The sequence below is a fragment of the Tardiphaga sp. P9-11 genome (assembly GCF_008329525.1).
Classification (GTDB): Bacteria; Pseudomonadota; Alphaproteobacteria; order Rhizobiales; family Xanthobacteraceae; genus Tardiphaga.
In genome coordinates, this window is record NZ_NPKQ01000012.1 from 1 (window position 1) to 113,342 (window position 113,342).

The following is a 113,342-nucleotide window of genomic DNA, read 5'->3' on the forward strand; positions in this document are numbered from 1 at the left end:
TCCACGATCAGCATCTCCGACCACCTGCTCTGTTACGAAGCAGGCAGCGCAACAGGCCAATGGTAGGGGGTCAATTTTGGACGCCGATCCCCCGGCTTACGGGGTCAATATTGCAGGCCGAATGACATTAAGCGCCCTGCCAGCGAGCCGGGAGTTCGCCCCCCTTACGCCAGTGGGAGCCGAAACTTCGGCAGGTTTACATCTGCTCTCGACGGCAAATCGTGATCCATGGCGGTCACAACAACAGAGACTTGCAATCGTACGACATGATTCACTTGTAATGGTCCGGACTTCGCCGGGGCGGGGCATGACCGTGGAGCACCGTTGCCACGCTCCATCAAGCTTCCCTGCTGCCGCAAAGGCCGAAAGGGGCGGCGTGGTCGATCTCTAGGTGAGCCATCAACGAGGGTGAGTTTGCTGCCGCCGGCTACGCCGCGATCGACAACGCTGGCGCATTGGAAGCCGTCGTTCTACCGATCAGGCATGAAACGACCGGGATCTCTCAAAGATACGGCCGAGAGCAAGGGCCGATCATCACGGCGTCTGACGCGACCGCACTTCACCAGCATCCGTTTGGCAGCTTCTGACTGGCAAGAACGTCAATGGACACTGGGGCGCGGATTTATGGACACAGAAATGCGCAGGATGGACGCACTAGTCAGGCCTCAACAGTTGCAGGCGATACGGCGAAAGGCGTGCTTGGTCACGAAGCCATAGCCGCAGGTGTCGCAGGTCCAGAGATAGCTGACGACATCGTCAGTGAGAAAGGCCGATGCCTCCGCAGCAATCATCGAATCCGCACAAACCGGACAGGTGGGAAGATCGCTGCCACGCGGTGCGGGATGGGACGTTTTGGTCGTACGGACTTCAGCTGCTGCTGACATCGTGACCTCCTTCGTCATCTCATCGGACATGGCACGATCCTAATCTGATTTGTTTGACCGTGTCGCAACACAAATGCGTTGCTTTGAAGTTTTTTACTTCACAGCATGTTTGCGTCGCAGTGCGGTCGCCTTTGTGCGATGCCGCGCATGCTACGATGAGTGCGTCTGTACGATGAACGACATTCGTAAGATTTGCTGATATTGCCGACGCTGGCGCTAGGGTCCTGACACGCGCCGTTACGCTGCGCCTTGGTGCAGACGCATCTTCGGCGACACCGTGGAAGCATTGTGCAGTCGCTCAGTGGGCGCTATCTCTCAAAGGCAATGTTGGAAGGAATCTGACCGAGATGGCACAGCCCCCGCGACGCCCGCGCACGCTCCAGGATGCCCGCACCGAGGCGGAGGCGGCATTCAAGAAGACAACTACCAAGCCGGTGGAGGCGCCGGTCGCCAAGGCCGCCGTTCCCGGTGTGCGCGAACTGGTGTCGCTGCGGATCGATCAGGATGTACTGGAATATTTCCAGGAAGGCGGTCCGGGCTGGCAGGACCGCATGAACGACGCGTTGCGCAAGGCGGCGGGCAAATAGCCCACCGCGCAGTTTGCCGGCCGGGGGGCGTGGCCTAGCGGTTGAGGAAGCCACCGACGACGCCGCCGATGAACCGGCCGGGACCGGCTGGATCGATTGCAGGAGCAGGAGCGGGCGCGCTGCGGCTCTGGCGCACCGGAGCACTCTCCATCGGCTGCTGTTGCACCTGACGACGTACCGGCTGCGGCTTCGCCTCTGGCTCATCTTTCAGCGTCACGACCTCGGTGAGCAAGGCAGCATGCTGCACCTTGTTGAGATAGCCGGACGTCGGATAGCCGCGTGCGGCCTGCCAGCGCTGGATCACCACGCGGGTCGCGGGATCGAATGCGCCAGTCGCCTTGTTGTCGAAACCGAGGCCGTTGAGGCGGCGCTGCACGTCGCGGCGGCGGCCCTTGTCGAGACCGATCTTGTCTTCGGTCAGCTGCGTCGCTTCATCCGTGAAGACCGCTTTGTCGATGCCGGGAGCGGCGTTACGCGGCGCCGTCGCGGCTTCCTGCAGCGCGGCGATACGGGCGAGGGCTAGCGGCTTGAACTGGCCATTCGGGTACATGGAGATGTAGGCGTTGAGTTCCTCCGGCCGGTTCGAGTCCTTGATCGAGCGCCAGAACTCAAGCTCGACATCGGAGCCGGCGGTGGCGGCCGCGGGCATGGTGGCGGTGGGGCTGGCCGCGGCAACGGCGACCTGCGCCTGCACGTCCGGATTGAGGTAGACCGCACCGATCAGGTTGGTGTGGCCCCACGGCAGCTGGCCCTTGTTGGTTTCCTCCTGCACCTGCGCGCGGACCTTGGTCATGGCCTGCTGGATCTCTGCGCCGGGCGTGGTGATGTTGTTGAGCAGCGCGCGGGTGAACGGGCTGTTGCCGCCGCTCTTGCCGTCCAGCGCGGTCTGGCCGGGGCTGGTCGCGAATGCGATCAATGTGCCTTCGCCCGACTTCATCTCGGCGAGGCCGGACGACACCGCGACGCTGCGCGTGGCGGATCCGCTGGAGCGGATCTTTGCCGCGAACGGATTGTCGCGGCAGGCATCAAGAAAGACGAGCTTCACCTTGGCGTCGCCCATGGTCTGGTCGAGCGTGGTCTCGACATTGATCGCAGCGCCGAGCTTGACGTCCATTTCGGATTTCAGGTTGGCATCGACCGGCAGCAGATAGTTGATGTTGTTCACCGCGATGCCGTGACCGGCATAGAAGAACACGGCGACATCGGCGCCTTGCGCCTTGCGGCCGAAGTCGAGCAGCTTTTCCGTCATGCTGTCGCGCGTCAGGTTCGATCCCTCGATGACTTCGAAGCCGACATTACGCAGCGCGCTGGCCATGGCCTTTGCGTCGATCGGCGGGTTCGGCAGCGGGTCGACATTCTTGTAGCTGCCATTACCGACGACGAAAGCGACGCGCTTGTCGGCGAGCGCTGCATCCGCGCCAAACAGGATGGATAGTGCAGACAGAGCAAAAGTGAAGTGGCGCACGATACGATCTCCCCCACGAATCCGGTCATTCGACCATCGGCATGGCGGGAAAAATACCAATTGCTGGCGCGCGCCAAAATGTCGAGACACGCACTGGGAGAATAAAATCGAAAAATGGAACCCGGTGTGTCAGGCTGCCGCACGTACCGGCGGTCGATCGGTACTGAGCAGGTTCAGCGTGTTCCCGGCGAGAATGAGAGCTGCGCCGAGCAGCGTGAACATGTCGAGCTGTTCAGAATATAGTAACCATCCGATGGTGGCACTGAGCGGCACCCGCAGGAAGTCCATTGGTACCACCACCGTCGCATCGGCATAGAGCATCGCGCGCGCCATGCAGAAGTGCGAGAAGGTGCCGCAGAAGGCGACCACGACGAGCCAGCCCCAGACATAGGCCGACGGCCATTGCCAGGCATAGAGGGCAGGGAAAACGCCTGCTACCGACTGCACCACGATCATCCAGAAGATGATCTTCAGCGCGCTGTCCGTCCGCGTCAGTGACTTGATCAATGTGATCGATATGCCGAAACCGAACGCAGCGGCCAGCGCGATCAGCTGGCCCGGATTGACGACGCCCGTGGTCGGGCGAACGATGACGATCACGCCGATCAGGCCGAGCACGATGGCGACGATCTTCCAGAGCGTCATGCGCTCGCCGAGAAAGAATGCGGCCATGATCGCGATCCAGATCGGCATGGTGAACTCGATCGAGACGAGCTGGCTCAGGGGAATGAGCGTGAGTGCGTAGAACCAGCCGAGCTGCGAGCCGTAATGCACAAGGTTGCGCGACACATGAGCCAGCGGCCGCGTGGTCCTCATGGCGCGAAAGCCGCCATTGAAATACAGGATCGGCAACAGCATGACGAAGCCGAAGACGGATCGGATCTCCATCACCTGAAAGACATTCAGTTCGCGCAGTGTTTCGCGACCGCCGATAGCGACAAACAGCATCAGAAGCAGCCAGCCGGACATCCACAGCGCGGCGCGGGCCTTCGACGGGGGGCGATCCATATCCCTGAGAACCAGTTTCTTGCGCTGCGATGAGTCACACAGCGGTGTCAGCCTTACGGGCAGGCTGTATCGGCGACATCACGTGGCTTTGCAACGGACGAATCCGGTGGGGCTGCGTTGCGGCGAGGCGTGCCGGACGCTCTTGGGCAGAGGGCATACCGGCAAAACAAAGCCCCGGCTGTTTGAAACAACCGGGGCTCGAAAGAGTCAGCGTTTGAAGATCAGCTGCGGTTGAGCGAAATGTTGGCGCCCCTGAACTGGCCGCCGGAGGTGATCGAGACCTGCTGCTTATTGCCGGTCGTCGTCAGGATCAGCTTTGCGCTGAAGGCTGGCGAGGAAACGTCAACATTGAATTTGCCAGCGCTTGCCCGGCCCTCGAGTGAACCTGTGACGCCACGGGTTGTTTCGGCCCAGCTACCCGACAGCTCACCGCCCCGGGATTTCACGTCGCTCTTCAGTTCGAACTTGTAGCTGTCGCTGGCGCAGAGCAGGGCCTGGTTCAGTCCCGTGCCGTCGCCGCTCACGGCATAAGTCGCCTTGCAACGAATGCGCTCCTTGGAGCCGTCCTCGAGCGAAATCGTACCATTGCCCGACCACACACCGGCCATACCGGAAAACGGCGCCGACTGGGCATAGGCTGCCGCGGACGTCAGACCCAGTGCCGCGCAGAGGACTGCGGTCCGAACGAGCGAGCGCGGAGAGATCGAGGTAGGCATCATTGGAGCATTCCTGGTTGGGGATTACTGACGCGAAGCTTCCCACCGACCGCTGCAGGGGACGCCGCCCGAAGCGCCGTTCCACTTGCCCGACCCGGTGTTGCCGGACAGCTGGCCGTTGGCGAAAGCAGGTCCGATCGACACGCGGACGGTGCCTTCTCGGCCAACCTTGCCATTGACGTCGGCGCCGGGCGCGGTGATGCGGCCTTCAGTGACGGTCAACGGATAGCGAGCCGTCGGCTCGCAGCTGCCGGTCTTGGTAACGATGGTCACATTCCAGAGCCCGTCATAGGCGTTATCGGCTGCAAAAGATGGAGCTGCAGAAATCAATGCCGCACTGGCAATCAGCGAAGCGGACAAGGCGGAACGGATGCGGTCAAAACGCATTGAATCAAATCCTCGATGTTGTGATGGGCACCTTATTGAGGGGTAATGTGTCCAAAATTTGCTGCGTTGCCGCATTGGCCCGAAACAACTCACGGGATGCAACCCGCCATGGGTGAATTGGTTCCATTTATCGACAGGTTTGGTTGATTTTGGCGGGTTCCAGGCCGGTTTCGATTAGTTTTCGGGGCGTTAGGCCAGTTTGGGTGCCTTGGTGGCGAACTGTTCGTCCTGGAAGGTCGCAGGCAAGGTTTTATGGACAATCGCGTGATCCACGACTTCGCCGAGCAGCTTGAGGCCGAGCGGAGCCAGCGCGCGTTCCCAGAGTTCGCGGGCGGTTTCGCCCTTTTTCACGAAGCACCATTCCTGCGCAGCGATGGCGCCACCGTCCATGACGTCAGCGAGGTGATAGATGGTGCCGCCGGCGATAGGGTCACCTTCCTTAATGGTCCACTCAACGGCGGCGATGCCGCGGTGACGGGGCAGCAGCGACGGGTGATAGCCGACGCCGCCGAGCTTGGCGACGGCGAGTGCGTCCTTGCCGATGCGGGCGTGGCTGTGGGCGGTGACGATCAGATCGGTGCCTTCAGCGATCTCGGAGGCCACGACCAGCTTTGGATTGGCCTGCACGGTCACCGGAATGCCGACAGCCTTGGCGGCTGCGGCGAGACGGTCCTCGGCATCTGCAACCACCACGGACACGATCTCGACGTCGTGGGTCTTCAGCATATCGAGTGTCGTGACGCCGAAGTGTTTGGAGCCGACGAGGGTAATCCGCATATTCGATTGTCCGGTGTTCAGAGGCTGAAGATGTCGCGAAAACCGGAAGCTCCGGCGTGGTTCGCTGCGGTGATGGTGGGCGGGATGGGGGTCGAACCCATGACCAGTCGATTAAAAGTCGAATGCTCTACCACTGAGCTACCCGCCCTAAAGTGCCGTATTGACGAAGCTAAACGGAATAAACCGAGCCTTGCGGGGCGCGGTGAGGCCGGTCAGCCACGGTCGCGATGGCGCCCGCAATGCAGCGTATCACGTGACCGGCTGTGTAAAAGGCGGGTCCGCCGGGGTCAAGGGCAGGGCCCGATGTTATGGACATGAACCGCGCCCTATAGATGCGGTTCAGCTCGCTTCGCGCTGGGCCTCGGAACGGGACATGTCGATCGGCGGCATCGCCACCGGGCGAAGGCCAATCAGCTCCGCCGTGCGCACCGTGGTGTTGCGCCACCACTGGAAGTCATTGGCGCGCGAATTCTCCAGAATGGCGATCATCACCGCCGAAAGGAACGGCAGGCTCTGCAGCACCAGGACGCCGGCGAAGATGTAGATCTCGGTGACCTGCTTGGAGTTGTTCGAGAACACCAGCACACCGCAGCTGATCAGCAGCAGCACACCGATCACCGCTTCCCAGAACGCCTGGAATTCGATCGACATGCTCGACTTGCCGCCCTTCGACGTCACGGTGAACGGCAAATGATCCTTGATCAGGCCGTCAGCAACGGCGCGCGACACTGTCCACTGCACGGACATAGCCGTGATCATGGCGCCCAGCATCTGCCACAGGCCGATCTTTACGCGCAGCCGGTACAAGACGATGAAATGCGCCAGCGAGATCACGAAGGAGGCGATGATCGGCAGTGTCAGGATCTTGTCGGGGATGGCGATATCCGCGAAGGCGATGATCGGCACCCAGATGATGTTCAGGATTGCCACTACGACGCCGAGGCTTTCGGCGCCGAGCCAGTTCAACCAGCCTATGCCGAATTCGCGCTTCTGGTCCTGCGTCATCCGGCTCGCACCGGGCAGGAAGCGACGCCAGTGCTTCTTGATGATCTGGAAGCCGCCATAGGCCCAGCGATGGCGCTGCTTCTTGAACGCCTCATAGGTGTCCGGCAGCACGCCGTAGCCGTAGCGTTCCTTGGTGTAATGCGTCAGCCAGCCATGCTGCATGATGGCGAGGCCGAGATCGCTGTCCTCGCAGATCGTGTCGCCGGCCCAGCCGCCGGCCATGTCCATCGCCGAACGACGAATGAGACACATGGTGCCGTGAACGATGATGGAGTTGGTCTCGTTGCGCTGGACCATGCCAATGTCGAAGAACCCGGCATATTCGCCATTCATGATATAGTGCATCAGCGAACGGTCGCCGTCGCGATGATCCTGCGGCGCTTGCACGAGGCCGACGCGCGGGTCGTTGAACGCAGGCACGAGATCCTTGAGCCAGTTCGGTTCGACCACATAATCGGCGTCGATGATACCGATCACTTCGGCATCGGCCGCGGTGCGGTCCATGGCGATGCGCAGGGCGCCGGCCTTGAAGCCCTCGACCTTCTCCGCATTGATGAAGATGAAGCGTTCGCCGAGCGTGCGGCAATGATCCTGGATCGGCTGCCAATAGGCTGGATCCGGCGTGTTGTTAATGATCACCACGCATTCGAAATTCGGGTAATCAAGCCGGGCGACCGCGTCCAACGTCAGCTTCAGCATGTCCGGCTGTTCACGATAGGCCGGGATGTGGATCGACACCTTCGGGTATTTCCGCTCGGCGTCCGCAGCCGCGCGCAACGTCGCACTGCGCTCTGCGGTTAGCAGCCGCAATGGTTTCTGGCCGAAGGCGATGGCCGCAATCTCCTCGATGCGCGCTAGGGCGATCAAGATCAGCGGGATCAGCAGGATGCAGCCGAGAGTAAGGGCGAAGGCCGATCCCCAGACGAAATAGTGGGTCTGCTGATAGGCAAAAATTGTGGCAGCCCAGGCGCCAACAGCATTGGCTGCGGTCGAGAGCACGAGAGCCTGGATCGCTGTGGCGCCAACGATCTGCAGGATTGGCAACGACAGCAGGATGCCAACCAGAAGCGCTATGCCGGCGTTCTTCCAGTGCTCGGGGTTCACGACCGGACCGGTCCACGGGAATTTCGGCTCGCGCGATGCGTTGAGAACGCCCCAATAGGGACCGACGCCACCTTCGAAGAATTTCCAGGGCTGATCGATGGCTTCGACGATATTGTAGTCCATACCGATCGCTTCGGCGCGGGTCACGAAATTGCGCAGCACCACGGCCTGCTTGAATGGGCCAGGAATGGCATTGCGCAGATTGTAGCCCTCGCTCGGCCAGCCGAATTCGGCGATCACGATACGCTTGCCGGGAAAGGTCTCACGCAGAACACCATAGAGATGCACGGCCTGGTCGACAGCCTGGGTGTCGGTGAAGTTTTCCCAATAAGGCAGGATGTGGGCGGCGATGAAGTCCACTGACGAGGCGAGTTGCGGATTGTCGCGCCAGATGTTCCAGATTTCGCCGGTCGTGACGGGAACGCTCACCTGACGCTTCACCCGGCGGATATATTCGACGAGATCATCGATCTTGAGTTCATCGCGATACAGCGTTTCGTTACCGACCACGATGCCAATGACGTTCGGATTCTTTTTTGCGAGGTCGACGGCCGAGGCGATCTCGCGCTCGTTGCGGTCGGCGTTCTTGTCGATCCATGCGCCGACGGTGACTTTGAGGCCGAATTCGTTGGCGATGGCGGGCACCATTTCGACGCCGCCGGTCGACGAATAGAGACGTATCGCACGCGTGATCGTCGACAGTTTCTTGAGGTCGGCGCGAATCTTCTCGACGGTCGGAATATTGTCGACGTCGGGATGGGCTGTGCCCTCGAACGGCGCATAAGAGAGGCTGGGAATCATGCCCTTGAAATCGGGAGCGTCCTGCTTTTCGCGCAGAATGCCCCACAGTCCGGCGTGAACAGCAGTGACAAAGAACAAGACGGCGACGACAGCGCGCATCGCAACTGAACCATAACGGGGCGAGCGTGGCCGGGAAGCGGACCCGTCCCCGAGGTCCGACCAGTGCGATGGTAGCGGAGATTATATCCGCCACATGAATTAACAACTCGACCGCTGCCGTGGCGTTTTGAGGGCGGCAGCATATTCAAACACGATTAGGGGCAGGCGGCTGAATGCCGCCTGAACAGGGCGCACCGGATTACTTCGGCGCTTCTGCAGGCGGCTTGGCGTCAGGCTGCGGCGCGGCGGCAGGCGCTGCTGGGCTGCCACTGGCAGGCGCAGGCGTTGCCGGCTGGCTCAGCGCAGCGGGCTGCGGCTGCGCATTCGGATTGATCCAGCAGCCATGGACGCGGCTATTGAGGCTGTCCGCAATTTTCGGATCGATCAGCGGGCCGAATTTGACCAGGCAGCGGAATGTCGCCTGCACATGACCGCCGGGACAGCCGAATCGGTCGTAGAGATCGAGGTGACGGAACGCGGTGTCGAGATCGTCGCGCCACATCAGCACCACGACACGGCGGCCGAGCCAGACGCATTCAGGATTGCCGGCCGGACCATTGATCGCCTGAGTTGCCTCGACGAACTCGTCGGACTTCTTCTGGCTCTCCCGTGCGACGTCAGCAGGCGTCACGGGCGCATTTGCCGCAGGTTTCTGATCCTGCGCGCGAACCGGGCCACTCTGGGCGATGGCGGCACCTGCGCAAAGCAGCAGGGCAAGTCCTGGGACTGCGAGACAACGCATAACAGCAGATTGGAACCCGAACACCAGTCGACGCATAAAGTCCCCGATAAGTTGGCTGCCAGGCCGTTCCGACGCCCTCGTCAGATGCCGTTCAATTGGGTCCCCAATACGGCGGCGACCACGGCTGAATCCCATGACGGACATTTTGAATTTTTGCAAGCAACGCCGGAAGTTTGTCTGATTTTCATGGCTGTCAGTCCGACAAGTCCGTGATACCCGGCATGCCGCACTTGGCAGATCGGCGGTGACGGGCTAATCGACGGACGTCTTTGGAGGACGGAACCAATTTCCACCCGCACGCCGCTGGCGCTTCTCATCCTTTCCCTTGGTACGATCGCAGCGGTTTGGTGGTGGCTGGCCACGCCGGTCACGCTGGTGCGCGCGCCGATCGATCCCGCTGCCAAACTGGAATGCGTCTCCTATGCGCCGTTCCGCGGCGAGCAGACGCCGCTGAACTCGACCGCCGTCATTCCCGCGGGCCAGATCGCCCAGGACATGGCGCAGTTGGCGCAGATCACCAAATGCGTGCGGACCTACTCCATCGACAATGGCCTCGATCAGGTGCCCGAACTGGCCGGCAAGGTCGGGCTGAAGGTCATTCAGGGCGTCTGGCTTGGCAGCAACCGGCTGAAGAACCTGGCACAGATCGCCGGCGTCGTCGATCTCACCAAGCGCTTTCCGAATGTGATCAGTTCCGTGGTCGTCGGCAACGAGGTGTTGTTGCGCGGCGAAATGACAGCCGCCGATCTCGTTGGCAACATCCGGTCGGTGAAGGCGCAGGTCGGCAGGATCCCGGTGACCTATGCCGATGTCTGGGAATTCTGGCTGAAGAATCGCGAACTCTATGACGCGGTCGACTTCGTCACGATTCACATCCTGCCATATTGGGAAGACTTCCCGATTCGTGCGAAGAGCGCCGCCGCCCATGTGGATTCGATCCGCAAGCGTGTCGCCGTGGCGTTCCCGAACAAGGAGATCCTGATCGGCGAAACCGGCTGGCCAAGCGCCGGACGGATGCGTGATGGCGCGCTGCCGTCGCGGACCAATCAAGCGCGGGTAGTATCGGAGATCCTCGATCTGGCGAAGCGCGAGGATTTCCGTGTCAATCTGATCGAAGCCTATGATCAGCCGTGGAAGCGCGATCTGGAAGGCACCGTCGGTGGCTATTGGGGTCTGATCTACGATCAGCCGCGCGAATTGAAGTATCCCCCGGGCGTTCCGATTACCAATTATCCGTCGTGGAAGCTGCAGATGGGGCTCGGTATGGGCCTGAGCTTTCTTGTCTTCGTGACCGGCATGTTGACGCTCCGTCGACGGCCATGGTCGCCGCGTCTGTCGGCCTGGCTGACCGTTGCCGTATCGGCCACCGTGGCCGGCATCCTGCTGGGCGTTGCCGCAGACAAACTGATCTATGAAAGCTATGGCGTCGGTCGCTGGATCCAGTGGAGTGCGCTGCTGGCCGCCGGTGTCGCGTCGCCACTGCTGTGCGCCTATGCGACGATGTCCGGCCGTTCGCTGCCGACCTTCCTCGAACTCGTCGGACCAAACCGGTTCCTGGCTCGTTCGGTCTCGACCGTCCTGCTCGGGCTGACACTGGCCGTGACGGCGCTGGTCGGTGCCGAGACCGCGCTCGGTTTCGTGTTCGATCCGCGTTACCGCGACTTTCCGTTTGCAGCGCTGACGATGGCGGTTGTCCCGTTTGCGGGACTGATGGCCGTCAACCGTCCGCAGGAAGGCGTACGGCCGATCGCCGAGTCGGTATTCGCGGGACTGCTCGTGCTCTCGGCTCTTTATGTCGGCTTCAATGAAGGGCCGGATAACTGGCAGTCGCTGTGGACCTGCGCGATCTATCTGCTGTTCGGCATCACGCTGTGGCGGGCGCGGGCCGTGCAAAGCCCAGAATAAGCAGGCCGATCGCGATGCCCGACAGGGCGACATTGTAGAGCACGATCCCGAAACCGGCTGCGATCAGTGCGACGGTGATCAGCACGATCGATGGCCGCAGCAGGTTCAGCGTCGCGATGACGATCGCGGCGATGCCGAACACCGAATTCTTGAACAGATAGGTCATCACCAGCCGGCTCTTGCACAGAGTGCTCTGCAGGCCGGCGTCGCAGGCGAGTGCCGTCGTCGACAATTCGATGGCTAGATAACGCAGATAGATGGCGTAGCCGACGGACAGGAAGCCGACGATGAGAAGCCATTGCACCTGACGGGCGGTGAGCTTGAACGGATCTTTTTTCATGCGGAAACCATGGTTCAAAACGCGGTGCGGAACAACCCGGCATGCGGTCGCGGTGAGAGATTGGACCTAGATAACACTTTAGCCGCGCGCGCCAAGAGATTGAAAATATGATCTTTTGGTCCCTAACGCAGACCCAGGAACGAGGTCAGCGACGATTGCGGCTTGGGCGGCGCAACTTCTTCAACGGGCTTGGGCGGCGGCGCTTGTTCGGTGCGTTCCTGTGGCTTGGGCGCGGCGCGCCTGCGTGGCGCCGCTCTGGTTGGTGCAGGCGCAGCTTCCGGGGGCGCCATCTCGGCCTTCGCAGCAAGGCGCTGACCATCGAAGACCGACGTCTCGCAAGGGCGGTTGCTCTCGGTCAGGGCGGCGCAGATCTTCGCGGCGGCTGCCGCATCAGTGAGCGGGCCGGCAACGAGGCGCAGTTGCATACCGAGTCCGGTTGGGCGTTCCTTCACCATCATGATCGGGCGCAGTCCGTTCAGCGCGCGAGATTTGGACATGCCGCGCCAGATCGCGCGCAGGCCATCCACCGAATTGGCGCCGCCGATATCAACGCCGAACTCCGTGCGGGCGACCGGCGTTGCCACGGCCTCGATAGCTGCAGGTGCTGGCGCGGCCACAGTAACAGGTTGAACTGATGCAGTGATTTCGGGGGGCGCCGGAGAAGGTTCAACGGCAGGCGCCGGTTCGCTCAATTTGGCAGCCGCGGGATCGGGCGGGGCCGTTATCGATTTCCACGCAACGAGCGGCGCAGAGGCTGGTGGATTGATTGTCGATGAAGCCGCTGCTTGCGTCTGTTTGGCGGGTGTCGTTTCGGTGGGCGGCGTGATGACGGCCACGGGACCGATGACCGGCGTTGACGGAATGCCGGGAAGCTCTGCCGCCGGCTTTGGCTCGGTGGTTGCCGGCGGGGCAACGACGGATGCGGTGGCAGGTAGCTGTGGCGCCGGCGCCGGCGTCGTTGTGGCGGCTGTCGGTGTCGTTGTCGGAACGGTCTGACGCTTGATCGATCCGGTGACTGAATCCAGTCCCTGTTCGACCGAGGTGACGCGCGCATAGAGCCGGTCGCGATCACTGTTGAGCGTCTCAATGGCCAGCGTCAGGCGGCGGGCCTCGACCTGGGTTTCCTTGGCGACGAGCTGGATCTGCTGGGTCTGCCGCGCGAAGGTCTCGGACGTGGCGACCTGATCGCGGCGCAAGTGGACTTGCGATTGGCTGGCCAGAGTGGCGACGACGATCGCGCCCACCGCGGCAACACCCCAGGAGCCCAGACGCCACATCATGCGGCGGTCGATCTTGTCTTCCTCAGCCAGAAATCCCGTCAGCCAACCGCCATGCTCGGCTGAGAGAGTATCGGCCCACTTGTCTTGCTTATCCGCCATTCGACGTCTGCGTCGCCCCATCGCCCCTGCGAATCACAGTTCAACATTATCAGGAAACCAGCGGGGAACCCGAGGTTGTCGGGCCACACGGCGCGCTAAACCGGGTTTCCACATTTCGCTAAAACGCTTTATGACGGCCGCGGCGCATGGGCGCCGTCACAACGGGGATTCGGATGACGGGCAGAACCAGCCTCACCATCGTGCTCGCGGCCGGCGAGGGAACGCGGATGCGGTCCTCGACGCCGAAAGTGCTGCATCAGGTCGCCAGCCAGTCGCTGCTGGGCCATGTCCTCGCGGCGGCGCCTCATGGCGCAGGTTCTGCACTGGCCGTCGTTGTCGGTCCCGATCGTCAGGACGTGGCGGACGAAGCCAGGCGGGTGCGGCCCGATGCCGCAACATTCATTCAGCACGAGCGTCTCGGCACCGCCCATGCGGTACTGGCGGCAAAGGACGCGATTGCAAAGGGCGCGGACGATCTGCTGATCGCCTTCGGCGACACCCCGTTGATTTCAGCCGAGACGTTCGAGCGTTTGCGTGCGCCCTTGAAGGCCGGTGCTGCACTGACCGTGCTCGGTTTTCGTGCGGCCGATCCGACCGGTTATGGCCGACTTCTGGTCGAAGGTGATCAACTCGTCGCTATCCGGGAACATGCCGATGCTACAGCGGCCGAACGTGCGGTCGATCTCTGTAATGCCGGGGTGATGGCATTCGCCGGCAAGACCGCGCTCGCAATCATCGAGCAGATCGGCACATCCAACAGCAAGGGCGAGTACTATCTCACCGATGCCGTCGAGATCGTGCGCAGCATGGGTTTGCGGGCGAGTGTGATCGAGACTGGTGAGGACGAAGTTCGTGGTATCAACACCAAGGCGCAGCTCGCGGAAGCCGAAGCGATCATGCAGGCAAGGCTACGCAAGGCCGCGCTCGACGCGGGCGTGACCATCGTCGCGCCGGAGACCGTGCATCTTGCGGCCGATACGACGTTCGGCAACGACGTCACGATCGAGCAGTATGTCGTAATCGGGCCCGGCGTAAGCATCGCCGACGGCGCTGTCATTCACGCCTTCTCGCACATCGTGCAGGCGGCTATCGGCAAGAAGGCCTCGATCGGTCCTTACGCACGTATTCGCCCGGGAACGTCGGTCGGCGAGGGCGCGCGGATCGGCAATTTCGTTGAGGCCAAGGCGGCCATTCTGGAAGCGGGCGTGAAGGTCAATCACCTGACCTATGTCGGCGACACCCATATCGGTGCCGGCGCCAATATCGGTGCCGGCACCATCACCTGCAATTACGATGGTTTCAACAAGCACAAGACAATCATCGGCGCTGGCGCCTTTGTCGGGTCGAATTCGTCGCTGGTCGCACCGGTGAAGATCGGCACCGGCGCTTACATCGGTTCGGGCTCAGTGATCACCCGCGACGTGCCGGACGATGCGCTTGCGGTAGAGCGCAACGAAGTGTCGACGAAGGAAGGGTGGGGCAAGCGCTTCCGCGACAAGAACGCGGCGAACAAGAAGCCGAAGTGAGCGCGCGGTGTTCGCGATGACGTCAGGTCACTGGCGTCTTCAGGTGCCAACCGCGGCGGATCGGACGCTTGGCGGCAATTTTCTCCGGCGTATCGGGCTCGGCGACATGCGGCTTCACTGCGATGTCACGCTGCGGCGGCGGCCAATGCGCCAGTTTGCTCTGTGACATATCGATATGTCGCAGCCGTGATCCGGCCATCGATCGAGGTGCTCTTGGGTCTCGCTCCTCCCACATGGACGTGATCTCCAGTCAAGCGTAGATGCTTCCGCAAACACGTTGATGGTTTGTTAAACGCTTCGGGCAAAATGCCCGTATAACCGCGGTAACTTGTCTCAATCGGCAATAATTATTGAGTAACAGTCGATTTGCGATTCTCGCTAAGAGAGTTCCAGTATTTCTGGGCAATTTGATACCACTTGGAGAGATAACCCCGCATGTGCGGCATCGTCGGAATTTTGGGACGCGGTCCGGTTGCTGACCAGATCGTGGACTCGCTGAAGCGCCTCGAATATCGCGGTTACGATTCCGCGGGCGTCGCCACGCTGGAAGGCGCACATATCGATCGCCGCCGCGCCGAGGGGAAGCTGAAGAATCTCGAAGCCAAGCTCGGCAAGTCGCCGCTGGCGGGCCACATCGGCATTGGCCATACGCGCTGGGCGACGCATGGCAAGCCGACCGAAGCCAATGCGCATCCGCATGCCGCCGAAGGCGTCGCGGTCGTGCATAACGGCATCATCGAGAATTTCCGCGAATTGCGCATCGAGCTCGAAAAGGGCGGAGCCAAATTCGTCAGCGAGACCGACACCGAAATCGTCGCACACCTCGTCAGCTCTTATCTGCAGAAGGGCGCATCGCCGATCGATGCCGTGAAGCAGTCTCTGCCGCGTCTGAAGGGCGCGTTCGCACTGGCCTTCCTGTTCAAGGATCACGACAACCTGATGATCGGCGCGCGCAAAGGCTCGCCGCTCGCGGTGGGGTATGGTGACGGCGAGATGTATCTTGGCTCCGATGCCATTGCGCTGGCGCCTTTCACTGACGACATCAGCTATCTCGAAGACGGCGACTGGGTGGTGCTGACCCGTAAAGGCTGCGAGATCCACGATGAATCCGGCAACATCGTGAAACGCGACGTGCTGAAGTCCGGTGCGTCGGCCTTCATGGTCGACAAGGCCAACTATCGCCACTTCATGGCCAAGGAAATTCACGAGCAGCCGGAAGTCGTCGGTCACACGCTGGCGCGCTATGTCGATATGGCCAGCGAGCGCGTTGCGCTCCCCATGAAGCTGCCGTTCGACTTCAAGGACGTCCAGCGCATTTCGATCACGGCTTGCGGTACCGCGAGTTACGCAGGCTTCATCGCCAAATACTGGTTCGAGCGCTTTGCCCGTGTGCCGGTCGAAATCGATGTCGCATCCGAATTCCGCTACCGGGAAGCGCCTGTGCGCAAGGGCGATCTGGCGATCTTCATTTCGCAATCGGGCGAGACCGCCGACACGCTGGCGGCGCTGCGTTATGCCAAACAGCAGGGCATGCACACGCTCGCTGTCGTCAACGTCACGACCTCGACCATCGCCCGCGAGAGCGAGACCGTGATGCCAACACTGGCCGGCCCGGAAATCGGCGTCGCTTCGACCAAGGCTTTCACCTGCCAGTTGATGGCGCTGGCCACGCTGGCGCTCGCGGCCGGCAAGGCACGCGGCGAGCTTTCCGACGCCGACGAAGCCAAGTTGGTACAGGCTCTCGTCAAAGTTCCCCGTCTGATGGCCGATGCGCTGACGCATGAAGCTGCGATCGAGAAGCTGGCGCGCGACATCGCCAAGTCGAAGGATGTGCTCTATCTCGGCCGCGGCACCAGCTATCCGTTGGCGCTGGAGGGCGCGCTGAAGCTGAAGGAAATCTCCTACATCCACGCCGAGGGTTATGCCGCCGGCGAACTCAAGCACGGTCCGATCGCGCTGATCGACGAGACCATACCGGTGGTCGTCATCGCGCCTTATGACCGGGTGTTCGACAAGACCGTGTCGAACATGCAGGAGGTCGCGGCGCGCGGCGGTAACATCATTCTAATGACCGACGCCAAGGGCGCCGAGGAGGCCACCGTGGACTCCATGGTGACCATCGTGATGCCGGACATGGACTCAGCCTTCACACCGCTGGTCTATGCGATCCCGGTGCAGTTGCTCGCCTATCACACGGCCGTCGTGATGGGGACCGACGTCGACCAGCCGCGTAATCTGGCGAAGTCGGTCACGGTGGAATAGGCTGGCGAGGCAGCAAGATTGTCGCAGGTGGCCGGTTTGGCCGTCTGGCGCTGCACAAGTGGCTTCCCCCGCACTGGCGAAATCCTGCTAGGATACCCATAAGGATTGACGGCGCGGTTTTGCGCGCCGCGCCAGATGGACTTGAAACGCTGATGGAACGCCCCGATTTGCCGCTGAGCCCGCCCGCTGGCGACCCGCCGCCCGAGGCGCCGCGCGGCTTCATGGCCCGGATCCGCAACTATTTCCTCACCGGCCTGATCGTCGCCGGTCCGGTCGCGATTACCTTTTACCTGACCTGGTGGTTCGTCACCTGGGTCGATGCCATCGTACGGCCGCTGGTGCCGGAGGCTTATCGGCCCGAACAGTATCTGCCTTACGGCATTCCGGGCTCCGGCCTGATCGTGGCCTTCGTCGCGCTGACCTTGCTGGGTTTCCTCACCGCCAACCTGATCGGCCGCTCCCTGGTCGATCTCGGCGAGAGGCTGCTCGGCCGCATGCCGGTGGTGCGCGCGATCTATCGCGGCTTGAAGCAGGTGTTCGAGACACTGTTCTCGGGGTCGGGATCGAGCTTCCGCAAGGTCGGTCTCGTCGAGTTTCCGTCGCCCGGCATGTGGTCCATCGTGCTGATCTCGCAGCCGCCGAGCATCGAGGTTGCCAACAGCCTGCCGGGACAGGAGGAGCATATCTCGGTGTTCCTGCCTTGCGCGCCGAACCCGACCACGGGCTTTTTCTTCTATGTGCCGAAGAGCAAGATCATCGATATTGATATGTCGGCTGAAGATGCTGCGACCCTGATCATGTCGGCCGGCGTCGTCCAACCGGGCTCCGATCCGCAGAAGAAGATCGCGGCTTTGGCGCAGATGGCAACGGCGGCGGGCATCGCGAATACGCCGCCAGCAAAGCAGCCGGCGAAGGTAGATTGAGGCGCCACGGCTTTGTAGAATAGGGTGAGCGTCTGCGCGAAATCCATCATCTTCTTCGCTTTACATGATGGGTTTCGCTCCGGCGCGATGCGTCTGCGCTCACGCCATCTTGCGGCCTCGTCGGATTCAACTGTCAAACAGCCACTGCTCTTCAGACATGCGACATCACCCCTGTTATTTGCGGCGCGGGGGCGCCGTCGTGGTTTGCATTCCCGCCCCTTGTGAGAGGGCGTGCGGAACGCCGGGTGCCCGTTGCACCCTTGGGCCTGATGCCGATGCGGTCTTCCGCAAGGTAGTGCATCAGGACTTTCGGAGGCGCAGGGCAAGTGCCCAGCGTTCCGCATGCAGTGTTTTTTCGGTTGCTTGCGCTTTGCCATGGCGAACGGTTCTGTCGAACGATTCCATCACCAAAATTACAGTCCCAAGGCGAAGGGACAGGGTGCCTCAAGCGAGTAAGCCGAACGCGTTTTGACTTGGTCGTCCGTCACTTGATCTGCAGGTTTCTTCCATCTCAAGACAAACCGTGCCGCCTGTCCCAGTGGTATCCTGACCACAGACGATCCGGCCTGTCCGAAGACAGCCGTCCCCCACATCTCCCGTGACGCCGCATCTCCGGCGTCCACCGCATCCCACCCCGCGAACGTGACGATCGCGATCGCCCCTCTCGGTGGGGCAGGACGAGGGGGAATATAAACCTGATAAGGATGCTGTCAACAAAGAATAGGAAAAAATGTTTGGCACTGCCTTGCCGCCCTACACTGTCATTCCGGGGCACGAGGAGGCGCCGAAGGCGGCGTATCGCGAACCCGGAATCCCGACATGTTCAGCGCAAAACACTCTGAGATTCCGGGTTCGCATTGCAGCGGCTTCGCCGCTTTCGTGCGCCCCGGAATGACAGTGGAAACTCCGGGCTCAGTCCGGCCCGCTTCGGACGGCCGTTTTGGCCATGACATAGTTCTAGCTGGGTGCCGGATGGCGTCGTGATGTGCGCCGGTTGAAGCGGCGACAGCCCCATACGATCAGCGCTTCCAGTCCGATCAATGTCGCTACGGCAATCAGCGCCGCAAAGGCCGGGTCCGAATTGGTGTCTCCGATCCAGAAGCCGAGGGCGAGCAACGGCGTGCCCCATACGAGGCTGCCGATAAACGTTCCCAGCAGAAATCGCGCGAGGGGCACGCCGAGCACCCCTGCAGGAATCGCTATATAGACCCGGATTACGGGCAGCGTCTGGCCGACCGCGAGGATCAGGACCAGGTTTCGTTGAAACGCATTGGCCGCACGCTGATAGCGGGCAGGGGTCAGCCCGATATAGGGACCGAAGCGTCTGACGAATGTCGCGCTGCGCCGTTCTCCCAGGATCAGGCCGATGCCATACCAGCACAGCGAACCGGCCGTTGAACCGATCGCGAGTGCGAGGATGGCCGATGTGAGGTCGCTCTGCTTCGCAGCGACGACGATGCCGATGACCACGAATGCGACGTAAGACGGCACGAACGGAAACAGTTTCTCGGCGATGCCAAGCCCGATGATCCCGACAGGACCAATGTGGACGCAGTTGATCAGAAGATCGGCGAGTTCTGTCGCTATCGCGCTCATTCTGCCACCTGGGCGACGGTCCGGCGCCGCGTGATGCGATAGACCGAGGCCGGCGGAATGTTCATCAGCGCACGACCGACACAGGACGCCTCGAGGCCAAATTGCTGGAGTTGCAGATGACTGATCGGACAGCGAACCCCGTAGGTGAACTGATACATCACGCCGTCGGATCGGAGGCTGTTGAAAACACCGGCCAGGATCGCATCGACCTTGTTTTGTGCCATGTTCAGCAACGGAAGTCCGCTGACGACGGCGCCGAACGTCGCGGGTTCGAACACGTTTTGCGGCGCGATCCATGAAGCGTCCATCCACAGCACCCGCGCGCGCGGAAATCGCTGCTGCAACAGCCGCATGAAGTCAGAGCCATATTCGATAAGCGTCAGATCACCTTCCTTTACACCTTGCTTCAGCAGTGCTTTCGTAAAGACGCCAGTGCCGGGGCCGAGCTCGAGCACCTTACCGGTCGCACCGTTGATATCACGGGTGATCATATTGGCGAGGGCAGACCCGGACGGCGCAATCGCCCCGACGGTTCGAGGGGCCGATGCGAGCGATCGGAAGAAGAGCAGGAGGCCGTTTGCAGTCATGTGAACTATCCATTGCAAATGCATCGACACCGACGGTCGTCGGCAGTGTCATGGTATGTGCAGTGGAGATTGAGCGAACATGACGTGACGTCTTTGACGCTGCAATAAAGCGGCGGCGATATTCAACGTGCATCGCTGCTAGCGTCGGGCATGCCGCATGCCGAAGGCCATGGTGACGCGCGTGCCGCCGTTCGGCCCGTCCTGAATATCGATCAAGCCATCATGAAGCCGAACGATCTCGCGAACCAGGTTGAGTCCGAGGCCGGCGCCGCGCGAGCCGCTATTGAGCCGGTAGAACGGCTCGAAGACGCGTTCTCGATCGTTCGGCGGGATGCCAGGGCCTTCATCGGTCACCGAGACCGAAGACGCGGTGACGCTGACGACTATTTTCCCGCGACGTTCGCCGTATTCGATCGCATTGTGGATCAGGTTCGCGAGTGCGCGCTCCAGTGCCCCCTGATCCCCTGACAGTGGGGCCTGTCTCACACTGCTCTCGAATGCGATCTCGTATCCCGCTGCGATGGCAAGCGGCGCAAGATCCGACGTCACATGCTGCGCGACGTCGACAAGGTCGATATCCGACTGCGGCACCGCGGTCTGCTTCAACCGTTCGGTGTCCAGCAGTTGTTCGGCGAGTGTCGACAGACGGCGGACATCCTCGAGCAAACGCGCTGTATGCGGTCCGGGTTCGGTCGACTCGATCCGGGTTTGCAGAATGGCAATCGGCGTCCGCAATTCATGGGCGGCATCGACCAGAAAACGCTGGCGACGATCGAAGCCGTCGTCGAGGCGGCGCAGCGCGTCGTTGATGGCCACGACCAGTGGAACGATCTCGTTAGGCACCTGATCCAGCGTAAGGCGCGCGCCGCGTTTGTCGGTGTCGATCCGTTTGGCCTGCGCTGCCGCGTGGCCGAGGCCGAGCAGCGCCCGCCTGACCACGATGGGTGTGGCAACGAGAGTCGTCAGGGCCATGACGGCGAGAATCGGCAGCACCACGCTGAGAAACAGCGTCGCGATGGCGGCGGCGAAACGGTGCCAGGGCACGGTGCCTCCGGAGCCGGTGAGAATTTGAACGCGGCCTGCGGCGCTGCTGACCCAGCGCATGCGTGCCGTTGCGCGCGGAGCATCGCCGATATTCCAGCCGAGACGGGCTTGACCGACGTCGTCGAGCGCATCGCCAATGCGGGCGAATTCAGGCGGTACATGGCCTTGCGAAACGCGATGGCCGTTCTTGTCCCTGACGAGAAACCACAGCTCGGGCATGCTGGCGCGCTGCCGCGCCAGAGCGGGCGTGTCGCGCACGATCATGACGCCGGCCTGGTCACGCGCGATGGCGTTCTCGATCACACTGATGATCTCGTCTTCGGGCTCCAGCGAGACGACATAGCCGCCGCCCCACAGCACACCTACGATGGTCAACACCAGTCCGGTCAGCATCAGCGCCTGCAGGCCGACGAGCCGACTGACCAACAACCATCGCAATGACTTGCCGCGAATTCGGTTCATGGTGTGCGCTTGATCAGGTAGCCGATGCCACGAATGGCGTGAATTTCCACACCCGCGCTGGCGTCGGCCAGTTTACGACGGAGGCGCGAGACGTGGGTATCGAGGGCGTTGGACTGGATTTCGTCGTCGAAGCCGTAGACCGCTTCTTCGAGGGCGGATCGCGCGACGGTCCGGCCGGAGCGCCGCAGCAGTGTTTCGAGCACCAGTAACTCGCGACGCGGCAAGGTCATGGCCACACCAGCGACGCTCGCCTGGCGGTGTTCAGCGCTGTAGACGAGGCGGCCGAGTTGCAGGCTTTCAGGAGGCATGTCGCTTGGTCGACGCAGCACGGCGCGCAGCCGCGCCAACAGTTCCTCGATCGCAAATGGCTTGCCGAGATAGTCGTCGGCGCCGGTATCCAGCCCGGCTACGCGATCGGCGAGGTCGCCCCGCGCCGTCAACACGATGACGGGCGCCTGCACGCCACTCGCTCTTAATTTGGTTATCAGCGAAAGCCCATCGCCGTCGGGCAACTGGCGGTCGAGCAGGATGGCTCCATAGCTGTTGGTGAGCAGGGCTTCCTCGGCCATGCCGATCGTGGCCACGCGGTCGACCACCATATCACGACCCCTGAGCGCCGCTGCGAGCGCCGCTGCCATTTCCGGTTCATCCTCGACGAGGAGTACGCGCACACAACTGCCTTTCGCCTCAAGCCAAGCGTCGAACCTAGGTGGGGAACATTGCGTCAACGTTACGAAGCTATTTCGCAGATCAGGAGCGACTATCCCGCACCGATCAGCGGGATCGCCTCATCGCGTTCATAGAGATACAGCAGGCAGCGTAGCGCTTCGCCGCGCTCGCCCGTGAGCTTCGGATTGTCCTGCAAAATCCGCAGCGCTTCGTCGCGCGCCTGCGTGATGAGCTGTGCGTGAACCTCTGAGCGCGCAATGCGGAAGCCGGGCATGCCGCTCTGACGTGTACCGAGCACGTCGCCTTCGCCGCGCAGCTTCAAATCTTCCTCGGCGATCCGGAATCCGTCAGTGGAATCCTTGATCACCTTGAGGCGTTTGGTGGCGATCTCGCCGAGCGGCTCGCGATAGAGCAGGAGGCATGTCGATGCCTCGGAGCCACGTCCGATGCGGCCGCGGAGCTGATGCAGCTGCGCGAGGCCGAAACGCTCGGCATTCTCGATCACCATGATGGTGGCTGCGGGGACATCGACGCCGACTTCGACCACTGTGGTGGCTACGAGGATCTGTGTCTCGCCAGCGGCGAAGCGCGCCATCGCCGCATCCTTTTCGACGCCTTTCATCCGGCCATGGACGATTCCGACTTTGTCGCCAAAGCGCTGCTGCAGGCTCTCGAAACGCTCTTCCGCATTGGTGAGTTTCGGGCCGTCCATTTCGGACTCTTCGACCAGCGGCACGATCCAGTAGATCAGCTTGCCGTTGTCCACCGCACGGCCGATGCCGTCGATGACTTCCTGCAGCCGGCTCGCCGACATGGTCCGCGTCTCGATCGGCTGGCGGCCGGCGGGCTTTTCGCGTAGTTCGGAAATGTCCATGTCGCCGAAGTAGGTCAGCACCAGCGTGCGCGGAATCGGCGTCGCCGACAGCACCAGCACATCGACCGCGCTGCCCTTGTTGGTCAGCGTGAGGCGTTCGCGGACGCCGAAACGGTGTTGTTCGTCGACTACGGCGAGCGCCAGCGCCTTGAACTCGACGTCGTCCTGAATGAGCGCATGCGTGCCGACGATGAAGTCGATCTCGCCGCTGGCGAGTCGCGCCAGGATATCCTTGCGCTCGCGACCCTTCTCGCGGCCCGTCAGGATGGCTACGCGCAGGCCTGCACGCTCCGCCAGCGACGTGATGGTCTTGATATGCTGGCGCGCGAGAATTTCTGTCGGCGCCATCAAGGCTGTCTGCTTGCCGATTTCGGCGGCGGCGGCGGCGGCGAGCAGCGCCACCACGGTTTTGCCGGAGCCGACGTCACCCTGCAGCAGCCGGAGCATACGCAGCGGTTTGGTGAGATCATCGGCAATGGCCGCGGTCGCCTGCTGCTGCGATTGCGTCAGCGCATAGGGTAGGGCGTCGATGATCTTGCGGCGGATGTGGCCGTCGCCGGCATTGCGATCGCCGGCGGGACGGCGCAGTTGCGCACGCACCAGCGCCAGCGCGAGTTGGCCGGCGAGCAATTCATCGAAAGCGAGACGTGACCAGAACGGACCTTCCGGAAGGACATCGGTGATCTCGACCGGCACATGGACGCGCTGCAACGCCTCCGCCAGCGATGGGAACTTGCAGCGCCGGATCACTTCCGGGCTGATCCATTCCGGCAGCGCCGGCAGCTTGGTCAGCGCCTGCGCGATGGCCTTGCGCAGCGAGGTGATCGCGAGGCCTTGGGTCAGCGGATAGACCGCGTCGATGCCCGTGAGCTTGGCGAAGCCTTCCTCGTCGACCACGCGGTCGGGATGGGTGATCTGCAGCATGCCGTCGAACAGCTGCGTAGTGCCCGAGACGTAACGCTTCTCGCCGACCGGCAGCAGCTTTTCGATCTGGCCGGGATAGGTGCGGAAATAGGTCAGGATCACCGTGCCGGTGTCGTCATGGGCATAGACCAGATGCGGTGCGCGTGAGCGGCCGGGCGGCGGCTCGCGATGGCGATCGACGGTGACTTCGAGGGTCACCATGGCGCCGATCTCGGCCTCGTTGATCTTCGGCCTGTCGCGGCGGTCGATCACGCTGACCGGCAGATGCAGCAGCAGATCGACGATGCGCGGCGTCTCGGCGCGGTCCAGCAGGAAGCGCAGCAGCTTGTCCTGCTTCGGCCCGATACCGGTCATGCTGGTGACCGGGACGAACAGGGGATTGAGCACTTCAGGGCGCATCAGAACGACTCAAGGCTGGCCGGCACGGCGAGAGGGCTACGGTATTTGCGAGAGTTGGATGCATTTCAAGGCGAAAGCAATGCGTTAAGAGGTGCTGACAGGGGCGGAAGCGGAGGCTATATGAGCCTGCCCGGCACGTCCGGGCTTTCTGCGTTTGCGGGCTTTGGGCGGGATGGACAGATGACGGGAACGACACGATCGAGCAACGGCCTGGATGACCGCCGCAAGCGGCTGCTGTTCCGGTGCTGGCACCGCGGCACGCGCGAGATGGATCTCATTCTGGGGCGTTTCGCGGATGCCGAGATCGGCATTCTGGCGGACCTCGAACTCAAGCAGCTCGAAGATCTCGTTGGCCTCGAAGACCCCGAGCTTTATCCGGCCTTCGTCGGTGATACCCAATTGGACGAGCAGTACCGCACGCCCCTGTTCGAGCGCATCAAGCTGTTCCGGAATCTGGACAAGCCTCTATGAAATCCCCCGTTGCCTCGCCGGCCGCGCAGCTTGCGCCCGGCCGTGCGCTGACCTTTGCCAATGTCGCCGAGGGCGCCGAAGGCCTGATCGTCGCCGATCTGGCGCGTGCGGTTGCGGCCAAGCCGAAGCCGCCGGCGGTGAGCCTGACCGTGATCTGCCGTGACGGTCCGCGGATGCAGCAGCTCGCGCGCTCGCTGGAATTCTTCGCGCCGGATCTGCCGGTGCTGCAGTTCCCGGCCTGGGACTGCCAGCCTTACGACCGTGTCTCGCCCCATGGCGGCATTCTCGCGCATCGCATGACCACGCTGGCGCGCCTGTCGCGCCTCACCGGCAGCGACAAGCCGATGATCGTGCTGACCACGGTCAATGCCGTCGTCCAGCGCGTGCCGGCCCGCGAGATCGTCGCCGCGCAGGCTCTGTCGGTTGCGCCCGGCCATGTGGTCCCGATGGATTCCATCGTCGCCTGGCTCGAACACAACGGCTACACCCGCTCCGGCACGGTGCGGGAGCCCGGCGAATATGCCGTGCGCGGCGGTATCCTCGATCTGTTTCCCGCCGGACTCGAAATGCCCGTGCGGTTCGATTTCTTCGGCGACAGTCTGGAATCGATCCGCAGCTTCGATGCGGAGACCCAGCGCACCCATCTCGACATGCGCGCGCTCGATCTCGTGCCCGTCTCCGAGTTCCAGCTCATCACCGAAACCATCCGCCGCTTCCGCATGGGCTATGTCGCGCAGTTCGGCGCCCCCGAGCGCGACGACCAGCTCTATGAAGCGGTCAGCGAAGGCCGCCGTCATCCCGGCATGGAGCACTGGCTGCCGCTGTTCCAGGACCGCATGGACACGCTGTTCGACTATCTGCCGGGCACGCCGGTCGCCATCGAGCCGCAAGGCGAGGATGCCGCCACCGAACGCTTCAAGCAGATCGGCGATTATTACGAAGCGCGCCGCGAAGTGATGGGTACGCCGGGTGGCGGCGCGATCTACAAGCCGCTGCCGCCGGACCGGCTCTATCTGACGGACAGCGAATGGCACAAACGGCTGGAAGATCTCGCAATGGCGCGGTTGTCGCCGTTCGCCGTGCCGGACGGCACGCCGGGCGTGGTCGACGCGGGCGCACGGGCAGGCCGCAACTTCGCGCCGGAGCGCGCCGACGCCAATGTGAACGTGTTTGAGCGCGTGGTGGCTCATATCCAGGCGCTGCAGGCGGAGCGCAAGAAGGTCGTCGTCGCGCTGTGGAGCGAAGGCTCGCGTGACCGCATGGCCAGCATGCTGAAGGACCACAAGCTGCTCAATCAGCAGATGGTGAATTCCTGGCGTGCCGTTCAGGCGACGCCGCGCAACGAGACCATGCTGGCTGTGGTCGGCATGGAGAGCGGTTTCGAGACCGACCAGATCGCCGTCATCAGCGAACAGGACATTCTCGGCGACCGTCTGGTGCGGCCGCGCAAGGCGAGCCGCAAGCTCGACAACTTCATCTCGGAAGTCACGAGTCTCGCTGCCGGCGATATCGTGGTCCATGTCGAACACGGTATCGGCCGTTTCGTCGGGCTGCAGACGTTGCAGGTCGGCGGCGCACCGCATGACTGTCTCGAATTGCGCTATGCCAACGAGACCAAGCTGTTTCTGCCGGTCGAGAATATCGAGCTGCTGTCCCGCTACGGCTCCGACCAGACCAATGTGGAGCTCGACAAGCTCGGGGGCTCCGGTTGGCAGGCCCGCAAGGCCAAGCTGAAGAACCGCATTCAGGAGATCGCCGGCGAACTCATCAAGATTGCTGCCGAGCGGCATCTGCGCGAAACCGAGCGGATCGTCGTACCGCGCGAGCAGTATGACGAATTCTGCGCGCGCTTTCCCTATGAGGAAACCGAGGACCAGCAGACCGCGATCAACGCCGCGCTGCACGATCTCGAACATGGCAAGCCGATGGATCGCCTGATCTGCGGCGATGTCGGCTTCGGCAAAACGGAAGTGGCCATGCGCGCCACCTTTGCGGTCGCCATGGAAGGCAAGCAGGTTGCTATCGTGGTGCCGACCACGCTGCTGGCGCGTCAGCACGCCAAGAACTTCACCGAGCGCTTCAAGGGCTTCCCGGTGAATGTCGCGCAGGCCTCAAGGCTGGTCGCGCCGAAAGAGCTGACGGCGACCAAGAAGGGCCTCGCCGACGGCTCCATCGACATCGTCGTCGGCACCCATGCACTGCTGGGCAAGTCGATCAAGTTCAAGGACCTCGGCCTCGTCGTGGTCGACGAGGAACAGCACTTCGGCGTGACGCATAAGGAACGGCTGAAGCAGCTTCGCGCCAACGTCCACGTGCTGACGCTGTCGGCGACGCCGATCCCGCGCACGTTGCAGCTCGCACTGACCGGCGTGCGTGATCTGTCGATCATCGCTTCGGCGCCGGTCGATCGTCTGGCGGTGCGCACCTTCGTGGCGCCGCATGATCCGCTGATGATCCGCGAAGCGCTGCTGCGCGAGCGCTATCGCGGTGGGCAGGCCTTTTATGTCGTACCGCGCATCGACGACCTTGCCGAGGTGAAGGACTTCCTCGACAAGCATGTGCCTGAGATGAAGGTCGCCGTGGCTCATGGCCAGATGGCGCCGACGGTGATCGAGGACATCATGTCGGCGTTCTATGACGGCAAATACGATATCCTGCTGTCGACCACGATCGTGGAGTCGGGGCTGGATATTCCGAACGCCAACACGCTGATCATTCACCGCGCCGATATGTTCGGTCTGGCGCAGCTCTATCAGCTCCGTGGCCGCGTCGGACGCTCGAAGTTGCGTGCCTATGCGCTGTTCACGCTGCCGTCGACGCACAAGATCACCGGGCAGGCCGAGCGCCGTCTGAAGGTGCTGCAGTCGCTGGAGAATCTTGGCGCCGGCTTCCAGCTCGCCTCGCACGATCTGGATATCCGCGGCGCCGGCAACCTCTTGGGTGAAGAGCAGTCCGGCCACATCAAGGAAGTCGGCTTCGAGCTGTATCAATCGATGCTGGAAGAGGCGATCCTGGCGCTCAAGTCGGGTATCTCCGAGCCGATCGCCGACCGGTGGTCGCCGACCATCACCCTGGGCATGCCGGTGATGATCCCCGACGATTTCGTCGCCGATCTCTCGGTCCGCCTGTCGCTGTACCGCCGGCTCGCCGACCTCGAAACCGACGACGAGATTGCAGCCTTCGCCGCCGAACTGCGCGACCGTTTCGGCGTGCTGCCGGACGAGGTCCGCTACCTGTTCAAGATCGCCGCCATCAAGGCCTATTGCCGCCGCGCCAATGTCGAGAAGGTCGATGCCGGCCCGAAGGGCGTCGTCATTTCCTTCCGCGACAACAGCTTTGCGCAGCCTGAGAAGTTGGTGTTCTTCATCCGGCAATATGGCCAGGCCGCGAAGGTGCGTCCGGACATGAAGGTGGTGTTCCTGCAGGATTGGGGAACACCGGAAGAACGTCTTGAAGGCGCTACGGAAATCCTGCGCGCGCTGGCCGGTCTCGCAGAGACCAAGAAGGCGGCCTAACGAAGTGACCGCCGGCATTGCTGCCGACGGCCACTCGTTATTCTAATGCAACGCTTACTTCGGATACTTGAATTCCGGAGCGGCCTTGAGCGCATCCTTGGTGGTGTTCATCGTCGCCACCCACTTATTGTCCTTGTTCAGGCTCACCTTGACCGACGCAGGCGAGACCGCGACATAGCGCTCGCCCATGCCGAGGAAGCCGCCGACTGACAGGATCAAAGCGTCGACCTGATTGTTCTTGATTGCCAGATCGCTGATTTCGCCGATCGTCTCATCCTTCTGATTGGTGATATTCAGGCCCTTCAGCTTGGACGAGAACATCTCCTCCTTGGAGACGGTCGAGAATTTTGCCTCGGCGGGCGCAGCACCCGTTGTAACTGTCGACTGCGCGAAAACCGGCGTGGCGAGAAGGGCGAGGGAAGCGGTGATCAGTGCAAGCTTTTTCATTATCGTTGTCTCCATTGCAGATGCACCTACAATGCGACGTTTGATACTTCGTTCCTGACTTTATTTCAGGAACTTATGACGCTGCGCGCTGCGCGTCCTCGCCATGCAGGCGCGCCAGCAGCGACTTCGCGGTATCTGTTGGCTCCATCGTGATCACGGTGACGTGGGGATCGTTGCGCGCATCGCGTTTGGGTCCGTGCATGGTGTGCTTCATCACGCTGGAGAGCCGCTTGGCGATCATATGGGCGTTGCGCTGGTCGGTTTCGGCGAAGGCGACCACGATGGAGCCGTCGTTCTGCAGCGTGCCGAAATCCATCCGCCGCATCAGCCGGCTGATGATCCGAGCAGCGTCGCGCTGCGCACGCAGCGGGATATTGTCGAACGAGAACCGGGCCATCGACAATCCGCCGCCGCGGGTTTGCGTATGATAGACGGCGGTCGCGATGTCGCGTTCGAAGGCTGCAGTCGTCAGCAGGCCGGTGGCGGGATCGAGCAGCCCGTCGGATTCGATCGACTTCAAGGTGCGGCCGAGACGCGCTTCGAAGGCGTGTTGGCGCAGCAACGGCAGCGCCGTGGCTGCGACGGTGTCGGCGTCTCCGACGACCATTTCGAGATTGGCAAGATCGTAGGTCGGTGACAGGCCGGGCACGGTGACGACAACGGGCAGGTTGCGGAAGCGCGCGTCCTCGGTGAGGACAGTGAGAAACGCGTCAACGACGCGTGAGCTGAAGCCCTCGCCGATGACGATGCCGTCGAGGTCGCGCGCGCTGAGATGCTTGGCTGCGGCTTCGATGCTGAGCGCGCCGACCACGCCGACGCGTTCGCCAAGCGCAACGGACAGCGCGGGATAACCGCCGCCACGGCCGATCAGCATCACCGTCGCATCGTCCAGCGGGTCCGACTGCAGGGACATGCGATGCAGGTTTTCGGCGGTCAGGCGTCGCATGACCGTGGCATGCAGCGAGCGGACGCGCAGCGCGTTGCGCAGGCGGGCGCTGAGCCGGTCGAAGTTGCCATCGGTCTGCGTGAGCGGAATCGCATGGCCGGGCAAGTCCGTGGCTGGATCGATCGCGATCAGCGGCACATATGGCTGCTTGGCGCCAAGGCGTTTTGCCAACGCCTGGAAGGTCGGCATGTCGTCGGCCGTAGCCGAAACTACCACGGCAGCCGGCTGTACCCGTGCCACCGCATCCAGCGCCTCGGCCCATGTCGCATCGACCACCGGGAAGATGTTGCTCTCCGCCAGGGCTGTCGCAAACGCGGCCGGCTGCTGGTTGGAGACGGCGACGATCGTGGCCTGATCGGACATGCTTGGCTGCTACCTCTGACGCGAAACTGATCGCGGCAGGCTAGCCCGACGTCCTTAATGCGCAGTCAATGAGATCGCTCGCATTTTAGGATCGCTTTTGCTGGCTCAGTCGGCCGTGGCGCGGTCGCGGAAGGCCTCGACCATCAGCGGGTTCAGGCCGAGTTCTGTCAGGGCGTCGCGGGCGCGGCCGTTGTTGCTGGCGCGACCGGCGAGGCGGTAGCCGCTGAGCCGATCGGGGAGCGCCGTCAGCATGGCATTCTCGCCGAGCCGCTTGGCCCATTCGTTGAGGTCCTGGGCCAGGAAGCGATAGCCGCCGACGGCCATGATGCCCGAGGGCGGCGCGGTGATATTGATGGCGCCGGTCGCGCGATCGAGCCGGGCCATATAGCCGGTATCGACATAATCGAGCGGCTTGGCCGGGATCAGCGCGTTGCTGGCGTCGGCCTGTGCCGTATAGGCCAGCACCGGCACCATCGGGCCGCGGAGGCCCAGCGTGCCCCTGGGCGTCAGCATAATATCGCCCGCAATGGAGGAGCCTTGCTGGGCGCGCGGTGCGCCGTGCGGGCCCGGCATGATGGCGACGGGCATGCCGTCGGCGCCGCGAATGGCGCCGAACAGGCCGGCTTCGCCGAACAGATAGATGTCGGTGAACGATGCCTGCGAGCCCGGCCATGCAGGCGAGGCGGCAACCTGTTCAGGTGCGCGCCAGAGGCCGAGCACATAACGCAGCACGGGAGACCGATCGAGCAACCGGCCGTCGGCGAGGCGCTGCGCCAGCGGCGCAGGCGCCACCAGCACGTCGCAGGCATTGGCAGCGATCCCGCGTTCCAGCACCGCATTGTCGAATGGATGATGCAAAGCGAGCACGCCGCCGGAGAGCAGCCAGGTCACCAGTGACGAGGCGATACTGGCGAAAGACGACGGCACCAGCGCCGACATGATTGTGGCGCCCTGCGGCATCCCGCTTTCCAGGAACACGGCAAGGCCGCCCGAGATCAGGTTGAGATGCGTGCGCGGCACCGTGCGGAAGCCGTCGGACGTGACATCGAAGGAGACGATGGCCGCACGGCGGGCGTCCTGCGTCACGGGCGTGGGCTCCACGAACTCGCTCGACACCACGGCATCGAGCGGGGTCATGCCTTCCGGCAGGTCGCTGCCGAAGCCGCCGACATAGCGGATCGAGAAGGCTTCAGCCGCAGCATTCATGATCAGATCGGCATGGCTGACGCCGTCGATCTTGCTCGACGTCACCAGCGCACGCGCGCTGCACCGATTCAGTGCCATGGTCAGGTCGGCCTGGCGCCAGAGTTGCGGCAGCAGCGCGACGACGAGGCCGGCGCGATGCGCAGCCAGCACGGTCAACACGAATTCGACGGTGTTCGGCAGCTGGACGGCGATGACCGAATTGGCGGGGAGACCGGCCTCCATGAAATGCGCCGTCAGCGCCGAGATTGCGCGATCGGCATCCGCAAAGGTCAGCCGCTGCGGTTCCGTTGCGGTGACGCGCATCTTGTCGGCGGGGTCGACCAGCGCCAGCGCCTGCGGTTGCCGGCTGAGGATGCGGCGAAACAGACCGTCGAGGGTGGGCGATGCATTCGGTATGGGTGAGGTCACGGTGTCACTTCCGGTTCGGCGGCGAAGCTGGCAGCGTTCTGGACCACCACGTCTCCGGCAAATAGCCAGAGAGTGCGATGGTCGAAGGTCGTTCTATCCGATTCCATCGGGCAATCCATTGCTCACCGACATAGTAGAGCGGAATGGCGTAGAAACCGGCGATCAGCGCGCGGTCCATGGCGCGTACGGCATCAACGAACGGGCCGTGGTCGCGGGCCTCGAGCATGGCCGAGATCATGGCGTCGACGGCGGGGTTCTTCGCGCCCATATAGTTGCGGGTGCCGGGATTCTCGGCGGCTTCCGAGCCCCAGTAGAACGACTGCTCGTTGCCCGGCGACAGCGACTGGTCCCAGCGATTCTGGATCATGTCGAATTCGAAATTGATGCGGCGCTGGTCGAACTGCACGGCGTCGATGGAGCGGATATTGGCAACGATGCCGGCGCGCTTGAGATCGCGCGCATAGGCCAGCGCGATGCGTTCCTGATCGCGGGTGGTGACGAGGATCTCGAAGGCGAGGGGCGTTTTGTCCGACTGCCGCCGCAGCACGTTGTTGACAAGTTCGTAGCCCGCGTCCTTGAGCAGCGTCAGCGCAGTGCGCAGCGCGGGACGGTCACGGCCCGAACCATCGCTGACCGGCAAACGATAACTGCCATCGAGAATATTGGCGGCTATATCCGAGGCGTAGGGCTGCAGCAGTGTCCGTTCGCGATCATCCGCGGCGCGCATATAGGCGGAGAGGTCCGAGCCCGCGAAGAACCCGGCCGAGCGGGCATAGAGGCCGAAGAAGTAGGTGCGGTTGATCCATTCGAAATCGAACAGCAGCGTCAGCGCCTGACGAACGCGAATATCGGCGAACATCGGTCGCCGTGTGTTGAACACCAGAAATTCCGACGGCTTCGGCAGGCCGGTCTTGATGCTGTCGCGGATCACTTCGCCGGACGTGGCGGCCGGGAATGTATAGCCGTCGTGCCAGCGCAGCGGTTCGTTCTCGACGCGGAAGTCGTAGAGGCCGCGCTTGAAGGCTTCGAAATGGGTGTTGGCCTCGCGATAGTAGTCGAGGCGGATCTCGTCAAAATTCCATAGCCCGCGATTGATCGGCAGATTGCGGCCCCAATAGGCGGGATTGCGGGTGAGGGTCACCGCCGCGCCCGGCTTCACAGCCGTCACCGTATAGGGCCCGGAGCCCAGCGGCGGCGCCATCGAGGTTTCCTCGAACGTGTCGGGATTGACCGCGTGTTTCGGCAGCACCGGCATCAGACCGAGGATCAGTGGCAGCTCGCGATCTGCCTGGCCGCCGAAGTCGAAGCGCACCGTGCGCTCATCCAGTGCCTCGGCCCTGGCGACTTTCGAATAATACTGCCGGTGATTGGGCCGGCCCTTGTCGCGCAGCAACTGCCAGGAGAACAGCACGTCTGCGGCCAGGACGGGCTTGCCGTCGGAGAACTTGGCCTGGGGATTGATCTGGAAAGTGACGAAGCTTCTCGCGTCATCAGTCTCGACGCTCTCGGCGAGCAGGCCGTAGAGGGTGAACGCCTCGTCCTGGCCTCGGGTCATCAGGCTTTCGATGACATAGCCGCGCATCTGCGGCACCGCTATGCCCCGGACGATAAAGGGATTGAGGCTGTCGAACGTGCCAAGAACACCCTGAACCATGCGACCGCCTTTGGGCGCATCGGGATTGGCATAGGGCATCTGCCGAAAATCGGCTGGCAGGGCCGGGGCGCCATGCATGGCAATGGCATGGCTGGGATCGGCCTGTGCGGAATCGGCCACCGGGCCGGTCAGCGCCGTCCAGCAGGCCAGCGCCACGATTACCTTGGACAGGGTCGAAAGACCCCGCGCATTTGTGCGATTTGATTCGGTGCAGCTCACGGAGGAACTTTACCATGGCTGTCCCGGCCCGACCTGTGCCATGCATCAAATAGGGCTGGCGCCATTGATCTTTTCGTCGGCCGCTGTATTGAAAGCGGACAATTGACGAGGACGGCGCGGCCTGTCACGTAACGGCCTTAATTGGCACCGAGACACCCGCCAACGGGTGACTGTCAGCGCCGCCTCCGGGATATGAGCGCCTCCGTTCAGAAAGGGTTTTCCGCAATGAATTTCCGTCTCTTGGCTGCGTCGGTTCTGCCGCGCGGGCGGGGCTTCGCGCTTCTGGCGGCGACGGCCTTGACCGCCACCTTGATTGCCCCGCATGCGCATGCGCAGGCCCCTGCGCCTGGTGCACCGCCTGCCGCGGCGCCGAAGGCTGCTGCGCCCAAGGCTGCCCCGAAGGCCGCTCCGAAGGCTGCTGCCCCGGCCGCTCCCGCCGCCCAGGCGCCGGCCGCAGGTGCCCCCCCTGCCGACCAGCAGGTTCAGCTGATCTACGCGCCGTGGACCAAGTTCTGCCTCAAGGGCCAGGACGCCAATGCCAAGCAGGTCTGCTTCACTGGCAAGGACGGTCGCATCGAGTCGGGCCAGCCGGTCATCGCCGCCGTTATCATCGAGCCGGAAGGCGAACCGAAGAAGATCCTGCGCGTGACGCTGCCGCTCGGCATGCAGCTCGTTCACGGCACCCGCGTGATCGTCGACAACAATGCCCCGGCGCAGAGCCCCTATGTGATCTGCTTCGCCAACGGCTGTATGTCCGATTACGAAGTCACCCCGGAGCTGCTGGCCAACCTGAAGAAGGGCCAGAACCTGGTCGTGCAGGCGATCAACTCCAACGGCGCACCGCTGACGCTGCCGTTGCCGCTGCAGGAAACCGGCGGAAGCTTCGCCAAGGCCTATGACGGTCCGCCGACCGATCCGAAGGTGTTCGAAGAAACCCAGAAGAAGCTGCAGGAAGAGCTGCAGAAGCGTGCCGCGGAAGCCCGCGCCAAGCTTGAAGCGCAGCAGCCCGCTGCTGGCGCAGCACCAGCGGCTCCGGCCAATCCGGCTGCGAAGTAAGCGCGGAGTGTCTCGATTGTGATTTCATTATAATCGAGGTTCTCGCATCACCGATCAAAAGGCGCCCCGTAATGGGGCGCCTTTTTCAGTTTGGGACCATCACCTGCTTTCGATGCCGAGCGCCCGGTACGATGGCGGACGATACATTGCGGTGCGGCCGGCGCGGATGATCAGGCGGTCCGCATGCGGACGGGCGATCACCTGGTCGAGCGTCCATGCCTCGAGGATCATCAGATTGGCCTGGCGGCCGGGCCCGATCGCACCGGCTTCGAGCCCCATGATCCCGGCCGGCACCGGCCCTGCCAGCCCAGCGGCGTCGCCATAGGGGTGATCGAGGTGCAAAATGCGCACGGCCTGGCGCCAAGTGTCGAGCATGTCGTGGTCGCCATAGGCGTAGAACGGATCGCGGCAGTTGTCGCCTGCGACCGCGACACGGATGCCAGCCGCCTGTAGCTCCTTGACCGCTGTGACGCCGCGCCAACGCGGCGTCACTCCATTGGCGCGATCCTGCAGATACATGTTCACGGTCGGCAGCGAGATGATTGCGATGCCGGCGGAGGCCACGCGGGCAATCACGTTTGCCGCTTCGTCCTCGGATAGTAACGACAACGAACAACAATGGCCGCAGGTCACCCGGCCTTCGAAGCCATGGCGCAGTGTCGCGTCGGCGACGTGCAACAGCGCGCCGGAGCGTGCGGCTTCGTCGACATGAAGATCGACGTCGAGGTCACGCTCTCTGGCCAGGCGGAACAGCGTGTCGAGCAATGCGTCGAGGTCGTCGAGGCCTTGGCCGTGCTCGCCGCCGGATGCGCGCGTAACCCCACCCAGCAGGCCACCGTGGCTGGCCACGAGATCGGCGAGCTGCCTTCCGTAATCGCTGCGGTAACAGTCGAGCGGCACCAATGCTACGCCCTGCAACGCAATGCGATCCGCCCAGCGATCGCGCAGATCGGCAAACGCGGTCCAGCTTGTTTCAGCCTGACCTTCATGACTGTCGAGATGAGTGCGGATCGCAGCGACGCCGTGCGACTCGGCGCAGCCGAGGCCGAACTCCATGCGACGCAAAAGATCGTCACGCTGCCAGTGCGTGCGCCGATCGGTATCCGTGGCGTAGCGGGCGCCGGGATGCGTGCCGCCGGAGTCGGGTGCGCGACCGATAATATGCCCCTTGTCGAGATGCGTATGCGCATCGACGAGCAGAGGCCAGACATGCCGTCCGTCCAGATCGAGGATACGATCTGCCATACCGCTGCCCGCTGGCACGACAGCTGCGACGACGTCGCCATCGAGTACGAGATCGACCAGCGCCGCGCCATCGGCGTCGCGCGACAGGACAGGCGGTAGCGTTTCGACGAACAGCGCCGCAGGGCATCTGGCGTTGCGCAGCACCAGGCGACCGCGACCGGAAAAGTCGTCTGGGCTGATATGTGGCGGTGAAAGCTCCATGGTGAGCGCTCCGGATGATGGGGCAACTGTGCTGCCGGGAAGCAATCCAGCGGGGACAGAGATGCTGGATTGCTTCGCCGTAACGGCTCATTCCATCGAGAATGTGCGCGAGTTACTTGTCGCGGATTGCCGCGAAATTCGCGTTGATCCGCATGGTGAGATAGTCGCCCGCCGTTATGGGTTCGTATTTGCCAAGCGGCCCCTGCATCACGGCGTCGCGATTGGCCTGGCAGAAGAACGGCAGCGACAAGCGGCGGCCAAGATATTCGCCCGGCCGCGGCATTCGCACGCGATGCAGCGTGGATTGCAGCTGGTCGTCGGACCATCGCATCAGCATGTCGCCGATATTGCAGGTGATGTAGCCCTGTCGCGGCGGCACATCCGTCCATTCGCCGGCTGCGGCCTCCTTGCCCGGGCATACCTGCAGGCCGCCTTCGCCTTCCTTCTGGTGCAGGATTGTCAGACAGTCGAAATCGGAATGCGCGCCCGCGCGCCAGGCCTCGAAATCTTGTGGCTTGGCATCTTCCATCGACATGTAGTGGATCAGCCGCTGCGTCGACTGGTAGTGCTGTGACGCCGGATCATGGGCCTTGGTGAAGAAGTCCTCCGCGAAGCCCATTTTGAGCGCAAAACACGAAAGGATGCGCATGCCGAGCGCCCAGTTCTGGCGCTCGAACTTCAACATCTCCGTCTTGAAATTCGGTAGTTCGTCCTCGTTCGGCCACAACCCGGACATGCTGGGTTGAGTGATCTGATAACTTTCCTTGTTGTCCGGCGTGCCCGTCGAGGGCCGCACCTGGGCCTTGAACTCCCAGCCGGCATTGGTGCCTTTCGGCATCGGATACTTGGCCTTCACATCCATCGGCAGCTCGAAGAACCGCCATGTGGCAGCAAAGGCGGCGTCGATATCGGATTGGGGGATGCCGTGATTATAGACCTGAAAGAAGCCGATCTCGGTGGCCGCGTCCCACAATGCATCTGCGATCTCGTGTTTGCGGTTGTCGAAATCCGCCAGATCGATCACCGGAATCTCGCGCTCGACAGTGGTGCCGATGCCACCAATTCGGGTCTCTTTATTTAGCTCGGCGAGGGCGTAGTCACTCATGGTAGGTTCTCCTGGGAAAGCCGACGTGGTCGGCGGTTGAGGAGCAATGTCCGGGCATGGCCCGACCGCTTCTACTCCGGAGCAGGCAAGGCCAAATACCTCGCCAATTCGTCAGTCCTTCTTCGGTACACTCCATGGAAACAGTCGCCGTTGCGTGAACAGGACGAGCTGGAACAGCAGGAGCGACATCGCGGCGAGTACAAGCAGGCCGGCCCAGGCCTGCGGCAGGCGAAACATCGAGGTCGAGAACTGTATGAAGTAACCGATACCAGCGTCGGATGCGCAGAACTCGGCGACGACAGCGCCGATCACGGCCAGAGTGATGGAAATCTTGAGCGCGGAAAAAATATACGGCACCGCGAATGGTAGCCGTATCTGCGTGATCTCGCGCCAGGGCGGCGCACGCAGGCTTCGCGACAGCTCGATCAGCTCAGGCGGCGTCGCGGCGAGGCCGGTAGCGGTCGATACCACGAGGGGAAAGAAGGTGATCAGGCAGGTGATGACGACTCGTGGTGCATCGCCGGCGCCGAGCGCGACGATGATGACCGGCGCCACGGCCACCACCGGCGTCGACTGCACGACGACCAGCAACGGATACAGCGTCTTCGACAGAAACGGCGAACGCATCATGACGATTGCGAGCGGGATCGCGATCACGATCGACAGCACGTAACCGACCAGCGCGACGCGCAGCGTCGCCCAGATGTGAACCATCCAGCGGTCGGCACCGATCGAGGAAAACGACTGCAAGATCGAGGAGGGGGTCGGCAACAGGTATGACGGAATCGCGAGGCCGCGCGCAATAGTCTCCCAGAATACCAGTACGGCGATCAGCGAGCCGGCCGTTGCCACTCCGGGTGCTGCGACCAGACGCAGCAGCCGCTGCTTTGCGGCCGTGCGGGCGCGGGGCGCGGTGGCTTCAGGCTGCGGCTCTTTGGAGGAGGAGGCCGCGTAGGTGAGCACTGAGGTCATGGATCGCTCTCTCATTCGCTGTCTCGGGTCCGCGCGGGCGACCGACCGGCACCACGATATCGGTGAGAACGGAGCCAGGGCGGCCGGTCATCACCAGTACGCGGTCTGCCAGCAGCGCGGCTTCGTTTACCGAATGGGTAATGAACACGACGGTCTTCGGCCGCTCGGAGAAAATCCGCAGCAGGTCGAAACCCATCACCTCGCGGGTCAGCGCGTCCAGCGCTGAAAACGGTTCGTCCATCAACAGGATGTCGGGGTCGAGCAGCAGCGCCCGAGCGATACCGACGCGCTGTTGCATGCCGCCGGATAGCTCGTCAGGTAGCCGGTTGGCGAAACCATCGAGGCCGACCATGTGCAAGAGATCCGCGGCGCGCGCGCGGTCTTCGGCGCTGACCCGTCCACGCTTGTGACGGATCGGAAACAGTACATTGTCCTCGACGCTGGCCCATGGCAGCAGCGTCGGTTTTTGAAATACGATGCCGATGTCGTCACGCGGCTCCGTCACCGGCAGGCCGAACACCTCGACCGTACCGGACGTTGGCGGTAATAGCCCCGCGATCAGGCGCAGCAAGGTCGACTTGCCGCAGCCCGAGGGGCCCAGGACCGCCAGGAATTCGTGCTGCGCGACGTCGAAGCTGACATCGCGCAAAGCCTCGGTCTCGCCCGAGCGGGTATGGAAGACTTGACCAAGCTGGGTAAAGCGAATGGCAGGCGCGACCATGGCTATTTCGCTGGAATGAATTTGCGGGTGATCGCGGTTTCGGGATCGAGCTTGCTGGGTGCGATGTTTTGCGCAGCCGATACGCGCCGCCATGTTTCGGCGAGGCGCGCGGGTTCGAATACGCCGAGGCCGTCTTTATCGGTCACCTCGTTGAAGATCAGCGGATTGGTGTCGCCGATCGAACCCTTCACGTCTTCCGAACCAAGTTCGGACACGATGGCGAGCACCGACGCCGCAGCCTTGTCCGGATCGCTCTTGGTGAATTCGATCGACTTCTTGAAGGCCTCGACGAAGCGTTTGGCGACATCGGGCCGTTTGGCCAGGAAATCGTCATTGGCGATTAGTGAGGCCGAGTACAGTTCAAGACCGGCAGCTGACCAAGGCAGGGCGATGATCTCCTTGCCGGCTTCCTTGCCTTGGTTCTTGTAGCGCGTCAGGTCAGTCATCCAGGCGATGATGCCGTCGACATTGCCGGCCATTAGCATCGGCCCGAGCGAGCCGGGCTCGGCCTTGATCAGTTTGATGTCGGCGACATCAAAGCCCTTGTCCTTCAGCACCAACGGCAGATAAAAATTCGACGAGGTGAAGGGCGAGGTCGCGATGGTCTTTGTCTTCACATCCTCGACGCTGGCGATCTTGCCGCCCTTGACGACGTAGAACGCGTGCGGTCCCCGATTGAACACCGACAGCACGCCGGTGACTTTGACGTTTTCATTTGCGCGCGCGGCTAGCAGCGCGCCGATATCTGACATACCGATATCCGACGAACCGGCGGCCAATCGCGAAATGGCATCGGTCGATCCGCGACCGGACGCGATGGTGATATCAAGACCGGCGTCGCGGCAGAAGCCCTGATTGATGCAGACATAGATCGGCGCCTTGTCGCCACCCGGAAGCCAGTCGAGTTGAAAGATGACTTTGTCGGCTGCGTGCGCGGGCGCGGCCATCTGGCCAAATGCGACGACTCCAAAGACAAGTGCCAACCACGCGATGGAGGTGCGACGTGTCATGCGGGATCCTTCCGTTGAGCGATCAGGCCGATCAACGCAAATGGCATGCCAGCAGATGATGGCTCGGGCAGCCATCGCAAGCAGTGCTCGCGGTTGCGCTCGGATTGGGACGTCTGGGCAGATTTGCAGAGCATGCGGCGGACCTCGATGTGTCATCGCCGAGCAATGTCCAGAGCTATGCTCAGACCGCTTCTACTCGCTGCCCCAAGGCTCCACGATTACGAAAACGAGTGCAAGGAAATTAAACAGGCAGACTTATTGCCTAAAAAATAGACAACATCCCGCTACCGAAGCGACGCGTATCTGACGCATCGATCAACCGTCAGCAGATAGCGACGGTCAAACTGCAAAACGGTGAAACGCCGTCAGTTCAGCGAGGGATTGCGCGGCCGATAGCTGCCCGACTTGTCCTTGATGAAGATCTCGGCGACCTGGGAGTGCCGGATCGGCTCGCCGGACTCGTCAGGAAGCAGGTTCTGCTCGGAGACGTAAGCGACGTATTCTGATTCAGAATTCTCAGCCAGCAGGTGGTAAAATGGCTGGTCCTTGTGCGGACGGACGTCCTCGGGGATCGACAACCACCATTCTTCAGTGTTGTTGAATTCCGGATCGATGTCGAACACCACGCCCCGGAACGAAAAGATCCGGTGGCGGACGATCTGTCCAATCTGGAATTTGGCGGTCCGCGCTTTGATCATTCAGGTCGAATAGACCAGGATTGTGGCCGATGCTAGAGGCAAACGACGGAATTAAGACAGCCGGAAGCCACTCCCCACTATCCCGCCCGTCGGGCCAAGAACCAAGAAAAACACGCACGACATGATGGACGTCCTCAATCTCGCACTCCCGTATTTCGGGCTGATCTTCATCGGCTACGCCTGCGGCAAGGTGAAGAACCTGCCCGAAACGGGCCTCGCCTGGATGAACTTCTTCCTCCTTTATGTGTCGCTTCCAGCGCTGTTCTTCCGGATCATGGCGAAGACGCCGTTCGAGGAACTCAACAATCTGCCCTTCGTGATCGGGACCACGCTGGCGACTGCGACGGCGTTCTTCCTGTCGGTCGGCACCGGTAAATTCCTGGGCCGGCTGACCATGCGCGAGGCCGGAATGGCCGGGCTCGCCGGCGGCTATGGCAATATCGGCTATATGGGCCCAGGGCTGGCGCTGGCGGTACTCGGGCCGAAGGCCGCGGTCCCGACCGCGCTGGTGTTCTGCTTCGACAGCATCTTCCTGTTCTCGATCGCGCCGCTGATGATGGCGCTGACCTCAGGCGACAAGCGGCCGTTGCTGCCGACCATCGGCATCGTCATCAAGCATATCGTGCTGCATCCCTTGATCGTGGCAGCCTATCTCGGCGCCTTCGTCGCGGCGTTTCATATCCAGATGCCGGTCGCCATCGATGGCATGCTGCTGTTCCTGCAGAATTCTGCTGCGCCCGTCGCGCTGTTCGCGCTCGGTGTGACGGTTGCCTTACGGCCGCTGGGGCGCGTGCCGTGGGAGGTGCCGGGCCTGATCTTCATCAAGCTGCTCATCCATCCGCTGATCGTGTTCGGCCTGATGCTGTTGCTCGGGCCGTTCCCGCCGGTATGGGCCGCGACGGCCGTGCTGCTCGCTTCCTTGCCGCCGGCGCTGAACGTGTTCGTGATCGCGCGGCAATATGACAGCTGGATCGAACCAGCCTCGGTCGCGGTGCTGCTCGGCACCTTCGTTTCCGTGTTGACGCTGACTTCGGTGATGTATTTCCTGAAGACCGGCCAGATCTCGTTCCCTTAGGACGCGCGAGATCTCTAGGAGGCGCTCTTGCGCCACGATGGCGATAGGCCCTCGCGCATCGCAAGGCGGCGCAACGGGCCTATAGACCCCATCGCATGCATGCCGGCCGCGCGGATCACCTGCATCGGCAGGAGATCGCTGAGCAGCGAACGGTTGGCCATATCGATAGCGAAGGTGCGCGAGGCGATGTCGCTGCGGCGGATATTCTCGAAACGCGCCAGCACCGGTGCAGCCCCGATATCCGCGCCATTCATGCCGGCATCGCGAACGACGTCAGCGATATCGCCGGCGTCGCGCAGGCCGAGATTGAGGCCCTGCGCGCCGATTGGCGGCACTACATGGGCGGCTTCGCCGACCAGCACGATACGGTTGTCAGCCAGTTGGCTTGGCTGCTCGATGGCCAGCGGGAACATGTGCCGGCCGGGTTCGACCTGAACGCGGCCGAGGATCGAATGCGATTGTTTCTCGGCGGCGTCCGACAGTGCCTCGTCGCTCAGCGCCATCAGGCGTTCGGCGTCCCGGGGCTTGTTGACCCAGACGACGCTGGAGCGATTGCCGGGCAGCGGCACGAACACGCAGGGGCCAGCGGGCGTATGAAACTCAGTCGACATGTTCTTGTGCGGTCGACTATGCGTGATGTTGAAGGTTACGGCCGACTGGTCCAGCGGGCGGCGCTTGACTGAAATGCCGGCAGCTTCGCGGCACAGGGACTGGCGGCCATCGGCGCCGACGATCAGCCGCGCGGCCAGCACCTGACCGTGCCGGGTGTGGACCTGAATCTGCATCTCGTCCGGCGTAACCGTATCGGCCTCGTCATCGATGCGAATGAGATTGGTCAATTCCGCGGCGCGCGCTTCGAGCGCGATCATCAGTTCACGGTTCTCGATATTGTAGCCGAAGGTTTCGAGACCGATCTCGCCGCAGACGAATTTAACTTCGGGCGCACGGATCAGCCGGCCCGTGTCGTCCACCAGCCGCATGGTCGTCAGCGCGGCCGCCTTGTCGGCGCAGCGGCGCCAGACATCGAGGCTTTCCAGAAACGCGACGGAGCCGCCAAGCAGCGCGGTGGTGCGGTTGTCGCCGTAAGGGACGCGGCGGGCGACGAGGGCGGTACGGGCGCCGGTCTCGGCCAGCGCAAGGGCCGCAGCAAGGCCGGCAGGACCGCCGCCGACAACGGCGACGTCATAAATGGAGGTGGAAGCAGAGGTCTCGGTCATGGCCGGACCATCGGCCTTTGGCCCGGTATTTTCAAGCCGTTACGTGCCGCGGAATCGTTCCTGCATAGCCGGGCGGCCGAAGGCCGCATCGGCGCCTGTGCAAATCGGGCCGATTCCTGCTAGCAATTCCCGGCATATGACCGCTTCGAGTCCGGACCAACTCCCATCGTCGTCACGATCCGCGCGCGCGGCGGCGTTCTCGGTTCACATCTTTACGGCGCTCGGTGCCGGCGTGGCACTCATTGCCATGATGAGCGCCGTGCGCGGCGAATGGGCTGCGATGTTCGGCTGGCTCGGTTTGGCGCTGATCATCGACGGGCTCGATGGCCCGATCGCTCGACACTTCGACGTCGGCCGCGTGCTGCCGGATTGGTCGGGCGACGCGCTCGATTTCGTGGTCGACTTTCTCACTTACGTGTTCGTGCCAGCCTATGCGATCGCCGCATCCGGTCTGTTGGTGCCGTGGACAGCGGTGCTACTCGGCGCCGGCATCGTCGTCACCAGCGCACTATATTTTGCCGACAAACGCATGAAGACCGACGACAACCACTTTCGCGGTTTTCCGGCGCTGTGGAACGGGGCGGCGTTCTATCTGTTCTTGCTGCAACCATCGCCCGTCATCGCGAGCCTTGCGATCCTGGCGCTGATTGTCCTGACCTTTGTGCCAGTGCATGTGCTGCATCCCATTCGCGTGACGCGCCTGCGCCGGTTGAACCTGTCACTGATGGCGATCTGGGCTGTGCTAGCCGTCATCACGCTGATACAGAACTTCGCTGTTGCTTTGCCTGTTACGGTCGCGCTCTGCGCGATCGCTTTTTACATTGTCTGCGGTGACGCCGTCATCCGCCTCATGAGGCCCTCCAAATCATGATCGAACTGTTTTCCAGCCCCGAAGCCTGGGCCGCGCTCTTGACGCTGACCGCGCTCGAAATCGTGCTCGGTATCGACAATGTGATTTTCCTGTCGGTGCTGGTGTCGCGGCTGCCGGAGCCGCAGGCAACCCGCGCACGCCAGATAGGTCTCGCGCTGGCGCTGGTGTTCCGCATCATTCTGCTGAGTGTCCTCGTCTGGCTGATCGGCCTGACTGAACCGGTGATCACGGTGAGGGGTCTCGCGCTGTCGTGGCGCGACCTCATTCTGATCGGCGGCGGCCTGTTCCTGATCGCCAAGGCGACGCATGAAATTCATGCCGAGGTCGAGGCCCGGGAAGGGCACGGCGATGAGAAGTCAGCCCCGAACGCCTTTGCCTGGGTCATCCTGCAGGTCGTGGTCGTCGATCTCGTGTTCTCGCTCGACTCTATCATCACCGCGATCGGCATGGCGCAGGATATCGAGATCATGGTGGCCGCGGTCATCATCGCTTGCGCGGTGATGTATGTATCTTCTGGACCAGTGGCGCGCTTCGTGGCGGAATATCCGACCACAAAGATGCTGGCACTGGCCTTCCTCGTGCTGATCGGCGTCTCCCTGGTCGCCGACGGATTCAAATTCCACATCCCGCGCGGCTATATCTATTTCGCTATTCTGTTCTCGGCAGCGGTCGAGCTGTTCAATGTGCTGGCGAAGCGTAACCGCAGAAAGCGGGCCTAGTCGGGCACCGGTTGACATCACGCGGCTGTCGGTTATCGCTTGAGACCAAAGCCATTCAGGGAGATTGAACGATGACCAAGGCTGTCCGCGTCCACGAAATCGGTGGACCCGAAGTGCTCACTTATGAAGACGTGCAGGTCCCGGCACCGGCCGCGGGCGAGGTGCGCATCCGCCAGCATGCCATTGGTGTCAATTTTATCGATACGTACTTCCGCAGCGGCCTCTACAAGGCGCCGCAGCTGCCGTTCATCGCCGGTAATGAAGCCTCCGGCGAAGTCATCGAGGTTGGCCCCGGCGTCACCGGCTTTCATCCCGGCGATCGTGTGGCTTATTACTCTGCCCTCGGCAGCTATGCCACCGAACGCGTTTTTGCCGCCGAAAGGCTGGTGAAACTGCCCGATCGCATCACCCACGAGCAGGGTGCCGTACTGATGCTCAAGGGCCTCACGGTCTGGTATCTGCTGCACAAGACTTTCAAGGTCGAACCGCATCACCGCGTACTGATCCATGCTGCAGCGGGTGGCATCGGTCTGCTCGCCTGTCAGTGGGCCAAGGCCATGGGCGCGCATGTGATCGGCACCGTCGGTTCGAAGGAGAAGGGCGAGTTGGCGCTAGCCAATGGCTGCGATCACGTCATCTATTACAACGAAGAGAACTTCGTCGATCGCGTGAAGCAGATCAGCCGTAACGAACTCTGCGACGTCGTCTATGACGGTGTGGGCAAGACCACCTATCCGGGCTCGCTGTCATGCCTGAAGCCGCGCGGCATGTGGGTGTCGTTCGGCAATGCCTCCGGCCCCGTGCCGCCATTCGCGATCGCCGAACTCAACAATCACGGCTCGCTGTTTGCGACGCGCCCGAAGCTGAACGACTACGTCGCCAAGCGCTCTGAATTGCTGGAGGGCGCCGACACGCTGTTCTCGGCTGTGATAGATGGCAAGCTGCATGTGCCGATCAATCACGCCTACGCGCTGAAGGATGCGGCCAAGGCTCATATCGATCTGGAAGCGCGCAAGACGACCGGCGCGGTGATTTTGAAGGTGTGAGGTTGCTCTCTTCTCCCTCCCTCAAGCGCGGCATAGGTGCGCGCTGTGGGGAGGGTGGATCGACCGCGTAGCGGTCGAGACGGGTGGGGGGCGCCACAGGCTTCATATTCTCGCGGAGACACCCCACCCCGACCTCCGCTTCGCTCGGTCGACCCTCCCCACTGCGCTACGCTTGGGGGAGGGAAACTACTTCCGCCGGCGAGTCTCTCAGAACCCCGCCACCGTCCCGTGCAGATCATACGCATCCGCGCGTTCTATCTTGGCCGTGACGATCTCGCCGACCTTCAGCGGCCGGCGTGCGGTGATATAGACCGATCCGTCGATGTCAGGCGCGTCCGCCTTCGAGCGGCCCTTCGACACGGTCGGGCCGACCTCGTCGATGATGATCTGCTGGCGCGTGCCCACTTTACGCTTCAAGCGGCGCGCCGAGATTTTCTGCTGACGCTCCATCAACGCATTCCAGCGCTGCTGCTTGATTTCTTCAGGCACCGCATTGGCGATCGCGTTGGAGGTCGCGCCCGCCACGGACTCGTATTTGAACGCGCCGACGCGGTCGATCTGCGCTTCTTCCAGCCAGTCGAGCAGATACTGGAAATCGCTCTCGGTCTCGCCGGGGAAGCCGACGATGAAGGTCGAGCGCAATGTCAGATCGGGGCATTCCTCGCGCCACTTCTTGATGCGCGCGAGCGTCTTGTCCTGCGCGGCCGGGCGCTTCATCGCTTTCAATACTTCCGGGGCCGCGTGCTGAAACGGGATGTCGAGATAGGGCAGTACATTGCTGCCGGAATTCATCAGGCCGATGACTTCGTCGACATGCGGATACGGGTAAACATATTGCAGCCGCACCCAGGCGCCGAGTTCGCCGAGCTCTTTGGCGAGATCGTAGAACTTGGCGCGGACCTCGCGATCCTTCCACGGGCTGCTGGCATATTTAATATCGACGCCATAGGCCGAGGTGTCTTGCGACACGACGAGCAATTCCTTGACGCCGGCCTTCACCAGCTTCTCAGCCTCTAACAGCACCTCGTTGGCCGGGCGCGAGACCAGATCGCCGCGCAGCTTCGGGATGATGCAGAAGGTGCAGCGGTTGTTGCAGCCTTCGGAAATCTTCAAGTAAGCGTAGTGCCGCGGCGTCAGCTTGATGCCCTGCGGCGGCACCAGATCGATGTGCGGATTGTGCACCGGCGGCAGCGCCCGATGCACGGCATCGAGCACGCTCTCATATTGCTGCGGGCCGGTGATCGACAGCAGATTGGGATAGGCGGCTTCGATCTGCTCGGGCTCGGCGCCCATGCAGCCGGTGACGATGACCTTGCCATTCTGCGCCATGGCTTCGCCGATGGCGCCCAGCGACTCCGCCTTGGCGCTGTCGAGGAAGCCGCAGGTGTTGACGATGACGATGTCGGCACCGTCGTGCTTGCGCGCGAGTTCGTAACCTTCGGCCCGCAGGCGCGTAATGATGCGCTCGGAATCCACCAGGGCCTTGGGGCATCCCAGTGACACAAAGGAGATTTTCGGCGCGGCGGCCTGTTGCATGTTCGATCTGCCTGATTGAGAGGCAGCAGGTAGCCCCATTTGCCCATAATTACAAGGCTTTAAGCCGTGCGCGGGCGTGCTATGGGTATGCTGCATCCATGTGAGTGCCCGATGCCTGCCGACCAGTCGCCCAAAATCGTTATCGTCGACGAAAGCCCGATCCGGGCCGCGATCCTGGAGGAGGGGCTGCGGGAGGCTGGCTATGTGGACGTCCAGCATATCCGGGAGATGCACAATCTGCTGGCCCGGATTTATGCGCTGGATCCGGACGTTATCGTCATCGATCTCGAAAATCCCAGCCGTGACGTACTGGAACAAATGTTCCAGGTCTCCCGTGCGGTACGCCGGCCGGTCGCCATGTTTGTCGACCAGAGTGACGCCGAGTCGGCGCGGGCGTCGGTCGAGGCGGGGGTATCCTCATACATCGTGGATGGGCTGAAGAAGGAGCGGATCAAGCCGATCCTCGATCTCTGCATCTCCCGTTTCAATGCCTTCTCCAAACTGCAGGACGAGCTCGAGCGCACCAAGTCGGCGCTGGAGGAGCGCAAGATCATCGACCGCGCGAAGGGCATCGTGATGAAGCTCAAGGGCCTCACTGAAGACGAGGCTTACGTATTGCTGCGGTCCACGGCGATGCGTGAAAAGAAGAAAATCGGCGAGATAGCGCAGTCGATCATCACCGCAGCGGAGTTGCTGAAATGACCGATCAACCACTCCGTATCGGGTTCATCCCGCTGGTCGATGCCGCCGCGCTGATTGTCGCGGTCGACAAGGGGTTCACGAAGACCGAGGGGCTGAACGTCGAACTGGTCCGCGAAGTGTCGTGGTCGAATGTTCGCGACAAGCTGAATATCGGCCTGTTCGAAGCAGCGCATCTGCTGGCGCCCGTTGCCATCGCGTCCAGCCTCGGGCTCGGGCATGTGAAAGTGCCGATCGTGGCGTCGTTCAATCTCGGCATCAACGGCAACGCCATCACCGTTTCGCCGGCGCTACATGCGGCGCTGATGTCGGAGCTCGACGGTGACCCGACCGATCCGATGGCCACCGCGCAGGCCCTGCGCCGCGTGGTCGTCGCGCGTGCCCGCGCCGGCGCCGATCCCCTGACCTTCGGCATGACGTTTCCGTTCTCGACGCATAATTACCAGCTCCGTTTCTGGATGGCGGCCGGCGGTGTCGATCCCGATGAGGACGTTCGCCTCGTGGTGCTGCCGCCGCCTTACATGGTCGAGAGTCTCGCCAATGGTCACGTCGATGCATTCTGTGTCGGCGCGCCCTGGAATTCTGTCGCGGTCGATCTCGGCGTCGGCCATATCCTGCATTTCGTCTCCGATATCCTGCTGCGCGCTGCCGAGAAGGTGCTGGCGATGAGGCAGAACTGGGCGGAGAAGAACCCGGACACCGTGGCGGCGCTCACGCGTGCCCATGTGAAGGCCGCGGCCTTCATCGAGGCGCCGGAGAACCGCAACGAGATCGCGGCGATTCTCGCCAAGCCCCAACATATCGGCGTCTCGCCGGAGGTCCTGCTGCGAACGCTGGACGGTCGGCTGAAGATTTCGCCGGATGGCACCATGCGCGAGAGCGGGCGCTATCTGCTGGTCGGCCGCGAAGGAGCCGGGCGTCCCGATCCCGTTCAGGCCGCCTGGCTCTATGCCCAGATGGTGCGCTGGGGACAGGCCGGGGTCAGCCCGGAGGCGCTGAAGATCGCGCAGGATGTGTTCCGCCCGGATCTCTACGATGCCGCGCTCGGTATCACCGGGAGCGTTCCGACTGATGTGCCCGACGCGGTTGGCGCCTTCGCCGGGCCCCCGTTCGATCCCCGCAACATCGCTGCCCATCTCGCCGCGTTCGAAATCGCGCATATGAAGTCGTAGCGGCGGCGTCAGTTCGCCGATGTGTGGATACCGCATTCCGTTTTGGCGCGGCCGCGCCAGCGGCCGGCGCGCGGGTCCTCGCCATGCGCTGTGCGGGACGTGCAGGGCATGCAGCCGACCGACGCAAATCCTGAGGCCACGAGCGGATGCGGCGGCAGCTTCGCCGACGCGTAGATCAGTCCAATCTCGTCCGGTGTGACATTGGCGAACGGATTGAATTTCAGCTTCCCGCCATCGGTTTCAACAACGGGAATGGCCGCGCGCGACGCGCCCTGAAATCGTTTGCGGCCGTTGATCCATGCGCTGAACGGTGTCAGTGCCTGCGCCAGTGGTTCGACCTTCCTGATCCGGCAGCAGGTGTCGGGATCGGACGACCACAAATCCCCATCGCTGTCGTGAGCGGAAAGCGCATTCGCTGCGGGGCGGATCGTTCGCACGTCGCGCAGGCCCAGCGTCAGGATCAGTTGGTCGCGATAGGCGAGTGTCTCCTCGAACATCCAGCCGGTGTCGAGAAACAGCACGGGGATGGTGGGATCGACATCGGCCATCACCTTCAGCAATGCCGCGGACTCCGTGCCGAACGACGATACCAGTGCGAGTCCATCGCGGCCCGCGACCTCAAGCGCCGCGGCAATCACCTCGGCGGGCGAGGCGGATTGCAGCGCTTGATCGTATTGGACAGCACTTGCGACGGCTCCAGGCGACAACATCTCGAACTCCTCAACACATCCAGCTTGACTGGAATAAGATTCTATATATCAGTTGTTTATCGCTACTTAATAGAAAAATATTCTTTCTATTTGAGAAGCGCAGTTTAGATTTTTTGACCCCATAAATCGAGTTCCAGAGATGCACTTTCTCCGAGCATACCCGCTTCGCGAGCAACGGCGACTCTCACGGCGGTTTTGAGGACCTAAGTTCGGAAGACTCGGAGAAGGCGTATGACGTCGACCAATCTCGAACGCGTCCGACCGGACGTCGTATCGATGGACCACCTCGATCAACTGGAAGCACAGAGCATCTACATCCTGCGCGAGGGCTTCGCACGGCTGAAGAAGCTGGCCTTGCTGTGGTCGCTCGGCAAGGACTCCAACGTCATGATCTGGCTGGCGCGCAAGGCGTTCTTCGGCCACGTACCGTTCCCCGCGCTGCATGTCGATACCGGCAAGAAGTTTCCGGAGATGTACGCATTTCGCGATCATTATTCGAAGGAGTGGGGACTCGACCTCACTATCGAATATTGCCCGTCGATCGATAGCGTCGATCCGACACTGCCGCCGGCGGCGCGTTCCGCGGCGCGCAAGACCGAAGGTCTCAAACTTGCGCTGGCGAAGCATGGCTTCGACGGATTGATCGCCGGCATTCGGCGGGACGAAGAGGCGACCCGCGCCAAGGAACGTGTGTTCTCGCCGCGCGGCGTCGAGGGCGGATGGGACGTGCGCGACCAGCCACCGGAGTTCTGGGATCAGTTCAACGCATCGCCGCCGCCCGGTGCCCATCTGCGCATTCATCCGATCCTGCATTGGACCGAAGCTGACATCTGGGCCTACACGGCTCGAGAAAATATACCGATCATTCCGCTGTATCTGGCCAAAGACGGCAAGCGCTATCGCTCGTTGGGCGATGCCGACATCACGAATCCCGTCGCATCCACCGCCAGCACGATTGCCGAAATCCTGGTCGAGCTCGACGGCACTACGATTCCCGAGCGCGCCGGCCGCGCGCTCGATCATGAGACCGAAGATGCTTTCGAGCGACTGCGCGTCGCCGGCTATCTGTAGAGGTGACACATGACCAAGATCGTCAATCCGACCTCGCTTGGAATGCCCAACGGCACCACGCGCCCGCAACTGCGCATCGTCATCGTCGGCCATGTGGATCACGGCAAGTCGACGCTGGTCGGTCGCCTGCTGCACGAGACGGGCGGCCTGCCGGATGGCAAGCTGGAGATGCTGAAGGCGGTGAGCGCCCGGCGTGGCATGCCGTTCGAATGGTCGTTCCTGCTCGATGCGCTGCAAACGGAGCGTGACCAGGGCATCACCATCGACACCACACAGATCCGCTTCCGCACCAAATTGCGCGACGTCATCCTGATCGACGCGCCCGGTCACGCGGAGTTTCTGCGCAACATGATCACCGGTGCATCGCAGGCCGATGGTGCCGTGCTGATCGTCGATGCGCTGGAAGGCGTGCGCGATCAGACCCGGCGCCATGCCTATCTGTTGCATCTCCTGGGCGTGAAGCAGGTCGCCGTCGTCGTCAACAAGATGGACCGCGTCGATTTCAGCGCTCTGCGCTTCCAGGCGATCAGTGACGAAATCTCGGCGCATCTCATCGAATTGGGTGTCACGCCCGCTGCGGTGATTCCGATTTCGGCGCGGGATGGTGATGGCGTGGCCACCCATACCGATCGTATTGGCTGGTATCGCGGGCCGACCGTCGTAGGGGCGCTCGATGCGCTCACACCGGCGCTTGCGCTCGATGAACTGCCGCTGCGGCTACCGGTACAGGCGATCTACAAGTTCGACGACCGGCGCATCGTGGCCGGGCGTGTCGAGGCCGGTCATCTGGCTGTTGGCGACGACGTGGTGATCATGCCCGCCGGCAAGCGGGCAAAGATCAAGAGCGTGGAGCGATGGTCTGCGATGCCGCTGGAAGGCGAGCACGGGGCAGGGCGATCCGTCGGTATCACGCTCGACCGCGAACTGTTCGTCGAGCGCGGCGACGTGATTGCGCATGCGGGCGCGGTACCATCGTATACACGGCGACTGCGGGCACGGATCTTCTGGTTGCACGACCAGCCGCTGACAGCGGGATCGTCGATTCTGGTGCGGCTCGGCGTGCGCGAAGTGCGCGGCCGTGTGGTCGCGATCGAAAAGGCGATCGATCCCGGCGAACTGGCCAGTGTCGAGACCAAACAGATCGCCCGCAATCACGTTGGTGAAATCGAGGTTGCACTGGCGCAACCGGTCGCCGCCGATCGCTACATCGACAATCCGCGTACCGGGCGCCTTGTGATCGAGGTCGGCGGCCGGATCGCCGGTGGCGGTCTTGTTCTATCCATCGATGCAGCCCAACGCGCGGTGTCGTCGGATATCGTGCCGGTGCAGTCGGCACTGCAGCCTGAGGAACGTTCGGCACGCTATCGTCATCAAGGCGCGGTGGTGTGGTTCACGGGATTGCCGGGATCTGGCAAGTCGACCCTCGCGCGGGCGCTGGAGCACCGTCTGTTCGCCAAAGGTGGTTCGCCGATCCTGCTCGACGGCGACACGCTGCGCGCCGGACTCAATCGCGACCTTGGCTTCTCCGCCGCCGATCGCAGCGAGAATGTCCGGCGTCTGGCAGAAATGGCCGGCCATCTCGCCCGCAACGGTCATATCGCCATCGTCGCGGCTGTCTCACCTTCGCGCGGCGACCGCGCCGAGGCCCGCAGCGCGGTCGATACCGCATTTCGCGAGATCTATGTCGCGACACCGGCGGAGATATGCGAGCAGCGCGACCCCAAGGGGCACTACGCCAAGGCCCGCGCCGGCGACCTGCCGGGCTTCACCGGTATCGCCAACGACTATCAGGCGCCGGAGACGGTCGAGCTGCGGATCGACACGTCGACGGTCGATGTGGGTCGCGCGATAGATGGTATCGAGGACATGCTGCGGCAGACGCAAGTGCTCGACGATGGAGCCGCCAATCTGGCGGCGTTCGAAGCGGTGCGTGTAACGGCGTAGTGGGCCCGTGCTCCCATTTGCGCGTCGAGATCAAGGAAAGCTGGCGAGCCAGCTTTCCTCCTGCCGAGGCAACAATCCGACAGGCGCGAGCCAAGGCTGGATGGCTTGGTCGCAAGTGTTCCTCGCAACGATAGCTGCTGTTACGTGCCCGTCGTCTAATTATTGAGCGTGCGGTGCAAAATGCTGGCATGGAATCGCTGAGTTCCGCCGAGCCTTCCCTCCAATCCCTTGATTCCCCGAGGTTTTCCGCAGTCCAGGATCTGGCATGAGACTTGAATGTCTCTAAACGCCGGCGTCGCGCTGATGTGCGCCGGCCAGTCCCTGATGGATTTCCGCAGCAACGAGGCTGATCGGACCGTTCCCAGATTTCAAGCCGGCGCGATGCGCTGACCTGAACCTGAGCGGTCCTGTTCTCAATTCGCCCGTTGACGCCACGCAGGTGGCCCGCAGGAGCCTCAAGCGCATGAAAATCGAAACGCTCTCCGTCGACTTCACTGACGAACAGAAGCGCTACCTTGAGGGGTTCTCGACGGGGCTCCAGATCAACCGTGTCGGCAAGGGTCTCGGCGGCGCTGCGTCAGCCAAGGTCAATGCAGAGCCGACCGGACCGGATGCGCCGCATATCAAGGCGCAAGATCGCACCATCGCGTTGGGCAAGAAGCTGGTCGAGCAGGAGAAATGGAAGCGCGAAGAACACCCGTTCGACGCTTATCCGCGGCTGCGCGATCAGGCCGCGATTGATGCACGGCCATCGCCGGCCGACAATTTCCGCTGGCGCTATTACGGCATCTTCTATGTCGGGCCGACGCAGGACTCCTATATGTGCCGGCTTCGGATCCCCAACGGTATCATGAAGCACTGGCAGCTTGCGGGTCTTGCCGATCTCAGTGACGAGTTGTGTGGTCCGTTCTCCCATGTGACCACGCGCGCCAATCTGCAGGTGCGCGAGATTCCGCCGAAAAATGCCGTAAAGCTGATCGAGGGCATTCAGGATCTTGGTCTGTGCTCACGCGGCTCCGGGGCAGACAACATCCGCAACGTCACCGGCACGCCGACCGCTGGTATCGACCCGCAGGAATTGCTGGACACGCGACCCTATGCGCGCGAGTGGCACTATCACATTCTCAATGATCGCTCGCTCACCGGCCTGCCGCGCAAATTCAATGTCGCCTTCGACGGCGCCGGCAAGATCGCTGTGCTGGAGGACACCAACGACATCGCCTTCCAGGCAGTCGAAGTGAAAGATGGCTTCGGCGTCGCGCCCGGCGTCTGGTTCAAGCTCGGCATCGGCGGCATCACCGGCCACAAGGATTTCGCCACCGATACCGGCATCATCGTGAGACCGGAGGACTCCACCAAGGTCTCCGACGCCATCGTGCGCGTCTTCATCGATCTCGGCGATCGCACCAACCGCCTCAAGGCGCGGCTGAAATACGTGATCGACGGCATGGGCATGGAGAAGTTTCTCACTCTGGTCGAGGAGAAGTTCGGCAGGCCGTTTGCCCGCATTCCGGCGGAGGCGCTGCTGCCGCGCCCGGCCTTCGATCGCACGGCGCATATCGGCGTGCACAGACAGAAGCAGGTCGGCATGAACTGGATCGGCGTCGTGTTGCCGCTGGGCAAGGTGACGACCGATCAGATGCGGGGGCTTTCGAAGATTGCGGCTGATCTCGGCGACGGCGATATCCGCCTCACGGTGTGGCAGAACCTGCTCATCTCCGGTGTGAAAGACGCGAATGTCGCGCAGGCGACTGCGGCCATCGAAGCCCTCGGCCTTGCCATCCAGACTACCGAAATCCGCGCCGGCCTGATCGCGTGCACCGGCCGCGCCGGCTGCAAATTCGGCAATGCCGACACCAAGCAGACCGCAACGAATATCGCCGAGTGGTGCGATACCCGAGTCGAGGTCGAGACGCCGATCAACATCCATCTCACCGGCTGCCATCATTCCTGCGCGCAGCATTACATTAGCGACATCGGCATGATCGGCGCGCGCGTGGCGCTGGACGATAGCGACGACACCGTGGACGGCTTCCACATCTTCACCGGCGGCGGCTTCGGCCCACAGGCCGATGTGGGGCAGGAGGTCTATCAGAACGTGAAGTCCGAGGATGCGCCTGTCGTCGTCGGGCGTCTTCTGAAAGCGTATCTCGCCCACCGGGCGTCACCGGACGAGACATTCCTCACATTCTCGCGCCGTCACGACGCGGCTTCGTTGCGTCAGCTCGCTGATGAACAGGTGTCCGCATGAACCAGATGACGCCGCCGCCCAAACTCGAGATCATTCCTCCGTCTGCGCCGTTCTCGGAAGCGCAACGCTCCTGGCTGAACGGCTTCTTCGCCGGCTTGCTATCCGATGCGCCGGCGACGCCGCTCTCTGCGGAGCAGGGCGCCGCGATTATGGAAGAGGACGACGGTGCGCCGTGGCATGACCAGACCATGCCGATCGCCGATCGCATGAAGCTCGCCGAAGGCAAACCGGTTCGTCGCAAGATGATGGCGGCGATGGCGCAGCAGGATTGCGGCCAGTGCGGCTATAACTGCAACGACTATTCCGACGCGATTGCCTCGAAAGCCGAGGCGCGGCTGAACCTCTGCGTGCCCGGCGGCAAGGAAACCGCGCGGATGCTGAAGTCGCTCTATGAAGAGCTCGACAAGGCACCGGCGGGTGCTGCGCCGGCGGCGACAGCGACGCCTGCTGCTGCGGGGCCGGTCGAAGTTGCTGCGCCGGATCCGTCGACACTCGGCCGCTCGCGCGACAACCCCGCACCCGCCGTGTTTCTCGGCCGCCGCCTGCTTAATGGCAAAGGCTCCGAGAAAGAGACCTGGCATATCGATTTCGATTTGTCGGGTTGTGGCCTCGATTACGTCGTCGGCGACAGTTTCGGCATCTTTGCGTCGAACGATCTCGGTCATGTCGACCAGATCATCGCGCTGCTTGGCGCGTCGCATACGATAGAGGTGCGTGGCAAGACGCTGCGTGAGGTGCTGCAATACGATGTCTCGCTGGCCCCGGCACCGGACTCGCTGTTCGAGCTGATGTCCTATCTTACCGGCGGGACGCAGCGCGCGAAGGCACGCGCATTGGCGCAGGGCGAGGACCCCGATGGCGATGCCGCGACGCTCGACGTGATGGCGGCGCTGCAGAAATTTTCCAACGTGCGTCCGCATCCAGAAGCTTTCATTGAGGCGCTGGAGTCACTGCAGCCGCGCCTTTACTCGATCTCGTCATCGCACAATGCGACGCCGGGCCGGCTGTCGCTCACCGTCGATATCGTTCGCTACATGGTTGGCAAGCGCAAGCGCCATGGTCTGGCGTCGAGCTTCCTCGCCGATCGCATCCAGCCCGGCGACGAGCTCAAGGTGTATGTCCAGAAGGCCCACGGTTTCGCGCTGCCGGAAAATCCGGAGACGCCGATCATCATGGTCGGGCCGGGCACCGGCATCGCGCCATTCAGGGCGTTCCTGCACGACCGCAAGGCGACCAGGGCGCCGGGCAAGAACTGGTTGTTCTTCGGCCACCAGCGCAGCGCCTCGGATTTCTTCTATGCCGACGAACTCAATGGCATGAAGACCGAAGGCTTTCTCACACGGTTATCGCTGGCCTGGTCGCGTGACGCGGGCGAGAAATTCTACGTGCAGGATCGCATGCGCGAGGTCGGCCGCGACGTCTGGACCTGGCTCGCCGAAGGCGCCCATGTCTATGTCTGTGGTGATGCCAAGCGCATGGCCAAGGATGTGGAGCGGGCTCTGGTCGATATCGCTGCCCAGCATGGCGCGCGCTCGACTGATGAAGCGGTGATGTTCGTCAGTGAGCTGAAGAAGAAGGGGCGCTTTCAGCTCGACGTATATTGAGGCGAAGGGGGCGTAACGCCCCCATGTCGTCCGGCGAAGATGGACGACGGCGCCCGGAAATGACAGTGCTGCTGAAATGCGAATGCGTAGAATAGTTGTACGCCGCTAAGTCCCTTCCTCTCTCAGAGCCGATTGCATTGGAGATAATCTCTCCATCCTGCGTGACATTCAAAATTCCATTTTATTGACCGAAGCCACCGCGCTGCGCATCCTCGTACCATCGAAATCACACGGGCGGGAGTCGTCGGGCTCTCACGGCTGAACTTCCACTCAACACATTGACCATCGCATCAGCGCGAGCCGCAAACCATACGTTGCGGCTATGGGCAGCGCTGTGCCGATCGCAAGGAGACCAGATGTCGAATGATGATCACAACCGCAAGCCGCTGATGAATCGCCGGTCGCTGCTGCGCGGCGGCGCTGCAGCCGCATTCGCCGCGCCGCTTGGCGTATGGGGCGCGCAGGCGTTTCCGTTCCGGCAGGCATCTCCGATTGATTTCTCGGAGTTTCCGATCTGCAGGACTGCATCGGAGGCGCATGCACTCACCGGCGTACCGCGCAAATTGAAACTCTCCTGGAATGCCGGCGCGGTCTGCCTCGCGCCGCTACCGGTCGCCATCGATCATGGCTTCTTCCAGAAGCAAAATCTTGACGTCGAGCTTGTCAACTACAGTGGCTCGACGGACCAGCTTCTGGAAGCCATCGCCACCGGAAAATCCGATGCGGGCCTAGGTATGGCGCTGCGCTGGTTGAAGCCGCTGGAGCAGGGTTTTGACGTCAAGATCGTCGCCGGCACCCATGGCGGCTGCCTGCGCGCGCTGGCACCGGCAAAATCCGAGGTGAAGAGCGTTGCGGATTTCAAGGGCAAGACCATCGCCGTCGGCGATATGGCCGGGCCCGACAAGAACTTCTTCTCGATCCAGCTCGCCAAGGCCGGACTCAATCCGGACAAGGACGTCGAGTGGCGGCAATATCCCGGCAATCTGGTGCGGCTCGCAGTGGAGAAGGGCGAAGCACAGATCGGGCTCGCCTCCGATCCGCTGGCCTATCTCTGGCTTAAGGATGGGGAGCTGAAGGAAGTCGGCTCCAATCTCGATGGTCCCTACAAGGATATCAGCTGCTGTATCGTCGGTGTGCGCGGCAGCCTGCTGCGCGACGATCCACTGGTCGCACGCGGCCTGACGCAGGCATTGCTCGACGCTGCGATGTTCGCATCGCAGAATCCGGAGAAGGCTGCGAAGTCGTTCCAGCCCTATGCGCCGAAGAACGCGACCATCGAGGATCTGCTGGGCATGATGAAGTATCACACCCATCACCATCATCCCGTGGGCGATGCGCTGAAGCGCGAGCTGAAATCCTACGCCGACGATCTCAAGACGGTCTCGGTGTTCAAACCGTCAACCGACACCACCAAATTCGCGGAGCGCATCTATGCCGACGTATTCCGCGTCTGAGATCGCATCGCTTGGCGGTGACCGCGAGACCGCACTCATTGCTGGCGATGGCGGACTTCACTTCGTCAATAAGCTTCGTTTCAGCATCACCGGGATCGGGGCAGGGCTTGCATGGCTGGCTTTCGGCCTGTCGTGCATGCGATGGCCGGATATCGGCGACTGGCCACGCACTGAAGCCGTGGCCTATACAGCATTCGCGATTGCTGGCGGCATCGCGATTGCGACCACAGCGCAGGCAGCGCTCGGCAAGTTCGGCGATGGCGTGCAGCGACGCGCGCCCTGGCTGTTTGCCTTGGGAGCGTTCCTGACGCTGTGGGAGCTTGCGACGGCGAAGTTCGGCTGGCTGCCATTGCCGTTCTTCCCGCCACCGCAGTCCATCGTCGAGGTCTATACCGACGATCTGCCGAAGCTGCTGGACAGCGCCTTCGCCTCGGTGAAGCTGCAGCTCGGTGGCTATTTCATCGGCGCCGCCGTGGGTTTCCTCACCGGCGTCTCCATCGGCTGGTCGCGGCTCGCCGGCTATTGGGTGCATCCGATCCTGCGCTTCATCGGACCGTTGCCGGCGACGGCCTGGCTGCCGATTGCGTTCTTCACGTTCCCTTCGGCCTGGAGCGCCAGCACGTTCCTGATCGCGCTGGCCACCGGTTTTCCGGTGACGGTGCTGACCTGGTCGGGCGTGGCCAGCGTCAGCACCGCCTATTACGACGTCGCCCGAACGCTCGGCGCCAAGCCGTCGTTTCTGGTGACCAAGGTCGCAATCCCCGCAGCCTTGCCGCATGTGTTCGTCGGCCTGTTCATGGGGCTCGGCGCGTCTTTTGCCGTGCTCGTGGTCGCCGAGATGATCGGTGTGAAGGCCGGGCTTGGGTTCTATCTGCAATGGGCGCAGGGCTGGGCGTCCTACAACAACATGTATGCGGCCCTGATCGTGATGTCGTTGCTGTGCTCGGGCGCGATCACGCTGCTGTTCAAGGTGCGCGACCGCCTGCTGGTCTGGCAGAAGGGTGTCGTCAAATGGTAGCGCTCGCGACAGCTTTCAAACCAGCGGCGACCGGCGCGTCGCTGGAGGTCAAAGACGTAAGCCATGCCTTCGACATCGATGGCAACGTGCTGCCGGTGCTCGACAATGTCAGCATATCCGTCGCACCCGGCGAGTTTGTCGCGCTGCTCGGCCCCTCCGGCTGCGGCAAGTCTACACTGCTAAGGCTGGTGGCGGGTCTGGAGCCGCCGCGTGCTGGCGCGCTGGAAGAGGACGGCGTCGCCATCACCGGACCTTATCCGTCGCGTGTTGTGGTGTTTCAGGATCCGACGCTGTTTCCGTGGCGAACTGTCTGGGACAATGTTGCGCTCGGGCTGGAGGCGCAGGGCGTGCTGAAGACGCAGCGTCATCGCGTCGATGCGGCCATTGATCTCGTTGGTCTCGGCGCATTCAAGAAGGCCTATCCGCATCAGCTCTCGGGCGGCATGGCGCAGCGTGTCGCGCTGGCGCGCGCGCTGGTCAATGATCCGCGCATCCTTGTGCTCGATGAGCCGCTCGGCAAACTGGATTCGCTGACACGCATCACTATGCAAGCCGAGCTGGTGTCGCTCTGGCAACGCAACGGTTTCACGGCACTGCTGGTGACCCATGACGTGGAGGAGGCGCTGTTTCTCGCCAATCGCGTCATCGTGTTCAGCGACCGGCCGGCACGGGTGACGGCGGACATTACCGTTGACCGGCCCTATCCGCGCCATCGCGGCGATCCGCATCTGGCCGAGCTGCGACGGCAGATCCTGGGGCTACTCGGGCTGGATGCGACGTGGTGAGCTCCTCCCGAATATGGTCCGTTGCGGGTGAGGGTGCGCTCCACCGATAGCTGTATACGAGGCATGGATATTGCCTTCCTTTTGGGCTGACACACAGTTCAGCCCAAGGGAACGACATGTACAGCACCAACCGACGCGATTTCATCCGCCTGACGGCTATTGCCGCGGCGCTGTCCACGACCAGCATCAAGGCTTTCGCTGCCGACCGCCTGGTCAAGATCGGAACGTTGAAGCTCATTCACGGCGTTACGCCGTATTTCTACGAGAAATTCGCGCCGGATGGCGTCAAGTTCGAGGTGATTCCGTTCGAGACTCCGACGGACGGCAAGAATGCTGTCGTGACGGGTACAGTCGATTTCGGCATCTTCGGTTTTGCTGCGGCGACGCTCGGCGGCGCCAATGGCGAGCCAGTCGTCGTCATCGCATCTGCCTGCAATCGCGGCATGGCAGTCGTCGCCAAGAAGGATTCCGGGATCAACACGATCAAGGACCTGAAAGGCAAGAAGGTCGCCATCCTGCCGGGCTCGACCCAGGAAGTGGTGATCCTCGACCGGCTCTCAGCCGAAGGCATGACCGTGAAGGACGTCGAGGCTGTCAGGTTGTCGTTCAGCGACATGGCACCGGCGCTGGCCCGCGGCGATATCGACGCCTATGTGGGCGCCGAGCCCGGCCCGGGCATCAGCCTTGCCAATGGCGTCGGCCAGATCGTTGAATATCCCTATACGACGCCGACCGGTTCGCTGAACATGGTGCTGGCCACACGCCGCGAACTGATCGAAAAAGACCCGGAACTGATCAAGGCGCTGCTCAAGACCCACCGCCTTGCCAGCGAATACGCGATGAAGGACCGCGAGGCCTTTATCGCCATCGCGATGCAGAAGCTCGGCCAGCAGAAGCCGTCGATCGAGAAGGCGGCACCCAATGTGGAGTTGACCTGGAATATCGATGACCAGTTCTTGAAGCAGGCGGAATATTACGGCGGCCAGATGCTGTCCAAGAAGCAGATCCGGCAGTTGCCGGACTACAAGACCTTCATCGATGCGAGTTTCGTGAAGGCGCTGGCGGCTACGTGAGCGCGTCGTGAGCCTGCAAAGCACGATGGACGATACATCCAACAGGGTCCAGCTTGTGCCGGCAGCGGAGACCCCGGTGCCGGCGGTCGGAAAGCGCGGGCAGGGCATGCAGCGGGCGCGCGCGGTCGTGCTCGCGCTGATCGTGCCGGTCTGCCTGATGGTGATTTGGGACGTCATGGTGCGCTGGACCGGCACGCGACTGGTGCCGTCGCCCTATGGCGTCGCCGTGATGATGTGGGATTTCGCTTTCGGCGGAATCTATGACGACGCCTACAGCGCAAGCCTGCCGATCCATTTCTGGAAGAGCGTGCAGCGTGTCTATGGCGGCTTTCTCTGTGCGGCGACGATCGGCATTCCGCTCGGCCTGATGATCGGGCGCATGCCGTTGCTGCGCAAATTGCTTGATCCAACGCTGTCGCTCTTGCGGCCCATTCCGGTGACGGCATGGCTGCCGCTGTCGATGATCTTCTTCGGTCTCGGCCCGCGCGCAGCAATCTTCCTGGTGTTTCTGGGCGCGTTCTTTCCGATCCTGCTCAACACCGTGTTCGGGGTGCGATCCGTCGATATCAGGCTGTTCGAGGCAGCAGAGATGCTCGGTTGCAGTGGTGCGCAGCAATTTCGCTCGGTCGTCTTACCGGCAGCGTTGCCAAGCATCTTCAACGGGCTTCGTCTCGGCGCGGGATTCGCATGGATCCTCATCGTGGTAGGCGAGATGACCGGCGTGCCGGAAGGGCTCGGCGCCGTGATCATGGATGGACGCACGCTGTCGCGCACCGATCTCGTGATCACCGGCATGATCATCATCGGCGTCACCGGCTTCGTGTCGGATCGCATCCTGCTGATGCTCAGCAACTACTTCCTTCGGTGGAGCCCGCAGCACCATGCTTGATCAGCCCACCAAAGTAGCGCCGCCGATTCTCGAAGTTAGCGGCGTGCAGAAGTTTTACCACGCCTCCAATGGCCCCATCGAAGCATTGCGCGGCGTCAATCTCACCATCCGCAAGGGCGAATTCGTTTGCCTGCTCGGCGCGTCCGGCTGCGGCAAATCCACATTGCTGCGTATCGTCGCCGGCTTCGAGACGGCGACGCAGGGGTCCGTGACCATGTACGGCTTTCCGGTCGATAGACCGGGCCCGGATCGCGGCATGGTGTTTCAGGATTACGCGTTGTTTCCGTGGCTGACCGTGCGCGACAATATCGGCTTTGGCCCGAAACATCGCCGCGTCGCGAGCAAGGTCGTGAGCGAACTCACCGACAAGTTCATGGCCATGGTTGGATTGACCGCCTTTGCCGATCGCTATCCGCACCAGCTGTCCGGCGGCATGAAGCAACGCGTCGCCATCGCGCGGGTGCTGAGCAATGACACCGATGTGCTGCTGATGGACGAGCCATTCGGTGCGCTCGATGCGCTGACGCGCAGCAAGTTGCAGGAGGAGCTCGTCGAGATCTGGCGTACGACGGGACTCACGGTGATCTTCGTGACCCATTCGGTCGAGGAAGCGGTGATGCTGGCGGATCGTGTCATCGTGATGTCGGCCGGACCGGGCCGGATCGATTGCGAGATCGAGGTCGATCTGCCGCGCCCCCGCGATGTGGCGTCTCCGGAGTTCAACGCGTTGCGGCGTGAGGTGACGCAGAAGCTCACGAGCCATATCGCAGGCAGTCGCGCCATTGCGGCAGATTCCTGAATCGGGCTTCAAAAACACGCGAATAAAATTCTCGCCTGCGGTCGCGGGGGAGAATTTTCAACTGTGGGTCTAAGGCCCATCAGTCCCGCTGTCGTTATTTCCCGGTACCGCTTGTAACGCCTGCCGAACGGCATTCTCTAGGGTCAGAGAAGCCGAAAGCAATACGATATGGACGCGGTTCCCAGCATTATTGACAGAGTTAATTTGCTCGTTCCGGGCTTTGCGGAACGTGCGCCAACGCATGATCGTGCGGCAAGTTTTCCATTCGAGAATTTTCAAGAATTGTCGGAAGCGGGACTGCTGGCGCTGCCGGTGCCAAAGGCCCTGGGCGGCGCGGGCGCCGGGGTGCGCGAGGCTGCGCACGTTGTGAACGCGGTCGGCAAGGCCGATGCCGCGACCGCGCTCGTATTGGCGATGCATTACATCCACCATCTGGTCATCACGCGGAGCGGCAACTGGCCTGCGCATCTGGCGCAGCGCGTGTCGCGGGATGCCGTGAATGGTCCGGCACTGATCAACGCGTTACGCGTCGAGCCCGATCAGGGATCGCCATCCCGTGGCGGTTTGCCTCAAACCATCGCGAAGCGCACGACCGAAGGCTGGCGCATTACCGGCCGCAAGATCTATTCGACCGGTGCGCCGATCCTCAAATGGTACACTGTATGGGCCAAGACGGACGAGCCCGACGTGCGGGTCGGCGTGTTTCTGGTACCGGCGAGTCTGCCGGGCACGAAGATGATCGAGACCTGGGATCACCTCGGCCTGCGCGCCAGCGGCAGCCAAGATGTCGTGTTCGACGACGTGCTCATCCCGCTTGACCACGAGGTGGATCTACGCCGTCCCAGCGAGTGGGGCGCGCCGGATTTGTCTCAGGCGACCATCCAGGCGGTGCTCGTAGGTGCCGTCTATGACGGCGTTGCGCGGGCGGCGCGGGACTGGCTGATCGACTTCTTGAAGACCCGCACGCCGTCGAGCCTCGGCGCCCCGCTGGCGACGCTGCCGCGGACGCAGGAAATCGTGGGCGGCATCGAGGCCAAGCTCGCGGTCAATGCACGGCTGCTCGATACATTCGCACGAGACATCGACGACGGTGTCGCGCTGACACCTGTCGAGGCGAATATCCTCAAACTGACGGTTACCAATAATGCCGTGGCTGTCGTCGAAGACGCGCTGTCGCTGACCAGCAATCACGGACTGACTCGCGCCAATCCGCTGGAGCGGCATTATCGCGACGTGCTGTGTGGCCGCGTGCACACGCCGCAGGACGACAGCACCAAGATTTCCGCCGGACGCATCGCGCTCGGCATCTGAACAACAGCAGGAAGTGGAGAGAACCATGTCCGTCGAATTCATCGGCTTCATCACCAACAACGACGCATCTGAAACCCGCGTCCGCTCCGGTCCGATCCTTGATCCCGCCTATATCGAGACCGTCGCGAAGGCGCATGAACTTGCCGGCTTCGATCGCGCGCTGCTCGCCTTCCATTCGACCTCGCCGGACGGCCTGCAGGTCGCCCAGCATGCGCTCGGCGTGACCGAGAAGCTGAAGGTGATGATCGCGCAGCGTCCAGGTTTCACCGCGCCGACTGTGCTGGCGCGCCAGCTCGCCACCATCGAGAATTTCCACAACGGCCGCGTCTCGCTGCATGTCATCACCGGCGGCAATGCCAAGGAGCTGCGGCAGGACGGCAATACACTCGACGACAAGGACGAGCGTTACGCCCGCACCAGCGAATGGCTCGATATCATCAAGCAGGAATGGACCAGCGAGAAGCCATTCGACTATGCCGGCAAGTACTATCAGGTCGAGGGCGGCTTTTCACAGGTGAAGCCGACCCTGCCGATCCACGTGTTCGTCGGCGGCGCGTCGGACGCAGCCATCGACGTGTCGGGCAAGCATGCTGACACCTTCGCACTGTGGGGTGAATCCTATGCGCAGGTGCGCGACGTCACCGGCCGCGTACGTGCTGCCGCCGCGAAATACGGTCGGCCGGCGCCGCGCTTCAGCCTGTCGGTGCGCCCGATCATCGCCGACACCGAGGAGAAAGCCTGGGCCAAGGCCGATGACATTCTCGCCCGTGCCACCGTGCTGCAGGACAAGACCGGTTATCGCAAACCGGCCGATGGCCATGCCACTGCCGGCGCAAAGCGCCTGCTGGCGCTGGCCGAGCAGGGTACCCGCATCGACAAGCGGCTGTGGACGGAAATGGCGGCGCTCACCGGCGCGAACAGCAACACCACTGCGCTGGTCGGAACGCCCGAACAGGTCGCCGAGGTGTTCGCCGACTACTACGATCTCGGCGTCAGCCACTTCCTGATCCGCGGCTTCGATCCCCTGATCGACGCCATCGATTATGGCCGCGAACTGATCCCACGCACCCGAGAACTGATCGCGGCGCGTGACGCCGCCAAGGGAGTTGTCGCAGCATGAAACGGATTTTACTTGCTACCAGTTTGATCCTAGCGACCTTCGCGACCTCTGCGCATGCCGAGACCACGCTGATCGTTGGCGACCAGAAGGGTAATTCGCGCGCCGTGATGGAAGCATCCGGCGTGCTCAAGGATGTGCCCTATAAGATCGAGTGGAAAGAATTTCCGGCGGCCGCGCCTCTGCTGGAAGCGCTCGGCGCCGGGGCGATCGAGACGGGTCTGGTCGGCGACGCGCCGTTTACGTTTGCCGCCGCCGCCAACGTGCCGGTGAAAGCGATCGGCGCGATCCGGCAGACGCAGGAAGGTCTCGCGATCCTCGTTCCCAAGGATTCCGCTCTCAAGAGCTTCGCTGATTTGAAAGGCAAGAAGATCGCCACCGGCCGCGGTTCGATCGGCCATCAGCTCATTCTCGCTGCGCTCGAAAAGAATGGCTGGACGGCGAATGACGTGCAGATCGTGTTCCTCGCACCATCGGACGCCAAGGTCGCCTATACCCGCGGCTCTGTGGACGCATGGTCGACCTGGGAGCCATATGTGAGCCAGGAGGAAGTGCTGTTCGGCTCGACGCGCATCCTGACAGCGGAAGGCCTGTCCGCGGGCCTCAGCCTGCAGGTGGCAACGCCGGACGCGATCAACACCAAGCGGCCTGAACTCGAAGATTATCTGAAGCGTCTCACGGCAGCGCGCATCTGGGCCTTGAGCAATCAGCAGAGTTATGCCGACACCTGGGGCAAGCTGATGCGGATCCCGACCGAAGTGCCGCTGCACTGGCTGCAGCGCGCCAAGATCAAGATCGCACCGATTGATGACAGCGTCGTCGCCGACGAGCAGAAGACCATCGATCTCTATGAGCGCAACGGGTTGATCAAGCAAAAGCTCGACGCCAACGCGATCATGGATCGGTCGTTCAATGATGCGATCGGGAAGGCGGCGGGGCTGTAGGCAGGCCGGTCATTCCGGGGCGCAGCCGGCGCTAGCCGGATGCGAACCCGGAATCCCGGAGTGTTCGGCGCTGTCACGGAACCCAATGTAGAGATTCGGGGTTCGGCCCCGTTGCCTCCGGCACCGGTTCCGCCCCGGAATGACGGCGAAATACACATCCGTAAATCCACGTATTCCCGCTCTCCCTCCGTCGGCCCACCATCGCCCGGCAACGGAGACCAGCGCGATGCATCACGGCGATATTTCATCCAGCAAGGACGCGGTCGGCGTCGCCGTCGTGAATTACAAGATGCCGCGGCTTCACACGAAGGCCGAGGTGCTGGCCAATGCGCAGAAGATCGCCGACATGATCGTCGGCATGAAGATCGGTCTGCCCGGCATGGATCTGGTGGTGTTCCCGGAATATTCGACCCAGGGCATCATGTACGACTCCAAGGAAATGTACGAAACCGCCTCGATCGTACCCGGCGAGGAAACCGAGATTTTCGCGGAGGCCTGCCGCAAGGCCAAGGTCTGGGGTGTGTTCTCATTGACCGGCGAGCGGCACGAGCAGCATCCGCACAAGGCGCCATACAACACGTTGATCCTGATGAACGACAAGGGCGAGATCGTTCAGAAATATCGCAAGATCATGCCGTGGGTGCCCATCGAAGGCTGGTACCCCGGCAATTGCACTTATGTTTCCGAGGGGCCAAAGGGCCTGAAAATTTCGCTGATCATCTGTGACGACGGCAACTATCCCGAAATCTGGCGCGACTGCGCCATGAAGGGCGCCGAACTGATCGTGCGCTGTCAGGGTTACATGTATCCCGCCAAGGATCAGCAGGTGCTGATGGCCAAGGCGATGGCCTGGGCCAACAACACCTATGTCGCCGTCGCCAACGCGTCAGGCTTCGACGGCGTCTATTCGTATTTCGGCCATTCGGCGATTATCGGCTTCGATGGCCGCACACTCGGCGAATGCGGCGAGGAAGATTACGGCATTCAATATGCGGCACTGTCGAAATCATTGATCCGCGACGCGCGGCGTACCGGGCAGTCGGAGAACCATCTCTTCAAACTGCTGCATCGCGGCTATACCGGCACGATCAATTCTGGTGAAAGCAACAAGGGCGTCGCAGCCTGTCCGTTCGATTTCTATGCGAACTGGGTCAACAATCCCGACAAGGCGCGCGAGAATGTCGAGGCCTTCACGCGCACGACTGTGGGCGTCGAGGAGTGCCCGATTGAGGGATTACCGCATGAAGGGATGTTGAACGACAGGTAGCCTCAGCCTCGTCATTCCGGGGCGGCCGCACATCTTGCGCGGGCGAACCCGGAATCTCCCGATGAGTCCGCCTGTTCGCCGCCCGGAATTGCGAAGTGATGAACACATCGGGATTCCGGGTTCGCGTGCGAAGATGCACGCGCCCCAGAATGACAAGGGGTTAAAGCACCGTCTTGAACGGCGCCACGTCGATGCCCGCCTCTTTCAATCCATCGCGCACATGGCGGCCGAGCTCCACGGCTCCCGGCGTATCGCCGTGGATGCAGACCGTGTCCATCTTCATCTTGATCACCTTGCCGGTGATCGAGATGACTTCGCCGGTTTGTGCCATCTTCACCACACGATCAGCAACCATCACCGGATCATGCAGCACCGCGCCGGGCTTCTTGCGCGAGACGAGATTGCCGTTGTCCTCATAGGCGCGATCGGCGAACACTTCATGTGCCAACGGGAGTCCGGCGGCTTCGCCTGCGGTCACGAGCTTGGAATTCGCCAGCACCACGAAGGTCAGGTTACGGTCCACTGCCTTGATCCCGGCGGCGATGGCGCGGGCGGTCATGTCATCCTCGCAGGCCACATTGGAGATCGCGCCGTGCGCCTTCACATGGGTGACCTTGTAGCCTTCCATGGCGGCGATCGCCTGCAAGGCGCCGATCTGGTAGGCGATCAGGTTCTCGATCTCCAGCGCGGTGAGGCCGACGATGGGGCGGCGGCCGAAACCGTGCAGGTCGCGATAGCCGGGATGCGCGCCGATCTTGACGTTGCGCGCCTTGGCGAGCTGTACGGTCTTGCGCATCACGTCGGCGTCGCCGGCGTGATAGCCGCAGGCGATGTTCACCGAACTTGCGAGTTCGATCATCGCGGCGTCGTTGCCCATCTCCCACATGCCGAAGCTTTCGCCGAGGTCGCAGTTCAGATCGATGGTCGCCATGGTCGTGCTCTTTCGTAAGTAGGGTTCGAAATCAGTCTTGCGCGTCTGCCGGCTGCGGCGCCTGCCACGTATTGTCATCGGTTGCACTGACGGCGACACCAGCGACATTGGCCGAAAGCAGCGCCTTGATGTCCAGCATCAGGATGTTGGAATCATGGACACGGCCGGGCAGGCTCTGCAGCAGCTCGGCGAAGGCGCGATATTCGGCCTGCGCCTCGGCCATGGAGATCGCCTTGAAGCGGAAAGCGCGGCCCGGCTGGGTCTGGCCGAACCGGCCGAGATCTGTCGAGATCACGGTCGCGATCTTTGGATAGCCGCCGGACGTACCACGGTCGGGCATCAGCACGATGGGCTGGCCGTTGCCGGGTACCTGGATCGAGCCGTTCACGGTGCCATCGGAAACGATGTTATGCCCGTGCAGATGTTTGATCACGGGACCTTCGAGGCGATAGCCCATGCGGTCGCTGGTCGCCGAAATCTTCCAGTCGCTGCTGAGGAACAGATCCTTGGCGTCGCCGAATTCGTCGTCCTGCGGCCCAAGTACCACGCGGATCGGACCTTCGACCGGCGCGGGCAGGTCGATGCGCTTCTCGTTGGCGCTGCTGGCCGTCGCCACCGGCAATTCGTCGCCGACTTGCAACGGACGCGGATAGGGACTGCCGAGACCGGCGCGGGCGTTCACGGCCAGGCTGCCGAACATTGGCTCGCCGCGGATCCCGCCCTCGATGGCGAGATAGCCGAAGGTGCCGGCGCGGGCGACGCCGAGATTGAGGCTCTCGCCGTCGGCCAGCGTGACGGATGTATTGACGTTGAAGGGGGTGCCCGCGATATCGGCCGGCCGTGTCGCGCCAGTGAGCGAGATCCGAACGGCGCCGCCTTTGGCGGTGAAGACCGAGTTAAGCGGGCCGAGCTCAATGGTCGCGGCAAACAGCGTGTTGCCGAGCAGGGCATTGGCGGCGGCCATCGCCAGTCGATCGACGGCGCCCGATGGTACCAGGCCATAGCGCTGTGCGCCGAACCGGCCGACATCCTGCACTGACGTGCCGGGGCTCACAGAAGTGACGATGAGCTTGCTCATGATGCGATCAGCTCCGCAACGAATGCACCGGCCTCGGCAGCGCGATCCTGTTCGGCAAAGGTCTTCTCATCGACAGCCGCGAAGGTGATGGCGTCGCCGGGTTCAAGCAGGAAGATGGGATCGCGGCCGAGCTGATAGGTGCGCACGGCGGTCCGCCCGAGCAGATGCCATCCGCTCGGGCCTGCGAGGCATTGCACGCCGGTCTGGATGCCGCCGATGGAGATCGTGCCGGGCGGTGTCAGCAACCGGGGATTCTGCCGGCGTGACATCTGCATCGAACCCGGCAGCCCGCTGAGATAGGACCAGCCCGGCGTGAAGCCGATCATCGCCACCTTGTAGTCGCCGCCCACATGGCGCGCGACCACTTCGTCCGGCGTGATGTTGAGCGCCTTGGCGACGTCTTCGAGATCGATGCCATTCTCGCCGCCATAGGCGACGGGGATGCGCCAGCGTCGTGCTGCCTTGGCCTCGGGTAGCGGCTGCAGCGCCAGTTCGGTCAGTTTCTCGCCTAGCGCATCGAAGCCAAGCTGTAAGGGATCGTAATGCACCAGCAAGGAGCGATAGGTCGGCACGGTTTCGGTGACGGCAGCAAGGCCGGCCGACGCGACGAGTTTGTCGAGCGCCAGCACCCGACGGTTGGCTTCCTCGTCGATGGTGCGGCTGAATTCGACGGTGATGGCAGCATCGCCACTGGGGAGGATGCGGGGCGGGGAGAGAGCTGCGACCATGGCCTCACAACGTCAGTATTGGACGATCATGCATAGCGCGTTTTACCAGCGAGTGGAATTCGCAATCTGAAAATAGCCGTGCATCTTCAATAAATTAATACGCATGTTGGCGATAAGCCGTATTGATCGCAGAGGTTTCACCACATTGTATGGCGCTTTGAAACAGCAGCCCTTGACGCGCTGGCATTCCACCGCAAGATGCGCCGCCGTAAGTCCAACGTCCTGCATCCTCTGACCTGAAGAGCCCAGCGTATGTCCCTGACACCCGAAGCCATTGCCACCCTGTCGAAGGTCACCACCGCGACCATCACTACCGTTCTCCTGAAGAAGGGCCTGCGCAATGTCTGGCTGCGCGGCGCCAAGCCGCTGCGTCCTGGTCAGCCCCGTCTCGTCGGTCCGGCCTTCACGCTCCGTTTTGTGCCGGCGCGCGAGGATCTCGCCACCCCGGAATCGTGGTCGTCGCCGATCTCGACCCGCACCGCCATCGAAGCCATGCCGGAAGGCTGCATCGCCGTGGTCGACGCCATGGGCATCACCGACGCCGGTATCTTCGGTGACATCCTCTGCGCCCGCATGCAAAAGCGCGGCGTCGCTGCGCTGATCACCGATGGCGTGGTGCGCGACATTGAGGGCGTGCTCGGCACCAATCTGCCAGTCTGGTGCGACGGCTATGCCGCTCCGCCGTCGGTCGCTGGCCTGACCTTTGTCGGCTGGGGTGAACCGATCGGCTGCGGCGGCGTTGCCATCTTCCCGGACGATGTCATCGTTGCCGACCAGGACGGCGCTGTCGTGATCCCGAAGGCCTTCCTCGATCTCATCCTCGCCGAAGGCGCCGAACAGGAGCGCATGGAAGCGTGGATCGTCAACGAGGTGAATAACGGCGCCACGCTACCCGGCCTGTATCCGATGAATGCCGAGACCAAGGCGCGCTACGCCGCGTCGAAGAAGTAACGTACATAACAACAGCGAGACCGTGCCATGAAGCTTTTCCCCGCAGGTTCGCGCCCGACCAACAGGGCGCCAGAGGAATACTTCACGGGCACGGTCTGGCAGGACCCGGTGATTGTCGCCGAAGCGCCAGCGAGGCTGGTTACCTTCCGCGTCAGCTTCGAGCCCGGCGCACGCACTGCCTGGCACACCCATCCGTTCGGGCAGACGCTCTATGTCATCGCAGGCGTCGGGCGCTTCCAGACCGAGGGCGAGCCAGTCGTCGAGATCAAGCCGGGCGACACCGTCTGGATTCCGCCGGGCGAGAAGCACTGGCACGGCGCGGCGCCGACCACCGGCATGATCCATATCGCCATGCAGGAAGCGCTCGACGGCAAGACTGCGGACTGGATGGAAAAGGTCAGCGACGAACAATATGCGAAGCCGGTCGGCTAGGACGGCCAGGCATTGCCGGGTACGAGGACGAACGCTGGGTTCAAAAGTCTAGCGGCGCATTGTCCACCACCTCTTTCATCACGAAAAAGGTTCGGGTCTGACGGACGCCGGGCAGCGCGATGAGCTGCGTGCCGTGGATGCGATTGAAATCGGCCATGTCGCCGACGCGGATTTTTAGGAAATAGTCGAAGTCGCCGGCGACCAGGTGGCAATCGAGAACAAATTTCAGTTTGGCCACCGCCTTTTCAAACACTGCAAAGCTTTCCGGCGTCGAGCGATCGAGCACGACACCAACCATGACCAGCGCGCCGCGGTTGACCTTCTCGGGCGCAATGATGGCGCGTGTATTCCTGATATAGCCTTCGTCAAACAGCTGCCGCGTGCGGCGATGACAGGTGGCGGGACTGACATTCACCTTGGCCGCCAGATCAGCATTGCTCAGACGCCCGTCTTTCTGCAGCAAATGGAGCATGCGAAGTCCGATTTTATCCAGATTTTCCGACATGAAAGAATCTTCCGAATTTTTGGAGTTTAATGCATCTTACTTCCAGTTTAGATGGGTATGGTACGATATATAGCAGATCTCAGCCATATCTTTGAAAGCACCTTTCGCACTGAGAATGCTAGCTGTACCGCCAGTTTTCACGACAACAGGTGTCACATGCTCGAAGGCTTCGAACGCTATCCGCTCACCTTTGGACCCACCTATATCGAGAAGCTGGAGAAGCTCTCGGCCCATCTCGGCGGTAAGGTCGAACTCTACGCCAAGCGCGAGGACTGCAATTCCGGGCTGGCCTATGGCGGCAACAAGCTGCGGAAGCTCGAATACATCATCCCCGATGCCATCGCGTCGAACGCCGATACGCTGGTATCGATCGGCGGCGTACAGTCCAATCATACACGCATGGTCGCGGCCGTTGCGGCCAAGATCGGCATGAAGTGCAGGCTGGTGCAGGAGAGCTGGGTGCCGCATGAGGATGCCGTCTATGACCGTGTCGGCAATATCATGCTCAGCCGGATCATGGGCGCGGATGTGCAGCTCGTCGACGAAGGCTTTGACATCGGCATCCGCCATAGCTGGGAAGAGGCGATCGAGGATGTGAAGGCAAAGGGCGGCAAACCCTACGCCATTCCGGCCGGTGCCTCCGTGCACAAATTCGGCGGTCTCGGCTATGTCGGCTTCGCCGAGGAAGTCCGCGCGCAGGAGAAGGAACTCGGTTTCGCGTTCGACTACATCGTCGTTTGCACGGTTACGGGTTCGACTCATGCGGGCATGCTGGTAGGCTTCGCCAAGGACGACCGCCAGCGCAGGGTGATCGGCATCGACGCTTCTTTCACGTTGGCCCAGACCAAGGCGCAGGTGCTGCAGATCGCGCAGGACACGGCCAGGCTCGTCAAGCTCGGCAAGGACATTGTCGCGGACGACGTGGTACTGATCGAGGATTACGCCTATCCGGCTTACGGCGTGCCGTCGGAAGAGACCAAGGACGCCATCCGCCTTTGCGCGCGTCTGGAGGGCATGATCACCGACCCCGTCTATGAAGGGAAATCGATGCAGGGGATGATCGACCTCGTGCAGAAGGGTTACTTCCCTGAAGGATCCAAGGTGCTCTATGCACATCTCGGCGGCGCGCCGGCGCTGAATGGATATGGCTACGCGTTCCGCAATGGATAGATGCCGTCACATCGCGTGCGCCGGCTTTGCGTCCGGCGCGCCGATTGCCTTCGGTCACTCGAACCAGCGGTTGACGGTTGCACGGAAACTGCCGTCTTCCTGCATGATGTGCAGCCACTGATCGACGAAGGCCTTCAGCGCCACATCGCGCTGGAGCCAATAGGCCTTCTCGGCGAAGTCGAACGGCGTATCGGGATGCACGGCGCAGAGCACATCGTGATGCAGCTTCTGCTGATAGCGGGTCTCTGACGCATCGGTCATCATCAGGTCGGCACGGCCCTGTGCGATCTCGTCGAAGATGCGGGTATTGTCGTTGAAGACGGTGATCTCGGCCGACTTGATATGCGCTCGCGCAAAGCGCTCGTTGGTGCCGCCGGGATTCACGATCACTTTGACGCCGGGCCGATCGATCTCCGCGAGCGTCCCGAATTTCCCTGCATCGGTGCAGCGCGCGATCGGCGTCTTGCCCTCGCGCATGATGGGTATCGAGAACACGCCCTTCTTCTGCCGGTCGAGGGTGATCGACACGCCGCCCATCACCATATCGAACTGGTCTGCCGCAAAGTCAGCTGACAGTTTGGGCCAGCTGGTTTTCACATAGTCGACCTTGACGCCGAGTGCCTTTCCGAGCGCTTCCGCCATCTCGACGTCGAAGCCCTTGAACGATGTCGTGACAGGATCGAATGCGCTGAACGGCATGTAGTCGCCGGTCAATCCAACGCGCAGCGTCCCCCGGGCAATGATATCGTCGAGGCGGGACGGTGAGGGCGCAGGGGCCGGCGTCTGTGCCTGCACGGGTGCCGCAAACAGCAGGCAGGCTGCCAGCCAGGCGGCGGTGATCCGGATCATGACGCCTCCCCCGTTTGTATCGCGGAGCCCACCGTTCAGGGGGGGGGCGCCGCGTTACGATCAGCTTACAGAGGATGTTGGACCTTTCAATCGACGAGCGCGTCTGCCGGGATCAGTTCACCCGCGTCCAGGTCTGGCCGCCGCAGAACATGCCGCCGAAGGCACAGCCCTGGACGCGCAGCGTGTCACTCCCTTTGAGCGCGATAGTCGAATCATAGGTGCTGCCGCTGTTCGGATCGAAGATCTTTCCCGCCCATTTGTTGTTGCCGGGCTTCATGTTGATCAGCACCTTCTCCCCGTTGGCGTCGGTCTTGGCATTCATTGAATAGCCGCACAGATTGGCGCCGCACTGTTCGATGCGAACCTTGCCTTCCTTCTTCTCGGTCATCCAGATGCCGAGCGGCGTTGCCGCGGCGGCAGGCGCAATCGGTACGGGCGCATCCTGCTTGTTGACTGGATCGGTGGGCGGTGCGTTGGCGATGACCGTAGAGGGCACAGATGTCTCGGCAAGCGCGGGAGCCGGGGCAACCGCGACGGATGGCGTGACAGGTGTCGCCGGAGCTGCCGCCTCCTTTGGGGCGACAACGGGCTTCTGCGTCTCCACAGGCTTGGCCGTCTGTTCGGATCGCGGAGTGTTGGGGGCCTGCTCGCGCGTCTCGCGGTCACGCTCGCGCTTGCTGCGCTTGGTGCCATATTCGTAGACGCCGGGAATGGACACCGAGATGCAGTCCGTCGAATTGCAGTCGCTTGGCGCTTCGATGGTAATGGTGCGGCCACTGATGTCGAACGAGTAGCTGTCGCCAGCCTGAGCGGCGGTGCTGGCCAGCAGAATGGCGGCGAGGGCGAAGAGCGGCTTCATGTGTCCTCCAAAGCGGTTGAAATCCTGACCCTGAACCGAGCCGCGGATGCGCCCGAACACCGTGGTCCGCGTCACTCTGGGGGAATTGCAATTGCTCTGGTGTGTGGCGCCGACTGAAGAAGTGGTTCAATCATGCGCCGGATATGTGCCGTTTCAGGCAGCCCGACAGGTCCAAACACCGCCGCTGGACGGCGGCGGCGTCTTGAAGCCTGACTTTCGTTAGTAATCGCTGTAACGCGAGGCGCTGCTGCCCACGGTCATCTGGCTCTTCAGCGTCTCGAAACGATCGCGGGCGGCGCGCTCGCGCCCATCGATGAAATCGATGATTTCGTCACGCGGCATCGGGCCTGACGAAATCGGCCGCGAACTGCCGATGGTTTCATCGACGAAATACTGACCGTCGTCGTCGCGGCGTGCGGTCCAGCGAAAGCGGATGGCATCCAGCGGACCCGGACCGAGACGGGAGTAGCCATCGACCTCGAGGGCCTCTGGAACCGTAGAGGGCGACTCGTGCTCGACGAGCGGCGCTTCGGGCTCGGCGGCGACCATGACAGACACAGTCTCGGTGACTACGGTTTCAGTGACGACGGTGATCGAAGCGGGCTCGGCGTCGCCGTGTTCGGCCACTTGCGATTCCGCTTCCTTGCGGTCGAGAATGCTCGCAATGGCCGCGAGGGCGTGATCGGTCGGATCGTTCTGGGTCATCAAAATGCGCCTCCCCGCAATTACGCAACGTCCACATAGGCCGATATGTAATCGGCTGTGGTTTCATTTTGGTAATCGCTGTGGCTGTTTTTAGGCAGAGATCGGCGGGCGCCTGTCTTTCCAGGGCCGGATCTGCTCGAGTTGCCCGGCCAGACGGAACAGCATGGCCTCGTCGCCGAAATGCGCCGTGAACATCATACCGATCGGCAGACCTTTGCTGCTCCAGGCCAGGGGTACCGACATGGAGGGCTGGCCGGTCATGTTGGCGATGCTGGTGCCTGGCATGTAGCGGCGCAGCAAAGGCGCCACATGGCCGAGGTCGTCCGACATCGTATCGATCTCGCCGATCCTGACCGGCGGCGTGCAGAGCGTCGGCGACAGGAAGATGTCGCAGCCGGTAAAGAATTCGGTGACGCTGCGGGAGATCTGGAATGCGTTCTGCAGTGCTGTCACGTAGTCGACTGCGCTTGCCTTGCGGGCATTGTGCGCGCTGCCGAGTGTGAGTTTCTCGAAATCGTCCGAGGTCATCGGGCGGCCGAACTTCTTCTCAGCAAACTGGACGGTCGCCGCCGTATTGGCCGACACGATCGCCGCAATCACTTGCGCAGGATCCAGCGGCAAAACCGGCGCGCGTTCTTCGACATGATGACCCTCTGCTTCGAGTAGCCGGGCGACATCGCGGACGGCGGCGGCAACTTCGGGATCGATCGCATCGCCATAGGGCGACTTGTCGGTGAAGAAGATACGTAGTCTGCCGGGATCGCGGCTGACTTCTTCGCGGAAGGGACGTTCCGGCGCCGGCGCCATATAGGGGCTCGTCAGTTCCGGCCCGTGAACAGCATCGAGCATTGCGGCGCTGTCGCGCACGCTGATGCTCACGACGTGGCCACAGGAGAAGCCGGCCCAGCCTTCGGCCTTGTCAGGACCCGTCGGATTGCGCGCGCGGGTCGGCTTCAGGCCGAACACGCCGCAGGCCGAGGCAGGAATACGGATCGAGCCGCCACCGTCGCTGGCATGGGCGACAGGCAGGATGCGTGTGGCGACGGCAGCAGCGGCGCCCCCGGATGAGCCGCCCGATGCATGATCGGGATTCCAGGGATTGCGCGTCGGTCCGTGCAGTCGGCATTCCGTTGTCGGCATCAGCCCGAATTCGGGGCTCGCGCTTTTCCCGAATATCGTGAGGCCGGCATTGAGGAAACGTTGGGTGAGGGTGCCGGTATGATCAGCGACGAAGTCCTTGTAGAGACTGGCCCCGAAAGTCGTGCGCGTGCCGTTGAGGAGTTCGAGATCTTTCAGCAGGAACGGTACGCCGGTGAAGGGCCCGTCAGGCAACCCCTTGTCGATTTGGCGCTGCGCATAGTCCTCATGGCGCACCACGACAGCGTTGATCCGAGGATTGACGCGTTCGGTGCGCGCCACGGCCTCATCGAGCAATTCGCGCGGGCTGATCTGTTTGCTGCGCACCAGCCCGGCAAGGCCGAGCGCATCGTGATCGTCATACTCTTTGAATGCCATCGCGGGGTACTCTGGTGAGGACTGTAAGATTGCTGGCGCGGATCACTCATCCGCGCCAGCAATTGTCGGCTCAGCCGAACACGTCGGCGTTGACGGCATTCTGCTTGATCGGCTCGCCATCGAGCACGCTCAGCATGTTGCGCGCGGTCTGCGCGCCCATGCGGTCGAGTGCTTCGCGGGTTACGCCGGCGACATGCGGCGCGATGATCACATTCGGCAGTTCGAACAGCGCGTGACCGAGCGGTGGCGGTTCGGCTTCGAACACGTCGAGCCCGGCGCCGGCGAGCTTGCCCGATACCAGCGCATCATGCAGGGCGGCTTCGACGATGATGCCGCCGCGTGCGGTGTTGATGAGATAGGCCGATGGCTTCATGCGGGCGATGCGCGCTGCGTTGAACAGGCCAGTCGTTTCGGGGGTCTTCGGGCAATGCAGACTGACAAAGTCAGCGCGTGGCAGGACAGCGTCGAGATCGGTGACGGGCTCACAGCCGGCGGCCTTGATTGTATCGGCCGAGACATAGGGGTCGTAAACCAGCACGTTCATTTCCATCGCCTGGCAGCGCTTGGCGGTGCGGGTGCCGATGCGGCCGAAGCCAACGACCAACACTGTCTTGCCAAACAGGTCGAATGGCAGCGCGCCGAACCGCGATGCCCATTTGCCCTCCTTGACCATGGCGTGCAGTTCGACCGCGCGCTTGGCAAGCGTCAGCATCATGAACAGCGCCTGTTCGGCCACCGAAGGCGAGTTGGCGGTACCCGCGATCATCAATGGCACCTTGCGCTTGCTGAGCGCCGGCACATCGACCGCGTCGTAGCCGACGCCGATGCGCGCCACCACCTTCATGTCCTTGCAGGCTTCGAGTTCGGGCTCGCCGAACCGCGTGGCGCCGAGTGCAGTGCCATGCACCGGTGCGTGTTGCTCGATCAGCTTGATGTAGTCGGCAGCGGAAATCAGATTGCTGAATTTGACCACTTCGATGTCTTCGCGTGCGTTGAAGAGGTCCATTCCCTGGGTCGACATCGACTCGGTGATCAGAAGTTTCTTCTTGTTGGTCGCCATTTCCACCCCTTGAAGCATTCCATGTTGTTGTGCGCGTACCCGGAAGCCGCGCGGTTCATCTAACAGGCTTGGCGCGACGAGGTCTACCGCCGGCGGAGATGCCGCGTGTGGACTTGCCCGCGTCGAAGCCCCTATGGTTGTCGGTGATTGCAAGTGATTTGCTGCGCCGCGAAATTGCAGTGAGGGAGGTGCTGATGACCGAGATGAATTTGCCCAAGCGCACACGTCGACCGCTACGTCCTGCGCTGTGCGTTGCTGTGGTTTTGCTGCTCGGAAATTCCGCGGTGGTTTACGCCCAGGGGCTAGTGCAGGGCGTGCAGCAGGGCGCCAGAGACGGCAATCGTGCCGCCGGCCCGATTGGCGGAGTTTTGGGTGGGGCGATCGGCGGCGTCGTGGGCGTGGTTGGCGGCGTGCTGGGTGTGCCGTCGAACAACAATGTTCGCGGTCCCGTGGGCGGGCAGTCGAGCGCCAAACAGACCAAGGCCGCGAAAAAAGGCAAGAAGGGCGCTCAGCCCGCGCCGGAGCCGGAACTGACCGCCGAGCAGATCGTCGCCAACAGCGATGCCAACATCACCCGCATCAAGACCTCGCTCAACCTGACGCCAGAGCAGGAAAAGAATTGGGCAGGTTTTAGCAACGCCATGCATACGCTCGGCAATAACGGCGCCGAGCGGCTCAAGCTGCGCATCGCCCGCGCCCAGCGCGATCCACCGGATGACATCATCGAGCAGATGCGCAACGAGGCCCAGTTCCTCAATGATCGCGCCGTCGATCAGCGTGCCGTGGCCGATGCCGCGGAGCCGCTCTTCGCCACGCTGGATGACAAGCAGAAGGCACTGTTCATTCAGGAGATGGTCGGCCTTAGCCGCGAGCGCGGTCTCGACTAAATGCCGCAACGAGGAACCTCTCGGCCAAAGGGACGTTTTTCTTCCACCGATGGAGGAGACGATCATGGCCGAGAAGTTCGATCCCGCACCGCACGACAAATATGCCGTAGGTGTGAAGGAAGCCGCACGTGCTGATCGCAAGACTTATGAGGAGCTCAAGACCGGCCTGAAGGACAGTTTCCCGGCTTCGGATCCCGTGAGTGCGACGCAGCCCAACCGGTCGAAACACGATAGCGACGACGGTTCATCGCTTTGGAACAAGATCACGGGCGTTTTCAAATCCTGACGGCACGCCGTTGTAACAATTGGTTAACCATGTGCGTCGCACAATCGCATCAGGCTTTGACTGGTGAAGATGGAGACTGGCGTGGCGACCGTGTTCTCTGACAGTGATCCTGAAGCAACCGATGTTCCTGCGGCTTCGCGGCGGGGCGATGTCTTTACAATCCACGCGACCCGCAATGACCAGAGTATGGTGACGCACCGGATCATTCCTGATGTTGCCGTTGCGCAGGCTCGGACGCTCAACGATGCGGGTTGGCGGGTCAGTATCTCTGGCCTCGGTGGCCGCCTATTCTTGCCATCGGAATTTCATCAACTGCTGACATTCAAACGGATCGGCTGACGATTCCGAATTTAGAGCCCCGCCGGTAATACGAGCGGGGTTTTTTGCATGTGCGAACATGGTAGGTTCGCGCCACAAAATCTTCGCAAGTCAAATAAGGTAATTGGCCTAAGGCAATGAGAAAACTAGTGTTCGCAGTTGTTGTCTTTATCGGCGTCGCTGCCCAATCTTCCGTGCATGCAGCGTCGTCGCGGACCGATCAGATGCTCAAATTGTCGCCGGAAACCCGTCTGGAGCAGCGTTGCGATGCGCGCGCGATGGGCTCCGTGGGCCGCGAGCACAAGGGATACAAGCCGGACGAGTTCGTTGCCTACGCGTTTGCCGATCCGGTCATTCGCGGCAACCAGATCAAGGCGCCGGGCGGCGCGGTTCGCAGCGGGGGCAAGTGGTACAGGCTGTCCTATGTCTGCGAGACCAGCGCTGACGGGCTCGAAGTGAAGTCCTTCGCCTATCAACTCGGCGCTGAAGTGCCGCGCGGCGAATGGGACGAACACTATCTGGTGCCGCGCTGACGGCCAAAGTAGCTCGTATTCAGGCTTACGCCCGCGGCGGCACTACAGGTTCACGCCCCCGGTGACTTGAAAAAGCGTGATGAGATCTCATTGAGCAGGTCCGTGCTCTGTGTCGTCTCAAGATTCGAGCGCGCGCAGAGAAGGGCTTTGACGGGTGGCAGGTGGGGTAGATAGTATTCCTGCGCCCAGACGAGCGTAGGTGGTATCATCCGCTTCGGGATCGCGGCGATGCCGATACCGCTTTCAACAGCTGTCAGCTTGGCGTGATAATCGGGACTGTTGAATACGATCTTATAAGACAGACCGTGGCGCGTCAGCGTCCGGATCATCAGATCGTCGCCCGGCCAGGTCAGGATCGGGATAGGTGCGCCCGGACTGAGGACGAAGTCCTTCGCGCGTACCCACACGAATTCCTCGTCTGCCTCGTTGACAATCAGGTGCAGGATTTCGCTGCTCATCTCCGGATTTTCGAGGATGTAGGCAATGTCGATATAGCCGTCGATCAGGCCCTTTGTGATGCCCACCGAATTGTCAGTGTGAATGATCAGGTTGGCCAGGCTTTGGGCGGTTTGATGGCTGAAGAATTCCCGCACGAACAGGGTGCTCAATCCAAACCGGATCGGCTGCGGATGATACGCCGCGCCGCCGATCCGCAACATCTGGTCGTTGGCCTCGAGGATGCGGCGGGCCTGGTGCAGGACCAGCTTGCCGAGCTGGGTGACGGTCGTACCATTGACCGTTTTGGTGAAGAGGTTACCTCCCACCATGGTCTGGATGCGTTTGATCTGGGAGCTGACGGCCGGTTGGCTCAGGCCGAGCCGCTCGGCCGCCTTGGTCAAACTGCCAGTCTCGGAGATCGCTACAACGGTGCGGATGATCTCGATGGGGATGTTGAGCGGCTGATATCGCTTGTGCATTGCGACATTCCAGGATCGTCGAACAGATCGATTCATCAATATCTATAGTTGTATGACAATGAACCGCAATCGAAGAATTTAGATATACTCTAAACTGCGTGAAAAGACGTATCGCGTGGAACCCGCAATCTGGATAATTAAGCTGGAATAAGGTATTTAAACACGGCCTCCATTTCTTGACCGTGCAGAATTTTTCTTAAACAATTAAAAGTTGCACGTCCGGCGCTTGGTTCGCGCGTGAAAAACTGCGGAAGTCCAAGTGAGCTGTCCTCGATATTCGGAGACTGCCGATGCCCGGCACCTGCGGCGCTTATCTCAACGACAACATTCGCACCGAGCATTTGAAATGTTCGTACTGCAGGACTCAGGTCTATTTGATCAAGATCGAGTCGGACGACGAGGGCGGTGAAATTCGCACCTTTGGCTGTCCGCATTGTGCCACGTCGAAATCGCTGCGTTTGACGCCGCGCCGGCGAATTCTCGAGCCTGCTGAACTCGTCGCGGACCAGGCCATCTGCTGATTGATCGACTACAGTCGATCAACACGCAGGAAGAAGGCCCAGATGATGGACAGGATGGCAGCGATCACCAGCCATGACGGGTTCATGCAGAATATGTCGCCGTAGTGGCACACCTGCATCGCCCATCTGCTGTTGTTGATACTCGCTGCATAAAACACACCGGCAGCGACCGTCAGAATGCTCGCAATCATGAACATGGGACGCTCCAATATAATATTAGCGCCACACTGTTCTGCATTCTTGAAGCAGCCGTGAATCGGATCGACGAAAGTCGGGGGCTTTGCGCATTTTTGATACGCGCACTCTAGCCCAATACCGTCGCGGATCCGTTTGAGGCTTTTTTAACCGCGAGTCGCCGACAGTTCCCGTGAGGACTTTGCGACGTTAGGGAGGCCTGAATTGGCCAAATACGAGACGACGAAATACGCGCAGATGCGCCGCTGCCGGATGGCGCATCTTCATGGTGAGCTGATCGACGAGCGATTCAGCGACGATGCCGACAGCGTTTTCGTCAACGGCTATGTTCACGCCGTTCGTCCGGATCTGACTTGCTGGCCACTGCGCTGGACGATCACCGTGGAGCCGTATCCGGTCGAAAGTCGCGTCTTGGCGCTGACTGGCTGATCGTCATCCCTCTAAACAAAAAGCCCTCGCGAACGAGGGCTTTTTGTTTAGAGCTCGTTTGCACCGATCAGTAGCGGGCGACCGACGGGCCGCCGAAATGATAGTTAAGTCCGCCGCGTACCGTATTGGTCTTCAAGTCGATATCGTGGGCGATGATGCCGGTTGCTGCACCGGGGCCGGTGAAGACCGGTGCCGTCACCGACTGCTTGCCGAAATCAGTATGGAGATATTCGACCTTCGCCGACCAGTTCTTGCTGAAGGCGTGTTCGATGCCGGCGCCGATCGTCCATCCCGCCACGGTCTTCGACAATGATGCAGCCTCATTCTGGCCGGTCGTGTCGGTTAGCGAGGAGGCAAAATTCAACTCGGTGAGCGCGAGGCCGCCGGTTGCGTAGAAAAGCGTGCGATCGACTGTATAGCCAACGCGTGGGCGCAGCGTGACCAGCCAATCACTCGTAACGGAATTTGTGGTCGTGAACGAACCGCCGGTCGGGAAAGGCGCTGCAAAACCGCGCGACTGCTTCAGGCCGAAATAGTTCGCGTCGGCCTCGACGCCGAACAACCAGCGGTCCACCTGATGATTATAGCCGACCTGACCGCCGCCGGTGAAGCCATCGGGATTGAGCCGCGGCGAGGCCGCTGTAATCGCCTGCTGGTTTGCGATCGGCGCGGTACCATTGACGAAAGCGTTGGAGACGTTGCTCTGGCCCCAGGAACCGCCCGCGTTGCCGCCGGCATACCAGCCGCCCCAGTTATAGCCTGCTTCGGTCGCCGCGGGCGTCTTGGTCCACACACGCGACTGCAGGTCGGCAGCGGCGGCATTCACCGCGCCCGACGCTGCGATGATCGCGGCCAGCCAAAGCGTTCGCATCCAGGACCTTCCATCGCTCTGAAGATATTGAGCGAATTCGACACAAGCTTTAGCTGGAAACGCTGACCTTGGCTGTCACCGGGGGGCAACAGAAGCAGAACAATACCTGAGTAGGGCAGCAAAAAGCCCGGCCGTTGGGCGGCCGGGCTTTCCGTAACTTGATGTGATCAGTAGGCGCAGACGTTGACCGTCCGGACGCGCGGCCCGCGGCGGGTTTCCACGACGCGGCGCTGCAGGCAGCCATCAGTCAGGCCGCCGACATAGAAGGTCGGCCCGCCATAGAAGGCGTGGTGACCGTAGCCACCCCACCCACCGTGCCAGCCACCGATATGCCAGCCGTGAGCCGACGCAGCGCTGGGGGCGAGGGCGGCCACACCGAGCGAGGCCGCAGCGATCAGTCCGAGGGTTATGTTGCGAAACATAGATATTCTCCATTGGGTGGGCGCGAGCGCCTTGCTGTGTCCCTGCCCATCAGTCGCTCCCCCCGTCGGGTGCGTTCAAGCAGGTTCTGGAGAATCGTGTTTCAGTCTTGTTTCGTGGGAGACAGCCTTCGTCGAGGCCGGGTCTCTCGATAGAGCCACATGGTGGCTGCAAGCGCAGCAACTAGCCGAGCTGCGCGATGGCCGAGCGGCGGTGTCGCGAAATTGTCGTGCGCTTAAAAGCGGGCGCGGTAACCGTCATAGGCGTGAGCGGCCAGAATGCCGGCGCTGAGAAAGCCGAAGAGTGCAGTGACGGTCTCAATCATCATAGTAGTCCTTATAACCCCGTGAACTACAGACGGCACGTGGGGCCGCACAGTCAAAGAGATTCGCGGTCTGCTTTTCATTCGGAGCTGTAGTGATGCGTCGTTGCAACATTTTACGCAGTCGCAACGAGCGATAGCGGCGCGACGGCGATGACAATGCGGCGGTAGGGAGGCGACGCCAGCCCGACGCAGGGTTAACGGGCGCTGAAGGCGTACGAGTGTGGGCATGATGAGGGGACATGGGGGATTACCTACTCGCAGCAGTTCACCCCGGTGGATTTTTTGCTTACATACGCTTCAAGGAATCGCACCGGTTGTCTCGCGCCCCGAGTCGTAGGATCGGATGTCGCAAGTTTAGGATCTCCCTTGGCCGATATGTTCAATAACGAGATCAATGTCGGGCCGCCGCCTGTGCCGCTGCGCAAGCGCAGGTCGTTTGGCCCGTTCGGAATTGTCGCCGTGCTGTTGATCCTCGCAGGCGGCGGTGGATATCTCTGGCTGAACTACCGCGACGCACTGACCGACATGACACAGGCAGTGACAGGAAGCACAGGGCTCAGAGATAACGCCCCGGTGTTGGCGAGCGCGGCGGAGGGCAGCGTCAGCGCGACTGATTTCGCAGCGTTCCAGCAGCAGACTGGAAGCTCGATCCAGGCTGCTACCGAACTGCTGACGGCGCAGCAGACAGAGTTGAAGCGCCTGTCCGATCAGATCCAGGGCCTCACGACCCAGGTCGTTGGACTGACCGCCAAGATCGATACGCTGCAGGGCAGGGGCGTTCTCGCCCCGCCGGCTCCGGCCGCTGCGGCGCCAGCGCCCATGGCCGCAGCTCCGGCTGCGCCAGTAGCGGCGCGTCCGGCACCCACGGCGCCGCGCAAGCGCCCTGCCGATCGTCCCGCCGGCGCCATCTCGGTCGGCGGCGCTCCGCTCCCGGCGGCACAGCCACCGCGGTGATCTCTCAAGCGGCCTAACGCGTCTGGGGCCGTCGTGTTTTTTTGGGCGGCCTGTGGCGGCTGAGATCGGGCGGCCCGCCGATGACCTTGGTCTTCACGAATTCGCATTTGGGGCAGGTGAAGGTGCACTTGTCGCCACCGCCGGCATCGGGCTCGCTCCGCAGCAATGTCATCCGCGCCCGGCACATCGCGCAGCGCGGCGGCTTGAGAGAGCCGAGTGTTTCAGCGGGCGTCGTTGGTTCGGATTGATCGATCATGTCGTCCGACAGAGGATGATGCGACAAATGGCGGAAAGGGTGTCAACCGAAGGACACTGTAAAAGTTACGGTATTTTCAATTTTCTGCATTAATCCTACGGACTACTCCACGACAAGAACAATGCTTGTTTTAAGCCGACATCCAGGCCATTGCCGGCCCCAAGGATCCAGTCGGCAGGGCAGAGGGCGAGTCTCTGTGGGACGATCCGACCGGCTACAATTACGGCCGCTTCCTGCGAGATCGCCAGAGTGAAGCCTCTCCCATGATGTGGGCTGCAGACCGCCTCGGACGTGTCCCGAACGCTTCTTTAAGCATTGAAGCGGAGGCTGATTTCAAGCGGCCTTCGAACTCACACCGCGACTAAAGACCCGCCGGACCTAGTCCGCCCGGCGGGTTTTGTGTAATCTACGCGAATGTTCACCAGATCAGTGCCGGCATGTCAGGGTTAGAACCTAAAGACGCGGGAAAGCTCGCCTTAGGCGGCTTCTTTGTCGCATTCGCCAATGTCGAAATGAAGATCGGCAATGTTTTGAAAGCCATCCTCAAGGCGGAGGACCATCAGCAAGACCTGATCGTCGCAGCAATCGGAAACTTCGCACAGAAGGCCAATGCCGTAAAGGTTGGCCTCGCTCAGGCGACGACTCTAGGCCCCGCGCACGGTCACGTAACGAAGCGTCACGCCGTTACAGCGCCGGACGGCTATGTCGCCCGCCTCGTTCTATGCCGTTGTTGATCTCTGCAAGGCACGCTTCGACTGCCAATTCGCGCGATCGGTGCTTGCGCGGCCCTTTAACCAGGCCGTTCCCGGCAAGGATGCCCCAGCGCCAAAGGCCGGGCTCAACCTCCCGCACGTCGTAACTCACGGTTCGATGCAGCATCAGAAAGCCCTGGGTCCCCAGCGCAATCATAGCACGTAAGGACGCGCCAAAGCGCCCGGTGAGGGCGAATGGTGATTGAAAAATTCGCAAATCAGGTGGATGCTGTCAGCGGGCCTGAAAACCCTGACCTTGATATCGGCGCGTGAACCCTTGGCGGGGTTGACGGCCTGAAGCGTTGAAGGGCCTTGGCGGGCTCGACGACGCCACGGATGCACTTAGCGGTGCACCAACCTGGCCATCATGGCCGGGATCGGTGCGCCATGTCCAGAGCTTAGCGGCTTAAAAGTGCATCGGCTTGTCTCAAGGCAAGTTTTCAGATCCCGGCTTGCTGGCCTGTCGCCCGCTATAGGAGCGAATGCTCCCCGGTCCTGAAAAACCGGCCGACCTTGAGAAGCCACCATGGAAACCACCCATCACGAGCCTGGGAGCCCCCAGGATGCGCCTCGATACTTCAAGACCGACATCACACCGGAAACAGTCTTCGTCGCCATCGGGCAGCTCCGCAAGGACGCCCGGGACGAGATCGACCGGCTTATCCAGTTTCTCGACAAGACGGACGCCTATGTCAGCCGGGAGCTTGAGGAAGGCGCGGACGACGTCCCTTGCGATGACGACGAACGCGAGGCGTCGTTTTGCGGGCTTTCAGCGCATGACGGTCACCGCATGGGCATCACCGACTGGACTGACGAACGCGAGGGTGACGACGTCCTTGGCGGCGATGCCGAAGCCGAGCCGAGCCTTGGCTCGGTCAATATGTACACACACACGGACCAGACGCGGTGGTCGGCCGGCGGTTCATTGGATCTCGAAGACGAGCACGACGGCGCCGAGCCGGAGAACGAGCACGGCGACGGTTCGTCTGGCGGCAATGTCGACGACGAACCGTCGTTGTGCGGCGTCGGAAGCCATGAGCATCAAGGCTTCGGCAACGAATATGACGGGGAGCTAGAACCGTACCCAAAGGACAAGGTGAGTAAGCCCCGATCCAGTCGCATCGAACAGCGCGTCACGATCCCTGACTTCAGCGTTTACCCGACGCTGAATGGTCTGACGCCGCAGCAAAAAGCCATGGTCCGGCCTCGGCTCGACGGCGTGAGTCTCGGTCGCTAACCGTCAACTCTTTCGATGCCCGGGCTTGTCCCGGGCATTGGTCGCGGATCCTTCTTTAACAATTTGAGCGCATTCTATTCAAAAGGCGGGTCAGTAATGCGTACCGCTAGCTGGTAGACGACGAGACAGACCCGCCGGATTCGTCCCCGGCGGGTTTTCTTTGGAGGCGGCAGTGGCATCAGCAATTGAGCTCATTGTCAGCGCATACGTCCGGGTTGGGGATCGAGACGCGCTGGTCGGCCTGCTGGATCATCGCCAACGACTTGCGGCTGATCTGCGTGGCCGAACGGGCTTCGATTTCAGTGTGCCTATGAACGCCGTTACAGGCGAGATCGGTGTCATCGAAGCAGGCTTAGCTGAGCTGGCAGGACCGGTCCCGACGGCTCTTGGGTCAAAAGCCGACAGCGCCGGGTAGGCCGTACCATCCAAACAGCATGGCTGCGAGCGAGAGCAAAAGGCCAATACCGCAGAACAAAAGTATGCCGGAGTCGAACTCCGCTCGTTGCTGCTTTGTTGGAACCTGCGGTGTTGAAAGCCATTCGATAACGGTCATGTCACCCTCCGATTTCTGCTGACTGGACAGTTTGTCGCAGGCGGCCCGGGAAGGTTCACGGAAAGAAAGGGAGGAGGCCGCCGGCTGGCGTAAACCGGCGGGCTCCGTTGTTCCTTATTCTGCCACGCGCCGCATGGATCTGCGGCGGCGCCACACCATGAGCGGTTTAGGTGGAACGCCAGATCCACCACAGCTCGAACACGGCTCATAGGGCGGTAGCTTCTCACCTAATTTAGCGGGCTGCATTTCAACGCGCTGGCCCGTTCCATGGCAGTACTGACACTTAAGTTCGTCCGACATTTCTCTTCTCCGATTCAGCCCTGATTGGCCGTTCGGAGTTCAAGCTGCGGCGAAAAAAGCAGCAACGCACCCAAGTGGATTCGAGTGTACGTTGAAATGTGCGCTGACCCGGCGCTTGAAACTAAATGTGTTTAAATTCAAGATGTTGACTGGGGATTTGGCGGAAAGGGTGGGATTCGAACCCACGGTACCCTTGCAGGCACGGCGGTTTTCAAGACCGCTGCCTTAAACCACTCGGCCACCTTTCCGTCGTGGGACAGCGCTTAGCAAAGCGGCCTGCCGAGGGAAAGAGAGGATTGCGCCGGGACGGTGGGACAGGCGCTGAAATCTGAGGGACAGGGCGATTCTCAAGAGCGGTCGGTGCCAGCGGGGTGGGCGTGCTAAGCAGGGCCTGACGATTCTGAACGACGGAGACCACCATGGCAAACCCGACACCGCGTGCCGACGCCTTGCGTGCGATGCGCGAGGCCAAGTTCGAGGCCGCGCAGCGGCTGATCAAGGAGGCCGGCAAGAGCGCCACACTCGCGGAGAGCAAGCCTGCGCCTGCGACAAAGAAGATGCCTGTCGCGAAGCCTCTCCGGGATGAGACTGCCGAGGTTCAGGCGGTCGGGACACAGGGGACCGAGCTTCAGGTGGCAGATGCGCTGTCAGCCGAAACTCCGGTTACCGAACCCAAAACCGCAAAAACCAAGGCACCCAAGGAAAAGCCAGCCAAGGAAAAACAGGCAAAGGCAAAGCCCGTGAATGAGAAGCCGGCCAAAGCCGCCGCCAAAAAGAGTTCCGCTAAGAAAGGCTAGCCGCCAGCGGCATTCCGCCCAGAAAGCAGGGCGAACCGAGCCTAGATTTCGCCTGCAATCGCGCCTATATCTGGTTTGTCGCAAGACGATGGCGCTGAACCTCTCAATGGACTGCGGGCAGACCCGGGGGCAGTACCCGGCGCCTCCACCTCAGCAGCTCGCGGCTTCACCCAAGTGAGGTCGATTTCGCCGGATGGTGAAATGCACGGGCTGCTCAGGCGGGGGCGAAACAGGATCGATGGCCGCGAAGAAGTTGTGAATTGTGCTCGGCATGATACCGCCGTTATCGGGTCAAAACCTAAATGCAAACGATAACGTTCGCATGAACGAAGTGCGCCTCGCGGCGTAACCGTTCGGGGTAGGTCCACCTTGCAACAGAACGGCCATGGCCGCGTCAACCTTCGGGTTGGCGCGGCTTTTAATTTGCGGAGCGAGGAGCGTGGTGCTTCCGCGCGTTCAATGTCTGGTCTTGCCGGCCTGCAGGAACGGCCGCCGCGCATCTTCGTGTTTCTGATAGAGTTGGAGCCAGCGCCGGTCTTCGGCATGGGCCCATTGTTCGGGTGAGATACCCCGTGGGCGGCCGTGACCGATGGTGCCGTCGAGGCGGGCGAATTCCGCAGTCTCTTCCACAGTCAGCCCGATCAGTACCCGGATGCCCTGGTCATTCAGTTCATAGCTGTCGTCATCGTCGATCATGCTGGCAATTGAGCAGGGCCATAGGTGCGGTCAACGCAATTACCGATTTAACCTAACCGATCAACCTTACCGGCAGCATCTGCGCATGATCGCCGGTAGCTCTATCCACGTTACGATGCGATGGTGCCCTGCCTTACCGCCAACTTACTCCGCGCTACCATGAAGCGCCGCGGGCCGATGCCATGCTTGCCGTGGACGCGCAAATTGTCGCCGAAGCCAGGACGCAATTTTAACAGATTGCATGCTCACATTCAGTGTCGTTCGGTCGATGCAATGGAGTAGGCAATGGCACGCAATTTCGGCGTTCCCCGACAGTTCACCCGGCGGGCGCAGGCGTCCGTTTGGCCGCTGTGGATGATGGCTTTCGCGGTCGTCGCCGTGATCAATGCAGCGACATTCCTTCCGCATTAGCGGGAGCAGGCGGTTGGTCGGCGGACGCCGTATCGGGCAGGCGCCACGACGCGAGCACGTAAAGCTTCATGCTGTTGTGGAAGCGCGATGTGACGGCGGTGAAGATCGCTTGGGGACGCTCGGCCCAGATCGCGATCTGGTAGAGCGTCACGATCAGGTGGCCATCGCGAAACCTGTACTCTCCCGCGCCGGTGATCCCACCGCAGTCCGTCCTTGAAACGTCCATCGCTATCCTCGAAAGTCTGCCGCAAGAATTCGGCCAAGGAATCCTGTCAGCGCATTCCGTTATCAAATCCAAATCATGCGCGATCGTTCAACTAACAAATAGTTGAAACCGACCGAAGGCGCGGGGAAATTAATCTCCGTTAGCGGCAGCCCGAAAATTCAAGGCAAACGGCGGCGGGGATTTTAAAAATCACTATGTATTGCTCTGCCCAACGAGAATGCCGGGGGGCTTTGTGGTGATCGAGACGCTGTTGTTGCTGAGTGTTTTGGCCGGTATCGGCTGCCTGCTGGTGGAGGTCTATCGCCGGCGTCAGGACGTGCTGTACGGCCCGTATATCCGCCGCGAGTGGCACGATTGATCGTGCGCGGTGTGTGCAGTGCGGGATGACCACCCGTTATACGGGCTGAAAACCGACATCCTCTGTTTACCATACCGGGGCTCACCCCATTTTCGCCGCGATCCGGCTGCGATATATTCACCACTTGATGCGGAAGTGGACCGCATCGGGAATTTTGGCCGTGGGGATGCCCGAAGATGGGCAGGCGGTCGCTGGAATGGTATTGGGGCGTATGGGGATTCGTGGGTCAAACCGACTCGGCCAGGCTGTTCAGGCAGCAGCGGCCATCAGCGCCTGTCTGGCGCTGGCCAATTGTTCGTCCTCCTCCACAAGCTTCAGCCGCCTCGATCCGAAATATGGGGTTTCGAGTAGCCCCCGCGTCGTCGGCGCAGGCGAGCCGGTTCCCAAGGGCGGCGGCACCTACCGTATCGGCAAGCCTTACACCGTCGCCGGCAAGCTCTACGTGCCGGAAGAAAACATCAATTACCGCGCTGAAGGCATAGCGTCCTGGTATGGCGACGCGTTCCATGGCCGCCTGACGGCCAATGGCGAAGTGTTCGACATGGCCTCGCTCACGGCGGCCCATCCGACGCTGCCAATCCCGAGCTATGCCCGCGTGACGAACGTCAATAACGGCAAGTCGCTCATCGTCCGCGTCAATGATCGCGGCCCGTATCACGGCAACCGCCTGATCGACGTCTCGAACAAGGCGGCCGAATTGCTCGAATTCAAGGGCAACGGCACCGCCAAGGTCCGCGTCGAATATGTCGGCCGCGCGCCGCTGGAAGGGTCTGACGATCGCCAGCTGGTCGCCACATTGCGAACCGGCGAACCGGCGCCGTCGCCGTCACTGGTCCGTGTCGCATCGGCGCGGTCCTTCGTGCCCGACATGCAGGGCGGTCGCGTCGTCTCCCGCGATGTTCCTCTGCCGGAGGGCCGCCCGTATTCGCTTGGCAATACGCCAGCCGACATGGCGTCGATCCGTTCGACATCTGAAATGTCAGCGTCTAGCCGCATGCGCACCGCCTCGGCGCCGCGGATGACCGAGAATCACCGCGCGGTAACCTATGAGGCCAACGCGGCTTCCGCGGCACCTGCCGAGCCCGCTGACGGCACTGTCGATGCACGTGGCGCCCAGGCCATCCTGTCCGGCCGCGGTCTCTACTAAGCCGGACCCCGACGACGACTGCAGATATCCCGACGATCGCAGCATGGTGCCCCAATCTGCGTCACTCCTTGTCGCGTTGTTTGGCCCCGGTGATCCTGTTAAGACCTGAGCAATCAGGACAGCACATGGCATCTAGCTCCAATTCGTTGAAACGACCGCATTTCGCAACGACCGGCTGGCGGACGCTGCTGGCTGCGCTGCTGGCGTTTGGCGTCGCCCTCGGTCCGGCAGCAGAAGCTGCGAACCAGAGCGTACAGGGTGCCAAGAAGGTCGTCGAGGACGGCGGTTACGACGCCGATGCGCCGACTGCGATCCTGATCGAGGCCGGCTCCGGCAGCGTGCTGTTCGAGAAGAACGCCGATGAGCTCCGCGCGCCGTCCAGCATGATGAAGCTGATGACCGTCGAGCTGGTATTCGACGCGCTGACCCGCGGCGACATCAAGCTCACGGACGAATATCGCGTCAGCGAGAATTCCTGGCGCAAGGGCGGCGCACCGGCCGGCGCATCGACCATGTTCGCCGCCATCAACAGTCGCGTGCCCGTCGCCGACCTTTTGCGTGGTGCCATCATCCAGAGCGGCAACGACTCTTGCATGATCCTGGCGGAGGGTATCGCGGGCAGCGAAGCAGCCTTCGCCGAGAAGATGACGGCACGAGCGCGTGAGCTCGGGATGTCGAAATCCACCTTCGCCAATTCCAACGGCTTGCCGGACCCGGGCAACAAGATGACGGTGCGTGAGCTTGGTCTGCTCGCCCGCCACATCGTCCGCACCTATCCGGACTTCTACAAGCTGTTCGGCGAGCGCGAGTTCACCTGGAACAAGATCCGCCAGCAGAACCGTAATCCGTTGCTGGCGACGCTAGACGGCGCTGACGGTTTCAAGACCGGCTACACCAAGGACGGTGGCTACGGCATGGTCGGCTCGGCCATGCGCGACGGCATGCGGCTGATCGTGGTGATCAACGGCCTCGACGATCCGGACGATCGTGCGACTGAAGCGAAGAAGCTGCTGGAATGGGGTTTCAAGAATTTCGAGGCGCGCACGCTGTTCGCGGCCGACCAAACCGTCGGCTTCGCCAAGGTGTTCGGTGGCGAGAGCCGCTCCGTCGCGCTGTCCAGTAAAGAGCCGGTCAAGGTGATGGTGCAGAAGAACGGTAGCGACAAACTGATCGCCCGTATCGTCTACAAGGGCCCCGTGCGTGCGCCCGTCGAGCCCGGACAACCGGTCGGCGTCATCAAGGTCTGGCGCGGCACCAATATTGCCGTGGAGACGCCGCTCTATACGGCCGAGGCGGTCGGCACCGGCTCGACCGTGCGGCGCGCCGTGGACGGCGCTGGTGAGCTGGTGATCGGACTGTTCCGCGCCGGCGCCGAGAAGCTCTGACATGGCGGACACGCCCACGACACCGCCGCCGCCGCGCGGCCGCTTCGTCAGTTTCGAGGGCGGCGAGGGTGCAGGCAAATCGACGCAGATCAAGATTCTGGCCGATCGGCTGGAGGCCGAAGGCAAGCGCGTCATCGTCACCCGCGAGCCCGGTGGCTCGCCCGGCGCCGAGATCATCCGTCACGTGGTGCTGTCGGGCATGGGCAAGCTGCTCGGGCCTGAGGCCGAGACTCTGCTGTTTGCCGCCGCGCGCGACGATCATGTCCATGCGGTGATTGCACCGGCGCTGGAGCAGGGCATCTGGGTATTGTGCGACCGCTTCTCGGATTCGACGCGCGCCTATCAAGGCCGGCTCGGACAGGTCTCGCCGGAATTGCTCAATGCGATGGAGCGCGTCACCATCGGGCGCCTCAAGCCGGATCTCACAGTCATTCTCGATATCCCTGTGTCGATCGGTATGCGGCGCGCAGCGGCGCGGCGTGGCAATGATGTACCCGACAGGTTCGAGGCCGAAGGCATCGCCTTTCATCAGGGGCTGCGCGATGCATTCCGGCAGATCGCAGCCGATGAACCGCAACGTTGCGTGCTCATCGACGCAAACGCAGATTCCAAGATCGTGTCGAACAATATCTGGGGCGTCTTGCGCCGACGCCTGTTGACGCCGTCGAACCACGAGGCCACGCCGGCATGAGTGCAAAGTCATCCGAGCAGTCCATCACGGTTCCGCATCCGCGCGAAACGACCGCGCTGTTCGGCCATCAGGAGGCCGAGACCACGCTGCTCAATGCCTATCGCGGCGGGCGCATTCCGCATGCCTGGCTGATCGGCGGCCCTCAGGGCATCGGAAAGGCGACCTTGGCCTATCGCATGGCGCGGTTCGTGCTGGCGTATCGCGACCCCGCATCACCGCAGGTCCAGGCGGCAGAGTCACTCGCGCTCGATCCGATGCATCCGATCGTGCGCCAGGTCGCCGCCGAATCCCATGGCGGGCTGCTGACGCTGGAACGTTCGCTCAACGACAAGGGCGTGATGCGCACGGTCATCACCGTCGATGAGACCCGACAGACCGTGTCGTTTTTCGGCTCGACCGCCGCTGTCGAGGGATGGCGCGTCTGCATCGTCGATACCGTCGACGAGTTGAATGCCAACGCCGCGAATGCGCTACTGAAGGTCCTAGAAGAGCCGCCGTTGCGCTCGCTGTTCTTGCTGGTGACGCATGCGCAGGCGCGCGTGCTGCCTACCATCCAGTCGCGCTGCCGCAAGCTGCCGCTGCGTCCGCTTTCCGTCGCCGACGTTACCCGCGCCACTGCGCAGGCTGCAGAACTTGAAACCAGCGATCCGTTGCTCAAAGAGGTCGCTGAAGCGTCCGAAGGCAGCGTATCTCGCGCCCTCAATCTGCTCGGCGGCGGCGCGCTGAAACTGCACCAGCGCACCGCCTCGCTGCTGAACACGCTGCCCCATGTCGATCCCCGCGAACTGCATGCGCTGGGGGACGCCTTGGGGACCAGTGACCGCGTCGCGCTTGGCGCCTTCGTCGATAGCGTGGATCGCTGGATCGGCGAGCGGATACGGGCCGATGACACCAATGCCAACGCCAATCTGCCCCGTCTTGCGCGGCTGGCGGAGGTATGGGAAAAGATCAACCGTGCCGCGCGCGAGACCGAATCCTACAATCTCGAGCGAAAACCGCTGGTTTTTTCGGTGTTTGGACTGCTCGCGGAAGCAACGCGCTGATCGCTGCGAGACTGGTTCCAGCCGATCCGCGCTTCACCAAGATCGTCTTATTCAAGGTCCGTAAAGTCAGCCATGACATCTGCAACCGATGCAACCCGACCGGCGTATTTTCTGACAACGCCGATCTTCTATCCCAACGGCGTGCCGCATATCGGTCATGCCTATACGGTCATGGCGACCGACACGATTGCCCGCTTCCAGAGGCTCGACGGTTATGACGTTCGTTTCCTGACCGGAACGGATGAGCACGGTCTCAAGATGCAGCAGACCGCCGTCAAGGAGGGTATGACACCGCTCGAATTGGCTGACCGGAATTCGGCGCGTTTTCGCGAGATGGATACCGCGCTCAACATTTCCTATGACGACTACATTCGCACCACCGAGAAGCGTCATGAGCGCTCCGTTCAGGCACTGTGGGTCGCGCTCGAGAAGGCCGGCGCGATCTATCTCGACAAATATGCCGGCTGGTATTCGGTCCGTCAGGAAGCCTATTTCGACGAAGCGGAAACGACGCTCGGTGATGATGGTGTCCGGCGTGAGCCGCTCGGCTCACCGGTCGAATGGACCGAGGAGGAAACCTATTTCTTCCGCCTGTCCGCCTATCAGGACAAGCTGCTCGATCTGTACGAGCGCATCCCGGACTTCGTATTGCCGCGCGAGCGGCTCAACGAAGTGACGAGCTTCGTCAGGGGCGGCCTGCAGGATCTGTCGATTTCGCGGACTACCTTCGATTGGGGCATCAAGGTGCCGGATGCGCCCGGTCATGTGATGTATGTCTGGATCGATGCACTGACCAACTACATCACTGCGGCCGGCTATCCGGATGTCGACGGCGAAAGCTTCAAGCGCTACTGGCCTGCGAACCTGCATGTGATCGGCAAGGATATCGTTCGCTTTCACGCTGTGTACTGGCCCGCATTCCTGATGGCTGCAGGTGTCGAGGTCCCACATCGCGTTTTCAGCCACGGATTTCTTCTCAACCGTGGTGAGAAGATGTCGAAGTCGGTCGGCAACGTGATCGATCCGATCGGCATGGCCCAGCAATATGGCGTCGATCAGATGCGCTATTTCTTCATGCGCGAAGTCTCGTTCGGACAGGACGGCAGCTACAATCACGAGGCCATCGTCAACCGCACCAATGCTGACCTGGCCAACGATCTCGGCAATCTCGCGCAGCGTTCGCTGTCGATGATCGCCAAGCAATATGGCGGCGTGCTGCCGGAGCCCGGTGACTACAGCGATAACGACAAGGCGATCCTGACGCAGGCCGATGGCATGCTCGGACTCGCGCGCACCGCGATGGCGACGCAGCAGATCCATCAGGCGCTGAACGCGATCTGGGCCGTGGTCGCTGAAGCCAACCGCTATTTCGCGGGGGAGGCGCCGTGGGCGCTCGCCAAGACCGATCCGAAGAAGCAGGCGACGGTGCTCTACGTCACCGCCGAAGTGGTGCGGCAGGTTGCAATCCTGGCACAGCCGGTGATGCCGGCATCCTGCGCCAAGCTGCTCGACGTACTCGGCATTCCCGAGGGTGAGCGCGACTTTACGGCAATTGCGACCCGCATCAAGTCTGGCACGCAGCTGCCGACCCCCACCGGCGTGTTCCCGCGCTATGTCGAGCCTCCGGCGGCGACCTGAGTTTGCGTTATGCTTGTCGATAGTCACTGCCATCTCGATTTTCCCGATTTCGCCGAAGATCTCGACGGCATCGTCGCGCGTGCCGAAGCCGCCGGTGTCGGTCGCCTGGTGACGATCTCGACGCGCGTCCGGCGTCTGCCGGCGCTGCTCAAAATCGCCGAGCGCTTTCCGAACGTCTATTGCTCGGTCGGTACCCATCCGCACAATGCCGACGAGGAAGATGGCATTCCGGCGGAAGAACTGATCGAGCTCACGAAACATCCGAAGGTCATCGCACTCGGCGAGGCAGGCCTTGATAACTTCTACGAGCACGGCTCATCCGGCGCGCAGGAACGCGGCTTCCGCGCTCATATCGCCGCGGCACGTGCGACCGGATTGCCGCTGGTGATCCATACGCGCGAGGCGGACGAGCAGTGCCGCGCCATTCTCGCAGACGAAATGGCGAAGGGTGCGTTCAAGGCAGTGCTGCATTGCTACACCGGTGGACGCGAGCTCGCGATGAAGGCCATCGACATGGGCCTGTCGATCTCCTTCACCGGCATCATCACCTTCAAGAAGTCACAGGAGCTGCGCGACCTCGCGGCTGAGCTTCCCGCCGACCGCATCATGGTCGAAACCGACGCGCCATATCTGGCGCCCGGCAAATGGCGCGGCAAGCGCAACGAGCCGTCTTATGTGGTCGAGACGGCGAAGGTGCTTGCGGAAACGCGAGGTGTGTCCCTCGAAGAACTGTCGCGGCAGACCACAGAGAACTTCTTCCGCCTGTTCAGCAAGGCATCCGCCGAGAGCGCGTCTGGCACTGGCGGGGCGGCATGACCCTGGTGCTCACGATTCTCGGTTCGGGATCCTCGGCGGGTGTGCCGCGGCCGGCGCTGGGCTGGGGCGCCTGCGATCCCGCCAATCCCAGGAATCGTCGCCGTCGTTGTTCGATGATGGCGGAGCGGATCGGGCCCGAGGGCGTCACGCGTGTGGTGATCGACACCTCGCCGGACCTGCGCGAGCAGCTCATCGACGCTGATGTCGATGATATCGATGCGGTGTTCCTGACGCATGAGCACGCGGACCAGACCCACGGCATGGACGACCTCCGCTCAGTGGTGCTCAAGCGTCGCAAGCGTATCCCGGTCTATATGAACGCCTCGACGGCGACCGATATCATGCTGCGCTTCGGCTACTGCTTTCAGTCGCCTCCCGGCAGCGACTATCCGCCGATCCTTGATCGCCTCAGCATCGAGGCCGGCGAGAGCCGAACCATCACGGGGAAGGGCGGCGACCTGACGCTGACGCCGTTCCTGCTCCAGCACGGCAACATCCCGGCGCTCGGCTATCGCATCGACAATACGGCCTATACACCTGATCTCAATGATATCCCCGAGGAGAGCTGGCCGGCGCTGGAAGGTCTCGATCTCTGGATCGTCGACGGACTGCGCTATACGCAGCATCCCAGCCACTTCAGCATCAACGACGCCTTGAAGTGGCGCGACCGCTTCAAGCCGAAGCGGACGGTGATCACGAACATGACTGCAGATGTGGACTACGAGGCAGTGAAAGCGATTCTGCCCGAGGGGGTGATTCCGGCCTATGACGGGATCAGGCTGACGGTGGCGTAAGTTGAGCAGCGAGTTTTTTCATGGCTGCATTTTCGCGGATCACTTCACCGGCCTCTGAGCTGTGCAAAGCTATCTCTGCTGCGATGGAGCGGCCGAGAATTTGCTGATCAATATTGCCAAACCGACCGGGCACGAGACGTCCCAGCCAACCGACCAGGCCGGGGTATGCGCGTTGCCGACAATAATGCCGGGGCGAAAGATGGCGAGGCGGGTAAAACCGACCTTGCGCACGGTGTCTTCCTTCATGCCCATGACGCGGACATAGCGAAACCGGCTGTGGGCTGTGCTTCCCACTGCAGACAGCAGACAAAACTGCGCGATCCCGGCGGCACGGCAGCCGCGCGCAAAGGCACCGACGATGCCGAGTTCAAGTTGTTTCAGTTCCTCTTCGCTCCAGCGCATCGATCCGGAACCGACACCCACACCCACACAGCTCACTGCGCTGACGGGACCCCGGCTCAAAACTTCGCGGGCAAGGGCCGCCGTGCGTTCGGCAAAGTCGGCAGCGCCAGTATCGAAAACGACGTTGCGCACCCGCGGCCGCGCGGCGATGGGCTTTCTGGTGACCATGAGTACTTCCCGGCATTCCGGAATCGCGAGTAGCTCCGCGACAGCCGCACCACCGACTTGCCCAGTGCCGCCCAGGACGATGGCTGCGAAGTTCTGCGTCATGTGTGGGACCCCTGCGTGGTCAAGGCGACGACGCGACCTCTTGGTAGCGCCAAACGGTCGTTCCGGGGCGCTCGCCGGCGGCGAGCGAACCCGGAATCTCGATGTCGCTTGGCTCCACGGAGACTCCCATGTCGAGGTTCCGGGTTCGCTACTGCCTAACGGCGTCCGCGCCCCGGAACGAGTTTATGCGCTGAACGATCCCGTCGACTTCACCTGATCCCGCAGCAGAAACTTCTGGATCTTGCCGGTCGACGTCTTCGGAATAGTCCCGAACACCACAGCCTTCGGCGTCTTGAAGCCGGGCATCTGCGCGCGGCAGAATGCGATGATGTCGGCTTCTGTCGCCTCGGCATTCGTCTTCAGCTCGACGAAAGCGCACGGCACTTCGCCCCATTTCGCATCGGGCTTGGCGACCACCGCGGCGAACAGCACCGCCGGGTGCTTGTAGAGTACGTCCTCGACTTCCACCGACGAGATGTTCTCGCCGCCGGAGATGATGATGTCCTTGGAGCGGTCCTTGATGGTCACGTAGCCCGCGGCATCGCGCACGCCGAGATCGCCGGTGTGGAACCATCCGCCGTCGAACGCCTCCTTGGTGGCTTTCTCGTTCTTGAGATAGCCCTTCATCACGATATTGCCTCGGAACATCACCTCGCCGATGGTCTCGCCGTCGTGGGGCACTTCCTGCATCGTTTCGGGATCTATCACCGTCACGGCTTCCTGCAGGTGATAGGGCACGCCCTGCCGGCGCTTCAGGTTGGCACGCTCATCTGCGGGCAGGGCGTCCCAGCCGGGCTGCTCGGCGCAAACCGAGGCGGGGCCGTAAACTTCGGTCAGGCCGTAAACATGCGTCAGCTTGATCCCGATTTTCTCGGCGCCGGACAGCACCGCCATCGGCGGCGGCGCGCCGGCGATCGAGCCCTGCACCAGCGGTCCACCGGAATAGACCGGCGCATCCGGCGCATTGATCAGCGTGTTGTAGACGATCGGCGCGCCGGACATGTGGGTGACACCGTGCTCGCGCATCAGCGCGAAGATCTTGGTCGGGTCGACCTTACGCAGGCAGACATTGACGCCGGCACTCGCCGCCACGGTCCAGGGGAAGCACCAGCCGTTGCAGTGGAACATCGGCAGGGTCCAGAGATAGACCGGGTGCTGGCCGAGACCGGCCGCGAGGATGTTGGAAACGGCGTTGAGGTAAGCGCCGCGGTGATGGGTCACCACGCCCTTCGGATTGCCTGTTGTCCCAGAGGTGTAGCCGAGTGCGATGGCGTCCCATTCATCGAGCGGGAAGGCGCTGGTGAAATCGGGGCTGCCCGTCGCGAGGGCGTCCTCGTATTCGAGTTCCCCGATCGGCTGGCCGCCTGCGAAAGACACATCGTCGACATCGATGACGGCCGGCTTCGGCCCGGTCATGAGGCCGAGCGCCTCGGTGATCACGCCCGAGAACTCCGGATCGACCAGCAGCAACTTGGCGCCGCCATGATCGAGCTGGAACGCTATGGAGGCGGCGTCGAGCCGGATGTTGAGCGCGTTAAGGACGGCGCCAGCCATGGGAACCGCGAAGTGCGCTTCGTTCATCGCTGGCAGATTCGGGAGCATCGCCGCCACGGTGTCGCCCCGCCCGATGCCGCGCCCGGTCAGGAACGAGGCAAAACGCCGGCAGCGCTCGTAAGTCTGCGCCCAGGTGAAGTGACGGCCCTCATAGACGGTGCTGGTGAGATCCGGATAAACCGCCGCGCTGCGCTTGAGAAAACTCAGCGGCGACAGCGGCACGAAGTTGGCCGGAGTTTGGTCGAGGCCGACGCTATAAACGCCCTGATCTGGGATCATTTTGAGACTCTTTTATTTCACTCAATGAGTTGCGAGAAATATCTCACCTATCAGTTTATCACCGGAATGATCTTCCAAAGTCACGCAAGATAACGGATGTAACCTTCTGAAAGATTGTGTCTTAAAGGAATCCAATCGATATCCATGGGAAGATTGCCACGATGATCAGGCCGATCAGCAGCGCCAGCAGATAGCCGAGGATCGGCCGGATGCCTTCTGCGGGATCGACACGGCCGATGGCGCAGGCGGCATAATAGCCGACGCCGAAGGGCGGCGCGAACAATCCGATGCCCATGGCGAGGATAACGACCATCGCATAGTGGACCTCATGGACACCGACCAGCCGCGCGATCGGGAACAGCAGCGGCCCGAACAGCACGATGGCGGGAATACCCTCCAGCACGCTGCCGAGGATCACGAAAGCCACGATGGAGACCGCGATGAAGGTCGCGTCGCCGCCGGGCAGGCCAGTCATGGCCGCCGCCAGCGAACGCGAGAAGCCGGACTGGGTGAGGCCCCAGGCCATACCGGTCGCAGTTCCAATGATCAGCAGGATCGCGCCGGAGAGGCAGGCCGTGTCGACCAGCATCGGCCTCAGCCGGCTCCAGTCGAATTGGCGATAGATGAGAAGGCCGGCCAGCACGGCATAGACGATGCCGATGGTGGAGACTTCCGTGGCCGTCGCCACGCCTTCGACCACCGCGGCGCGGATTACGAAAGGCAGTGCGATGGCCGGCACGGAGATGATGAAGGCCTTGCCTATATCGCGGCCGGAGGCACGTTTGACGTGGCTCAGGTCCTCGCCGCGATAGCGCCACCACACCAGTGCGCCGAGCGTGATCGCCAGGACGACGCCCGGCAGCAGGCCGCCGGTGAACAGTGCCGAGATTGAGACGCCAGTCACTGAGCCGATGGTGATCAGCACCAGACTCGGCGGAATGGTCTCGGTCTGCGCGCCGGTCGCCGAGAGCAGGGCCACGAGATCGCCCGGCTTGGCGCCGCGCGCCTTCATTTCCGGGAACAGAACTGGCGCGACCGCCGCCATGTCGGCGGCCTTGGAGCCGGAAATGCCGGACACCAGATACATCGCGCCGATCAGCACGTAATGCAGCCCGCCGCGAACGTGGCCGAGCAGGCTGGCCAGGAACGCCACCATGGCGCGGGCCATGCCGGTCATCTCGATCAGCAGGCCCAAAAAGACAAATAGCGGCACCGACAGCAGGATGAGGTGGCTCATGCCCTCGTCCATGCGGCCGACCAGCACCATCATCGGGGTGCGTGTGGTCAGCGCCATATAGCCGAAGATTGCGAGGCCAAATCCAAAGGCGATCGGCACGCCGGCGAAGACGCACAGCGCCACGACGCCGACGAAGAAGATGATCAGGTTGAGATTGCCTAGCGTCCGAAGCAGCGGCTCGGCGAGCCAGAACAGGCCGATGATCGTCACCACGGTACCGAGCGCCGTCAGCACGGTGCGGACCTGGCCGTAGCGCACCAGCCGCAGCAGCGCGAAGACGATCATCAGCGAGATGCCAACCGGCAGCGCCGCCGCGCGAAAGCTGTTGGCGATCTGCAGCGCCGGTGTCGTAATGTAGCTTTCCTCATAGGCGTATTCGTAGGACGGCACGACGATCATCAGCAGGAAGGCGAGCGCGGCACAGGTCCCGACGACGTCGAGAAAGGCCCACATCCGGGGGCCGACCGATGCCACCAGCGCGGTCATCCGCATATGCTCGCCGCGCCGGAACGCGACGGCCGAGCCGAGCATTGCCAGCCAGAGGAACAGGATCGAGGACAGTTCATCAGACCAGATCAGCGGACGGTGGAAGCCGTAACGGGCCACCACGCCGATGAACAGGATGATCACCTCCGCCACCACCAGCAGCGCCGCGGGAATCTCGACCAGATGGCCGAGGGTGCGGTCGATGGATGTCAGGATGACGTCGCGGCGGGAGAGGGGCACCCTCTCCACGCTGGACGCCCCGCTTTCGAGGGCGGAGATGTCATGCGCGGCCATGGTTGTTCCGATCAGCCGAGCTTGCCGACGGCCTTCTCGAGGATGGCCCAGGCTTCGTCGCCATACTTGCCTTGCCATTCCTTGTAGAAGCCGGCCGACTTCAGCTTGTCGCGGAACGGGCCGGGTTCCAGCTCATTGAAGGCCAGCCCCTTGGATTCCAGCTCGCCGCGCAGATTGGCGTTGAGTTTGGCGACGTCCTCGCGCTCCTTCATGCCGGCGGCATTGATGTTCTTGGCGACGATGTCGCGCAGATCGGCCGGCAGCTTCTCCCAGGCGCGACGGTTGGCCAGGAACCAGTAGCCGTCCCACATGTGGTTGGTGAGCGAGCAGTATTTCTGCACTTCGTAGAACTTGGCGGTCGAGATGATCGCCAGCGGGTTCTCCTGGCCTTCGACCACCTTGGTCTGCATCGCCGAATAGACTTCGCTGATATTGATCGAGGCGGGCGCGCTGTCGAACGCCTTGAACATCGACGTCCACAGCGGCGACACTGGCACGCGGATCTTGAAGCCCTTCAGATCGTCCGGGCTCTTGATCGGCTTGGTCGAGGACGTGATTTCGCGGAAGCCATTGTCCCAGATCTTGTCCATGACCACGAGATTGGCCTTGGTGATCTCTTTGCGGATATAGGCGCCGAGATCGCCGTCCATGGCCTTCCAGACAGTATCGTAATTCGGGAAGGCGAAGCCGATGCCGTTGATCGAGGCGGCCGGCACCAAAGTGGCCAGGATCAGGCCGGACAGGGTGAAGAATTCGACGCCGCCAGAGCGGATCTGGCTCAGCATGTCGGTGTCTGAACCGAGCTGGTTGTTCGGGAATACCTGCAGATCGACCTTGCCATTGGTTTCGGTCTTGATCGCTGCCGACATCTCGCGGGCGCGGACGTTCATCGGATGCGTGTCGGGCAGGTTGTTGGCGTATTTGTAGACGTATTCGGCCTGCTGCGCCCGCGCGATGAACGGCATGCTGACGCCGCCAAATGCGGTCGCGGCGGCCGATGCCTTCAACAGTGTCCGGCGTGAAATCGTCATTTTGTTTCTCCCAACCACTTCTTTGTTTGCCTTTGTGAGGCGCAAGGGCCCTTGCCGTCTGGTCATCATGTCGCGGCAGTCGGGTCAAGCCTTTTCGCTGTGCGACCAAAGGCCAAGGCCCTCTGCAAGGCCCGGTCGAGGACGCCGGCGCACGGCTTTTGCCGAGCGCGAATTTGTGGGAAGCATCGCGCGAATGAAGCCGCCGGCAGCCAAGACCGGCGAATGACCGTCTGCAGGAAACGCAAGGACAGCACATGAATAGGGATCACGGCGTAGCGATCATCACCGGCGGCGCATCGGGAATCGGCCTGGCGATCGCCAAGGCGGCCGTGGGCGAGGGCTGGAAGGTGCTGCTGGCCGATCTCACCCAGAACGCGCTGGACGTGGCCAAGGCTCAGGTCGATGCGATCAAGCCCGGCGTGACCCGGACTGTCGTGATGGACGTCGCCAACGAAGACGCCGTGATCGCCGGACTGCAGGATTGCGAGGCCGGTTTCGGCCCGGTACGCGGTCTGGTGAATTCCGCCGGGATCGGTCGTCAGGTGCCATTCTTCGAGACGTCCGTGAAACTCTTCCGCGAGATCCTCGACATCAATCTGGTTGGCACCTTCGCCGTGGCACGCGAAGCCGGCAAGCTCATGAAAGCCCATGGCGGCGGCGCCATCGTCAATGTTGCGTCGGTGTCCGGCATCCGCGGCAATATCGAGCGCTCGGCCTATGGTGCCTCCAAAGGCGGTGTCATTACGCTGACCCAGGTGATGGCCTGCGAACTGGCGCCGCTGAAGATCCGTGTCAACGCGATTGCGCCGGGCCCGTTCGAGACGCCTATGGTGCAGGAGATGCACACGGCCGCAACGCGGGAAGGCTGGATGCAGGTCGTGCCGCAGCGGCGTTACGCCGAGCCGGAGGAGGTCGCGGGTGCTGCAATGTTCCTGCTGGATGACAGCAAGTCGAGCTTTGTGACCGGGCATGTGCTGAACGTTGACGGCGGCTTCGCCGCGCATGGGCTGCTACCGAAATATTCGTAGCAACAAAAACTGTCATTCCCGGGCGTGACCGCCATTAGGCGGTCGCGATCCCGGAATGACGCGTGTTGGCTTGACCCAAGCCTAGCCGCCCGCCTTCGCCGCTATCAGCGCCTTCATCCGTTCGGAGTCCGCATTCGTTGCGGGCGTATAGACGACCATGCCCAAATTCGGCTGGCCGTCGACCGAGAAGGTCGAATAGGTCATCACGAAAGGCCCGACGACGGGATGATTCACATGCTTGCGGCCTTCGCCATAGCTGCAGACATCGTTGTCGTGCCACATGGCCGCGAAGTCGGGGCTGATCCGGCAGAGTTCATCGATCAGTGTCTGGGCGCGATGTGACGCGCCACTGCGTGTAATGTCGGCGCGAAATGCCGCCACGGCGAAACGTGCGTCCTGCTCCCAGTCGGGCATCTTGGCGCGGACATTCGGACGGCAGAACAGGATACGCAGGACGTTGCGCTCTTCGGGTGCGATGTTCGGATAGTCGCCGAGCACGGCCAGCGCCGCGCGATTCCAGGCAACGATATCCCACGTCGCGTTGCGCACGACGGCGGCGCTGAATTCCATCGCATCCAGCACGCGTTGCAGTGTTGGCGATACGATATCCGAGGGGTCGAAGCGCACCTCCGGCAGCCGGTGCTGCGCCAGCAGAAACAGATGCTCGCGCTCGACGGCGGACAATTCCAGCGCGCGTGAAATCCGGTCAAGCACATCGACTGATGGCGCACCGCCGCGGCCTTGTTCCAGCCACGTGTACCAGGTGGCGCTGACATTGGCGCGCTGCGCGACTTCCTCGCGCCGCAGGCCTGGCGTGCGGCGGCGCTCCGACGAAAAACCGAATGCCACGGGATCGAGCCTGGCGCGGCGATCCCTGAGATAAGCGCCCAGCGGATTGGAGCCTGGGCTGGAAGTTTCGGTGACCGTCATGCTCAGCCTGTTAGTCGCCATACCCGTATAACGTCACGGCTTCACGCACTGTACCGCAGGACCGATACATCCACGCATTCACGAGAGGAATATCACATGCGTGTCTTCGTTACCGGCGCTTCGGGCTTTGTCGGATCGGCGGTCGTTCAGGAACTGATCGGCGCCGGTCATCAGGTGGTCGGTCTGGTGCGCTCGGACGCATCCGCCAAGGTGCTGGCTGACGCTGGTGCGGGAATACATCGCGGCGATCTGGAAGATCTGGACAGCCTGCGCTCCGGTGCTGCCAATTCAGACGGCGTGATCCATACGGCTTTCATCCACGACTTCTCCAGGTTCAAGGAAAACAGCGCGATCGACGCGCGCGCCATCGAGACACTTGGCGACGTGCTGGCGGGCTCCGAGCGGCCCTTGATCGTAACATCCGGCATGGCCTTCATCGCGCCTGGACGCCTGGCGACCGAAGACATGGGCCCGTCCAGCGCGTCACCGAGCCCACGCATATCGGAGCAGGTCGCCGAGCGTCTGGCAGCGCGCGGCGTACGCACATCATCGGTCCGTCTGCCGCCATCAGTCCATGGCGACGGCGACCATGGCTTCGTGCCGCGGCTGATTGCGATTGCGCGGGAGAAGGGCGCCTCGGCCTATATTGGCGACGGCCTCAACCGCTGGCCCGCCGCACACCGGCTGGACGTCGCCCGGCTCTACAGGCTCGTCCTGGAGCACGGTTCCGCCGACATTCGGTATCACGGCAGCGCCGAACAAGGCGTCGCCTTCCGGGAGATCGCCGAGATCATCGGCCAGCATCTGAAGCTGCCAGTCGTCGCCAAATCGCCGGCTGAAGCCGCCGATCACTTCGGCTGGTTCGCAGGTTTCGCGGCCATGGACGCGCCGGCATCGAGTGCCTGGACGCAGCAGCAACTGGCCTGGCAACCGACGCAGCCGGGATTGATCGCGGACCTCGATCACGTCAGATATTTCGGTGGCTGAGGCGATGTGGGGCCACAATGATATGGGGCCACAAACTGGCTCGGATTGCTGCGTCCGGGCCGGATATCGCAACAGTTTAAGCTAAGTCTCTGGGATCACTATGGGATAATATATTCCATAATATACCTTATGCGAATCCGAGATATGGGCGTGTGGTCCCAATTTCAGTTCTCTTGTCGATCCCCACATAAGACCGACGTGGATTGACCCTTGGCGGATCGCGCGCATCAACCTTAGATGGTGCCTACTATCGATCTGACAGTTCGGCTCCGTGACTGGGGCAGCCTCCTCCTCCCTTGCTTCGCGCCTGCCTAAGGTTCCAAAAGAAGGAGCCCAACAACGAACGACGCGTACGACGGCGCGAGAACTCTCGAAATCTCCGGCGATCTCGCCGGGACGATCAAATCGTATCTCACGGTGGATACTTCTGACGAAGTTTTGGATCTCGAAATCTATGAGAACCATCTGGGCGACCGTTGCGTCGCGGCAGCCATCCAGACGGAAGCTTGGGGGCCAAGCCATTGTTCAATGGTGTTATCGTCATCGTCAGGCCGAAACCTGAAGCCGGGGCCGATTTCTACCAGGTCGATGCCTTGCCAGAATCCGAAGGTCCGCATGTTGATTTCTGTCTGGAACGTATCCTGGACATTCTGTCGCCGACGGACAATCCGATTGCCAAGGATTGGCGTGATCGGTGCCGGGATCGCCTGAACAACGAAATGGGCGAGGCACCCTCACCTTCGATGAACCGAGGTTGCGCCGGACTCGGTCTATGATTCCACAGGTGGGAAGAGGCCCTGACGACCCACGCCCCGTTCTCCGGAGAACACTTCGATCGTGGCCAATTTCTCCGTTCCGGTTGGCGGATCGGCGTTTTCGATAACGATGAATTGGCCAAGATAGGAGATCGAGGCCAGGTGTTCATAGAACTTGCGGTCCAGCGAGGTCTCCTGCACGCGACGTTTCCGGCGGAACGACCGCCCGAGGCATCGACAAGCGGCCGGTCTGTGCCAATCGCATCCGGAAGTCGGTCGGCGCCGAGAACACGTTCTCCGAGGATCTCACCGAATTCGACGCCATGATGACCGCCCTGCAACCGCTCATCGACAAGGTCTGGGGGCATTGCGAGTGGACCGGCAACCGCGGCAAGACAGTCACGCTGAAGGTCAAGTTCTTCGACTTCGAGACGATCTCACGCAGTCAGTCCATGGCCGTTGTTGTTTCAGATCGCTGCGACTGGAACGCGTCTCGATCTCCCTTCTCCAAAATCTGATGCCCATGCCGAAGGCGATAAGACTGCTAGGCGTCTCGCTTTCCTCGCTTCAGAACGAAGCTGATATCGAGCCACAGCTGGACCTCCCGATCTACATCACGTCAAATAAGCGCGCGCGGCCTTCGCCGCCCGCGATTGCGGTATCGCACCGGCATACATAAGTGCTCCTGACTGCGTCGATCCATTCCGGAGAAGCCCGATTTTCCATCTCATTTTTGGCCTTCCCTGGCTGCTCGTCGTCACCCGCTTCCTCTGGCCCCTTCATCTTTCACTTGCTGCAAAATTTGCGGTCGCGCTGCTTCTGCTGGTGGCATCGCAATTCCATTTCTGGAGCAAGCTCTCGTCGGGTTCGGTGCTCTGTCCCGAATTTCCACGCCCGGTCGTCGTCCTTTTCAACTGGGCCTTCGGCGGCATCATTCTTCTCGCGCTACTGCAACTGCTGCTGGACGGGGCAACGCTCGTCGATGCGCTGATCCCCGGTGGTAGCTTCAGCGTGCCCGACGGCTTCCGGTACGCGATGGCGGGGCTGGCCGCCTGTCTGGCTGCGATCGGCGTGATGCAGGCCACACGAATTCCGCCTCTGAAAGACATAGAAGTACACATCCAAGGACTTCCGCGGCAATTCGACGGTTACACGGTCCTGCAACTGACAGATCTTCACATTAGCCGCCTGTTTCCCGCCGCATGGGCGCGTGCCGTCGTGGAGCGCTCGAACATCCTCGGCGTGGATCTGATCGCCATCACGGGAGATCTGATCGACGGCACGCTCGCCGTCCGACGCGCGGACGTCGAGCCGCTTCGGGACTTGCGCGCAACCGACGGCGTTTACATGATCCCCGGCAACCACGAATACTACTTCGGCTACGCTGCCTGGATGCAGCACTACGCTTCGATGGGAATGGTCACGCTGGAGAACAGACACGTCGTTCTCGATCGCGGCGGCGGGCGGCTTGTCCTCGCTGGTGTCACCGATCGTGCATCGCGCGGCGGCGGCTTCACCGCTCCGGACATCGAGGCAGCTGTCTATGGCTCCCCCGACGACGCTCCAGTCATCCTACTCGATCATCAGCCGAGCGAAGCTCTGCGCGCCGCAGCACTCGGCGTGAAGCTTCAGCTTTCCGGACATACGCATGGTGGATTGATCGTCGGGCTGGATCGGTTCGCCGCGCGCGCCAACGCGGGCTATGTCTCCGGCCGCTACCAGGTCGGCGGGATGACGCTTTACGTAAACAACGGCACCGGGCTTTGGCCGGGATTCGCGCTACGGCTCGGACGCCCGCCGGAGTTAACACGGATCACCCTGCGACATGCCGAGAACACCTGACATCGAAACGACAGCAACACTCGAAGTGCTAAAAGAAGTTAGCGATCACTACACAGGCCACGCCAAAAGCCCATTAAATCTGCCAACCGTGATCAGTCTGTTAAACTTTCGGTAGGCAGCGCTTAAACGTGCGTTTTGCGCCAGAAGCGGTCATGTGGAGATGCAAAGACGGCGGAATCTCGCGAAGTCTTGCATAAAAGGCGACACCAACTGAGAATGGGTGGCTCATCCAGAGCTTCAGCTTGGCCAGCGGCGAGAACGTACCGTACGTCTACCGATATGGCGGCATTTCTATCCAATCGTCGAAAGCAACGTCCGTGCCTTCTGTCAACAAAGCAAAAAAATCAACCAGCAAACGCCCGCCACGGACCAATGGCAGCATAACAGACGCAACTTATTTGAAGCTGCACAACCTGATCGAGTCGCGGCAGCTGCAGCCCGGCGAGGTGATCGAAGAGCGCCGCCTTGCACTGCGGCTGAAAGTCTCGCGGACACCGCTGCGGGCTGGCATCAGCCGGTTACTGGGCGAAGGCAGGCTCGAACAATTGTCCAACGGCACTGTGGTGGTCCGCACCATCGAGATGGTGGAATTGCTCGAACTTGTCCATCTCCGCATGGTGCTGGAGAGCGAAGCGACGTTCATTGCGGCGACCCGCATCGCGCTGGATACCCTTGCACCGATCAGGGCCACGCTGGAAAAGATCATTGCTGCGTCGACAGTGTCCACGACGGTTCACTGGACCCTCGACGATGAGATTCATGACCAGATCGCACGGCATTGCGGCAATCGCTCGCTTGAGAAGCTGATTGGAGAAATCCGGCAGAAGATCCGGATGTGCAATGTGGAGCGTAACCCTGGCCGGCTGCTGCCCGCCACCCGCGAGCATCTTGCGATTATCGATGCCATCATTGATCGTGATGCTGCCGCAGCCCGTCAGGCGATGATCCTGCATCTCACTAATGTGCGGCAGGGGTTGCTCGAACGCTTTGGGATCTTCCTGCCCGAGCCTCACGGCTAGGTCGAGATCAGGCAGAATCCCTGCGGACTGCATGTCCGAAAATTCTGCAGCTGCCCGCAATTTTGTCGGACTCCGTCCAAATTTAACGCAGCTTCCCGGGCTTCGCAGCTTGACTGAAATCAGTTCGGGCGGTTCATTGGTATACCAGTGGAATATCGGTTCGCTTCGCAGCGGGCCGACCAACCAGATGTGCCGCCTGAATGACGCCAAACCACACTCCTTCCCATACCGTCGTGGCGGAACCGCTGTCCCCGGCCGCCTTTACCGCCTTCGGCGACGTCGCCGAGCGACCGATCGACGTGCGCCGGCGTTATCTTCCGACATCGGACGATCGCGCGGAGGACGCCGCCACCTTTACTTTCTGGATCAGCAGCGCCGCCAGGCTCGGCACTCTGCCCCTGCCAATCACAACGCTGGAACGTCATCCGTTCTCCGCCCAGACCTTCATACCGCTCGGCAGCAGCCGATACTTGGCGATCGTGTGCGATGCCGGGCCGGATCGCCTGCCTGATATGGCTACCCTGCGGTGCTTCATCGCTGGAGCGCATCAAAGCATCACCTTCGCCCGCAATGTCTGGCATCATCCCATGACCGTTCTCGGCGCGACCATGGAATTCGCTGTCGCCATGGGCATGACCGGTCGGCAGGACGACGACGTGTTCATCGATATCGCTGGCGACGTTCGCGCCGTGATGCCGCAGAGCGCATAGGGATCGCAACGATGCCGCATGATGATCACCTCACCCGCGACTTCGTCGGCTACGGCCGTACCCCGCCGCATCCGCAATGGCCAGGCGCAGCAAGAATCGCACTCAACTTCTGCATCAATTACGAAGAAGGCTCCGAGCCTTCGTTCGCCGATGGCGATGACGTCACCGAAGCGGCCCTGACCGAAGGTGGTGGCGGCGGCTTCGAGGGCCGCGACCTCGCCGCCGAGTCGATGTTCGAGTATGGCAGCCGCATAGGCTTCTGGCGCGTGTTGCGCCTTCTGTCCGAGCGCGGCATGATCGCCACCGTCATGGGCTGCGCGCTGGCGCTGGAACGCAACGACGAGGCCTGCGCCGCCATTCGCGAATATGGCTACGACGTTTGCGCCCATGGCTGGCGCTGGGAGCGGCATCCGTTGCTGTCCGAGGCCGACGAGCGCGAGCGCATTCGCAAGACCGTCGAGAGCCTCAAGCGCACCACCGGCGAGCGTCCGCTGGGCTGGTATTGCCGCTATGGGCCGAGCGTGAACACGCGACGCCTCGTAGTCGAGGAAGGCGGTTTCCTCTACGACTCCGACGCCTATAACGACGAACTGCCGTACTGGACACGGGTGCTTGGCAAGCCGCATCTCGTGGTGCCTTACGGTCTTGCCAACAACGACGCCAAGTTCAGCCGCGGCGCGATGGCAACGGCGGATGATTTCTTCGTCTATCTGCGCGACGCCTTCGACATGCTCTACGCGGAAGGCGCTACCGCGCCGAAGATGATGTCAGTCGGACTGCACACTCGCCTGATCGGCCATCCCGGCCGCGCCGCTGGCCTGCAGCGCTTCCTCGACCACGTCGCTAAGCACGACAACGCCTGGGTCTGCCGGCGCGGCGACATCGCCCGTCACTGGCAGGCCACACATCCCCCAACGCCCTGATCTCCTCACATCCGCACTCGAAAGGACGTTCCCATGAGACTGAAACCCACGCATTGGCTGTTTGCGTTGATGCTGTCGACTGCGGCATTCGCCGGCGGCGTCAGCGCGCAGGAAGCCGATCATCCGTCCGACAAGCCCATGGTGGTCGCGTCCGACTTCGGTGTGGCGCCGTGGATGGTGCGCGGCCCCAACGGCCCCGAGGGTTTCGGTGCAGATCTGATCAACGAGATCGGCAAAGATCTCGGCCGTCCGAAGGTCGAGATCGTCGATATCAATTTCTCCGGCCTGTTCGCGGCGCTGTTCGCCAAGCGCGCCGAATTCCTCGTCAACCCGCTCAACCTCACTGCCGAACGCTCCGAGCGCATGCTCTATACCGAGCCGCTATTCTCCACCGGCAACGGCTTCATCATCCGCGCCGCCGAAGAGATGAAGGGTTTCGAGGACCTGAAGGGCAAGGCCGTCGCTGTCAACCGCGGCACCATCTCGGATACCTGGGCCACCGCCAATGCCGAGAAATACGGCTTCGAAGTGCAGCGCTACGATGTGTTCCCCGACACGGTGCAGGCCGTGCTGACGCGCCGCGCCTTCACAGCGCTAAATGAGATCCCGACGACCGTCTATGCGGCCAGCCAGAACAAGGCGATCAAGGTCGGCTTCAAGGACTTCAACGGTCGCAACTTCGCCTATGCGTTCCGGCTGGAAGACACCGAGTATCGCAACAAGGTCGAAAACGTCATCGAATGCATGAAGCTGGATGGGCGTCTGCGCAAGCTACACGAGAAGTGGTATGGCGCGACGCCCGATGCCGGCTCAGCCATCGACACCGTGTATTTCGGCTACGGCCCTCCCGGCTTCAAAGGTTTCGAGCCGACCTCGCACGTTCCGAAGTGCAAGTAAGGCACTTGCCCTGACAAGATAGCTACCAGAACTGGAGCGGCACCGCTCCGATCCAGTTGCTCGGAGCGGAGACCCGATGGATCGGATCGTCGAATATTACTTCAACGCCCAGGTCATCGCGACTGCCTTCCCGCAGGTGCTCGCGGGCTTCCGCACGACTGTCATCGTCTCGCTGCTCGTCATTGTCTGCGGCACGCTGTTCGGCCTGCTGCTCGCGCTGGTGCGATGTGCGAACCTGCGCCCGGTCAATTTTGCCATCACAGCCTATGTGGATGTGCTGCGCACGCTGCCGCAACTGGTCGTGATCGTTTTCATCTATTTCGGCCTGCCCTATCTGGGCCCTGCTTTGTCACCCTTCACGACCACCGTGGTCGCACTCGGCATGGTGCTGTCGGCCTTCGCCACCGAGATCTTCTGGTCCGCGATCATGGCGCTGCCGCGCGGGCAATGGGACGCCGCGAGCGCGCTCGGCTTCAGCCGGCTACGGACGCTGATCACGATCATCCTGCCGCAGGCCATTCGCCTCGCGATCCCGCTTCTGACCAACCGCGCCATCTCCATCAGCAAGGGTACCGCGCTCGGCACCGCCGTGTCGCTCCCGGAAACGCTCGGACAGGCGCAGAGCGTGATGGCGCTGGTCGCCAATCCCTCGCCGCTGACGCTGGCCGCCGCTTTTTATCTCACCTTCTTTCTTCCGCTGGTGATCGCCAGCCGGTGGATCGAATATCGTACCAGCACGGGGCGGTGAGCGGGTCTTATGCAGGATTTCCTCGACAACTTCGCCAACTGGGACTCGCTGCTGCGAGTCTATCCGCTGCTGCTGCAGGGATTGATCTACACCATCTGGCTGTCGGTGGTCGCGCTGCCACTCGGCATTCTGGCCGG

At 62.1% G+C, this 113,342-nt stretch carries 110 protein-coding genes, 2 tRNA genes, 1 other RNA gene and 1 pseudogene (1 of these 114 running past the window's edge); 61 read left to right on the forward strand and 53 right to left on the reverse strand.

All coding sequences use genetic code 11. The features are described from left to right. Positions 1-665: 665 nt before the first annotated feature. Positions 666-884, reverse strand: coding sequence for a helix-hairpin-helix domain-containing protein (locus CIW50_RS25955; RefSeq protein ID WP_149534052.1), 219 nt, complete (start codon positions 882-884; stop codon positions 666-668). A 347-nt stretch (positions 885-1,231) separates the two neighbouring features. Between CIW50_RS25955 and CIW50_RS25960 the strand changes: the two genes are divergently transcribed. Continuing rightward, positions 1,232-1,471: a BrnA antitoxin family protein gene (locus CIW50_RS25960; RefSeq protein ID WP_149534053.1), complete on the forward strand. Its 240-nt coding sequence runs from the start codon at positions 1,232-1,234 to the stop codon at positions 1,469-1,471. A 34-nt stretch (positions 1,472-1,505) separates the two neighbouring features. On the opposite strand, the gene CIW50_RS25965 is transcribed toward CIW50_RS25960, so the two are convergent. The 8 genes from CIW50_RS25965 to CIW50_RS26000 all read right to left on the reverse strand — a co-directional run bounded on the left by CIW50_RS25965 (position 1,506) and on the right by CIW50_RS26000 (position 9,611). Continuing rightward, complete coding sequence (locus CIW50_RS25965) at positions 1,506-2,936, reverse strand: caspase family protein (RefSeq protein ID WP_149534054.1); 1,431 nt, start codon at positions 2,934-2,936, stop codon at positions 1,506-1,508. A gap of 129 nt (positions 2,937-3,065) precedes the next feature. Further along, the gene (locus CIW50_RS25970; protein WP_149534055.1) at positions 3,066-3,944 is read right to left on the reverse strand and encodes a DMT family transporter; all 879 of its coding nucleotides are present in this window, start codon (positions 3,942-3,944) and stop codon (positions 3,066-3,068) included. Positions 3,945-4,165: 221 nt separating this feature from the next. Continuing rightward, positions 4,166-4,663, reverse strand: coding sequence for a hypothetical protein (locus CIW50_RS25975; RefSeq protein WP_149534056.1), 498 nt, complete (start codon positions 4,661-4,663; stop codon positions 4,166-4,168). Between the two features lie 21 nt (positions 4,664-4,684). Beyond that, positions 4,685-5,047, reverse strand: coding sequence for a hypothetical protein (locus CIW50_RS25980; protein WP_149534057.1), 363 nt, complete (start codon positions 5,045-5,047; stop codon positions 4,685-4,687). Between the two features lie 189 nt (positions 5,048-5,236). Then, a complete protein-coding gene (locus CIW50_RS25985; RefSeq protein WP_149534058.1) occupies positions 5,237-5,824 on the reverse strand; it encodes a formyltransferase family protein in 588 nt (195 codons plus the stop codon). A 73-nt stretch (positions 5,825-5,897) separates the two neighbouring features. Continuing rightward, positions 5,898-5,972, reverse strand: a tRNA-Lys gene (locus tag CIW50_RS25990). A gap of 191 nt (positions 5,973-6,163) precedes the next feature. Next, positions 6,164-8,833 (reverse strand): glycosyltransferase, encoded by a 2,670-nt coding sequence (locus CIW50_RS25995; protein ID WP_149534059.1) that lies wholly within the window; start codon positions 8,831-8,833, stop codon positions 6,164-6,166. A 199-nt stretch (positions 8,834-9,032) separates the two neighbouring features. Further along, the gene (locus CIW50_RS26000) at positions 9,033-9,611 is read right to left on the reverse strand and encodes a beta-1-3, beta-1-6-glucan biosynthesis protein (RefSeq protein WP_149534060.1); all 579 of its coding nucleotides are present in this window, start codon (positions 9,609-9,611) and stop codon (positions 9,033-9,035) included. Positions 9,612-9,812: 201 nt separating this feature from the next. On the opposite strand from CIW50_RS26000, the gene CIW50_RS26005 reads away from it, so the two are divergent. Continuing rightward, positions 9,813-11,480, forward strand: a complete 1,668-nt coding sequence (locus CIW50_RS26005) for a glycoside hydrolase family 17 protein (protein ID WP_149534061.1) — start codon at positions 9,813-9,815, stop codon at positions 11,478-11,480. On the opposite strand, the gene CIW50_RS26010 is transcribed toward CIW50_RS26005, so the two are convergent. Beyond that, complete coding sequence (locus tag CIW50_RS26010; protein WP_068730752.1) at positions 11,440-11,820, reverse strand: hypothetical protein; 381 nt, start codon at positions 11,818-11,820, stop codon at positions 11,440-11,442. The two genes, CIW50_RS26005 and CIW50_RS26010, sit on opposite strands and share 41 nt — an antisense overlap. 122 nt (positions 11,821-11,942) lie before the next feature. Beyond that, positions 11,943-13,199, reverse strand: a complete 1,257-nt coding sequence (locus CIW50_RS26015) for a hypothetical protein (RefSeq protein WP_149534062.1) — start codon at positions 13,197-13,199, stop codon at positions 11,943-11,945. Between the two features lie 173 nt (positions 13,200-13,372). On the opposite strand from CIW50_RS26015, the gene glmU reads away from it, so the two are divergent. After that, entirely contained in the window at positions 13,373-14,725 is a 1,353-nt protein-coding gene (gene glmU / locus CIW50_RS26020; protein ID WP_149534063.1) for a bifunctional UDP-N-acetylglucosamine diphosphorylase/glucosamine-1-phosphate N-acetyltransferase GlmU, read from the forward strand. A 22-nt stretch (positions 14,726-14,747) separates the two neighbouring features. On the opposite strand, the gene CIW50_RS29235 is transcribed toward glmU, so the two are convergent. Continuing rightward, the gene (locus CIW50_RS29235; protein ID WP_172980471.1) at positions 14,748-14,894 is read right to left on the reverse strand and encodes a hypothetical protein; all 147 of its coding nucleotides are present in this window, start codon (positions 14,892-14,894) and stop codon (positions 14,748-14,750) included. 266 nt (positions 14,895-15,160) lie between these two features. On the opposite strand from CIW50_RS29235, the gene glmS reads away from it, so the two are divergent. Both glmS and CIW50_RS26030 read left to right on the forward strand, forming a co-directional pair. Continuing rightward, on the forward strand, positions 15,161-16,987 hold the full coding sequence (glmS, locus tag CIW50_RS26025) for a glutamine--fructose-6-phosphate transaminase (isomerizing) (RefSeq protein WP_149534064.1): 1,827 nt from the start codon (positions 15,161-15,163) through the stop codon (positions 16,985-16,987). A 152-nt stretch (positions 16,988-17,139) separates the two neighbouring features. Further along, positions 17,140-17,910 (forward strand): DUF502 domain-containing protein, encoded by a 771-nt coding sequence (locus CIW50_RS26030; RefSeq protein WP_149534065.1) that lies wholly within the window; start codon positions 17,140-17,142, stop codon positions 17,908-17,910. Between the two features lie 957 nt (positions 17,911-18,867). Here CIW50_RS26030 and CIW50_RS26035 read toward each other — a convergent pair. The 5 genes from CIW50_RS26035 to recG all read right to left on the reverse strand — a co-directional run bounded on the left by CIW50_RS26035 (position 18,868) and on the right by recG (position 24,465). Continuing rightward, positions 18,868-19,506 (reverse strand): DedA family protein, encoded by a 639-nt coding sequence (locus CIW50_RS26035; protein ID WP_149534066.1) that lies wholly within the window; start codon positions 19,504-19,506, stop codon positions 18,868-18,870. Then, positions 19,503-20,093 (reverse strand): class I SAM-dependent methyltransferase, encoded by a 591-nt coding sequence (locus CIW50_RS26040; RefSeq protein WP_149534067.1) that lies wholly within the window; start codon positions 20,091-20,093, stop codon positions 19,503-19,505. Before CIW50_RS26040 ends, CIW50_RS26035 begins: the two co-directional genes overlap by 4 nt. A 138-nt stretch (positions 20,094-20,231) precedes the next feature. Next, a complete protein-coding gene (locus tag CIW50_RS26045) occupies positions 20,232-21,599 on the reverse strand; it encodes a sensor histidine kinase (RefSeq protein ID WP_149534068.1) in 1,368 nt (455 codons plus the stop codon). Beyond that, positions 21,596-22,270: a response regulator gene (locus CIW50_RS26050; RefSeq protein ID WP_149534069.1), complete on the reverse strand. Its 675-nt coding sequence runs from the start codon at positions 22,268-22,270 to the stop codon at positions 21,596-21,598. Before CIW50_RS26050 ends, CIW50_RS26045 begins: the two co-directional genes overlap by 4 nt. 89 nt (positions 22,271-22,359) lie before the next feature. Beyond that, a complete protein-coding gene (gene recG / locus CIW50_RS26055) occupies positions 22,360-24,465 on the reverse strand; it encodes an ATP-dependent DNA helicase RecG (RefSeq protein ID WP_149534070.1) in 2,106 nt (701 codons plus the stop codon). Positions 24,466-24,645: 180 nt separating this feature from the next. Between recG and CIW50_RS26060 the strand changes: the two genes are divergently transcribed. Both CIW50_RS26060 and mfd read left to right on the forward strand, forming a co-directional pair. After that, the gene (locus CIW50_RS26060) at positions 24,646-24,936 is read left to right on the forward strand and encodes an FAD assembly factor SdhE (protein WP_068731648.1); all 291 of its coding nucleotides are present in this window, start codon (positions 24,646-24,648) and stop codon (positions 24,934-24,936) included. Next, positions 24,933-28,451, forward strand: coding sequence for a transcription-repair coupling factor (mfd, locus tag CIW50_RS26065; protein ID WP_149534071.1), 3,519 nt, complete (start codon positions 24,933-24,935; stop codon positions 28,449-28,451). The genes CIW50_RS26060 and mfd overlap by 4 nt, the downstream gene beginning before the upstream one ends. A gap of 54 nt (positions 28,452-28,505) precedes the next feature. On the opposite strand, the gene CIW50_RS26070 is transcribed toward mfd, so the two are convergent. From CIW50_RS26070 to CIW50_RS26085, 4 genes are all read right to left on the reverse strand, one after another. Next, positions 28,506-28,898, reverse strand: a complete 393-nt coding sequence (locus CIW50_RS26070; RefSeq protein WP_149534072.1) for a PRC-barrel domain-containing protein — start codon at positions 28,896-28,898, stop codon at positions 28,506-28,508. Between the two features lie 73 nt (positions 28,899-28,971). After that, positions 28,972-30,207 carry a GGDEF domain-containing protein gene (locus tag CIW50_RS26075; RefSeq protein ID WP_149534073.1) on the reverse strand — a complete coding sequence of 412 codons (1,236 nt, stop codon included), beginning with the start codon at positions 30,205-30,207 and terminating at the stop codon, positions 28,972-28,974. Positions 30,208-30,312: 105 nt separating this feature from the next. Beyond that, on the reverse strand, positions 30,313-31,821 hold the full coding sequence (locus CIW50_RS26080; protein ID WP_149534074.1) for a class I adenylate-forming enzyme family protein: 1,509 nt from the start codon (positions 31,819-31,821) through the stop codon (positions 30,313-30,315). 4 nt (positions 31,822-31,825) lie between these two features. Further along, the gene (locus tag CIW50_RS26085) at positions 31,826-33,631 is read right to left on the reverse strand and encodes an extracellular solute-binding protein (protein WP_502707546.1); all 1,806 of its coding nucleotides are present in this window, start codon (positions 33,629-33,631) and stop codon (positions 31,826-31,828) included. 288 nt (positions 33,632-33,919) lie between these two features. Here CIW50_RS26085 and CIW50_RS26090 point away from each other — a divergent pair, with 288 nt between their 5' ends. Next, positions 33,920-34,750, forward strand: coding sequence for an invasion associated locus B family protein (locus CIW50_RS26090; RefSeq protein ID WP_149534075.1), 831 nt, complete (start codon positions 33,920-33,922; stop codon positions 34,748-34,750). Between the two features lie 99 nt (positions 34,751-34,849). Here CIW50_RS26090 and CIW50_RS26095 read toward each other — a convergent pair whose 3' ends face one another. From CIW50_RS26095 to hspQ, 6 genes are all read right to left on the reverse strand, one after another. Continuing rightward, positions 34,850-36,196, reverse strand: coding sequence for a cytosine deaminase (locus CIW50_RS26095; RefSeq protein WP_149534076.1), 1,347 nt, complete (start codon positions 36,194-36,196; stop codon positions 34,850-34,852). Positions 36,197-36,308: 112 nt separating this feature from the next. Beyond that, a complete protein-coding gene (locus CIW50_RS26100) occupies positions 36,309-37,301 on the reverse strand; it encodes an isopenicillin N synthase family dioxygenase (RefSeq protein WP_149534077.1) in 993 nt (330 codons plus the stop codon). A 111-nt stretch (positions 37,302-37,412) separates the two neighbouring features. Beyond that, the gene (locus CIW50_RS26105; RefSeq protein ID WP_149534078.1) at positions 37,413-38,273 is read right to left on the reverse strand and encodes an ABC transporter permease; all 861 of its coding nucleotides are present in this window, start codon (positions 38,271-38,273) and stop codon (positions 37,413-37,415) included. Further along, a complete protein-coding gene (locus CIW50_RS26110) occupies positions 38,221-38,994 on the reverse strand; it encodes an ABC transporter ATP-binding protein (RefSeq protein ID WP_149534079.1) in 774 nt (257 codons plus the stop codon). Before CIW50_RS26110 ends, CIW50_RS26105 begins: the two co-directional genes overlap by 53 nt. A gap of 2 nt (positions 38,995-38,996) precedes the next feature. After that, the gene (locus tag CIW50_RS26115; RefSeq protein WP_149534160.1) at positions 38,997-39,941 is read right to left on the reverse strand and encodes an ABC transporter substrate-binding protein; all 945 of its coding nucleotides are present in this window, start codon (positions 39,939-39,941) and stop codon (positions 38,997-38,999) included. A gap of 428 nt (positions 39,942-40,369) precedes the next feature. After that, positions 40,370-40,702 (reverse strand): heat shock protein HspQ, encoded by a 333-nt coding sequence (gene hspQ, locus CIW50_RS26120; protein ID WP_068731660.1) that lies wholly within the window; start codon positions 40,700-40,702, stop codon positions 40,370-40,372. Positions 40,703-40,823: 121 nt separating this feature from the next. On the opposite strand from hspQ, the gene CIW50_RS26125 reads away from it, so the two are divergent. Beyond that, positions 40,824-41,777, forward strand: coding sequence for an AEC family transporter (locus tag CIW50_RS26125; protein WP_149534080.1), 954 nt, complete (start codon positions 40,824-40,826; stop codon positions 41,775-41,777). A 14-nt stretch (positions 41,778-41,791) separates the two neighbouring features. On the opposite strand, the gene CIW50_RS26130 is transcribed toward CIW50_RS26125, so the two are convergent. Further along, complete coding sequence (locus tag CIW50_RS26130; protein ID WP_149534081.1) at positions 41,792-42,994, reverse strand: UbiH/UbiF family hydroxylase; 1,203 nt, start codon at positions 42,992-42,994, stop codon at positions 41,792-41,794. 136 nt (positions 42,995-43,130) lie between these two features. Here CIW50_RS26130 and pcsA point away from each other — a divergent pair, with 136 nt between their 5' ends. From pcsA to CIW50_RS26145, 3 genes are all read left to right on the forward strand, one after another. Next, on the forward strand, positions 43,131-43,865 hold the full coding sequence (pcsA, locus tag CIW50_RS26135) for a phosphatidylcholine synthase (RefSeq protein ID WP_149534082.1): 735 nt from the start codon (positions 43,131-43,133) through the stop codon (positions 43,863-43,865). Next, positions 43,862-44,584, forward strand: coding sequence for a TerC family protein (locus CIW50_RS26140; protein ID WP_149534083.1), 723 nt, complete (start codon positions 43,862-43,864; stop codon positions 44,582-44,584). Before pcsA ends, CIW50_RS26140 begins: the two co-directional genes overlap by 4 nt. Positions 44,585-44,655: 71 nt before the next feature. Beyond that, a complete protein-coding gene (locus CIW50_RS26145; RefSeq protein ID WP_149534084.1) occupies positions 44,656-45,630 on the forward strand; it encodes a quinone oxidoreductase family protein in 975 nt (324 codons plus the stop codon). Positions 45,631-45,837: 207 nt separating this feature from the next. On the opposite strand, the gene rimO is transcribed toward CIW50_RS26145, so the two are convergent. Continuing rightward, positions 45,838-47,166: a 30S ribosomal protein S12 methylthiotransferase RimO gene (rimO, locus tag CIW50_RS26150; RefSeq protein WP_149534085.1), complete on the reverse strand. Its 1,329-nt coding sequence runs from the start codon at positions 47,164-47,166 to the stop codon at positions 45,838-45,840. Between the two features lie 111 nt (positions 47,167-47,277). Here rimO and CIW50_RS26155 point away from each other — a divergent pair, with 111 nt between their 5' ends. Together CIW50_RS26155 and CIW50_RS26160 are read left to right on the forward strand one after the other, a co-directional pair. Further along, positions 47,278-47,868, forward strand: a complete 591-nt coding sequence (locus tag CIW50_RS26155) for an ANTAR domain-containing response regulator (RefSeq protein WP_149534086.1) — start codon at positions 47,278-47,280, stop codon at positions 47,866-47,868. Then, positions 47,865-49,037 carry a CmpA/NrtA family ABC transporter substrate-binding protein gene (locus CIW50_RS26160; protein ID WP_149534087.1) on the forward strand — a complete coding sequence of 391 codons (1,173 nt, stop codon included), beginning with the start codon at positions 47,865-47,867 and terminating at the stop codon, positions 49,035-49,037. The genes CIW50_RS26155 and CIW50_RS26160 overlap by 4 nt, the downstream gene beginning before the upstream one ends. An 8-nt stretch (positions 49,038-49,045) precedes the next feature. Here the strand turns inward: CIW50_RS26160 and CIW50_RS26165 are convergent, their stop codons facing one another. Next, the gene (locus tag CIW50_RS26165) at positions 49,046-49,747 is read right to left on the reverse strand and encodes a phosphoadenylyl-sulfate reductase (protein WP_149534088.1); all 702 of its coding nucleotides are present in this window, start codon (positions 49,745-49,747) and stop codon (positions 49,046-49,048) included. Positions 49,748-49,978: 231 nt separating this feature from the next. Between CIW50_RS26165 and cysD the strand changes: the two genes are divergently transcribed. The 14 genes from cysD (at position 49,979) to CIW50_RS26235 (ending at position 67,274) form a co-directional block, all read left to right on the forward strand. Continuing rightward, positions 49,979-50,818 carry a sulfate adenylyltransferase subunit CysD gene (gene cysD / locus CIW50_RS26170; RefSeq protein WP_149534089.1) on the forward strand — a complete coding sequence of 280 codons (840 nt, stop codon included), beginning with the start codon at positions 49,979-49,981 and terminating at the stop codon, positions 50,816-50,818. A 9-nt stretch (positions 50,819-50,827) separates the two neighbouring features. Next, complete coding sequence (cysC, locus tag CIW50_RS26175; RefSeq protein WP_149534090.1) at positions 50,828-52,762, forward strand: adenylyl-sulfate kinase; 1,935 nt, start codon at positions 50,828-50,830, stop codon at positions 52,760-52,762. 463 nt (positions 52,763-53,225) lie between these two features. Then, a complete protein-coding gene (locus CIW50_RS26180; protein WP_149534091.1) occupies positions 53,226-55,013 on the forward strand; it encodes a NirA family protein in 1,788 nt (595 codons plus the stop codon). Beyond that, positions 55,010-56,617 (forward strand): sulfite reductase subunit alpha, encoded by a 1,608-nt coding sequence (locus CIW50_RS26185; protein ID WP_149534092.1) that lies wholly within the window; start codon positions 55,010-55,012, stop codon positions 56,615-56,617. The genes CIW50_RS26180 and CIW50_RS26185 overlap by 4 nt, the downstream gene beginning before the upstream one ends. Positions 56,618-56,973: 356 nt before the next feature. Then, positions 56,974-58,071 (forward strand): ABC transporter substrate-binding protein, encoded by a 1,098-nt coding sequence (locus CIW50_RS26190; RefSeq protein WP_149534093.1) that lies wholly within the window; start codon positions 56,974-56,976, stop codon positions 58,069-58,071. Next, complete coding sequence (locus tag CIW50_RS26195; RefSeq protein WP_149534094.1) at positions 58,049-59,089, forward strand: ABC transporter permease; 1,041 nt, start codon at positions 58,049-58,051, stop codon at positions 59,087-59,089. Before CIW50_RS26190 ends, CIW50_RS26195 begins: the two co-directional genes overlap by 23 nt. After that, the gene (locus CIW50_RS26200) at positions 59,083-59,874 is read left to right on the forward strand and encodes an ABC transporter ATP-binding protein (protein WP_149534095.1); all 792 of its coding nucleotides are present in this window, start codon (positions 59,083-59,085) and stop codon (positions 59,872-59,874) included. Before CIW50_RS26195 ends, CIW50_RS26200 begins: the two co-directional genes overlap by 7 nt. Positions 59,875-59,990: 116 nt before the next feature. Next, on the forward strand, positions 59,991-60,947 hold the full coding sequence (locus CIW50_RS26205) for an ABC transporter substrate-binding protein (RefSeq protein ID WP_149534096.1): 957 nt from the start codon (positions 59,991-59,993) through the stop codon (positions 60,945-60,947). Positions 60,948-61,053: 106 nt separating this feature from the next. Further along, a complete protein-coding gene (locus tag CIW50_RS26210) occupies positions 61,054-61,836 on the forward strand; it encodes an ABC transporter permease (protein ID WP_246664466.1) in 783 nt (260 codons plus the stop codon). Continuing rightward, entirely contained in the window at positions 61,829-62,635 is an 807-nt protein-coding gene (locus CIW50_RS26215) for an ABC transporter ATP-binding protein (RefSeq protein WP_149534097.1), read from the forward strand. Before CIW50_RS26210 ends, CIW50_RS26215 begins: the two co-directional genes overlap by 8 nt. 168 nt (positions 62,636-62,803) lie before the next feature. Continuing rightward, the gene (locus tag CIW50_RS26220; RefSeq protein ID WP_149534098.1) at positions 62,804-63,946 is read left to right on the forward strand and encodes an acyl-CoA dehydrogenase family protein; all 1,143 of its coding nucleotides are present in this window, start codon (positions 62,804-62,806) and stop codon (positions 63,944-63,946) included. 25 nt (positions 63,947-63,971) lie between these two features. Then, on the forward strand, positions 63,972-65,066 hold the full coding sequence (locus CIW50_RS26225; RefSeq protein ID WP_149534099.1) for an LLM class flavin-dependent oxidoreductase: 1,095 nt from the start codon (positions 63,972-63,974) through the stop codon (positions 65,064-65,066). Continuing rightward, entirely contained in the window at positions 65,063-66,007 is a 945-nt protein-coding gene (locus CIW50_RS26230) for an ABC transporter substrate-binding protein (protein WP_149534100.1), read from the forward strand. The genes CIW50_RS26225 and CIW50_RS26230 overlap by 4 nt, the downstream gene beginning before the upstream one ends. A gap of 226 nt (positions 66,008-66,233) precedes the next feature. Beyond that, positions 66,234-67,274 (forward strand): aliphatic amidase, encoded by a 1,041-nt coding sequence (locus CIW50_RS26235; RefSeq protein ID WP_149534101.1) that lies wholly within the window; start codon positions 66,234-66,236, stop codon positions 67,272-67,274. A gap of 160 nt (positions 67,275-67,434) precedes the next feature. Here the strand turns inward: CIW50_RS26235 and CIW50_RS26240 are convergent, their stop codons facing one another. From CIW50_RS26240 to pxpB, 3 genes are read right to left on the reverse strand one after another with little or no spacing between them, the layout of a single operon-like run. Then, positions 67,435-68,205, reverse strand: a complete 771-nt coding sequence (locus CIW50_RS26240) for a LamB/YcsF family protein (RefSeq protein ID WP_149534102.1) — start codon at positions 68,203-68,205, stop codon at positions 67,435-67,437. A gap of 31 nt (positions 68,206-68,236) precedes the next feature. Further along, the gene (locus CIW50_RS26245; RefSeq protein ID WP_149534103.1) at positions 68,237-69,283 is read right to left on the reverse strand and encodes a 5-oxoprolinase subunit C family protein; all 1,047 of its coding nucleotides are present in this window, start codon (positions 69,281-69,283) and stop codon (positions 68,237-68,239) included. Further along, on the reverse strand, positions 69,280-70,011 hold the full coding sequence (pxpB, locus tag CIW50_RS26250; RefSeq protein ID WP_149534104.1) for a 5-oxoprolinase subunit PxpB: 732 nt from the start codon (positions 70,009-70,011) through the stop codon (positions 69,280-69,282). Before pxpB ends, CIW50_RS26245 begins: the two co-directional genes overlap by 4 nt. Before the next feature lie 252 nt (positions 70,012-70,263). On the opposite strand from pxpB, the gene CIW50_RS26255 reads away from it, so the two are divergent. Continuing rightward, a complete protein-coding gene (locus CIW50_RS26255) occupies positions 70,264-70,962 on the forward strand; it encodes a ribonuclease activity regulator RraA (protein WP_089264363.1) in 699 nt (232 codons plus the stop codon). A gap of 27 nt (positions 70,963-70,989) precedes the next feature. Further along, positions 70,990-71,394 carry a (R)-mandelonitrile lyase gene (locus CIW50_RS26260; RefSeq protein ID WP_149534105.1) on the forward strand — a complete coding sequence of 135 codons (405 nt, stop codon included), beginning with the start codon at positions 70,990-70,992 and terminating at the stop codon, positions 71,392-71,394. A 40-nt stretch (positions 71,395-71,434) separates the two neighbouring features. Here CIW50_RS26260 and CIW50_RS26265 read toward each other — a convergent pair whose 3' ends face one another. Next, positions 71,435-71,899, reverse strand: coding sequence for an Lrp/AsnC family transcriptional regulator (locus CIW50_RS26265; RefSeq protein WP_149534106.1), 465 nt, complete (start codon positions 71,897-71,899; stop codon positions 71,435-71,437). A gap of 156 nt (positions 71,900-72,055) precedes the next feature. Between CIW50_RS26265 and CIW50_RS26270 the strand changes: the two genes are divergently transcribed. Then, entirely contained in the window at positions 72,056-73,069 is a 1,014-nt protein-coding gene (locus CIW50_RS26270; RefSeq protein WP_149534107.1) for a 1-aminocyclopropane-1-carboxylate deaminase, read from the forward strand. Positions 73,070-73,123: 54 nt separating this feature from the next. On the opposite strand, the gene CIW50_RS26275 is transcribed toward CIW50_RS26270, so the two are convergent. From CIW50_RS26275 to CIW50_RS26295, 5 genes are all read right to left on the reverse strand, one after another. After that, positions 73,124-73,918: a transporter substrate-binding domain-containing protein gene (locus CIW50_RS26275; protein ID WP_149534108.1), complete on the reverse strand. Its 795-nt coding sequence runs from the start codon at positions 73,916-73,918 to the stop codon at positions 73,124-73,126. Positions 73,919-74,030: 112 nt separating this feature from the next. Further along, complete coding sequence (locus CIW50_RS26280; RefSeq protein WP_149534109.1) at positions 74,031-74,777, reverse strand: DUF2147 domain-containing protein; 747 nt, start codon at positions 74,775-74,777, stop codon at positions 74,031-74,033. Positions 74,778-74,996: 219 nt separating this feature from the next. Then, positions 74,997-75,482 (reverse strand): hypothetical protein, encoded by a 486-nt coding sequence (locus CIW50_RS26285; protein ID WP_149534110.1) that lies wholly within the window; start codon positions 75,480-75,482, stop codon positions 74,997-74,999. A 90-nt stretch (positions 75,483-75,572) separates the two neighbouring features. Further along, on the reverse strand, positions 75,573-76,997 hold the full coding sequence (locus CIW50_RS26290; protein WP_149534111.1) for an amidase: 1,425 nt from the start codon (positions 76,995-76,997) through the stop codon (positions 75,573-75,575). A gap of 70 nt (positions 76,998-77,067) precedes the next feature. Beyond that, positions 77,068-78,057: a hydroxyacid dehydrogenase gene (locus CIW50_RS26295; protein ID WP_149534112.1), complete on the reverse strand. Its 990-nt coding sequence runs from the start codon at positions 78,055-78,057 to the stop codon at positions 77,068-77,070. 194 nt (positions 78,058-78,251) lie between these two features. Between CIW50_RS26295 and CIW50_RS26300 the strand changes: the two genes are divergently transcribed. The 4 genes from CIW50_RS26300 (at position 78,252) to CIW50_RS26315 (ending at position 80,081) form a co-directional block, all read left to right on the forward strand. Continuing rightward, positions 78,252-78,944, forward strand: coding sequence for a Spy/CpxP family protein refolding chaperone (locus CIW50_RS26300; RefSeq protein ID WP_502707545.1), 693 nt, complete (start codon positions 78,252-78,254; stop codon positions 78,942-78,944). A gap of 64 nt (positions 78,945-79,008) precedes the next feature. Next, the gene (locus CIW50_RS26305; RefSeq protein WP_149534113.1) at positions 79,009-79,230 is read left to right on the forward strand and encodes a hypothetical protein; all 222 of its coding nucleotides are present in this window, start codon (positions 79,009-79,011) and stop codon (positions 79,228-79,230) included. Between the two features lie 81 nt (positions 79,231-79,311). Beyond that, complete coding sequence (locus tag CIW50_RS26310) at positions 79,312-79,569, forward strand: hypothetical protein (RefSeq protein WP_149534114.1); 258 nt, start codon at positions 79,312-79,314, stop codon at positions 79,567-79,569. Between the two features lie 203 nt (positions 79,570-79,772). Continuing rightward, complete coding sequence (locus CIW50_RS26315; protein ID WP_149534115.1) at positions 79,773-80,081, forward strand: DUF930 domain-containing protein; 309 nt, start codon at positions 79,773-79,775, stop codon at positions 80,079-80,081. Positions 80,082-80,131: 50 nt separating this feature from the next. On the opposite strand, the gene CIW50_RS26320 is transcribed toward CIW50_RS26315, so the two are convergent. Further along, the gene (locus CIW50_RS26320; protein ID WP_149534116.1) at positions 80,132-80,998 is read right to left on the reverse strand and encodes a LysR family transcriptional regulator; all 867 of its coding nucleotides are present in this window, start codon (positions 80,996-80,998) and stop codon (positions 80,132-80,134) included. A gap of 290 nt (positions 80,999-81,288) precedes the next feature. On the opposite strand from CIW50_RS26320, the gene CIW50_RS26325 reads away from it, so the two are divergent. Continuing rightward, positions 81,289-81,519, forward strand: coding sequence for a hypothetical protein (locus tag CIW50_RS26325; RefSeq protein WP_149534117.1), 231 nt, complete (start codon positions 81,289-81,291; stop codon positions 81,517-81,519). A gap of 8 nt (positions 81,520-81,527) precedes the next feature. Here CIW50_RS26325 and CIW50_RS26330 read toward each other — a convergent pair whose 3' ends face one another. Next, positions 81,528-81,716: a hypothetical protein gene (locus tag CIW50_RS26330; protein ID WP_149534118.1), complete on the reverse strand. Its 189-nt coding sequence runs from the start codon at positions 81,714-81,716 to the stop codon at positions 81,528-81,530. Positions 81,717-81,918: 202 nt separating this feature from the next. On the opposite strand from CIW50_RS26330, the gene CIW50_RS26335 reads away from it, so the two are divergent. Next, the gene (locus CIW50_RS26335) at positions 81,919-82,143 is read left to right on the forward strand and encodes a hypothetical protein (RefSeq protein ID WP_149534119.1); all 225 of its coding nucleotides are present in this window, start codon (positions 81,919-81,921) and stop codon (positions 82,141-82,143) included. Positions 82,144-82,210: 67 nt separating this feature from the next. Here the strand turns inward: CIW50_RS26335 and CIW50_RS26340 are convergent, their stop codons facing one another. Both CIW50_RS26340 and CIW50_RS26345 read right to left on the reverse strand, forming a co-directional pair. Then, a complete protein-coding gene (locus tag CIW50_RS26340; RefSeq protein ID WP_149534120.1) occupies positions 82,211-83,014 on the reverse strand; it encodes an outer membrane protein in 804 nt (267 codons plus the stop codon). Positions 83,015-83,181: 167 nt separating this feature from the next. After that, positions 83,182-83,436, reverse strand: a complete 255-nt coding sequence (locus tag CIW50_RS26345) for a hypothetical protein (protein ID WP_149534121.1) — start codon at positions 83,434-83,436, stop codon at positions 83,182-83,184. Between the two features lie 689 nt (positions 83,437-84,125). Here CIW50_RS26345 and CIW50_RS26350 point away from each other — a divergent pair. From CIW50_RS26350 to CIW50_RS26360, 3 genes are all read left to right on the forward strand, one after another. Then, entirely contained in the window at positions 84,126-84,713 is a 588-nt protein-coding gene (locus CIW50_RS26350; RefSeq protein ID WP_149534122.1) for a hypothetical protein, read from the forward strand. Positions 84,714-85,481: 768 nt separating this feature from the next. Continuing rightward, a complete protein-coding gene (locus CIW50_RS26355; RefSeq protein ID WP_149534123.1) occupies positions 85,482-85,703 on the forward strand; it encodes a hypothetical protein in 222 nt (73 codons plus the stop codon). A 544-nt stretch (positions 85,704-86,247) separates the two neighbouring features. After that, entirely contained in the window at positions 86,248-86,958 is a 711-nt protein-coding gene (locus CIW50_RS26360) for a hypothetical protein (RefSeq protein ID WP_149534124.1), read from the forward strand. A 391-nt stretch (positions 86,959-87,349) separates the two neighbouring features. Here CIW50_RS26360 and CIW50_RS29240 read toward each other — a convergent pair whose 3' ends face one another. Together CIW50_RS29240 and CIW50_RS26370 are read right to left on the reverse strand one after the other, a co-directional pair. Beyond that, positions 87,350-87,511 carry a hypothetical protein gene (locus tag CIW50_RS29240; RefSeq protein ID WP_172980472.1) on the reverse strand — a complete coding sequence of 54 codons (162 nt, stop codon included), beginning with the start codon at positions 87,509-87,511 and terminating at the stop codon, positions 87,350-87,352. 458 nt (positions 87,512-87,969) lie between these two features. Then, positions 87,970-88,059: transfer RNA gene (locus CIW50_RS26370), tRNA-Ser, on the reverse strand. 171 nt (positions 88,060-88,230) lie between these two features. On the opposite strand from CIW50_RS26370, the gene CIW50_RS26375 reads away from it, so the two are divergent. Together CIW50_RS26375 and ssrA are read left to right on the forward strand one after the other, a co-directional pair. Then, positions 88,231-88,608: a hypothetical protein gene (locus tag CIW50_RS26375; RefSeq protein WP_149534126.1), complete on the forward strand. Its 378-nt coding sequence runs from the start codon at positions 88,231-88,233 to the stop codon at positions 88,606-88,608. Positions 88,609-88,646: 38 nt separating this feature from the next. Further along, positions 88,647-88,999: a transfer-messenger RNA gene (gene ssrA / locus CIW50_RS26380) on the forward strand. 65 nt (positions 89,000-89,064) lie between these two features. Here ssrA and CIW50_RS26385 read toward each other — a convergent pair. Beyond that, positions 89,065-89,304 (reverse strand): hypothetical protein, encoded by a 240-nt coding sequence (locus tag CIW50_RS26385; RefSeq protein WP_149534127.1) that lies wholly within the window; start codon positions 89,302-89,304, stop codon positions 89,065-89,067. Between the two features lie 382 nt (positions 89,305-89,686). Next, complete coding sequence (locus CIW50_RS26390) at positions 89,687-89,941, reverse strand: hypothetical protein (RefSeq protein ID WP_149534128.1); 255 nt, start codon at positions 89,939-89,941, stop codon at positions 89,687-89,689. A gap of 217 nt (positions 89,942-90,158) precedes the next feature. On the opposite strand from CIW50_RS26390, the gene CIW50_RS29245 reads away from it, so the two are divergent. The 8 genes from CIW50_RS29245 (at position 90,159) to CIW50_RS26425 (ending at position 97,813) form a co-directional block, all read left to right on the forward strand. Beyond that, positions 90,159-90,299 carry a hypothetical protein gene (locus CIW50_RS29245; RefSeq protein WP_172980473.1) on the forward strand — a complete coding sequence of 47 codons (141 nt, stop codon included), beginning with the start codon at positions 90,159-90,161 and terminating at the stop codon, positions 90,297-90,299. A 211-nt stretch (positions 90,300-90,510) separates the two neighbouring features. After that, a complete protein-coding gene (locus CIW50_RS26395; RefSeq protein WP_149534163.1) occupies positions 90,511-91,446 on the forward strand; it encodes a septal ring lytic transglycosylase RlpA family protein in 936 nt (311 codons plus the stop codon). A 125-nt stretch (positions 91,447-91,571) separates the two neighbouring features. Then, positions 91,572-92,831, forward strand: coding sequence for a D-alanyl-D-alanine carboxypeptidase family protein (locus tag CIW50_RS26400; protein WP_149534129.1), 1,260 nt, complete (start codon positions 91,572-91,574; stop codon positions 92,829-92,831). 1 nt (position 92,832) lies between these two features. Next, entirely contained in the window at positions 92,833-93,522 is a 690-nt protein-coding gene (gene tmk / locus CIW50_RS26405) for a dTMP kinase (protein WP_149534130.1), read from the forward strand. Then, the gene (locus tag CIW50_RS26410) at positions 93,519-94,565 is read left to right on the forward strand and encodes a DNA polymerase III subunit delta' (RefSeq protein ID WP_149534131.1); all 1,047 of its coding nucleotides are present in this window, start codon (positions 93,519-93,521) and stop codon (positions 94,563-94,565) included. Before tmk ends, CIW50_RS26410 begins: the two co-directional genes overlap by 4 nt. 72 nt (positions 94,566-94,637) lie before the next feature. Next, positions 94,638-96,203: a methionine--tRNA ligase gene (metG, locus tag CIW50_RS26415; RefSeq protein ID WP_149534132.1), complete on the forward strand. Its 1,566-nt coding sequence runs from the start codon at positions 94,638-94,640 to the stop codon at positions 96,201-96,203. Between the two features lie 9 nt (positions 96,204-96,212). After that, the gene (locus CIW50_RS26420; protein WP_149534133.1) at positions 96,213-97,019 is read left to right on the forward strand and encodes a TatD family hydrolase; all 807 of its coding nucleotides are present in this window, start codon (positions 96,213-96,215) and stop codon (positions 97,017-97,019) included. After that, complete coding sequence (locus CIW50_RS26425) at positions 97,016-97,813, forward strand: MBL fold metallo-hydrolase (protein ID WP_149534134.1); 798 nt, start codon at positions 97,016-97,018, stop codon at positions 97,811-97,813. The genes CIW50_RS26420 and CIW50_RS26425 overlap by 4 nt, the downstream gene beginning before the upstream one ends. A 69-nt stretch (positions 97,814-97,882) precedes the next feature. Here the strand turns inward: CIW50_RS26425 and CIW50_RS26430 are convergent, their stop codons facing one another. The 4 genes from CIW50_RS26430 to CIW50_RS26445 all read right to left on the reverse strand — a co-directional run bounded on the left by CIW50_RS26430 (position 97,883) and on the right by CIW50_RS26445 (position 103,366). After that, on the reverse strand, positions 97,883-98,485 hold the full coding sequence (locus CIW50_RS26430; protein WP_197738400.1) for a Rossmann-fold NAD(P)-binding domain-containing protein: 603 nt from the start codon (positions 98,483-98,485) through the stop codon (positions 97,883-97,885). 183 nt (positions 98,486-98,668) lie between these two features. Then, positions 98,669-100,318 (reverse strand): acyl-CoA synthetase, encoded by a 1,650-nt coding sequence (locus CIW50_RS26435; protein WP_149534135.1) that lies wholly within the window; start codon positions 100,316-100,318, stop codon positions 98,669-98,671. A 121-nt stretch (positions 100,319-100,439) separates the two neighbouring features. Continuing rightward, a complete protein-coding gene (locus CIW50_RS26440) occupies positions 100,440-102,335 on the reverse strand; it encodes a TRAP transporter large permease (protein ID WP_149534136.1) in 1,896 nt (631 codons plus the stop codon). Positions 102,336-102,346: 11 nt separating this feature from the next. Continuing rightward, on the reverse strand, positions 102,347-103,366 hold the full coding sequence (locus tag CIW50_RS26445; RefSeq protein WP_149534137.1) for a TRAP transporter substrate-binding protein: 1,020 nt from the start codon (positions 103,364-103,366) through the stop codon (positions 102,347-102,349). Between the two features lie 254 nt (positions 103,367-103,620). Between CIW50_RS26445 and CIW50_RS26450 the strand changes: the two genes are divergently transcribed. Beyond that, a complete protein-coding gene (locus CIW50_RS26450; protein WP_149534138.1) occupies positions 103,621-104,394 on the forward strand; it encodes an SDR family NAD(P)-dependent oxidoreductase in 774 nt (257 codons plus the stop codon). Between the two features lie 81 nt (positions 104,395-104,475). Here the strand turns inward: CIW50_RS26450 and CIW50_RS26455 are convergent, their stop codons facing one another. Beyond that, positions 104,476-105,324: a helix-turn-helix transcriptional regulator gene (locus CIW50_RS26455; RefSeq protein ID WP_149534139.1), complete on the reverse strand. Its 849-nt coding sequence runs from the start codon at positions 105,322-105,324 to the stop codon at positions 104,476-104,478. A 96-nt stretch (positions 105,325-105,420) separates the two neighbouring features. Between CIW50_RS26455 and CIW50_RS26460 the strand changes: the two genes are divergently transcribed. Continuing rightward, positions 105,421-106,311: an SDR family oxidoreductase gene (locus CIW50_RS26460; protein WP_149534140.1), complete on the forward strand. Its 891-nt coding sequence runs from the start codon at positions 105,421-105,423 to the stop codon at positions 106,309-106,311. Between the two features lie 521 nt (positions 106,312-106,832). After that, positions 106,833-107,087 (forward strand): hypothetical protein, encoded by a 255-nt coding sequence (locus CIW50_RS26465; protein WP_149534141.1) that lies wholly within the window; start codon positions 106,833-106,835, stop codon positions 107,085-107,087. Here the strand turns inward: CIW50_RS26465 and CIW50_RS26470 are convergent. After that, the gene (locus CIW50_RS26470) at positions 107,082-107,267 is read right to left on the reverse strand and encodes a hypothetical protein (protein WP_149534142.1); all 186 of its coding nucleotides are present in this window, start codon (positions 107,265-107,267) and stop codon (positions 107,082-107,084) included. The genes CIW50_RS26465 and CIW50_RS26470 overlap by 6 nt on opposite strands. Before the next feature lie 23 nt (positions 107,268-107,290). On the opposite strand from CIW50_RS26470, the pseudogene CIW50_RS26475 reads away from it, so the two are divergent. The 8 genes and pseudogenes from CIW50_RS26475 to CIW50_RS26510 form a co-directional block, all read left to right on the forward strand. Further along, positions 107,291-107,676, forward strand: a pseudogene (locus CIW50_RS26475) (DinB/UmuC family translesion DNA polymerase); the annotation flags it as partial. Between the two features lie 107 nt (positions 107,677-107,783). Then, entirely contained in the window at positions 107,784-108,908 is a 1,125-nt protein-coding gene (locus CIW50_RS26480; RefSeq protein ID WP_149534143.1) for a metallophosphoesterase, read from the forward strand. Positions 108,909-109,150: 242 nt separating this feature from the next. Continuing rightward, positions 109,151-109,927 (forward strand): GntR family transcriptional regulator, encoded by a 777-nt coding sequence (locus tag CIW50_RS26485; RefSeq protein ID WP_149534144.1) that lies wholly within the window; start codon positions 109,151-109,153, stop codon positions 109,925-109,927. Positions 109,928-110,127: 200 nt separating this feature from the next. Then, positions 110,128-110,637 carry an ureidoglycolate lyase gene (locus tag CIW50_RS26490; RefSeq protein ID WP_149534145.1) on the forward strand — a complete coding sequence of 170 codons (510 nt, stop codon included), beginning with the start codon at positions 110,128-110,130 and terminating at the stop codon, positions 110,635-110,637. A gap of 11 nt (positions 110,638-110,648) precedes the next feature. Further along, positions 110,649-111,560, forward strand: coding sequence for an allantoinase PuuE (locus CIW50_RS26495; RefSeq protein ID WP_149534146.1), 912 nt, complete (start codon positions 110,649-110,651; stop codon positions 111,558-111,560). A 33-nt stretch (positions 111,561-111,593) separates the two neighbouring features. Further along, the gene (locus CIW50_RS26500; RefSeq protein ID WP_149534147.1) at positions 111,594-112,457 is read left to right on the forward strand and encodes a substrate-binding periplasmic protein; all 864 of its coding nucleotides are present in this window, start codon (positions 111,594-111,596) and stop codon (positions 112,455-112,457) included. Positions 112,458-112,533: 76 nt separating this feature from the next. Then, positions 112,534-113,205 carry an amino acid ABC transporter permease gene (locus tag CIW50_RS26505; protein WP_149534148.1) on the forward strand — a complete coding sequence of 224 codons (672 nt, stop codon included), beginning with the start codon at positions 112,534-112,536 and terminating at the stop codon, positions 113,203-113,205. A gap of 9 nt (positions 113,206-113,214) precedes the next feature. After that, a protein-coding gene (locus tag CIW50_RS26510; protein WP_149534149.1) for an amino acid ABC transporter permease crosses the window boundary here: on the forward strand, positions 113,215-113,342 show its beginning. It continues 544 nt past the right edge of the window; 128 of the gene's 672 nt are visible here — the first part of the coding sequence; the start codon lies at positions 113,215-113,217; the stop codon falls past the right edge of the window.

Bases quoted from the DNA above. Each gene is read 5' to 3' on its own strand.
- CIW50_RS25955 (WP_149534052.1), bottom strand. From the start codon at position 884: ATGTCAGCAGCAGCTGAAGTCCGTACGACCAAAACGTCCCATCCCGCA.
- CIW50_RS25960 (WP_149534053.1), top strand. From the start codon at position 1,232: ATGGCACAGCCCCCGCGACGCCCGCGCACGCTCCAGGATGCCCGCACC.
- CIW50_RS25970 (WP_149534055.1), bottom strand. From the start codon at position 3,944: ATGGATCGCCCCCCGTCGAAGGCCCGCGCCGCGCTGTGGATGTCCGGC.
- CIW50_RS25975 (WP_149534056.1), bottom strand. From the start codon at position 4,663: ATGATGCCTACCTCGATCTCTCCGCGCTCGCTCGTTCGGACCGCAGTC.
- CIW50_RS25980 (WP_149534057.1), bottom strand. From the start codon at position 5,047: ATGCGTTTTGACCGCATCCGTTCCGCCTTGTCCGCTTCGCTGATTGCC.
- CIW50_RS25985 (WP_149534058.1), bottom strand. From the start codon at position 5,824: ATGCGGATTACCCTCGTCGGCTCCAAACACTTCGGCGTCACGACACTC.
- CIW50_RS25995 (WP_149534059.1), bottom strand. From the start codon at position 8,833: ATGCGCGCTGTCGTCGCCGTCTTGTTCTTTGTCACTGCTGTTCACGCC.
- CIW50_RS26000 (WP_149534060.1), bottom strand. From the start codon at position 9,611: ATGCGTCGACTGGTGTTCGGGTTCCAATCTGCTGTTATGCGTTGTCTC.
- CIW50_RS26010 (WP_068730752.1), bottom strand. From the start codon at position 11,820: ATGAAAAAAGATCCGTTCAAGCTCACCGCCCGTCAGGTGCAATGGCTT.
- CIW50_RS26015 (WP_149534062.1), bottom strand. From the start codon at position 13,199: ATGGCGGATAAGCAAGACAAGTGGGCCGATACTCTCTCAGCCGAGCAT.
- glmU (WP_149534063.1), top strand. From the start codon at position 13,373: ATGACGGGCAGAACCAGCCTCACCATCGTGCTCGCGGCCGGCGAGGGA.
- CIW50_RS29235 (WP_172980471.1), bottom strand. From the start codon at position 14,894: ATGTCACAGAGCAAACTGGCGCATTGGCCGCCGCCGCAGCGTGACATC.
- glmS (WP_149534064.1), top strand. From the start codon at position 15,161: ATGTGCGGCATCGTCGGAATTTTGGGACGCGGTCCGGTTGCTGACCAG.
- CIW50_RS26030 (WP_149534065.1), top strand. From the start codon at position 17,140: ATGGAACGCCCCGATTTGCCGCTGAGCCCGCCCGCTGGCGACCCGCCG.
- CIW50_RS26035 (WP_149534066.1), bottom strand. From the start codon at position 19,506: ATGAGCGCGATAGCGACAGAACTCGCCGATCTTCTGATCAACTGCGTC.
- CIW50_RS26040 (WP_149534067.1), bottom strand. From the start codon at position 20,093: ATGACTGCAAACGGCCTCCTGCTCTTCTTCCGATCGCTCGCATCGGCC.
- CIW50_RS26045 (WP_149534068.1), bottom strand. From the start codon at position 21,599: ATGAACCGAATTCGCGGCAAGTCATTGCGATGGTTGTTGGTCAGTCGG.
- recG (WP_149534070.1), bottom strand. From the start codon at position 24,465: ATGCGCCCTGAAGTGCTCAATCCCCTGTTCGTCCCGGTCACCAGCATG.
- CIW50_RS26060 (WP_068731648.1), top strand. From the start codon at position 24,646: ATGACGGGAACGACACGATCGAGCAACGGCCTGGATGACCGCCGCAAG.
- mfd (WP_149534071.1), top strand. From the start codon at position 24,933: ATGAAATCCCCCGTTGCCTCGCCGGCCGCGCAGCTTGCGCCCGGCCGT.
- CIW50_RS26070 (WP_149534072.1), bottom strand. From the start codon at position 28,898: ATGAAAAAGCTTGCACTGATCACCGCTTCCCTCGCCCTTCTCGCCACG.
- CIW50_RS26075 (WP_149534073.1), bottom strand. From the start codon at position 30,207: ATGTCCGATCAGGCCACGATCGTCGCCGTCTCCAACCAGCAGCCGGCC.
- CIW50_RS26090 (WP_149534075.1), top strand. From the start codon at position 33,920: ATGAATTTCCGTCTCTTGGCTGCGTCGGTTCTGCCGCGCGGGCGGGGC.
- CIW50_RS26095 (WP_149534076.1), bottom strand. From the start codon at position 36,196: ATGGAGCTTTCACCGCCACATATCAGCCCAGACGACTTTTCCGGTCGC.
- CIW50_RS26100 (WP_149534077.1), bottom strand. From the start codon at position 37,301: ATGAGTGACTACGCCCTCGCCGAGCTAAATAAAGAGACCCGAATTGGT.
- CIW50_RS26105 (WP_149534078.1), bottom strand. From the start codon at position 38,273: ATGACCTCAGTGCTCACCTACGCGGCCTCCTCCTCCAAAGAGCCGCAG.
- CIW50_RS26110 (WP_149534079.1), bottom strand. From the start codon at position 38,994: ATGGTCGCGCCTGCCATTCGCTTTACCCAGCTTGGTCAAGTCTTCCAT.
- CIW50_RS26115 (WP_149534160.1), bottom strand. From the start codon at position 39,941: ATGGCCGCGCCCGCGCACGCAGCCGACAAAGTCATCTTTCAACTCGAC.
- hspQ (WP_068731660.1), bottom strand. From the start codon at position 40,702: ATGATCAAAGCGCGGACCGCCAAATTCCAGATTGGACAGATCGTCCGC.
- CIW50_RS26125 (WP_149534080.1), top strand. From the start codon at position 40,824: ATGATGGACGTCCTCAATCTCGCACTCCCGTATTTCGGGCTGATCTTC.
- CIW50_RS26130 (WP_149534081.1), bottom strand. From the start codon at position 42,994: ATGACCGAGACCTCTGCTTCCACCTCCATTTATGACGTCGCCGTTGTC.
- pcsA (WP_149534082.1), top strand. From the start codon at position 43,131: ATGACCGCTTCGAGTCCGGACCAACTCCCATCGTCGTCACGATCCGCG.
- CIW50_RS26140 (WP_149534083.1), top strand. From the start codon at position 43,862: ATGATCGAACTGTTTTCCAGCCCCGAAGCCTGGGCCGCGCTCTTGACG.
- CIW50_RS26145 (WP_149534084.1), top strand. From the start codon at position 44,656: ATGACCAAGGCTGTCCGCGTCCACGAAATCGGTGGACCCGAAGTGCTC.
- rimO (WP_149534085.1), bottom strand. From the start codon at position 47,166: ATGCAACAGGCCGCCGCGCCGAAAATCTCCTTTGTGTCACTGGGATGC.
- CIW50_RS26155 (WP_149534086.1), top strand. From the start codon at position 47,278: ATGCCTGCCGACCAGTCGCCCAAAATCGTTATCGTCGACGAAAGCCCG.
- CIW50_RS26160 (WP_149534087.1), top strand. From the start codon at position 47,865: ATGACCGATCAACCACTCCGTATCGGGTTCATCCCGCTGGTCGATGCC.
- CIW50_RS26165 (WP_149534088.1), bottom strand. From the start codon at position 49,747: ATGTTGTCGCCTGGAGCCGTCGCAAGTGCTGTCCAATACGATCAAGCG.
- cysD (WP_149534089.1), top strand. From the start codon at position 49,979: ATGACGTCGACCAATCTCGAACGCGTCCGACCGGACGTCGTATCGATG.
- cysC (WP_149534090.1), top strand. From the start codon at position 50,828: ATGACCAAGATCGTCAATCCGACCTCGCTTGGAATGCCCAACGGCACC.
- CIW50_RS26180 (WP_149534091.1), top strand. From the start codon at position 53,226: ATGAAAATCGAAACGCTCTCCGTCGACTTCACTGACGAACAGAAGCGC.
- CIW50_RS26185 (WP_149534092.1), top strand. From the start codon at position 55,010: ATGAACCAGATGACGCCGCCGCCCAAACTCGAGATCATTCCTCCGTCT.
- CIW50_RS26190 (WP_149534093.1), top strand. From the start codon at position 56,974: ATGTCGAATGATGATCACAACCGCAAGCCGCTGATGAATCGCCGGTCG.
- CIW50_RS26195 (WP_149534094.1), top strand. From the start codon at position 58,049: ATGCCGACGTATTCCGCGTCTGAGATCGCATCGCTTGGCGGTGACCGC.
- CIW50_RS26200 (WP_149534095.1), top strand. From the start codon at position 59,083: ATGGTAGCGCTCGCGACAGCTTTCAAACCAGCGGCGACCGGCGCGTCG.
- CIW50_RS26205 (WP_149534096.1), top strand. From the start codon at position 59,991: ATGTACAGCACCAACCGACGCGATTTCATCCGCCTGACGGCTATTGCC.
- CIW50_RS26210 (WP_246664466.1), top strand. From the start codon at position 61,054: ATGCAGCGGGCGCGCGCGGTCGTGCTCGCGCTGATCGTGCCGGTCTGC.
- CIW50_RS26215 (WP_149534097.1), top strand. From the start codon at position 61,829: ATGCTTGATCAGCCCACCAAAGTAGCGCCGCCGATTCTCGAAGTTAGC.
- CIW50_RS26220 (WP_149534098.1), top strand. From the start codon at position 62,804: ATGGACGCGGTTCCCAGCATTATTGACAGAGTTAATTTGCTCGTTCCG.
- CIW50_RS26225 (WP_149534099.1), top strand. From the start codon at position 63,972: ATGTCCGTCGAATTCATCGGCTTCATCACCAACAACGACGCATCTGAA.
- CIW50_RS26230 (WP_149534100.1), top strand. From the start codon at position 65,063: ATGAAACGGATTTTACTTGCTACCAGTTTGATCCTAGCGACCTTCGCG.
- CIW50_RS26235 (WP_149534101.1), top strand. From the start codon at position 66,234: ATGCATCACGGCGATATTTCATCCAGCAAGGACGCGGTCGGCGTCGCC.
- CIW50_RS26240 (WP_149534102.1), bottom strand. From the start codon at position 68,205: ATGGCGACCATCGATCTGAACTGCGACCTCGGCGAAAGCTTCGGCATG.
- CIW50_RS26245 (WP_149534103.1), bottom strand. From the start codon at position 69,283: ATGAGCAAGCTCATCGTCACTTCTGTGAGCCCCGGCACGTCAGTGCAG.
- pxpB (WP_149534104.1), bottom strand. From the start codon at position 70,011: ATGGTCGCAGCTCTCTCCCCGCCCCGCATCCTCCCCAGTGGCGATGCT.
- CIW50_RS26255 (WP_089264363.1), top strand. From the start codon at position 70,264: ATGTCCCTGACACCCGAAGCCATTGCCACCCTGTCGAAGGTCACCACC.
- CIW50_RS26260 (WP_149534105.1), top strand. From the start codon at position 70,990: ATGAAGCTTTTCCCCGCAGGTTCGCGCCCGACCAACAGGGCGCCAGAG.
- CIW50_RS26265 (WP_149534106.1), bottom strand. From the start codon at position 71,899: ATGTCGGAAAATCTGGATAAAATCGGACTTCGCATGCTCCATTTGCTG.
- CIW50_RS26270 (WP_149534107.1), top strand. From the start codon at position 72,056: ATGCTCGAAGGCTTCGAACGCTATCCGCTCACCTTTGGACCCACCTAT.
- CIW50_RS26275 (WP_149534108.1), bottom strand. From the start codon at position 73,918: ATGATCCGGATCACCGCCGCCTGGCTGGCAGCCTGCCTGCTGTTTGCG.
- CIW50_RS26280 (WP_149534109.1), bottom strand. From the start codon at position 74,777: ATGAAGCCGCTCTTCGCCCTCGCCGCCATTCTGCTGGCCAGCACCGCC.
- CIW50_RS26285 (WP_149534110.1), bottom strand. From the start codon at position 75,482: ATGACCCAGAACGATCCGACCGATCACGCCCTCGCGGCCATTGCGAGC.
- CIW50_RS26290 (WP_149534111.1), bottom strand. From the start codon at position 76,997: ATGGCATTCAAAGAGTATGACGATCACGATGCGCTCGGCCTTGCCGGG.
- CIW50_RS26295 (WP_149534112.1), bottom strand. From the start codon at position 78,057: ATGGCGACCAACAAGAAGAAACTTCTGATCACCGAGTCGATGTCGACC.
- CIW50_RS26300 (WP_502707545.1), top strand. From the start codon at position 78,252: ATGACCGAGATGAATTTGCCCAAGCGCACACGTCGACCGCTACGTCCT.
- CIW50_RS26305 (WP_149534113.1), top strand. From the start codon at position 79,009: ATGGCCGAGAAGTTCGATCCCGCACCGCACGACAAATATGCCGTAGGT.
- CIW50_RS26315 (WP_149534115.1), top strand. From the start codon at position 79,773: ATGCTCAAATTGTCGCCGGAAACCCGTCTGGAGCAGCGTTGCGATGCG.
- CIW50_RS26320 (WP_149534116.1), bottom strand. From the start codon at position 80,998: ATGCACAAGCGATATCAGCCGCTCAACATCCCCATCGAGATCATCCGC.
- CIW50_RS26325 (WP_149534117.1), top strand. From the start codon at position 81,289: ATGCCCGGCACCTGCGGCGCTTATCTCAACGACAACATTCGCACCGAG.
- CIW50_RS26330 (WP_149534118.1), bottom strand. From the start codon at position 81,716: ATGTTCATGATTGCGAGCATTCTGACGGTCGCTGCCGGTGTGTTTTAT.
- CIW50_RS26340 (WP_149534120.1), bottom strand. From the start codon at position 83,014: ATGCGAACGCTTTGGCTGGCCGCGATCATCGCAGCGTCGGGCGCGGTG.
- CIW50_RS26345 (WP_149534121.1), bottom strand. From the start codon at position 83,436: ATGTTTCGCAACATAACCCTCGGACTGATCGCTGCGGCCTCGCTCGGT.
- CIW50_RS26355 (WP_149534123.1), top strand. From the start codon at position 85,482: ATGAAGATCGGCAATGTTTTGAAAGCCATCCTCAAGGCGGAGGACCAT.
- CIW50_RS26360 (WP_149534124.1), top strand. From the start codon at position 86,248: ATGGAAACCACCCATCACGAGCCTGGGAGCCCCCAGGATGCGCCTCGA.
- CIW50_RS29240 (WP_172980472.1), bottom strand. From the start codon at position 87,511: ATGACCGTTATCGAATGGCTTTCAACACCGCAGGTTCCAACAAAGCAG.
- CIW50_RS26375 (WP_149534126.1), top strand. From the start codon at position 88,231: ATGGCAAACCCGACACCGCGTGCCGACGCCTTGCGTGCGATGCGCGAG.
- CIW50_RS26385 (WP_149534127.1), bottom strand. From the start codon at position 89,304: ATGATCGACGATGACGACAGCTATGAACTGAATGACCAGGGCATCCGG.
- CIW50_RS26390 (WP_149534128.1), bottom strand. From the start codon at position 89,941: ATGGACGTTTCAAGGACGGACTGCGGTGGGATCACCGGCGCGGGAGAG.
- CIW50_RS29245 (WP_172980473.1), top strand. From the start codon at position 90,159: ATGCCGGGGGGCTTTGTGGTGATCGAGACGCTGTTGTTGCTGAGTGTT.
- CIW50_RS26395 (WP_149534163.1), top strand. From the start codon at position 90,511: ATGGGGATTCGTGGGTCAAACCGACTCGGCCAGGCTGTTCAGGCAGCA.
- CIW50_RS26400 (WP_149534129.1), top strand. From the start codon at position 91,572: ATGGCATCTAGCTCCAATTCGTTGAAACGACCGCATTTCGCAACGACC.
- tmk (WP_149534130.1), top strand. From the start codon at position 92,833: ATGGCGGACACGCCCACGACACCGCCGCCGCCGCGCGGCCGCTTCGTC.
- CIW50_RS26410 (WP_149534131.1), top strand. From the start codon at position 93,519: ATGAGTGCAAAGTCATCCGAGCAGTCCATCACGGTTCCGCATCCGCGC.
- metG (WP_149534132.1), top strand. From the start codon at position 94,638: ATGACATCTGCAACCGATGCAACCCGACCGGCGTATTTTCTGACAACG.
- CIW50_RS26420 (WP_149534133.1), top strand. From the start codon at position 96,213: ATGCTTGTCGATAGTCACTGCCATCTCGATTTTCCCGATTTCGCCGAA.
- CIW50_RS26425 (WP_149534134.1), top strand. From the start codon at position 97,016: ATGACCCTGGTGCTCACGATTCTCGGTTCGGGATCCTCGGCGGGTGTG.
- CIW50_RS26430 (WP_197738400.1), bottom strand. From the start codon at position 98,485: ATGACGCAGAACTTCGCAGCCATCGTCCTGGGCGGCACTGGGCAAGTC.
- CIW50_RS26435 (WP_149534135.1), bottom strand. From the start codon at position 100,318: ATGATCCCAGATCAGGGCGTTTATAGCGTCGGCCTCGACCAAACTCCG.
- CIW50_RS26440 (WP_149534136.1), bottom strand. From the start codon at position 102,335: ATGGCCGCGCATGACATCTCCGCCCTCGAAAGCGGGGCGTCCAGCGTG.
- CIW50_RS26445 (WP_149534137.1), bottom strand. From the start codon at position 103,366: ATGACGATTTCACGCCGGACACTGTTGAAGGCATCGGCCGCCGCGACC.
- CIW50_RS26450 (WP_149534138.1), top strand. From the start codon at position 103,621: ATGAATAGGGATCACGGCGTAGCGATCATCACCGGCGGCGCATCGGGA.
- CIW50_RS26455 (WP_149534139.1), bottom strand. From the start codon at position 105,324: ATGACGGTCACCGAAACTTCCAGCCCAGGCTCCAATCCGCTGGGCGCT.
- CIW50_RS26460 (WP_149534140.1), top strand. From the start codon at position 105,421: ATGCGTGTCTTCGTTACCGGCGCTTCGGGCTTTGTCGGATCGGCGGTC.
- CIW50_RS26490 (WP_149534145.1), top strand. From the start codon at position 110,128: ATGACGCCAAACCACACTCCTTCCCATACCGTCGTGGCGGAACCGCTG.
- CIW50_RS26495 (WP_149534146.1), top strand. From the start codon at position 110,649: ATGCCGCATGATGATCACCTCACCCGCGACTTCGTCGGCTACGGCCGT.
- CIW50_RS26500 (WP_149534147.1), top strand. From the start codon at position 111,594: ATGAGACTGAAACCCACGCATTGGCTGTTTGCGTTGATGCTGTCGACT.
- CIW50_RS26505 (WP_149534148.1), top strand. From the start codon at position 112,534: ATGGATCGGATCGTCGAATATTACTTCAACGCCCAGGTCATCGCGACT.